90 protein-coding genes and 1 pseudogene are annotated in these 113,702 nt (G+C 45.6%); 45 read left to right on the forward strand and 46 right to left on the reverse strand.

The window, feature by feature from the left end:
* The first annotated feature begins 719 nt into the window (after window positions 1–719).
* From QT973_RS04450 to QT973_RS04460, 3 genes are all read left to right on the forward strand, one after another.
* Window positions 720–1,037 (forward strand): YkvA family protein, encoded by a 318-nt coding sequence (locus QT973_RS04450; RefSeq protein WP_333052356.1) that lies wholly within the window; start codon window positions 720–722, stop codon window positions 1,035–1,037.
* Between the two features lie 145 nt (window positions 1,038–1,182).
* Window positions 1,183–2,223: a UDP-3-O-(3-hydroxymyristoyl)glucosamine N-acyltransferase gene (gene lpxD, locus QT973_RS04455; RefSeq protein WP_333052358.1), complete on the forward strand. Its 1,041-nt coding sequence runs from the start codon at window positions 1,183–1,185 to the stop codon at window positions 2,221–2,223.
* Window positions 2,224–2,343: 120 nt separating this feature from the next.
* Complete coding sequence (locus QT973_RS04460; RefSeq protein ID WP_333052361.1) at window positions 2,344–3,204, forward strand: CPBP family glutamic-type intramembrane protease; 861 nt, start codon at window positions 2,344–2,346, stop codon at window positions 3,202–3,204.
* 422 nt (window positions 3,205–3,626) lie between these two features.
* Here the strand turns inward: QT973_RS04460 and QT973_RS04465 are convergent, their stop codons facing one another.
* The 4 genes from QT973_RS04465 to QT973_RS04480 form a co-directional block, all read right to left on the reverse strand.
* Window positions 3,627–4,085: a hypothetical protein gene (locus QT973_RS04465; RefSeq protein ID WP_333052364.1), complete on the reverse strand. Its 459-nt coding sequence runs from the start codon at window positions 4,083–4,085 to the stop codon at window positions 3,627–3,629.
* Window positions 4,086–4,139: 54 nt separating this feature from the next.
* Entirely contained in the window at window positions 4,140–4,502 is a 363-nt protein-coding gene (locus QT973_RS04470; RefSeq protein WP_333052366.1) for a hypothetical protein, read from the reverse strand.
* Window positions 4,503–4,586: 84 nt separating this feature from the next.
* Window positions 4,587–4,925 (reverse strand): hypothetical protein, encoded by a 339-nt coding sequence (locus tag QT973_RS04475; RefSeq protein WP_333233226.1) that lies wholly within the window; start codon window positions 4,923–4,925, stop codon window positions 4,587–4,589.
* 173 nt (window positions 4,926–5,098) lie between these two features.
* A complete protein-coding gene (locus QT973_RS04480) occupies window positions 5,099–5,608 on the reverse strand; it encodes a hypothetical protein (RefSeq protein WP_333052369.1) in 510 nt (169 codons plus the stop codon).
* A gap of 694 nt (window positions 5,609–6,302) precedes the next feature.
* Here QT973_RS04480 and QT973_RS04485 point away from each other — a divergent pair.
* Window positions 6,303–8,285: an NB-ARC domain-containing protein gene (locus QT973_RS04485; protein WP_333390722.1), complete on the forward strand. Its 1,983-nt coding sequence runs from the start codon at window positions 6,303–6,305 to the stop codon at window positions 8,283–8,285.
* Window positions 8,286–8,390: 105 nt separating this feature from the next.
* Here the strand turns inward: QT973_RS04485 and QT973_RS04490 are convergent, their stop codons facing one another.
* Window positions 8,391–8,588: a hypothetical protein gene (locus QT973_RS04490; RefSeq protein WP_333259614.1), complete on the reverse strand. Its 198-nt coding sequence runs from the start codon at window positions 8,586–8,588 to the stop codon at window positions 8,391–8,393.
* Between the two features lie 263 nt (window positions 8,589–8,851).
* Here QT973_RS04490 and QT973_RS04495 point away from each other — a divergent pair, with 263 nt between their 5' ends.
* On the forward strand, window positions 8,852–10,630 hold the full coding sequence (locus QT973_RS04495; RefSeq protein WP_333390725.1) for an SWIM zinc finger domain-containing protein: 1,779 nt from the start codon (window positions 8,852–8,854) through the stop codon (window positions 10,628–10,630).
* A gap of 9 nt (window positions 10,631–10,639) precedes the next feature.
* On the opposite strand, the gene QT973_RS04500 is transcribed toward QT973_RS04495, so the two are convergent.
* From QT973_RS04500 to QT973_RS04520, 5 genes are all read right to left on the reverse strand, one after another.
* Window positions 10,640–15,397, reverse strand: coding sequence for a CHAT domain-containing protein (locus tag QT973_RS04500; protein WP_333390728.1), 4,758 nt, complete (start codon window positions 15,395–15,397; stop codon window positions 10,640–10,642).
* 297 nt (window positions 15,398–15,694) lie between these two features.
* On the reverse strand, window positions 15,695–16,537 hold the full coding sequence (locus QT973_RS04505) for a DUF1822 family protein (RefSeq protein ID WP_333052380.1): 843 nt from the start codon (window positions 16,535–16,537) through the stop codon (window positions 15,695–15,697).
* 3 nt (window positions 16,538–16,540) lie between these two features.
* Window positions 16,541–17,239, reverse strand: coding sequence for a hypothetical protein (locus QT973_RS04510; protein WP_333052382.1), 699 nt, complete (start codon window positions 17,237–17,239; stop codon window positions 16,541–16,543).
* A 371-nt stretch (window positions 17,240–17,610) separates the two neighbouring features.
* Window positions 17,611–18,915 carry a precorrin-6y C5,15-methyltransferase (decarboxylating) subunit CbiE gene (cbiE, locus tag QT973_RS04515; RefSeq protein ID WP_333052384.1) on the reverse strand — a complete coding sequence of 435 codons (1,305 nt, stop codon included), beginning with the start codon at window positions 18,913–18,915 and terminating at the stop codon, window positions 17,611–17,613.
* 409 nt (window positions 18,916–19,324) lie between these two features.
* Window positions 19,325–20,065, reverse strand: coding sequence for a DUF1868 domain-containing protein (locus QT973_RS04520; RefSeq protein WP_333052683.1), 741 nt, complete (start codon window positions 20,063–20,065; stop codon window positions 19,325–19,327).
* Window positions 20,066–20,241: 176 nt separating this feature from the next.
* On the opposite strand from QT973_RS04520, the gene holA reads away from it, so the two are divergent.
* Both holA and QT973_RS04530 read left to right on the forward strand, forming a co-directional pair.
* Window positions 20,242–21,219, forward strand: coding sequence for a DNA polymerase III subunit delta (holA, locus tag QT973_RS04525; protein ID WP_333052388.1), 978 nt, complete (start codon window positions 20,242–20,244; stop codon window positions 21,217–21,219).
* 229 nt (window positions 21,220–21,448) lie between these two features.
* Window positions 21,449–22,438, forward strand: a complete 990-nt coding sequence (locus tag QT973_RS04530; protein ID WP_333052389.1) for a hypothetical protein — start codon at window positions 21,449–21,451, stop codon at window positions 22,436–22,438.
* A gap of 299 nt (window positions 22,439–22,737) precedes the next feature.
* On the opposite strand, the gene QT973_RS04535 is transcribed toward QT973_RS04530, so the two are convergent.
* Window positions 22,738–23,772, reverse strand: a complete 1,035-nt coding sequence (locus tag QT973_RS04535) for a histidine kinase (protein WP_333052393.1) — start codon at window positions 23,770–23,772, stop codon at window positions 22,738–22,740.
* A 643-nt stretch (window positions 23,773–24,415) separates the two neighbouring features.
* Entirely contained in the window at window positions 24,416–25,816 is a 1,401-nt protein-coding gene (locus QT973_RS04540; RefSeq protein WP_333052395.1) for an S-layer homology domain-containing protein, read from the reverse strand.
* 69 nt (window positions 25,817–25,885) lie between these two features.
* On the opposite strand from QT973_RS04540, the gene QT973_RS04545 reads away from it, so the two are divergent.
* From QT973_RS04545 to QT973_RS04560, 4 genes are all read left to right on the forward strand, one after another.
* Window positions 25,886–26,440, forward strand: coding sequence for a hypothetical protein (locus QT973_RS04545; RefSeq protein ID WP_333052397.1), 555 nt, complete (start codon window positions 25,886–25,888; stop codon window positions 26,438–26,440).
* 480 nt (window positions 26,441–26,920) lie between these two features.
* Window positions 26,921–27,403 (forward strand): BON domain-containing protein, encoded by a 483-nt coding sequence (locus QT973_RS04550; protein ID WP_333052400.1) that lies wholly within the window; start codon window positions 26,921–26,923, stop codon window positions 27,401–27,403.
* A 391-nt stretch (window positions 27,404–27,794) separates the two neighbouring features.
* Window positions 27,795–29,006: a histidine kinase gene (locus QT973_RS04555; protein ID WP_333052403.1), complete on the forward strand. Its 1,212-nt coding sequence runs from the start codon at window positions 27,795–27,797 to the stop codon at window positions 29,004–29,006.
* A gap of 1,492 nt (window positions 29,007–30,498) precedes the next feature.
* Window positions 30,499–31,560, forward strand: a complete 1,062-nt coding sequence (locus tag QT973_RS04560) for a pentapeptide repeat-containing protein (RefSeq protein ID WP_333052406.1) — start codon at window positions 30,499–30,501, stop codon at window positions 31,558–31,560.
* A gap of 25 nt (window positions 31,561–31,585) precedes the next feature.
* On the opposite strand, the gene QT973_RS04565 is transcribed toward QT973_RS04560, so the two are convergent.
* Together QT973_RS04565 and QT973_RS04570 are read right to left on the reverse strand one after the other, a co-directional pair.
* Entirely contained in the window at window positions 31,586–33,019 is a 1,434-nt protein-coding gene (locus tag QT973_RS04565) for a transposase (protein WP_333052407.1), read from the reverse strand.
* Between the two features lie 278 nt (window positions 33,020–33,297).
* Window positions 33,298–33,489: pseudogene (locus tag QT973_RS04570) on the reverse strand (ATP-binding protein); the annotation flags it as partial.
* Between the two features lie 132 nt (window positions 33,490–33,621).
* Here QT973_RS04570 and speD point away from each other — a divergent pair.
* Window positions 33,622–34,044: an adenosylmethionine decarboxylase gene (gene speD, locus QT973_RS04575; RefSeq protein WP_190743421.1), complete on the forward strand. Its 423-nt coding sequence runs from the start codon at window positions 33,622–33,624 to the stop codon at window positions 34,042–34,044.
* A gap of 84 nt (window positions 34,045–34,128) precedes the next feature.
* Here speD and QT973_RS04580 read toward each other — a convergent pair whose 3' ends face one another.
* Complete coding sequence (locus tag QT973_RS04580; protein WP_333208431.1) at window positions 34,129–34,725, reverse strand: hypothetical protein; 597 nt, start codon at window positions 34,723–34,725, stop codon at window positions 34,129–34,131.
* Between the two features lie 145 nt (window positions 34,726–34,870).
* On the opposite strand from QT973_RS04580, the gene queF reads away from it, so the two are divergent.
* Window positions 34,871–35,290 (forward strand): preQ(1) synthase, encoded by a 420-nt coding sequence (gene queF, locus QT973_RS04585; protein ID WP_333208430.1) that lies wholly within the window; start codon window positions 34,871–34,873, stop codon window positions 35,288–35,290.
* A gap of 126 nt (window positions 35,291–35,416) precedes the next feature.
* Here the strand turns inward: queF and QT973_RS04590 are convergent, their stop codons facing one another.
* The 5 genes from QT973_RS04590 to QT973_RS04610 form a co-directional block, all read right to left on the reverse strand.
* Window positions 35,417–36,883, reverse strand: a complete 1,467-nt coding sequence (locus tag QT973_RS04590) for a TerB family tellurite resistance protein (RefSeq protein ID WP_333208429.1) — start codon at window positions 36,881–36,883, stop codon at window positions 35,417–35,419.
* A 412-nt stretch (window positions 36,884–37,295) separates the two neighbouring features.
* Window positions 37,296–38,708 (reverse strand): cytochrome c biogenesis protein, encoded by a 1,413-nt coding sequence (locus tag QT973_RS04595; protein ID WP_333234314.1) that lies wholly within the window; start codon window positions 38,706–38,708, stop codon window positions 37,296–37,298.
* 339 nt (window positions 38,709–39,047) lie between these two features.
* Complete coding sequence (locus QT973_RS04600) at window positions 39,048–39,779, reverse strand: cytochrome c biogenesis protein CcdA (RefSeq protein WP_445305685.1); 732 nt, start codon at window positions 39,777–39,779, stop codon at window positions 39,048–39,050.
* A 584-nt stretch (window positions 39,780–40,363) separates the two neighbouring features.
* Window positions 40,364–41,080 (reverse strand): pentapeptide repeat-containing protein, encoded by a 717-nt coding sequence (locus tag QT973_RS04605; protein WP_333052421.1) that lies wholly within the window; start codon window positions 41,078–41,080, stop codon window positions 40,364–40,366.
* Window positions 41,081–41,285: 205 nt separating this feature from the next.
* Window positions 41,286–41,471, reverse strand: coding sequence for a hypothetical protein (locus tag QT973_RS04610; RefSeq protein ID WP_333052424.1), 186 nt, complete (start codon window positions 41,469–41,471; stop codon window positions 41,286–41,288).
* Between the two features lie 94 nt (window positions 41,472–41,565).
* Between QT973_RS04610 and QT973_RS04615 the strand changes: the two genes are divergently transcribed.
* Window positions 41,566–42,318, forward strand: a complete 753-nt coding sequence (locus QT973_RS04615; protein WP_333390732.1) for a tetratricopeptide repeat protein — start codon at window positions 41,566–41,568, stop codon at window positions 42,316–42,318.
* 88 nt (window positions 42,319–42,406) lie between these two features.
* Here the strand turns inward: QT973_RS04615 and QT973_RS04620 are convergent, their stop codons facing one another.
* On the reverse strand, window positions 42,407–43,744 hold the full coding sequence (locus QT973_RS04620; protein ID WP_333208425.1) for a peptidylprolyl isomerase: 1,338 nt from the start codon (window positions 43,742–43,744) through the stop codon (window positions 42,407–42,409).
* Between the two features lie 119 nt (window positions 43,745–43,863).
* On the opposite strand from QT973_RS04620, the gene QT973_RS04625 reads away from it, so the two are divergent.
* Window positions 43,864–44,415 (forward strand): peroxiredoxin, encoded by a 552-nt coding sequence (locus QT973_RS04625; RefSeq protein ID WP_333052432.1) that lies wholly within the window; start codon window positions 43,864–43,866, stop codon window positions 44,413–44,415.
* A gap of 366 nt (window positions 44,416–44,781) precedes the next feature.
* Here QT973_RS04625 and QT973_RS04630 read toward each other — a convergent pair whose 3' ends face one another.
* Window positions 44,782–45,321, reverse strand: a complete 540-nt coding sequence (locus QT973_RS04630) for a phosphate-starvation-inducible PsiE family protein (RefSeq protein WP_333052434.1) — start codon at window positions 45,319–45,321, stop codon at window positions 44,782–44,784.
* Window positions 45,322–45,702: 381 nt separating this feature from the next.
* Here QT973_RS04630 and QT973_RS04635 point away from each other — a divergent pair, with 381 nt between their 5' ends.
* A complete protein-coding gene (locus QT973_RS04635; RefSeq protein WP_333052685.1) occupies window positions 45,703–46,305 on the forward strand; it encodes a superoxide dismutase in 603 nt (200 codons plus the stop codon).
* Between the two features lie 500 nt (window positions 46,306–46,805).
* Here QT973_RS04635 and QT973_RS04640 read toward each other — a convergent pair whose 3' ends face one another.
* Complete coding sequence (locus QT973_RS04640) at window positions 46,806–49,526, reverse strand: bifunctional acetate--CoA ligase family protein/GNAT family N-acetyltransferase (RefSeq protein WP_333052437.1); 2,721 nt, start codon at window positions 49,524–49,526, stop codon at window positions 46,806–46,808.
* 429 nt (window positions 49,527–49,955) lie between these two features.
* Here QT973_RS04640 and pflB point away from each other — a divergent pair, with 429 nt between their 5' ends.
* From pflB to clpS, 4 genes are all read left to right on the forward strand, one after another.
* Complete coding sequence (gene pflB / locus QT973_RS04645; RefSeq protein WP_333052440.1) at window positions 49,956–52,184, forward strand: formate C-acetyltransferase; 2,229 nt, start codon at window positions 49,956–49,958, stop codon at window positions 52,182–52,184.
* Between the two features lie 492 nt (window positions 52,185–52,676).
* The gene (gene pflA, locus QT973_RS04650) at window positions 52,677–53,417 is read left to right on the forward strand and encodes a pyruvate formate-lyase-activating protein (RefSeq protein ID WP_333052442.1); all 741 of its coding nucleotides are present in this window, start codon (window positions 52,677–52,679) and stop codon (window positions 53,415–53,417) included.
* A gap of 124 nt (window positions 53,418–53,541) precedes the next feature.
* Window positions 53,542–56,172 carry a bifunctional acetaldehyde-CoA/alcohol dehydrogenase gene (gene adhE / locus QT973_RS04655; RefSeq protein ID WP_333052445.1) on the forward strand — a complete coding sequence of 877 codons (2,631 nt, stop codon included), beginning with the start codon at window positions 53,542–53,544 and terminating at the stop codon, window positions 56,170–56,172.
* Window positions 56,173–56,399: 227 nt separating this feature from the next.
* Window positions 56,400–56,693 carry an ATP-dependent Clp protease adapter ClpS gene (gene clpS / locus QT973_RS04660; RefSeq protein WP_172185659.1) on the forward strand — a complete coding sequence of 98 codons (294 nt, stop codon included), beginning with the start codon at window positions 56,400–56,402 and terminating at the stop codon, window positions 56,691–56,693.
* A 70-nt stretch (window positions 56,694–56,763) separates the two neighbouring features.
* Here clpS and QT973_RS04665 read toward each other — a convergent pair whose 3' ends face one another.
* Both QT973_RS04665 and QT973_RS04670 read right to left on the reverse strand, forming a co-directional pair.
* The gene (locus tag QT973_RS04665) at window positions 56,764–57,264 is read right to left on the reverse strand and encodes a plastocyanin/azurin family copper-binding protein (RefSeq protein WP_333052448.1); all 501 of its coding nucleotides are present in this window, start codon (window positions 57,262–57,264) and stop codon (window positions 56,764–56,766) included.
* Between the two features lie 96 nt (window positions 57,265–57,360).
* Window positions 57,361–58,479, reverse strand: coding sequence for a tocopherol cyclase family protein (locus QT973_RS04670; RefSeq protein WP_333052451.1), 1,119 nt, complete (start codon window positions 58,477–58,479; stop codon window positions 57,361–57,363).
* A gap of 76 nt (window positions 58,480–58,555) precedes the next feature.
* On the opposite strand from QT973_RS04670, the gene QT973_RS04675 reads away from it, so the two are divergent.
* A complete protein-coding gene (locus tag QT973_RS04675; RefSeq protein ID WP_333052453.1) occupies window positions 58,556–59,137 on the forward strand; it encodes an Npun_F5749 family FMN-dependent PPOX-type flavoprotein in 582 nt (193 codons plus the stop codon).
* 185 nt (window positions 59,138–59,322) lie between these two features.
* Here QT973_RS04675 and cysE read toward each other — a convergent pair whose 3' ends face one another.
* Entirely contained in the window at window positions 59,323–60,129 is an 807-nt protein-coding gene (gene cysE / locus QT973_RS04680; protein ID WP_333052456.1) for a serine O-acetyltransferase, read from the reverse strand.
* Between the two features lie 180 nt (window positions 60,130–60,309).
* Window positions 60,310–60,792, reverse strand: a complete 483-nt coding sequence (locus QT973_RS04685) for a hypothetical protein (RefSeq protein WP_333052459.1) — start codon at window positions 60,790–60,792, stop codon at window positions 60,310–60,312.
* Between the two features lie 549 nt (window positions 60,793–61,341).
* On the opposite strand from QT973_RS04685, the gene mrdA reads away from it, so the two are divergent.
* Window positions 61,342–63,168, forward strand: coding sequence for a penicillin-binding protein 2 (mrdA, locus tag QT973_RS04690; protein ID WP_333052688.1), 1,827 nt, complete (start codon window positions 61,342–61,344; stop codon window positions 63,166–63,168).
* Between the two features lie 130 nt (window positions 63,169–63,298).
* Here mrdA and QT973_RS04695 read toward each other — a convergent pair whose 3' ends face one another.
* Entirely contained in the window at window positions 63,299–65,032 is a 1,734-nt protein-coding gene (locus QT973_RS04695; RefSeq protein ID WP_333390735.1) for a DUF3352 domain-containing protein, read from the reverse strand.
* 136 nt (window positions 65,033–65,168) lie between these two features.
* Between QT973_RS04695 and QT973_RS04700 the strand changes: the two genes are divergently transcribed.
* Window positions 65,169–65,795: a Uma2 family endonuclease gene (locus QT973_RS04700; protein WP_333233344.1), complete on the forward strand. Its 627-nt coding sequence runs from the start codon at window positions 65,169–65,171 to the stop codon at window positions 65,793–65,795.
* A 169-nt stretch (window positions 65,796–65,964) separates the two neighbouring features.
* Here QT973_RS04700 and QT973_RS04705 read toward each other — a convergent pair whose 3' ends face one another.
* Window positions 65,965–66,570 carry a pentapeptide repeat-containing protein gene (locus tag QT973_RS04705; protein ID WP_333052467.1) on the reverse strand — a complete coding sequence of 202 codons (606 nt, stop codon included), beginning with the start codon at window positions 66,568–66,570 and terminating at the stop codon, window positions 65,965–65,967.
* A 135-nt stretch (window positions 66,571–66,705) separates the two neighbouring features.
* Here QT973_RS04705 and purL point away from each other — a divergent pair, with 135 nt between their 5' ends.
* The 6 genes from purL (at window position 66,706) to QT973_RS04735 (ending at window position 76,180) form a co-directional block, all read left to right on the forward strand.
* Window positions 66,706–69,267 carry a phosphoribosylformylglycinamidine synthase subunit PurL gene (purL, locus tag QT973_RS04710; RefSeq protein WP_333390738.1) on the forward strand — a complete coding sequence of 854 codons (2,562 nt, stop codon included), beginning with the start codon at window positions 66,706–66,708 and terminating at the stop codon, window positions 69,265–69,267.
* A gap of 228 nt (window positions 69,268–69,495) precedes the next feature.
* Window positions 69,496–71,532: a bifunctional serine/threonine-protein kinase/formylglycine-generating enzyme family protein gene (locus tag QT973_RS04715; RefSeq protein ID WP_333390741.1), complete on the forward strand. Its 2,037-nt coding sequence runs from the start codon at window positions 69,496–69,498 to the stop codon at window positions 71,530–71,532.
* A 243-nt stretch (window positions 71,533–71,775) separates the two neighbouring features.
* Window positions 71,776–72,024, forward strand: a complete 249-nt coding sequence (locus QT973_RS04720) for a type II toxin-antitoxin system ParD family antitoxin (protein ID WP_333052475.1) — start codon at window positions 71,776–71,778, stop codon at window positions 72,022–72,024.
* Window positions 72,021–72,347: a type II toxin-antitoxin system RelE/ParE family toxin gene (locus tag QT973_RS04725; RefSeq protein WP_333052477.1), complete on the forward strand. Its 327-nt coding sequence runs from the start codon at window positions 72,021–72,023 to the stop codon at window positions 72,345–72,347. The genes QT973_RS04720 and QT973_RS04725 overlap by 4 nt, the downstream gene beginning before the upstream one ends.
* A 547-nt stretch (window positions 72,348–72,894) precedes the next feature.
* On the forward strand, window positions 72,895–74,361 hold the full coding sequence (gene purF / locus QT973_RS04730) for an amidophosphoribosyltransferase (RefSeq protein ID WP_333052479.1): 1,467 nt from the start codon (window positions 72,895–72,897) through the stop codon (window positions 74,359–74,361).
* A 733-nt stretch (window positions 74,362–75,094) separates the two neighbouring features.
* Complete coding sequence (locus QT973_RS04735; RefSeq protein WP_333052482.1) at window positions 75,095–76,180, forward strand: DUF3474 domain-containing protein; 1,086 nt, start codon at window positions 75,095–75,097, stop codon at window positions 76,178–76,180.
* A 139-nt stretch (window positions 76,181–76,319) separates the two neighbouring features.
* Here QT973_RS04735 and QT973_RS04740 read toward each other — a convergent pair whose 3' ends face one another.
* Together QT973_RS04740 and QT973_RS04745 are read right to left on the reverse strand one after the other, a co-directional pair.
* Complete coding sequence (locus tag QT973_RS04740) at window positions 76,320–76,910, reverse strand: hypothetical protein (RefSeq protein WP_333259650.1); 591 nt, start codon at window positions 76,908–76,910, stop codon at window positions 76,320–76,322.
* Window positions 76,911–77,147: 237 nt separating this feature from the next.
* The gene (locus QT973_RS04745) at window positions 77,148–77,537 is read right to left on the reverse strand and encodes a DUF1830 domain-containing protein (RefSeq protein WP_333052487.1); all 390 of its coding nucleotides are present in this window, start codon (window positions 77,535–77,537) and stop codon (window positions 77,148–77,150) included.
* Window positions 77,538–77,912: 375 nt separating this feature from the next.
* Here QT973_RS04745 and QT973_RS04750 point away from each other — a divergent pair, with 375 nt between their 5' ends.
* Window positions 77,913–79,493, forward strand: a complete 1,581-nt coding sequence (locus QT973_RS04750; protein WP_333052489.1) for a photosystem II high light acclimation radical SAM protein — start codon at window positions 77,913–77,915, stop codon at window positions 79,491–79,493.
* 732 nt (window positions 79,494–80,225) lie between these two features.
* Window positions 80,226–80,651, forward strand: coding sequence for a hypothetical protein (locus QT973_RS04755; protein WP_333052491.1), 426 nt, complete (start codon window positions 80,226–80,228; stop codon window positions 80,649–80,651).
* Window positions 80,652–80,913: 262 nt separating this feature from the next.
* Here the strand turns inward: QT973_RS04755 and QT973_RS04760 are convergent, their stop codons facing one another.
* The 4 genes from QT973_RS04760 to ntcA form a co-directional block, all read right to left on the reverse strand.
* Window positions 80,914–81,309 carry a pre-16S rRNA-processing nuclease YqgF gene (locus QT973_RS04760; protein ID WP_333052493.1) on the reverse strand — a complete coding sequence of 132 codons (396 nt, stop codon included), beginning with the start codon at window positions 81,307–81,309 and terminating at the stop codon, window positions 80,914–80,916.
* A gap of 704 nt (window positions 81,310–82,013) precedes the next feature.
* A complete protein-coding gene (locus tag QT973_RS04765) occupies window positions 82,014–83,147 on the reverse strand; it encodes a formylglycine-generating enzyme family protein (RefSeq protein ID WP_333052498.1) in 1,134 nt (377 codons plus the stop codon).
* Window positions 83,148–83,507: 360 nt separating this feature from the next.
* Window positions 83,508–85,199, reverse strand: coding sequence for a DUF3084 domain-containing protein (locus QT973_RS04770; protein WP_333052501.1), 1,692 nt, complete (start codon window positions 85,197–85,199; stop codon window positions 83,508–83,510).
* Between the two features lie 77 nt (window positions 85,200–85,276).
* Window positions 85,277–85,942 (reverse strand): global nitrogen regulator NtcA, encoded by a 666-nt coding sequence (gene ntcA, locus QT973_RS04775; RefSeq protein WP_333272220.1) that lies wholly within the window; start codon window positions 85,940–85,942, stop codon window positions 85,277–85,279.
* Window positions 85,943–86,271: 329 nt separating this feature from the next.
* Between ntcA and fabI the strand changes: the two genes are divergently transcribed.
* Complete coding sequence (gene fabI, locus QT973_RS04780; protein ID WP_333140249.1) at window positions 86,272–87,048, forward strand: enoyl-ACP reductase FabI; 777 nt, start codon at window positions 86,272–86,274, stop codon at window positions 87,046–87,048.
* Window positions 87,049–87,457: 409 nt separating this feature from the next.
* Window positions 87,458–88,096 (forward strand): imidazoleglycerol-phosphate dehydratase HisB, encoded by a 639-nt coding sequence (gene hisB / locus QT973_RS04785; protein ID WP_333102034.1) that lies wholly within the window; start codon window positions 87,458–87,460, stop codon window positions 88,094–88,096.
* Between the two features lie 80 nt (window positions 88,097–88,176).
* Here the strand turns inward: hisB and QT973_RS04790 are convergent, their stop codons facing one another.
* Together QT973_RS04790 and QT973_RS04795 are read right to left on the reverse strand one after the other, a co-directional pair.
* Window positions 88,177–89,067 (reverse strand): hypothetical protein, encoded by an 891-nt coding sequence (locus QT973_RS04790; protein ID WP_333208415.1) that lies wholly within the window; start codon window positions 89,065–89,067, stop codon window positions 88,177–88,179.
* A 155-nt stretch (window positions 89,068–89,222) separates the two neighbouring features.
* Window positions 89,223–92,432 (reverse strand): glycoside hydrolase family 15 protein, encoded by a 3,210-nt coding sequence (locus QT973_RS04795; protein WP_333390745.1) that lies wholly within the window; start codon window positions 92,430–92,432, stop codon window positions 89,223–89,225.
* A 111-nt stretch (window positions 92,433–92,543) separates the two neighbouring features.
* Between QT973_RS04795 and QT973_RS04800 the strand changes: the two genes are divergently transcribed.
* Together QT973_RS04800 and QT973_RS04805 are read left to right on the forward strand one after the other, a co-directional pair.
* Window positions 92,544–92,681, forward strand: a complete 138-nt coding sequence (locus tag QT973_RS04800) for a hypothetical protein (protein WP_333038037.1) — start codon at window positions 92,544–92,546, stop codon at window positions 92,679–92,681.
* A 207-nt stretch (window positions 92,682–92,888) separates the two neighbouring features.
* Complete coding sequence (locus QT973_RS04805; protein ID WP_333052515.1) at window positions 92,889–93,620, forward strand: WecB/TagA/CpsF family glycosyltransferase; 732 nt, start codon at window positions 92,889–92,891, stop codon at window positions 93,618–93,620.
* A gap of 88 nt (window positions 93,621–93,708) precedes the next feature.
* Here the strand turns inward: QT973_RS04805 and QT973_RS04810 are convergent, their stop codons facing one another.
* A complete protein-coding gene (locus QT973_RS04810) occupies window positions 93,709–96,036 on the reverse strand; it encodes a S8 family serine peptidase (protein WP_333208413.1) in 2,328 nt (775 codons plus the stop codon).
* Between the two features lie 210 nt (window positions 96,037–96,246).
* Window positions 96,247–96,873 (reverse strand): hypothetical protein, encoded by a 627-nt coding sequence (locus QT973_RS04815; RefSeq protein ID WP_333390748.1) that lies wholly within the window; start codon window positions 96,871–96,873, stop codon window positions 96,247–96,249.
* Between the two features lie 100 nt (window positions 96,874–96,973).
* Between QT973_RS04815 and QT973_RS04820 the strand changes: the two genes are divergently transcribed.
* The 3 genes from QT973_RS04820 (at window position 96,974) to grxD (ending at window position 98,425) form a co-directional block, all read left to right on the forward strand.
* Window positions 96,974–97,597 (forward strand): hypothetical protein, encoded by a 624-nt coding sequence (locus QT973_RS04820; protein WP_333390751.1) that lies wholly within the window; start codon window positions 96,974–96,976, stop codon window positions 97,595–97,597.
* Between the two features lie 42 nt (window positions 97,598–97,639).
* Complete coding sequence (locus QT973_RS04825; protein WP_333052524.1) at window positions 97,640–97,900, forward strand: BolA family transcriptional regulator; 261 nt, start codon at window positions 97,640–97,642, stop codon at window positions 97,898–97,900.
* A gap of 201 nt (window positions 97,901–98,101) precedes the next feature.
* Window positions 98,102–98,425, forward strand: coding sequence for a Grx4 family monothiol glutaredoxin (gene grxD / locus QT973_RS04830; RefSeq protein ID WP_333201083.1), 324 nt, complete (start codon window positions 98,102–98,104; stop codon window positions 98,423–98,425).
* Window positions 98,426–98,718: 293 nt separating this feature from the next.
* On the opposite strand, the gene QT973_RS04835 is transcribed toward grxD, so the two are convergent.
* Entirely contained in the window at window positions 98,719–98,973 is a 255-nt protein-coding gene (locus QT973_RS04835; RefSeq protein WP_333101986.1) for a DUF6761 family protein, read from the reverse strand.
* Window positions 98,974–99,568: 595 nt separating this feature from the next.
* On the opposite strand from QT973_RS04835, the gene QT973_RS04840 reads away from it, so the two are divergent.
* Window positions 99,569–100,300: a response regulator transcription factor gene (locus QT973_RS04840; RefSeq protein ID WP_333052527.1), complete on the forward strand. Its 732-nt coding sequence runs from the start codon at window positions 99,569–99,571 to the stop codon at window positions 100,298–100,300.
* 26 nt (window positions 100,301–100,326) lie between these two features.
* Here QT973_RS04840 and QT973_RS04845 read toward each other — a convergent pair whose 3' ends face one another.
* On the reverse strand, window positions 100,327–100,677 hold the full coding sequence (locus QT973_RS04845; protein WP_333242768.1) for a 4a-hydroxytetrahydrobiopterin dehydratase: 351 nt from the start codon (window positions 100,675–100,677) through the stop codon (window positions 100,327–100,329).
* 376 nt (window positions 100,678–101,053) lie between these two features.
* Complete coding sequence (locus QT973_RS04850; protein ID WP_333390756.1) at window positions 101,054–102,421, reverse strand: aldehyde dehydrogenase; 1,368 nt, start codon at window positions 102,419–102,421, stop codon at window positions 101,054–101,056.
* Between the two features lie 163 nt (window positions 102,422–102,584).
* Here QT973_RS04850 and QT973_RS04855 point away from each other — a divergent pair, with 163 nt between their 5' ends.
* The gene (locus QT973_RS04855) at window positions 102,585–103,505 is read left to right on the forward strand and encodes a glycine betaine ABC transporter substrate-binding protein (protein ID WP_333052534.1); all 921 of its coding nucleotides are present in this window, start codon (window positions 102,585–102,587) and stop codon (window positions 103,503–103,505) included.
* Between the two features lie 61 nt (window positions 103,506–103,566).
* Here QT973_RS04855 and QT973_RS04860 read toward each other — a convergent pair whose 3' ends face one another.
* The 4 genes from QT973_RS04860 to QT973_RS04875 all read right to left on the reverse strand — a co-directional run bounded on the left by QT973_RS04860 (window position 103,567) and on the right by QT973_RS04875 (window position 108,630).
* The gene (locus QT973_RS04860; RefSeq protein ID WP_333052535.1) at window positions 103,567–104,571 is read right to left on the reverse strand and encodes an AAA family ATPase; all 1,005 of its coding nucleotides are present in this window, start codon (window positions 104,569–104,571) and stop codon (window positions 103,567–103,569) included.
* Window positions 104,568–105,761 (reverse strand): ATP-binding protein, encoded by a 1,194-nt coding sequence (locus QT973_RS04865; protein ID WP_333052538.1) that lies wholly within the window; start codon window positions 105,759–105,761, stop codon window positions 104,568–104,570. The genes QT973_RS04860 and QT973_RS04865 overlap by 4 nt, the downstream gene beginning before the upstream one ends.
* Window positions 105,762–106,007: 246 nt before the next feature.
* A complete protein-coding gene (locus QT973_RS04870; protein ID WP_333052541.1) occupies window positions 106,008–108,281 on the reverse strand; it encodes a bifunctional (p)ppGpp synthetase/guanosine-3',5'-bis(diphosphate) 3'-pyrophosphohydrolase in 2,274 nt (757 codons plus the stop codon).
* 88 nt (window positions 108,282–108,369) lie between these two features.
* On the reverse strand, window positions 108,370–108,630 hold the full coding sequence (locus QT973_RS04875) for a hypothetical protein (RefSeq protein ID WP_333052543.1): 261 nt from the start codon (window positions 108,628–108,630) through the stop codon (window positions 108,370–108,372).
* Window positions 108,631–108,743: 113 nt separating this feature from the next.
* Between QT973_RS04875 and patD the strand changes: the two genes are divergently transcribed.
* The 5 genes from patD to QT973_RS04900 all read left to right on the forward strand — a co-directional run bounded on the left by patD (window position 108,744) and on the right by QT973_RS04900 (window position 113,641).
* On the forward strand, window positions 108,744–109,130 hold the full coding sequence (gene patD / locus QT973_RS04880; RefSeq protein ID WP_333052545.1) for a heterocyst frequency control protein PatD: 387 nt from the start codon (window positions 108,744–108,746) through the stop codon (window positions 109,128–109,130).
* A gap of 57 nt (window positions 109,131–109,187) precedes the next feature.
* A complete protein-coding gene (locus QT973_RS04885) occupies window positions 109,188–109,772 on the forward strand; it encodes a zf-TFIIB domain-containing protein (RefSeq protein ID WP_333052547.1) in 585 nt (194 codons plus the stop codon).
* A 356-nt stretch (window positions 109,773–110,128) separates the two neighbouring features.
* The gene (locus QT973_RS04890; protein WP_333052550.1) at window positions 110,129–111,802 is read left to right on the forward strand and encodes an ABC transporter ATP-binding protein; all 1,674 of its coding nucleotides are present in this window, start codon (window positions 110,129–110,131) and stop codon (window positions 111,800–111,802) included.
* 103 nt (window positions 111,803–111,905) lie between these two features.
* Window positions 111,906–112,979 carry an RNA polymerase sigma factor, RpoD/SigA family gene (locus QT973_RS04895; RefSeq protein WP_333052553.1) on the forward strand — a complete coding sequence of 358 codons (1,074 nt, stop codon included), beginning with the start codon at window positions 111,906–111,908 and terminating at the stop codon, window positions 112,977–112,979.
* 176 nt (window positions 112,980–113,155) lie between these two features.
* Window positions 113,156–113,641 carry a GNAT family N-acetyltransferase gene (locus QT973_RS04900; protein ID WP_333052556.1) on the forward strand — a complete coding sequence of 162 codons (486 nt, stop codon included), beginning with the start codon at window positions 113,156–113,158 and terminating at the stop codon, window positions 113,639–113,641.
* Window positions 113,642–113,702 lie beyond the last annotated feature (61 nt).

A 113,702-nucleotide genomic window follows, 5' to 3' on the forward strand; every position in this document is an offset into this window, starting at 1 on the left:
CTTGGTCTATCAGCCATTTGACCATCTATCATAACGGTGGTTCAGACACATTTTTGCTTTCGCTACGCATATGTTCTTGCTCGACAGCTACTCCATTTGGCTAAGAGTCTTTCTGCCTTTTATCCCCGCTTTATCCTGTTAGTTGCTACCTAACAAAATAGGGGATATGCTTTTACCGCTGCACCTGCGGACTGGGACTTGACTTAACGTCTCACCCAGAAGTGTAATCAGTTATCACTAACTCGCAGCGGAGTCAGGCTAACCGTCCCTGGATAGGAGAACCTATCCATTTAGGCTAAACGAATCGCACATCGGACATGATATAATAGATGAAGATGCTTTTAAACAGCAGATAAACACAGATAAATTCCATCGGCTTTTATCAGTCAGGTTTCTGTAGGGGCGTTGTCACGAGTCCCCGCCCTTCCCACACAGCTTGACCGAAAGCATCCAGGATACAAGCCCCCGCATTCATCCGTCCAGAAATAAAAAACCTGTATCCGATAAAGGAGCCCCCGAATTTATCTCGCGCAAGTCAATGCTTCAATTCTAAAATCTAAAATCTAAAATCTAAAATCTAAAATCGATTGACACCTTCTCCCGCCCCAATTCCCTATACTCCCAGGTAGAAGTCTCTTGCCAACCCTAGGGGGGATATCTCCACAAGCATTTCGAGCGAGAATTTGTCAAGATTGAAAATATAAGTAGAGGACAACCCCATGAGCTTTTCTATACAATCTGTTTACAACTGGTATCGCGACACCCTCCGCAACCCCAAGTACCGCTGGTGGATTATTCTGGGAACCCTGGCATATCTGGTAAGCCCGATCGACATAGCCCCAGACTTTCTCCCCGTCATCGGACAAATTGACGACGTGGCAATTGCAGTCTTGCTGATTTCCGAAGTGTCGCAAATGGCGATCGACTACTTTAAATCCCGCCAAACAGAGACAGCTTCAGCATCCGAAGCCACCGGTGCCCCTTATTCTGAAGCCAAAGGCAGCACCGTTGACGTAGATGCAGTTTCTGTAAAATAATTTTTCCAAAAATAATCGATCGCTACAACCCCGACTTCTTCAAGAAACCGGGGTTTTTGTTTTTTAAATGGCAACTGCTCAGATCGTGCTCCAAAGCTGGTAATTTTAACTATGATCCATCTGTGCTAACAACAAATTTTTATAGATGAAGTTTAGCTACATAGTACGAAGACTTAATTTAGCCACCAGTCGCACCCTCACAGCGTCGGTTGCTACCGATCCGGAAATTACTGGCCCTGCCCCAGTTGATGAAGCTCCATCGGGTACAATCAGTTATATAGAAGGTGCTAAATTTGCCGTTCATACAGCCACTACAAATGCTTCGGCTTTAATTTTACCCTTAGATGAAAGCCTCCAAGCTCAATGTGACGATCGCAACATTGCTTGGATTGCCGCGGCAGATCCGCGATTGTTATTTGCTGAAACGATCGCCATTTTCTATCAACCGTTTCGCCCAGCATCCGAAATTCATCCCTCAGCCGTCGTTCACCCCTCAGCAGAAATTGGTGAAAATGTCTATATCGGCCCCCACGTCGTTATTCAAGCAAAAGTCAAAATTGGCAGCAACGTTTGCATTCATCCAAATGTTGTAATTTACCCAGATGCGGAAATAGGCGCAGGCACTGTTTTACACGCTAATTGTGTCATTCACGAACGTACTCGCATCGGGGCAAATTGCGTGATTCACAGCGGTGCGGCGATCGGTTCCGAAGGTTTTGGGTTCGTGCCGACAGCCACAGGATGGGTGAAAATGGAGCAGTCTGGCTGCACTGTATTAGAAGAGGGCGTTGAGGTTGGCTGCAACAGCACGATCGATAGGCCCGCTGTCGGAGAAACCCGCATCGGCCAAAATACAAAAATCGACAATTTAGTACAGGTAGGTCATGGCTGTCAAGTCGGGAAAAATTGCGCGTTTGCCGCTCACGTTGGCATGGCTGGCGGAGTAAAAATTGGCAACAATGTAATTTTGGCAGGTCAAGTAGGAATTGCTAATCAAGCCAAAATCGGAGATGGGGCGATCGCCACTGCTAAAGCCGGAATTCACAGCGACGTGCCCGCAGGTGCGATCGTGACGGGTGTTCCAGCAATTCCCCACAAACTATTTCTGAAAGCCGCAGCCGTCTACAACCGCTTGCCGGAAATGTACCAATCTTTGAGGCAAATTCAGCGCAAGCTCGATCGGTAGTCAATTGGCAGTTGGCAGTAGTCAGTTGGCAGTTGGCAGTAGTCATTAGTCATTAGTCATTAGTCATTAGTTAACAGTTAACAGTCAACAGCCAACAGTATTATAGTTGCAACCTATTAAATGTGGAATAGTATAAACAACCTGCAATTGATGTCGCCGTCAATACCAGCAATTGTCAAAATAATCTTCTTTTTCTCGACTTGGATGGTTGTGTGGCTTCCCGCAGCGATTGTGCTGGCGATCGCCCTTAAATGGCATCCGCCCCAACCCTTGGGAAACAAAAAACTACCTTTACTAGCTTCCCTCTACGTGATTGTCCCCTTCATTTTATGGGCGACAAGTTGGATCGAAAATACATCTTTTGTTAACTGGGGTTGGGATTGGCAACCCGCAACTTTGATGTCATTAATGCGGGGATTAGGATTAGGAATAATCAGCTTAGTAATTTTATTCGGCCTGCAATTAACCGCAGGCTGGATCGAGCTAAAAAAAAGCGAAACTTCCACCGAAACAGGCGAAAAAATTAATTTGTGGACTTTAATTTTTACCCCTGCTAGTCTGCTGACTCTGTTATTAGCACTGTGGATTAGCGCCACAGAAGAGTTAATCTTTCGCGGCTGCTTGCAAACAATCCTCCAGCAAGATTACTCAATGCTAATCGCAGCAGCGATCGCCAGTTTCATTTTCGCGATCGCCCATCTAATTTGGGCCGCCAAAGAAACTCTACCGCAACTGCCCGGATTGTGGCTGATGGGGATGGTTTTAACATTAGCCCGCATCGCCGACAATGGCAGTTTAGGATTGGCGATCGGCATTCACGCAGCTTGGATTTGGGGTATAACTACCGTAGATACAGAAGGCGCAATTAAACCTACTTCTACCGTACCAGAATGGATTACAGGAATAGCAGCAAAACCCCTAGCCGGTGCAGCCGGAATTCTGCTACTGCTAGCAACAGCAGCCGTAGTTTTGTTAATTTAAATAAGACTTACCCTAAAAAATCCGGTTTCTTATAAAAGATTGGCTCTCCTGGATTTGTGGTAGAAATGATAGTATAGCAATCCTAAATCCTGTGTGAATTTCTTACTCTCTCCCCTTACCAAGGGGAGGGTTGGGGTGGGGTTAAAAAATTTATGACTCCTGCAAGGATTGCTATATAAGCGTCTTCCTCATCCGGGATATGGGGCCCGCACCACGAGCATTTTTATTTTGCTGAGCACCATAAACTCAGGAGATTTGGATTATGAGATCAATTCCGGTTGCACTCCTCATAATAGTTGACTGTTGACTGTTAACTGTTAACTCTGGATCGCAAAACTCAATGATGCTTGAGTGTTGAATGTTGACTCGATTTTACGCCCGACGATCAAGCGCGGATTTGATATGATATCTACTCTCTTGAATCAAATATTCAAAGGACGCGATGGCGGTGGTGGCATTGGCGGTTTAGCGATCGCCAGAGACTTAGAATAGCGAGCCTCTAAAACACCAGTTCTAAACTGAGCCACTTTTTCTCCCTTCCTGTGAAATACTATCACATTAACCCGACTACTGTAAATAGTGAGATAGCGCTGTTTGACAATGAAGGCAAGAATAATAAAGACAACACCGATAAAAATACTGAGAGTCGGAATTCCTACCCAAAACAGCCACCAAGTACAACCCTCTCCTGTTTCAATCGCTCTAACATCCTCAATCGGAATAAACACCTCTTTTGTTTCTAATCCAAAAAAAGATTCCGAGCTGATTTGTAACATTTCGCCGGCCAATTTAACCGTAATTGTGCCATTACTTTGAACTGGGACAATCCCCACAATTTGACCAGGTGTACCGCTGATTTGGATGAGTTGATTAGATTTCATATTTATTGTCTATTGGCGGTTCGGAAAAGCTATTAGATCGCCTCCTTTTAGGATTTAGCACGTCCGAAAAATTGTATAACAACAACCTCGACCTATTTGTTGACTCAAACTTGCTCTACCTATCGCCACAAGTACCACTAAAACCTCCTGCGTATAATAGGAAAGCTGATGCCCATAGCTGTAAGGTAAATCTAACTTTCTGGCAACAGGTTTTAAGACATCTGCTGCTTCATCTTTATTAACTTGATGTCCCTTGAGTTGATTGTACAAATACTCCACTACTTCACAAGTAATGTTTTTTGTAAATACGATTGTAGGTCTTTGAGCCTTAATCACATCTACTCGATAGTTTGAGCCTTCACGGTAGACGAGGTGGCAGTTGCGTAATCTAACCTCTCCAATCAATTCGCTCTCCATCTGTTCCTCCTATTTGATTCTCTAAGCAATTAGCAGCGATCTATCTTGGGCAATTTACAAATAAAATTGCTCATCTTATATTTACTAAGACCCAAACTCTTCTCCAAGTCTCCGCCTCAAATCTCCAGATATGGGTAATTGGCGGATTTCTTTGCAAATTGCAGCAGGAGATTCTCCATTTTGAATGCGCTGCCTGTAAATTCCAATTAACAGCGCTTCAAGACCGTACTTAGATAACATTTCTGTCGCTAAACCGATGATGCCCAGCAAAGCAATGCCACCGAACATTCCTGCTGGCCCACCTAACATTGCCAAAGCCGTCGTAATCGCGGCCGCTCCTGCAAAACCTGTAGTTGCCATCACAATTATAAGTAAAATTACAGGCAATCCTAGTCCAGCAGCTTTCCTAACAAACTCGTCCATAATGTCGCTCCTAGTCTGTATATAGAGGAATTAAAAATCAGAGATTTTTGTTTTTTTGCCTTAACTTCCCTTTAACAAAAGCCTTCAATGAAACAAGCCCAAAAATTTATTTACTCATTTCATGAATTTTTACTAATTTATTGAAGTATTTGGTAGGTGTTTAAGTTTGGTCTCTAGTCTCTTACCTCCTTCCACTCCAAAAACTTGATAGACAAATCATTGTTACTACGATCGCCTAGTTGAAGAGCATTATCCATAATTCTCCTGAATTCATAACCCTGATTGGGGGTTAATACACCGCCAAGCCCAACAGTCAAAAATTCGACTACAGCTCCGTCTCGTTTATCGATAAATTGGACGCTGATAGACTGAACTTTAGCCGTCTTACTTTGCTTGTTGGTCAACCGCCCTACAAGAAATCGCTGAGTTCCTGTATTTTCCATCGCTAATCCAGTTAACTCCAGTCCATTCACAAGCTGAACCCTAAAAGGGTCTGGCTTCCGCGGGTTTTCAGGTGGTTTGGGAAATCGACAAAGCCGATCGAGAGATTCATACTGTTTTCTTTCAGAATTCAACTGAAAACACCCCGGATATTCTTGGGCGATCGCCCTCGGAAACAGATTGAAAACAGACAGAAGCGCGATCGTCGGTAAAGCGGTTATCAACTTGACGCACCTAAACATGGCCTTTTACTCTCCAATCAGCAACGATGCTCGTAAGTTGTTTTAGTCCAGCAGTTTTCACAGGTAAATCTGGTTTCGACCTCCACTGATTAACCAGGGTCAAACCCAAAAATTATGCAAAGCTGAGGGGGAAACTGTATTCAGGTTCGCTGAACTCAGAAAGCTCTCCGGCTGTACCGACTTTCTGAAACATCCACCGCGCCTAACTGAGATTAATGTATCAAACATAGTTCTAGCTTGTCAAGCTAATGCTCACTAAAATCTCATTAAATGAGAAAAACTACTCAAAAGTCGATTTCACAAGGCTCTAGCCCCTCTAACGACAACTTAAACAAGCTCTAAACCTTTACAAATAAAGTATCCCGACCTAAAAATGGCTCCAAATTTCAGCCGATCGCCCCTCAATTATTCTGTTGTCTATCTCCTTTACCTACTTCTAAATGAGAAAAAAGCCCATATAATCAAGTTACAGCCCAGAAGTCTTAGCTTGCCCCACCCCTCAGTTCTTCTGTTGTCTATCTCGTTTATCGCGTGATAAGTGAGAAAAAAGCCCATATAATCAAGTTACAGCCCAGAAACCTCTGTTTCTACTGCCAAAATTCCTGTGTTCGCTGATTTCGCGCGATCGCCCCGTCCTTTCCCAGCTATCTTTGAGTAGAACCGCCCGCTTTGTAATACCTGTATTCAACGTAGTATGAAACTTCCCGAAGATTTTTTAATAACTTTAGCCACTAAAGTTGGCATTTCTGAAAACGAATTTGAAGTCTTATCAAGAGCAATCAAAGGCGAATCCATGTCTGATATTTCCGACCAGCTTCGCGTTCGCAAAGATGCCTTACAAAAACGCCTGGGAGAAGTGTATAAAAAATTTGAAGTTCAAGGTGCTGGGCCTGGAAAATTAGCCAAACTCCAGCAAATTCTCGTAACTGAATACCAGAAACAAGTTTCCACTAACCGTCACGATGCCACAAGCGACCGCGAAGTTGCTCCAACCGTAGAGAATACCCGCTTTCAAGACACAACTATCCCTCAATTCTCACCGCGTATTGATTGGGGAGAAGTCCCAGCTAAAGAACCTTTTTACGGACGCAATTCCGAAATAGAAACTCTCCAAAAATGGATAGTAACAAACCGTTGTCGAGTAGTCACAATTTGTGGCATGGGAGGGATTGGCAAAACAGCATTAGCTACCCAAACTCTACAACAAATTCAAGGGGAATTTCAAACCATAATATGGCGAAATCTCGCCACCTCTGCCCCCCTTGAAAAACTCTTGCCAGAGCTATTGCAATTCCTATCTCATCATTCACAAATCGACCTTCCCAAACCCAGCAACTCACTTATCTCCCAATTAATAGAATATTTGCGTTTAACCCGCTGTTTATTAGTTTTCGATGAAGTCGAAACTATCCTCGAAAGCGGAAAGGTACTAGGACAATACCGCCCAGGATACGAAAGTTACCGGGAACTCTTCCAACAAATAGCACAAACCCCTCACCAAAGTTGCCTGCTTCTCATCAGTTGGACTCCCCCTATAGAAATCGATAATTTAGCAGAAAAAACCTTACATTGTCGAGCTTTAGAACTGAGTGAGTTACCAGAAAAGGATGCCAAACAAATCATTTTATCCGCCCCCCAAGTTTCTACTTCAGAGAGTAATTTACTATCAGAACTCATTTATCTATATGGTGGCAATCCCCTCCTTTTAAAAATAGCCGTCACTCACGCTCAAGATATGTTAGCGGGCAATTTAGCACAACTCATCAAAAAAACTCCCTCGGTTATTGAGGGGATTGTCCGAGATTTTTTTGAGCATCACTTTCAGGGTTTTTCTGAATTAGAATTAAAAGTGTTGTCTTGCTTGGCAAGCAATAAACCCGCCACCCTTAGCGAGTTGCAATCCAGTCTACTATTTGCTGAAGACTTATCAGAATTGAAACTGGCTGTAGAAATTCTCATCGATCGCTCGCTGCTGCAAGCCCTCACCGACTCCGGGGAAGAACGCCTGACAGTCACCCCGCAGGCTAGGCTATTTATCACCCATCAATTAATTGCTAAATACCTGAATCAAATTGGTTACAATAAATACTTAGAGAGTGAGTTACAGACGGCAAAATGTTATTTAACACAAACCCTTCGCTACAATCCAGAACTGCCAGCAGCTAACTACAATTTAGGGTCAACCTACGAAAAACTCGAAGATTTGTCCAACGCTCGCCAGCACTACAAAAAAGCAGCAGAATATAAAAACAGTCGCGCTGCCGGTGCTGCTGTCAATAATTTAGCTCGATTGGAAATTCTCAGCGAAAATTTTGACGTAGCGGTAGAACTAATTCTCTCCATTTTGCCACAAGTTAATGACAAAATGGTGCAAGTCACGCTCCACAAAAATCTGGGATGGGCTTATCTAGGACTGCAACTTTACAGTGACGCCGAGACTCACCTAAAAAAAGCAATTGAATTAGATAAATTCTATACTGTAGCACACTGCTTGCTAGCACAAGTTCTCGAAGCAAAAGGGGATACAACAGCCGCTCTTTCTTGCTGGCAAAAATGCCTGAATTGCTCTGCCCCAAGCCAACAACAAGAAGGTATGGCGTGGAAACTTCCAGAATTAAGTATTTGGAAGAGCTTTGCCCGCGAGAGGCTCAGTGCTTCGGGTCGAGAACCTAATTAATTAAATTACTGTAGCGTGCGTCAGCAGTTCTCATTTTTTCGCTCCTAATTCACCATTTAACTAGCTGACGCACCCTACTGAACGATCGCTAACAATTAAAGTTATTTAGTTCGGAGGAACTATCGGATCGTCCTCTCCAGAACTGCATTTTGTTCTGCGCTCAGCTTGGGCAATTTCCATCAAGGGGTAACTACCAACGGCTGATACTAAACTTGCCTCTACATTGGCAATAATTTCTCCCGCAGCATTGGGAACCCCCATTACTAATAATGTCAGGGGGGTAGATGAAACTATAGGTATCACAGCTCGTTTCTCCGTCAAAGAAAGGGATAAGGGAGAAGCTAGTTGGCCAACTGCGCTCTATTATTAACCAGGGGGTAGGGAGACAATTATGCAAAATTTTCAGAATAAATTTCCCCTCATCAAGCTGCAAAGCTTCTCAGTGCTTGCTTTACGGATTATTAAATTTTCTGTAAATCTTACATTGAGAGGCAATTAAATCCTAGGCAGAGTACATCTCTGAGGTAAAATCAAGTCTAATCCTTTAATTGCTGAGGCATAGTCTCATGCCAATTCCCAAACTTAGTGAAGCGACGATCCAGCATAATACCTCTGCGGCCTCCCTCAAGCGCGGTGAAACTTACTATTTAGCGGGTAATGTTACTAGCGCTGTCCTGCGTGGCAATATTGTGCAAGCAATAGTGGAGGGTTCTGCTGTGCAACCTTACCATATTACGATAAACTTTGATGACGCTAATGTGGCATCATCAAATTGCACTTGTGCTTACGATCGCGTTGGGTGGTGTAAACATATTGTTGCTACCATGTTATTATGTCTGCGACAACCACAAATAATTGAGCAGCGCCCCACACTGGAACAGTTACTCGATCGCCTCAACGATATACAAACCCAGCAATTAATACAACATTTAGTAGAAAAGCAACCCTCACTCATTGATCCGATCGAACGATACGTTAACTTAATTGCTATTCCTACGCCTCCACAGCCACCTACTAAAGCACCCCGTCGTACCTCCATTAATCCTGCTCCTTTTCGACAACAAGTACGACAAATTTTGCGAAATGCTGTGCGTTATTTCGACGAGGGATGGGGGGAAGAAGACCCCATTACAGAAGAAGTTTTAGATGTGATTCAGCAAGCACAGGAATTGATTGCAGAGGGAGATGGTAACAACGCCTTAGTAATTTTACAAGCCATCACCGAAGCTTGCGTTAAAGATTGGGATGACGTAGAAGAATATGGCGCTGAAAGTTCTGATATAGCTAACGCTTTGGATGAAGCTTGGACAGAAGCCATTTTAACGGCTGAACTAACTGCTGAAGAAGAGATCGATCTCCAGGTGATGTTAAAAGCTTGGCAAGATGAATGGGATTGCGATTTCAGCATGAGCTTGAAAGCTTTACGCCAAGGTTGGGATGACCCCCTAATTCAAGAGGTACTTCAAGGAAATATTACGGGGCAAGAAATAGGAGCTAATGAGGCACCAGAATGTGCTAAAAGCTTAGCATTAATTCGCTTGCAAATCCTCGATCGCCAGGAACGCTATCAAGAATACTTATACTTAGCGCAAGCAGAAAACTGCTCTCAACAATACTTGACGATGTTAAGTCGTTTGGGGAGAGTAGAGGAAGCAGTGAAAGCTGCCGCTACTCAGATGAACTCAGCGGAAGATGCTTTTGCTCTCGCTCAAAGTTTACAAGCACAGCAAGCCCAAGCTGAAGCTCTAAAAATTGCTCAAACTGGGTTGAATTTGTCAGGCAATTGCCTTTATAAACTAGCAATTTGGACGAGTGAGTTGGCTGTTGAGTTGGGAGAAAACGAAGTTGCATTAAATTCTAGAATGCGCGTCTTTGAAATCAAACCATCCTTTGCCGATTATCTTTTAGTGAAGGAGTTTGCAGGAAACAGTTGGTCAACTGTGAAAGCAAATTTGTTAGCAACTCTGAAAAGTGATAGAAGTTGGGGAGTTTCTGAAGCACAGGTTGATATTTTTCTCTATGAGGGGCTTATTGAAGATGCGATCGCTGTTGCTGATGGTTTGAGTGGCTACGAATCGGCACTGGTTCACCGAGTAATGGGGGCTGCGATCGCCCACCGCCCCGATTGGACGATCGCCAATGCTTGTCGGCTTGCTGAATCGATTATGGATCGGGGAAAATCAGAGGACTACGATCGTGCAATTAAGTGGTTGGAAAAAGCCCGCGCTGCCTATTTACAAATGGGGCAAAATCTTCAGTGGTGTGCTTATCGTTCTCAACTTATGCAAATACACCATCGGAAGCGGAAGTTAATGGGAATGCTGAAGAGTCCAGATTTAGATTGAGGCTGAAGTTTACCGTAAACCGGAACAAGTGAAAGCAGCCCAATAAAAAGGGTCAGCAAAAGGGAAATCTAAGCAACTAATTATTTCCAGTCGTTCCAAAGTTTTGTAATTGCGTGTTGCTGTTTCAGCCCGCTTTTCTTCCTCTTGTAGCCATTGCAGATAGTCGGGGGAACCTTCTGGATAGGAATTACGCTGGTTTTCTGCAAACTGGCGATCGCCCTCCGCCTCTTCAAATTTGCGTTCTAATAAATCAGCAAGTTGGGGAGAATAGCAAGCGACAAATTCTGATCCAGAGAGCGATCGCAAATTTATTTGTGCTTGCTGCAATGCTTTTGGGCGGCTACTTCCTTGCTGCCGAAGTTTGTGATAAAAAATTGAAAATAAGGCTGTTGCTAAATCATCTACAGCCCACAGCGTACTCACAACACTCCGAGCCCCCGCACATAAAAAGCCCGTCGATAATGTCAAAATATCATCAGTAATTTCCGTAGTTCCTAACCCTGTTTCACAACAGGATAAAAACACATCAACTAAATGAGGAAGCCGCCAGCCCGGTGTCATTAACTGCCCCAAAGTAATGCTACCATCTGCCAATTGCAGTCGGGATTCTAACGGATTATCAAGGCGAGATTGAGCATGATGGCTAGAGATAATTCCCTGGACTTGTAAAGAAAGTTGCCGATAGTTGCTGACCGTTGCTTGGCTACGTCCTCGTAAGTGTTGTTCATGGCGAATATTATACAGTTTGGCAATTTGTTCACCCTCAAAACTTGCACAGGGTAAATCTTCCGTTGCATCTTCCACAATACCATACATTAGTCGATCGTTGACAGGTGGACGTTTGTGGCAAAATTCTAAAACTTGACAACTAGGACTGTAACGAATTAGAAATTTATCTCCTAAATATTGACCATTTTCTAAGGGTAAAGCAGCAAAAGGAATTTGGTGTAGGCAAAGGTGAGGAACAATAATCAGTTCCTCGATATTATTAAGGTACTGACGAATCAGGTTATCGATTTGCAGACGGCGGGAAAGTTTCGCTAAAAACTGCGGAATTCGATTTCTCCACTTAGCTTTACATTGTAATTGCTCTTGGGCTGATTTACTTGAATCGCCAGAATCCAAGTAGGGTTTTAGCCAACCTTCATGAATCCATTTTTGTAAGTTGTTTCCTCGTTTTCTGGTTGTTTTGTACAAATTTAGTTCGGCTTGTCGCAAAACAAATATATATGTATCTTCATCAGTAGTGTAAAAATTAAGTATAGCTGTAGTAGGGCGATCGATGAGTTCTTGAATCGCGGTTAAATTAGGGGGAATGACTTGAATTTCGCCCGCTAAAACCGGATCTAAACGTCTTAGTTGTTCCCAAATTTGTTGTTTTTCACTTTCTAAACCTTGGATATTTTCACTAATGGCTTCTAAAGCTGCTCGATTGCGTGTACAATCCATATCAATTAGATCCTTAGCTCTAACTGCAATTAACTTCTGCTTTTTACTTGATTTATTTAAACCGGAACGTTCGCAATCTATCTGTCGTTGAATTCCTTCAAATTCTGCTAAATATTCTTCTACTTCAGAAGGTATATCTCCATGAGAGTAAAGGTCATTACTGGCAATTAAATCTACTAAGCGACGAGAGCGGGAACGTTCTACATATTCAAAAGCTTGTGGAAAATTTTTCGTATTAACTAATGCTTGTACAATATGTTCATAAAGATATATATCTTCTCCTAAAATTTCTTGGCGGCGTCGATCGGTATTAGCCCAAACTCGCAATTGTTCTAAAGCTTCAATAGCAAGACAATACCCTTCAATGGCTTCTCTCCATAGTCCTAATTTGAAGGCAATTTGGCCTAAAATTTGTCCCGAAATCAGACAAAGTTTGGGGAAAGCTTGAGGAGTTCTAACTTTTAATGCTAACTTAAAGTATTGCATTGCTTCGGTAAACTCTTCTAAATTGTGGTAGAGATAACCTAAATTATTGTGTACAGTTGCCCAATTTTCAGGAAAATCTTTGAGAGTATAAACTTCTAAAGCAGCTTGGTAATAGTCCCTCGCCAGTTTTATATTTTCGTCAAAACTTCCTTGAGTGCGATCGCTATAAGCATTACCTAAGTTTAATTGCACCATAGCCCAATCTTCAGGAAAATCTTTTTGAGTATAAACTTCCAAAGCTGACTTATAGTAAAAAATAGCCATTTCTAAATTTTCAACTTCATTTTCAATAGTGCGACTCCTATAGGCATTTCCTAAATTATTTTGCATCATTGCCCAATTTTCAGGGTTAATTTGACGGGTGTTTACTTGCAAAGCCATTTGATAGTAATTAATGGCTATTTCTAAGTTATTCTCCTCATCTCCTAGCCGACGTTCGCTATAAGCACTACCAATATTATTTTGCAGCATTGCCCACTGTTCAGGGAAATCTGAACGAGTATATATTAGTAAAGCATTTTCATAACATTTGATAGCACTTTCTAAACTTTGTAAGGAATCTCCATAAATTCGTTCACTATGAGCAACTCCTAAATGCTGTTGTGTTTCCGCCCACTGTTCGGGATAATTTTCAGAATTACGAACTTGCAAAGCATTATTAAAAGCTTCGATTGCTAATTCTATATTTTCTAGACGGCTACCATATTTGCGATTGAGGTAAGCAATCCCTACATTATTTTGAATCATCGACCATTGTTTACGATTAAATGCTTTTTGATAAGATTCAACACAGGTCAGATAAAGTACAATAGCTTCTTCTACATTTTCAACTTGATTTCCTTGAGCATTTCTTAAATAAAAAGTTCCTAAGTTATTTTTGAGCAAACCCCAAATTTCAGGAAATTGAGTAGAACAGCAAGCATCTAAAGCAATTTTATAATAGCTGAGAGCTTTCTCAAGGTTATCAAGTTGCTCTCCTTTAACTCTATTTTGATAGCCATACCCTAAATTATTCTGAATTTTCAACCAATTTTCTAAAGAAGTCTCTGGATCGTAAATAGTTAAGGCATTTTGAGAAGCAGCAATTGAAGCTTCAATATTTTCGGAAAGGTCTCCTTTTAGTCTCTCTAAATAAGCAACTGCTAAGTTAAGTTGTATCAGTCCCCACACTTCTGTAAAAGTCTCAGAATTATACACTTGTAATCCTAATTCATAATATGCAATTGCCCGTTCCAAGTTATCGGAATACTTCCCGGTTGTAGAAAGATAATAGGAAAATCCTAAATTATTTTGAGTGTTCGCCCAATTGTCGGGATAGTCCTCACGATTATAAACTTGTAAAGTAGCCTCTATCAAACTCCTACCTAATTCTATATTCTGTTCTTGACTTCCCTTGAATCTGCTGAGATATGTCGCCCCTAAATCATTATGAATAAACGCCCATAATTCAGGAAACTCTTCTTTCTTACAAATTTGTAGAGCAGTTTGATAACACTCAATCGCTTTCTCAAGATTATCAGCACGATTTTCTATTTTTTGACGGTAAGCATCTCCCATACAAAATTGAATCGTACTCGATTGTTCGGGGAAATCTTCAGCACTATAAACAGTTAAAGCTGCTTGATAACACTCAATTGCTTTTTGGAAATTGTCGTCTCGATTCTCTTCAATTGTAATATAAGCATTACCTAAGCTCTCTTGAGTTTCTGCCCAATGTAGGGGAAAATCAGTATAAGTACGGACTTGTAAGGCATTTTTAAAAGCGGCGATCGCCCTTTCAATGTTATCTAATTTTTCCCCTTGAATACGATGATAATAAGCTAAACCCAAATTATTTTGAATTCTTGCCCAATCTGTAGGATTATCCTCTTTTGGATAAACAGCCAAAGCAGCATGATAATATTTAATTCCTAGTTCTATATTTTCAGATTCATCTCCCTTAACACGGTGGAGATAAGCCAAACCTAAATCATGCTGAATTTCCGCCCATTTTAAGGGAGACTCTTGACAATTGCACACTTTTAATGCTAATTTAAAAGCAGCGATAGCCCTCTCCACATTTTCTTCTAAATCACCTTCATCTCTGTCAAAATAAACTAAACCTAAGCGATGTTGAATTACACTCCATAATTCCGGTTCATCGGTATCATTACAACATTGTAAAGCTAATTCATAACACTCAATTGCCCTTTCTAAATTCCTGCTACGGTTCCCAGCAAGGCGATTTTGATAAGCAAACCCCAAATGGTTTTGAGTAATCAACCAATCCTCCTGGTAATCTTCCCGATTGAGCGCAGTCGCTACTTGTTGATATCCCGCGATCGCAATTTCAATATTGTTTACACAATCGCCCAGAGTAAATTCTTGAATAAGACTACTAAAAGTGCCAATTACAGTGGCTATATCGTAAGCTTCTTCAGACTCTAATTTCATTAAAACATCAGTTGCCCAACTTCGCAAAAACCAATCAAAATTATCATCTAATTTATCTAAATTTTTCTCTAAAATAGGATACACAACTTCTGCATCTCCTTCACTTGCTTCGATTGCTGCCAAAACTTCTAGGAAAAAATTTAATAACTCTTCAGAATTAGCTAATTCCGACCTAATTTGAATTAAGTCTTTTATCTTCGCCACCGCACTCCGCAGCCACTCATATCCCTCTTCATTTTCCTCAACTAATAACTCGTCTGCTACCTCCTCTATCACCTCTAATAAACCTTCATTAAGGATGTCTGAATAGTCATCCAAAATATCTCGTTCTTCACCTTCTGGACAGGTACGTAGCATTTCAATTAGGTGACGATAAGCAGAGTTTAGCTGTTCTTTCATGTTACCTTTTTTGGGTTAATATCAGTTTTGGCTTCATATCAATTCCGGTTGCACTCAGACATGATATATAGGAGACGGCAGTCCCGTTTCCCTACCCGGATTAATTTTCGGGACACGGGGCACTGCGCCGTGTCTAAAGCTGTGGGTAATATTAATTCCGATGGTAGGGGATTTGATATCACAGGAGTGCAAGTATCTGTATCGTTACAAATATATAGGCAAGCGAGCATGATACTCGCATTCCTAAAAAACGCTTTTTACAAAATGGGGATGTTCTCACTTTGTTGAAAAAAATATTTAATTTTTTGTTTCAACATCCCAAATCCCTGCTAATTTATTTAGCATTTTTTGGGCTAATTGTTGGATGTGGAAATCTGCGAAGATAACTTTTTCTTCTCGACCAATTTCTCCAATAAAAGCCTGTTTTTCAGCAGAAGACTCAACTATTTGATGATAAGGATTAATAGGAAGACTAGCGACTAATACATCTGCTCCTGCATACCGCCATTTAATGGGTTTAGTAGTTCGGTAAATGCGCTCTAATTGAGCCATAATTTCGGTAAAATTTTGTGTTTCTAAGAGTTGTCGCACTTCTACGGCTACTGGATCGTCACTTCTCAAAAACTGATTTCCTAATTCCAGACGATAGAGATGATCGATCAGATCATCTAAGTTTTGGAGTTGGGCAATCTGGATCTGGCTTGGCAATGCAGAATTATCCAGTGATGGGGTAAATCCTAGCAGTTTTCCTGAGTCTAATTTTTCCCCAAATTCCACTATTACATAGCCGATTCTGTCTTCTATGGCTGCTGGTGGAACTACGATCGCACTTTCTCCAAACCAAACCGGGCGGCATTCTAATTTACCCATCCCTGGTAACACTAAATCAGCAATATCCCACTGGGCACGGACGACTGGATGCCAACTATCGCCTTGAATTAAATCGGGTTCGTAGGCTTGCCATTTGAGGTAACTATAGACAACATAAACTGCTAAAGTATTCACATAAACTCGTTTGGCAGCCTCATGCTTTGTCAATTCAGGAGCGAGTTGCAGAGTTTCGGCAGCAAATTTTCGAGCGGTGCGGTGAGCATCAGTACCTAGTGGAACTGTCAATAGCGTTGGGTTTGTGCTTTGCATAATTTAATCTTCTCTTGTGTATCCTAGCTCTAATGCGATCGCTTGGAGCAAGGGGCGACAGTTCCTTTCCCAGTGTGATTTTAGAGTTTGGTAGTTGATGTTAAATTCTTTGGCGATCGCAGTAAACTTGTCAGGCGTGGTTTTAAACAGCACCTTTAATGTGATCACTTGACAGTTACACTCTGGATGATTTTTAGGATGACAGGAGCGAAATTTCCCATCGGGGTCTTCTTGGACGTATTGTTCTAGCTGTTGAATAATATTCTGATAATTTTCTTGCTCTAAAAGTGCGATATAGCCATCCAAACCACTGCGGGTAGGAGGGGAAAAACTTGTTTCTGAAAGCACATCCAGCAACGCGGTTGTAGTATCTGAGCCTCCTATGAGGGCATCTAAACTGTAGGTGGGCGGTTGAGAAGGTAAATTCAAATCCTTAATGCGCCACTCTAGGTAACTATTTATCCATTGTCGCAGTCGTCTTGACACATTCGGATCGCTAAGCTTGAAGTTCGAGCAAATGCTTTTGTTCACCCATACCCAGGTTTTATTTAAGGCGTCTAAATAATCGGGATGTGCAGATCGCAGTAGTCCGGGAAGTTCCTGCAGTTCGGCGAGCAATCGGTTCATCGCTTTGCGCCTTTGGGAGCTGTTTTGGGGATACTCGCATACCTCCTCAATTAGTTGGCGCAGCAGTTGATCCATAGGTGTTAAATTAATTATTTGAGTTCTAAAATCATTGTTGCACCGCTTGGAGATTCTCCGCTAACCAAAGGATGCTCTGTGTTCTGCGTAGACCCAAAAGTTAGAGTTAGATCGTGTCCGATCGATAAACCATAATATCCCGGTCGGGGCGGGTTTTTGAGATTGTCCATTATTGGCAGGTATTGTTGGTGAACCCGCCCTTACAAAAATCCCGATCGCTCGACCGGACAGGATATTATATCAATTGCGGTTTTCACTCCTCATGACTGTTAATTGTTGATTCGGGGTCGCAAAACTGAATGATGGTTGAGTGTTGAATGTTGACTCGATTGTACGCCCGACGATGAAGCGCGAATATCACAGATTTCAGATTAATTCAAGTGTCGATCGATCGTCACAATCGAAACAGGCCGCAACGCATCAAAACGAGTTGAATTCCCCCCAGCCACAGAACGCGATAACTGCACTTGCACGATTCGGTAACTCCAGTGCGGTTCCCGACGCACCCGATCGCCAATCCAGCTCAAAACAGTAGCAATATCCTCAAAAGCATCCAAAGCCAGCACGATCGAGCCTCCAGGAAGCAGCCGCAGCGCGCAAACGCCCAAAATTTTAGTCAACCCTCCGCCACTACCGCCAATAAAGATCCGGTGCGGAGGACGCAAGCGGTGCAAGATTTCCGGGGCAGTTCCGTGAATCGAGAACACATTTTGCAGCCCAAAACGGCCATAGTTGAACTCGATCGCAGAAGTACCAGAAACCGTTTTTTCGATCGCATACACCTCAGACTGCGGGAATAAACGAGCAATCTCGATCGACACAGAACCGTTACCAGCACCCACATCCCAGACAACTTGTCCCGGTTGCAAAGCCAATTGTGCCAAAACCAACACCCGCACTTCCCGTTCAACCGTCAAACCCGGCTTATCTCCACAACCGATAAAAGCTGCATCCGGTATTCCCAACAAAGGCAACTTTTCCAAATCCAAAGGTTCCGTCCCCGGCGGGGGTTCCCGCAGCATCACCACCACGCTCAGCGGTGCAAAAGACTCTCCCAGCAAAGCTTCCAGAGACTTGGGGCTTACCCGTTCCTCGGCAGCCCCCAAATTTTCGCAAACCCAAAACTTGTAGCGTGTCGGCAAATCTAGAGCTTTCACCAAACTTGCCAGTAAAGCCGGAGTATGAGCTTCGTCCGCCAGCACCGCAATCTTCTCCACACCGAGCTTCAGCTTCGCCGTCAGCTCCTCAAAATAGCGTCCTTGAGAGCCTACACAATGAGCATCTTGCCAAGGGATTTGCAAGCGGTTAAAAGCCAACTGCACAGAACTGACATGGGGGTGAAACGTCAATTTTTCTGCCGGCAATTGGGAAATTAACAACTTTCCCCAGCCGTAGAACAGCGGGTCGCCGGCCACTAAAATTACGATCGGTCGATCGCGGGGTTCCACCGTCCCCGCAGAGGGCTCTAATTCGGCTTGGGTCGCCCACCAGCGCCGAATTTCCAGAATTGCTTCGGTCAAATCTTCCAACGCCCAGCGCTCTCCGTCGTGCTGGGGAAAATAGCTCAAATGGCGCTCGCTCCCTATTAGCAGAGCGGCCATTTCTACAACCTGCCGCGCCGATTCGCTCAGCCCAGCAGCTCCATCTAAACCTATACCAACAACGTTTACTGTCACTTTTTAAGCAAAAAGTAAAAAACCAGAATTACTGATTTTTCCTGGTTTTTCATAAATTGTTTCCTTGACTTTAATGTCAAACAAAAATAATTAAAGCATTTAGGATCGTCAATTAAATAATTTCCCTTTTTTCTTGTGGGATGGGCCTAAGAGCCCGTCCTTTCTGGGCGGGCTCTTAGGCCCATCCCACAACAGTCATGAAAAGTGGATTTTATTTAATTCTGATCCCTTAATAGCCAATATCCTGACTATTGTCACAGGGGAGAGGGGGAGAGGGGGCGAAAGAGTGGGAGATGGGAAGAGTGGGAGATGGGTAGAGTGGGAGATGGGAAAAAATCTTCCTTCTTCCTTCTTCCCTCTTCCTTCTTCCTTCTTCCCTCTTCCTTCTTCCCTCTTCCTTCTTCCTTCGTTAAAACTCAAAAACAGGCCATTCCGGTTGCCGGAGATAGGTGGTCATGTCGTCAAACTTCCGCAGTTCCACTCGGTGTACGGACAGTTCTTGGGGCGTGTCCAGCCATTGCTCGTTTAACTCTGACAGCAAAGCGCACAAGCGATCGCGGTCAAGGTTCGGCCCGACATCCCCAAAATAAGCCAGAGTAATGTGTGCCGTAAAATGATATTGCTGTTCGATTCCCAAAGCCATTAAATCGGGATTTTGATAGATCGATCGGCGAAACTCCAGAATTTGCTTGTAAGAGTTTTCGTCCGTCGGTGCCAAACAAACACCCACAGCTCTAGTCATCACCATCAACCCCAGCACTATCCAGCGAATGGGAGCGCCGCCCGCCAAGGGTTTGCAGGCGGCAAAACGATCGGCCATGCGCGAGCGCAGTTGCTCCTCAAATTCGGGATTTTTATCAGAGGCATCTCGAAAAGCGCTGCTCCAGATCAAATCGGCTACGGTTAAATGGAAGGTATCAGGAGGCAGTGCCACGAGCGAACCCTCCGCTATTTCCTGCAATAGCCGTTGTTGGCTCGAGTGCAAATTACTATAAAATGCAGCATTTTCCGCATCTTCCCCCGCAGGGGGCGTAATCACCGAATAACCTGGAAAAGGTACAGGATCTCTGCGGCCAGTTTCGTCGGGCTTAAATTTTGGAGATTCCTGAATGTGTTCCACCTGGGACTTGTAGGAGTCCAGCAGCGTCATTCGCGCCACCCGATTTACGTAAGCTTGATAAGTATCATCCAATCTTGATTTCCTCGCGGTGACAAACTCCCACACCAAATTTTATATTATGGTGCGGGCTTCCAACAGTCCTATTCAGGATATGTTGGACTTGCGGAACGTGCAACTGTGATTTTTTGGGCTACTGAGCGTTCTTTATGCAAATTTACCTGTTTTGGGGGGAAGACGACTTTGCGATGGCCCAGGCTGTGACCAGTTTGCGCCAAACAGTCCTCGACCCCAACTGGGCTAGTTTTAACTATGACAAGATTATTGCCGATCGGGCCGACGCTGTGGTCGAAGGGCTCGATCGAGCCTTAACGCCGCCCTTCGGTACCGGCAGCCGTTTTGTCTGGCTGGCAAATACGACTGTAACGCAGCAGTGCTCTCCTGAACTGTTAGCGCAATTTGAACGGACACTGCCGGTGATTCCCCCTACCACCGTGCTGCTGCTGACATCCGTCAAAAAACCCGACAGCCGGCTCAAATCTACCAAGTTACTGAAAGAGTCCGCCGAATTTCGAGAATTTTCACCGATTCCGCCTTGGAATGACAAAGAATTAGCCCAGCGGGTGCGTCAAGTCGCAGGCGAAATGAACGTAAAATTGACCGCCACGGCGATCGAACTTTTGGCCGAATCCATTGGCAGCGATACTAGACAGCTATACAGCGAACTCGAAAAATTGCTGCTGTTTGCGGGCAACCGCAGCCAACCTCTGAACCCGGAAGAAGTTGCGGCACTGGTACACTGTCACGCCCAGAATACCTTCCAGCTAGCCGATGCGATTCGCGAGGGCAATACCTCCGCCGCTTTGGATTTATTGGCAGGCTTAACTGGCCGCAGCGAGCCTGGTTTGAGGATTGTGGCTGGCTTGACTGGTAAGTTTCGGATTTGGCTGTGGGTAAAGGCGATGATCCAAGCGGGCGATCGCGATGATAAAATTGCTCAAGCTCTAGAACTAGGCAATCCGAAACGAGTATACTATTTTCGTCAAGAAGTCAAGAACGCCAGCTTAGAAAAACTGCAAAAAAGTTTGCCCTTGCTGCTAGACTTAGAAGCTTCTTTAAAGCGGGGCCGGGAAGAAATCTCAACCCTGCAAACCAAAGTTATAGAACTTTCTAGCTTGTTTCGCTGATGCGCGACAGGGCACAGAATTGGCCCCTTACTGTAAATTTTTACAACAAATTTCGATAGTGGCTATGTGCTTGATGCCCGATCGCAGGCCAAAAGGTCAATAGATACTAGAAATACTCTCAGAATGCCAAAGTAGAAGTTAATGTGGTAAATAAATATTGTCCGCCGAATGCCGATCGGTTAATATTATTTGCCGGCTCTCCACCCCCCCAAAAAAAAGAGCGCTACCCATGACACAACACAACCCGCGGGAACTGCTCAAGCAAGGCGATCCAAAAGCGATCGCATCTAGCATCAACCGTACACTCAAACCCAAAGGCATCAACGCCGATGTGACGCGGGACAACGGCTGCCTCCACATAATTCTGGAGGCAGACAAAGTACCGGATCAAATGGTATTGGTCGATTTCATCCGCACCGGCATGACGAAGCTGGGACTCGAATCAATTCACACTGTAAAGGTTTACGGGCGTCGAACAGGTGACGGTGAGCCTGCGTGGGAAGATGAAATTGATCTGATGCCTGCAAATTCAATGCCTTACCCCTTGGATAGTGGAATGCCTGACGACTCTGTAGGTTTAAATGATGTCGAGCCCGAAGAGGAAGACTATTATCAAGAAGGAGAATTCGATCGAGATGACGACGAGGAAGACGAAGACGAAGACGAAGAGCAAGCCCCGCCTCCGAAAAAACAATTTCCCAAATGGGTAATACCTGTGGGTATCTTAGTACCTCTGGTGGCGATCGCAGGGCTTTTCTTTACTAAAACTTTCCCCTTCGGCGACTCTAACCCAGAACCGATAGCCCCCGAAGCTGCTTCCCCCTCCCCCCAACCCTCATCTCCCCCTTCTAAAGCCGCTGCATCCTCGACCGCCACATCTCCGGGCACCCCACAGGCAGCCTCCCCTGCACCAAAACCCGCTCCCACTGCTACAGCGCCAGCAAGCCCAGCTCCAGCCTCACCTGCACCAAAAGCCGCCGCGCCTAAGCCTGACTCTTGGAGGGAAGCCGTTAACACAGCTCAGAAGGCAGCAATTTCGGCCCAGACGGCTCAGTCTCAAAATGAGTGGATCGCAGTAGCAAGCCAGTGGCAACAAGCGGTTAAGCTCATGAGAGCCGTACCGTCAACCAGCCCTAACTATCAAAAGGCTCAGCAAAAAGCGGCAGAATATCAGGCTAACCTGATTGTTGCCAACCGCAGGGCAGCAGCAGCGCCTTAAGAGTTTTGAGTTTTGAGTTGAATACTCGATGTGCTAAAAGTCAAAAGTCAAAAGCCAAAAGTAAAAAAACTTGTTTTTACTGAAAGCTTTCTTACTTTTGACTTTTTTCAATTTTATTAAAATTTCATTTAACTTTACCTATTGCTCTGACGGCGTGACAACCCCGTCAGCCTGGTTGCTAAGGATCGCGAATTAAATAACTTACAATTTTAATTGTTATTGTGGGATGGGCTCTTAGGCCCATCCCACTTTCAAGAGTGGAAGTTATTTAATTCTCATTCCTAAACACAGAGCTTAGTTTAAATTTGTTCTTCCCCTTGATTAAAACGCTGAATTCCTTGATTTTTATCTACGCGCACAATAGCATCTTTGGGAATATTGAGGATGCCTGTAAATGAATTTTGGCTTACTTTGAAAGCTTCTTCCTTATTTTTGTAGTCGGCAAGTTCGCGCTGTAAATTGTCAATTGTCTCTTGAAACCGAGCGGCTTGTCTGAGCATTTCTTGTTCTGAAAAGTCCAGCAATTGAATCAGATTAGCCACCTGATATTCAAGTAATTGGGTTTCGGCAATATTGTTATTAGTAACAAAAAATTTAGAAATTCCTGAATAGTCAAAAACACTTTTTTTTTCGGGCATAGATAATGCGGTTTTGACACTAAGTGCCAAATCTTTAAACATTTCAGCCGTGCTTTGGGGAATTTTAACTTTGAGGAACATCACTACCGCAAACACACTTCCTGACGGCAGAAGTCCCCCAAATGCCAAGACAGACTTGACGTGGTAGGGGATAATTAAAGAATTTTGCTCAGGAATAAAGGGGCTGCCTTTTGCCTCTGATACGTGAAAAATATTTAATACTGCGGGTTCTAATTGCAGGAACCTTTCTCGCTCTATTCCGAGGAATGTAGGAATGTCTAAACCAAACTGCCGGATTATTTCCGAAATCGCCGGCATTTGAGCCACTAATTTTGTGCTAACTAATGGAATAGCTGTATTGTCTGCTGCGGTGTGCCGAGAATTCCACTGCGGTTCTGTGCCTGCGGCTGCTAGCAGAGTCCAACATTTCATGTCGGCGGCGGGGGAATTGCCCTTCATCAAGCGGCGCGCGGATTGTTGCAATGAGTCTTCTAACTCCCCGTAGGGATGAGTTTTGAACAAACGCACTAAAGCACAGGTATTTTCTCCAGTTTGCGAATCGCAAAAATGTCGGTAAATATAGTTAACAATCTTCTGGCTGCTGGCTTCCATACTAGCAGTATTTCTACCGAACTGGCGCAGGACTAAGCTGCATTTCGCCATGTCTTGCGGGGTAAATAAGGTAATATCGTACATTAAAAAATGCTCTCCAAGAGCTCAAACACTGTATTTCATTTATCGTTAAGGCCGCTAAGCCATCCGGAATCCTACTGAGAGTTTTGAACAACGTGTTATATCAAATCCGGTAGCATCGGAATTATTCCTCTGTGTATTCTCTCCCTCTGCGTTCTGGAGCGCCCTCTGCGGTTAAATCATTCCGATACAACCGGAAACGATATTAGTTAAAATATGTAGAAAATTTGCCCGCCAAATGCAGCGGTTGTATGGCAGGATACAGAAATTAAGATTAAAAAAAAATCTATCCCCTAGGGTAGGCCACAACGACAGAAAAGCCGATGTATAATTTATAGAATAATTTTTTACGATGACTCGCCCATAGAAATTAAAAAAACAAGGTTTTTCAGCGGATATGCCTCGCGTTGTATTGGGCATTTTCGTAGATAAAAGTCGGTTTCTGGGTCAGCCATATTCACAGAAATCCTAGAAACTCAAGCTGCAATTTTTGTGGGGGGCGATCGCACGCCGATCAATCAAAAATTGGTACAATTTCGTCAGTCTTGGACGCAAAAACCGGGTTTGCTTACAGAGAAAAAACCCGGTTTCTTGGGTATTGGTAAGTAGATGCTGTGTTCAAAACTTTTAACCACGCCAAACAACTCTACTCAGCAGGTGGAGACTTTGCTTCCAGGGCATCTTTAGCAGACAATCCCTGATCTTGAACGCCAAAATACCACAAACTAGCAGCAGCTTCGGCACGAGTCACTGATTTCTTCGGCTGAAACAAAGTAGTAAAACCAAAAACCCGGCGAATATTCGCCAAATCTCCATTGTTAAAATCAGCTAAAACTGCCCGCGACGCCTGGGAATCAATCTTAGAAGCATCTTGAAAACCCCACTTTTCTTTCACTCCTTCAATGTTAGCTGTCGGCAAAACTTGACGACTATCTAAAGGCACTTTCCAGAGAATCATTGTTTCGCGAGTTAAAGGTGCATCCGGGCGAAATTTCACATCTTTAGTTTCTCCAGAAAGCGAACTCGGAATTACACCGGCTTCTGCTAAACCTTGAATTGCTGAAAAATCCGGATCAGTTTTGGGTACGTCAGAAAAAGCCGGTTCGCTAGAGTCTACTGCTAATCTAATTTGTTTGGCTTGACGGCTAACATAAATCTGATTGTTAGCTGCTACTAACCAGCGGGCGTATTCGCGGCGAGTGACAATTTTGTTGGGTTTGGGTAAAGTGCGGCCACTTTCTAAATTAGCACTTTCGGTCGTTCGCACTTTCAGCACTTCCAACTGACTTAAATCTGCCACAAACTGCCGCAACTGTTGAGGAATTTGGGTGTCTAGTTGGCTAACTTGTGCTGATTTTGGCGATGCGGATGGTGTTGGAATAGTTCCCTCTGAATTAGAGGGAGTTGGTGAAGCGGTTGGAGATGCGCTAGACTCGGAATTATTAGGTTGGGGACTGGCGGCAATTTCGGGGCTTTCTTTGCTGTAGTCGATCGCAAATTCTGTAGAACCCCCTACTTTTTGAGTAGGAGAAAGCGACACTGTTACCCGTAAATTATCTCGCGTTGCTACCAAAGAACCTTGTCCCTCGGCGGTGGGGCGGCTGACTATTTCCCAGTTGCGACGCCCAAACTCTGTAGAGTAAAAGTTCCCAACCGAATTAACCGGATCTGTGCTTTCCCAGCGCAGCCGCACATTTTTTTGCGACGGATCGGTTTGCCCAGTAACTTCGATTAACTCAGCGTTAGGATAGAGTGGAATCTCTGTCGGGAAATCGGGAGGAAGTTTGGCGGTAGAGTTTGTCTCAATTGCTGTCGCTGGTGGCGGGGAAGAGAAAACCACTGGATTTTGTTTTAATTTCGGATCGGCGGCTAAAGATTCTTCAAGTGCCTTGCTGTTGGGGCTGTTTGCACAACCTGTGACAGCAGCCAGCAGACACACAGCCAGCCAAGTATTTACAGCAGCGAGTATATTAGTTTTATTGGTTTTAGTGATTTTAGAGCGTCCTTGAGAGTTGCCTCGCCGTTGAGTAAATATAATATTCAGCATAAATCCCCCCTTTGCGGATATATTTCTAGGCTAGCGCAGATCGATCGGGCAAATATATTTATTACCCAAATGAAATTTCTGTATTTACTTCTAGTTACTGCTACATTACTTTCATACCCTGTCAAGTTTGCCCGTCCTGCTGCATCTCAACCAGCCCCGCTGCGGACAGCCATTCAGATGCCAGAGTGGCAGCCATTTTGCTCAGCGATGGGTCAGTTTGCGATCGATATGCCGGCAAATCCCAAAATTAATTATGAAATTTTTTCAAATCAAATTATTGCTCATACATACCGATCGAACTTTAAAAACAAAGAAACTTATTTGCTTCAATACTTTGACCTAGATTTTCGCCTGACTAACAATAATATCAATAATATCAGAATAACTTTAAATAGTGCAGTTGATTTTTTCGTCGTAGGGGCGAATGCTAAAGTCTTGCAAGTGCGGGATATTTCCCTCGGAGGCTATCCGGGAAAAGAGTTTGAGTTTCAGCCACTTTCCCCTACTGAACCTGTAGGTGTAGGTCAAGTTTTTTTGGTAGAAACGCGCGTTTATGGGCTGGTAGCCACTACCTCAGAACCCGAAAATGCTCAAAAATTTCTCGACTCTTTTCGTTTATTTTGAAGCAGGAAGTTGGGTAATGGGTAGTGTACGATATTTAACGGATTTAACGGAGAAATGTTGAAGGAATAAGTCACAGATTCCAGGAAAGAGAGAAAAACGAGTGGGGAGCGGTTATCTAATTTATTAATAAAACTTATGCTTGGCAACTGGGTGTTCAGGAAAATCTTGACTTGGGCAACAAAAAAGATTCCCATCAACCGCGTTTTTGAGGAAGAATGTAGTCAGAACTAAATTACGCTTGATTTCACGTAATACCTTATTGTATTTTTTGTACTCTATCTAACGACATAGATAAATTTTACACCCGTGGAGCGATGTAGATACTTGCTCAAGTTTATATATTTGATATAAGGATTTTTAAATTGCAGAAAGCACAAACCAGAAAGCACAAACAAAGATGCTGTCTTGCTCCATCTCGCTCCCATCTGGCTCAACTAAGTCAGCCTCATAGAAAGCTTACCCGGAGGGTATTAACCTATTATGAACAAATTAACACCAATTCTCCTCAGCGGCATCCTATTATTTGGAGGTGCTGCTTGCAGCGACGTGGCTAAAACGAGCGCTGATGCTCCTAATTCGGCCACAGGAAATACCACTAGCCCGCCCCCAGCCGAGACAGTTCAAAAAACTCAGGGTGACGCCACTAGCCAGATTCGCCAAAACCAAGCAAATTCTGATATTAGGGCCAGAGAACAGCGCAACAATGTGACGGGAGGCGATGCCATAAGAGCCGATGGCGACCTGCAAAGTGAAGTGCGGTCCAAGTTAGAAGTAAACATCACTAAAGGTCAGCTAACTGTGGAGGCCAAAGACGGGCTTGTCACCGTAGGTGGCACAGTTCCCAATCAAACTGATCTAGCTAAAATTGAGCCGCTAGCTAAAGAGATTAAGGGTGTCAAAGATGTGAATGTTACGGCTGTTGTCGCCCCCGCTGCACCCGCATCGCCTAGCAGCAATCAATAAATGAGCCGGAAGAAGTCCGAGGGAAAGATGTAGTTATCTAGTAGGAGAGAAGTCTGAGGGAAGAGGGTAAAGTTTGGCATTGTAAGATTGCTTGCGGAGCAGATTACAATGCTTAGGTGACTATCTAGGGAGAGCTGGGTTTTAAAGTGAAAGAGTTTAAATTGAATTTTAAATTCACCCATTCAAAACTCACGCAATACCTGCAACTTCCCCTTCCCAATTTCCGATTTCCCATCCCGGAAAAAGAGTGGGAAACCAACCTGAAGATAGAGTGGGAAGTTATTCCCAGCGACCGATGAAAATTGTTGGGAAAAAATGACTAAATGTGATTGATGGCAGAGCATAAATTCTGTGGTTGTGTAAAAGTAGTATATTTTTCAGGAGAAAAAAAATGGCTTTAGGTCAACACAAGCGAGCTGTAGGAGCATTTTCTAATTACCGAGATACGGAACTAGCCCTGATGGAGCTGCAAAGTACCGGGTTTCCGATGAATAAAGTTTCGGTAGTTGCGGAAAAGCTAGATAACAGCGAAATTGCGGGCGCTAGCGCTGGTAAGAGTACCGACGAGAAAGTCGGTGGTGGCGCCAAAGCAGGGGCGACAGCGGGAGTCGTGACGGGCGGTTTGATTGGGTTACTCGGAAGCATTGGAGCGCTAGCGATTCCGGGAGTTGGCCCGGTGATGGCGGGGGGTGCGATCGCAACTCTGCTGGCAGATACTGTAGTCGGAGGCGCGATTGGGGCTGCAGCAGGCGGTTTGGTCGGCGGTTTGGTCGGTTTGGGAGTTCCCGAAGATAAAGCTAAAGCTTATAACGATCGCGTCTCGCGCGGAGAATATTTGGTATTCGTAGAAGGTACAGATGCCGAACTTGCCACAGCCGAAGGAATTATGAGCGTGCGGGGCATTCAGGATTGGGGCATTTACGATGTGCCAGCAGACACCGGCCGCAGAGCTTCTGGTCGCCAGAAGCGCGCCGTGGGAGTATTTTCAAGCCGCCACGAGACGGAACACGCACTGGGAGAACTGAGAACTGCCGGTTTCGACATGAATCGGGTTTCGGTCATCGCTAAGGATGCTGACTCCAAGGGCGACATCGCAGGCATTGACGTGCACGACAGCACGGACAACAAGGCCGATGAAGGGGCCACAAAAGGCGCCCTCACCGGTGGCACTTTGGGCGGTTTGACAGGCTTGTTGGTAGGTCTGGGCCTAGTGGCAATTCCGGGCATCGGGCCGATTATGCTGGCAGGAGCCTCAGCTACGGCGATCGCCACTACACTTGCCGGTACAGCTTTGGGTGCGGCAGCAGGGGGCTTGATCGGAGCTTTAGTCGGTATGGGAATTCCCGAAGAGGAAGCTAAAGTATACAACGATCGCGTGGCCAGAGGAGATTACTTGGTACTGGTTGACGGCAGCGAAGCAGAAGTCGCTAAAGCCGAAAGCATTCTGAGCCGCGGAGGTATTCAACATTGGAACACCTACGACTATAATCCCAGCGTCGATAGTGCTCGCGCTGATTACGGCGCACCGGGCACTCCAGGGGTTGATACTACGCCTGGTATTTACGATCCCAATCAGGGCGTTACGGGCAACCGTCGGATTTAATCATTCAGACTTTGTTTGGGTATGGTTTCTACTTTCTGCAGGGTAGTCGCACTCGCGCACTCGGATTGTAGAAAGCGATCCAAGCAACAGTGGCGAGCTAGCGGTTTTACGCTTCGTCGGTAAAATTATCTCAAAAGTCGGCTTTTTCTCTGAAAGCTGGCTTTTGTTTTGTTCTGGAAAGTTAAAAAAGCTCCCTGTCAAAAGTTTAATTTGGATTAGGGGCTCAATCCGTGAGCTGGGCTTTGCGCCGGAGGAGCGATGGGCTCCCTTAATTTTTATAGCCTAAATCAGCAGCAGTTTTTTACTCTGTAACACTCACTACAGCTCGATTGCAAACCCTGCAGTATTATCAAATTTGATGACATAAATTACAGCAGATATTGCCCAGTTAGTCAAAGAGCGACTATCTTTAATTATGGGGTGGCTAATTTCACCAACTTATACAGGTGAAGTACCCAGTCCCGCGCGCCCAGAAATGCCTGCGGTGGTCGGCAAATATTAGAATAGTAATAATTGTCGGAGGCTTCGGGCAAGACTTAGGCTGGTCATTAGTTAGCTGTAGCAGCAGAATTGCCGTTGGCAATACCTGCTACAGGAATACAGTTTTTCTGGGAATGCCTCACCGAAACATTTGAGAAGCCCAGAAACAGCTTTTATGTCCGGGAGCGCGTCAGGTGTCGGGTGTTCTGTAAATTAGAACCGCAAGCGCTCATGGATCGAGTAAACATTAACAGCAAGCACAGCAGCGCGGGAGCACAATGGCTCGCGGCTAATTTTTTCGCGAAATCTCAGGCTCAGCGCAGCGTATTGTTTGCTTTGCCTGCTGCTCGCTCAGCACTCCGAGGGAAACAGCCTTCCTGTTGGATTTCACGCTGCGCGCAGCACAGTGGGGGGAGGTGAAACTAGCTGAGCTGACCGAGCTCTGCTTTCAGGGGCGATCGAAGATAGAAGGCACTTATGTAGAAGGCATTTGGGGTTGAAGCTCCGATATCTTGTTTCTTGATTGCACTAACTAATAAATTCGATCGCCAGTACCAGCAATTTTTCCGGTCAGAATGCGGCGCGGATGCCGCCAGCAATACCCCAAATATTCGATCTATCTTTACAAGATCGATCGACAACTTCTCGGTATTTTGGTAATTAGTTAGCAGGTAATATTAGTGGTTAGCAGTTAGTATAAATAAAACTAACAATTAACAACTAACATCAACGGCTAAATAATTACTAGCCAAATAATACTTACAGGACTTACAGGCGGCGAGAAACGCGGTTTTTTCATAACTTCCGCGCTAGCCAACCTCAGATTATACCAGAACCCGGTTTATTTTCGTAAATTATAACTATGAGAGCAGGGTGATGGTAGGAATCAAGCAGTTTTGACAATTGTTAATGTGGCAGTATTAGTTTAAAAAACTGACTGGCAAACACGATAGTACAAACTTTCACACAACATAGAACATCGAGAAATTAAGGAAACTCACTCAATTTTTTTATGAATTTCACTGAACTTTTAAGTGCCGATGAACTTTTAATTAGACATAGAAACGGGGAACGAGATTTTCGAGGAGCTAACCTCATTGCAGCTCATTTGAGTGAAGCTAATCTCAGTCGAACAAATTTGAGCAACGCTAATTTGAAAGGTGCCAACTTAATTAGAAGCAAACTGATTGGAGCTAATTTAAACGCCGCCGACTTGAGCGGAGCTAATTTGTCTAAGGCGAAATTAATTGAAGCCAACCTGGGAAGTTCTAGTTTCACTGGAACTGTGGCGATCTCCGCAGATTTTAGCGGCGCCAATCTCAGCGGAGCAATATTGTCTCAGGCTGACTTGAGCAAAGCGGTTATGACGGGAGCGAGTTTAGTAGGAGCTTGTTTGCTAAGCGGCTCAAAACTAACTGAGGCTAATTTGAGCGGGGCGACGCTGAGCCGAGCAATTATGAGCGGGGTTGACTTAAGCAGAGCAAATTTGACGAGAGCCATTCTCAGCGAGGTAGACTTGACCGGGGCGAACCTGAGCGGAGCAACTTTAACTCGGGCTTATCTCAATCGCGGAAATCTCAGCGGCGTCAATTTGGTTGGGGCTTGTTTGAGCGAAGCAAGTCTGCGGGAGGCTTCTATTAGCGCTGCTAATTTGAGCGGTGCTGACTTGAGCGGTGCTGATTTGCAATCGGCCAATCTAAATGGCTCTAATTTGAGCGGGGCTGACTTGCAGGGAGCTAATTTAAGTAAAGCTAATTTAAATGGTTTGATTCTGCACAATGCTGATTTGAGGGCTGCGAATTTGAACAAAGCTTCTTTACGGGGAGCTAACTTGAGCGGTGCGAATTTGGCAGGTGCTAGCTTGCTGGAAGCGGATTTGCGGGGGGCGAATTTGAGTCACGCCAATTTGTCGGGAGCGGGTTTGCTCCTAAGTTCTCTGACAGGGGCGAATTTGACAGGAACTAATTTGTCCGAGGCTAATTTGATTGGGGCAAGCTTGAATGTTGATAATTTGAATGAAGCAGCTTTGGGCGGGGCGATTTTGCCGAATGGAGCTACTCACAGCCGGGATTGATGAGTTGAGTGAACTAACCTGACGGTCAACTGGGTACAGTTAGACCGCAGGCTTCTTTTTCCTTTTTTTCAAAGGCTTTTTTGAGTGACGGAGTTCCCCCGCCACTTTCGTAATTCAGACCAATCTTTCTTATGAGTTTGGCTGAGTTTTCGTCTCGATCTAATGATTCTCCACACTGACAAGAATGCCACCGCTCCGATAATTCTTTCGGTACTTTGTTGAGGCAGTTCCAGCAATGTTGGGAAGTTCCCTTCGGGTCAATAAACAAAACGCTTTTGCCTAGCTTCCAAGCGACATACTTGAGGACGTTAGTAAATTGCCCATGAGCAGCATCAAGCATGGATTTATTCAAACCGCTTTTAGCCGACTGACCGTTTGGCAAATAAACCAAACTGCCATCCTCAATATCAGTCTTGGGTTTGGCGCGTCTAGTCAGGTTTTTGACACTCAAGTCTTCAACAACTAAAACATCACACTTACCGAACAGCTCATGTGCCGTTTTGAATTGGAAATCCAATCTGGCTCTGGCAACGAATTGATGGAGTCTGGAAACCTTATCCTTGATAATTTTCCAAGGCTTAGAACCCTTGACTTTTTTGGCTAATTTCGCTTGAAGCCTTGCCAGTTTTTGGGCTGACTTTCTCAAGAATCTAGGATTCTCAACTCTTTCGCCATTGGAAAGATAGGCGTAATTTGTTATTCCTAAGTCGATACCAAGAGTGTTTTTGTCAGTCGGTTGAATTTCTGCAACCGTTACGGGAACCGTCTTATCTTCTAGCGTCAATGCAATATACCACCCATCCGCTTCTCTGATGACTGTAACCGTCTTAACTTTAAAACCAGTTGGTATTGGACGATGGAAAACCATCGGCACTTGACCTATTTTCGCGAGGTCAATACAAATCCTGTTTTGCTCATCCTTGATAATATCTAAATTGCCTAACTGAGGATAAGTGAAGGATTTGTAGTAGTGAAGCCCCTTAAATCTGGGCTTGCCTCTACGATTGCCATTTTTATCGGGCGTGGTGAAGTTTGAGAAGGAAGTTTCAACTCTGTTGACCACATCTTGCAAAACCTGAGAATCCAACACTTTGTAATCAGGAAACAGTTTTTTTGTGTTTTTCAAGTCAGCAAGTTGAATTGTCTGCCACTGTACATATCCGCCTTCAATGTTTGAGAAAACATCACCTTTTTTAGTCAAAGGATTGCCTGATTCATCCTTTTTCCTGCCATCCCTAGTTTGGACTCTCGTCAAAGGAATATTTCGATAAATCTCCTCAACGGGGACTATCGAAACAATCAAGGGACAAGCGTTTATGGGTGTTCTCGTGGTTTCCCACCACCTGAATCTTTCGCCTAATCGGTAGTTGTACTGCCGCCGACAAAGTTCTAAGTGAGCCACAATCGTTGTTGATTGAGCTTTCGTGGGTTTGAGGCGGTATTTGTAAGTGAGTTGCATTTCTAAACTTCCTGTTTTCGACCTTTGAATAGTATAGTTTATGTACGTCCAAAATGCCACCCCAAAAATTATTATTTCAACACTTGGAAAAAGCATCTAAAATCAAGATGTTCCCGAAGATTGATTCGTGATAGGCGAGATTAATTGTTGGTTTCCGTTCCTCCACCCAACGCTTCTGGACATCCCTGCGGTAATTTAGTCGGGGTACTTCGCGAGCGCTCAGATTAATCCCCTCTAAATATACCGAGGGACTTCCCGGCTGGGAGTTAAATAATCTTTCATTTAAAACTCAAAACTTTTCGAGCTTCAGCCCCAGCGGCAACTTCTTCAACCGGATTCGCGGTATGCAAGAGGGGAAGTTCAACGGTGAAGGTGGCTCCCTGTCCTTCACCCCTACTCTCAACCCAAATTCTGTCGCCGTGCAGTTCCCCAAGTTGACGCGCGCGCGCCAGCCCCAATCCCAAACCCCCAAATTTACGATTTAGAGCTCCATCCTCCTAATCTTCATCTTTCTTTGGGAAACATACTTGCAAAATTTTTGACACCGTGGTATGGTTAAAAGGTTTGAGACTTAAAAATCAATAGAGGTAAAACCCCGCAGAATGAAACAATTGGGAACCCATCTGGTCGCTGATGCTTGGCAGTCTCCTGGAGACCTGCTCAACGATCCTGAACGTATCCGCCGCGCTATTCTCGATGCGATCGAAGCCGGAGGAGCTACTCTCATCGATTTGTGCGTACACCAGTTTAGTCCTCACGGAGTGACAGCTACTGCTACTTTGGCAGAGTCTCATATAGCAATCCATACTTGGCCTGAACACGGTTATTTTGCTGCAGACTTATTTTTCTGCGGAGCCGGCGACCCTCACCGAGCCATGAAGGTGCTACAGACAGCTTTGGAAGCTAAACAGGTAAAACTCACTGAGTTCACGCGCGGTTTCGAGCCCGGGGTGGGAATCGTAGGTTCTGCTTGTGAAGAGCAGTATGCCCCTCGTTCAGTAGAAACGATTGCCGCCAGAGGATGATGGCCAATTAGCGTAACTTTGAACATTTTATGCTAGGTTTTGTTTAAAATCCCACGGCTTGAGCCGTGGGATTCTTGTTGGAATTTACTTTTTCATTAATAAAGGGCGAACAACTAAATAACCTGCACCGAAAGCTGCAATCACAATCAGAAAAATCGCGATCGCCAACCACAATCCACTTAAGTCTGAGGTTTTTTTGAGTTGCGATCGCACACGGTAAGGAGTTTCCGGCACCTCTGTAAATAATTTTTCGGGAAGTGGCTGCGGCATCGAGGCGGCTGTTGGCTCCGGTTCCGGTAGTGGGAAGGGGAAAGCCACTGTCTGAGGTGGTTGAGGTATGGCAGAGTTAGTCTGCGAGGTTACAGGTGGTGGGGGCGGAGGTTCAACGCTGAAATTGAATTTGACTGACGGCATTTGAGGCATCCCTGTCTGGGTAATACTCTGAGCCGAGTTGACTACTTGCTGTAACTGTTGGGATACTTGAACTACTGTTTCTACTTCTCGCCGCAGTTGTTGATTTTGTTGGACTAATTGCTGATTGTGGGTTTTGAGGGAGTCCACCATCGCTTGGGCTGCTTGCAGCTCTGCCGTGACTTCTCGATAGAGGGAAATTGGTACTGATGGAGAGTAACTATTTGAGTTTTCAGGGGAAGTATTGTCAGATAAGGTAGTATTTTGCATAATTGTAGATGGCGAGGGTGAACTTGTTTTAGTTTAGCCTGAGACTATTTGCAATTAGATCGATCGCAACACAATTCGTCAAGATATTTGTTACAGATATTGAACGTAAAATTAATTTAATGTTACAAGTTTTTAGTCGATCGCTATGAATAAGCACGCACCGGAACAAACTATGTCGCAAAAGTCAAGCACCGAAGAAATGAAATACGGCGAACGCCAGATTTTGGAAGGGGAGTTAATTACTTTCCCGAATCCGCGAGTCGGGCGGCGCTACTCGATTAACATTACGTTGCCAGAGTTTACTTGCAAGTGTCCGTTTTCTGGCTATCCCGATTTTGCGACTATTCACGTTACTTACGTGCCAGACGAGCGGGTGGTAGAGTTAAAGGCGCTGAAACTGTACGTCAACAGTTATCGCGATCGCTACATTTCTCACGAAGAATCGATCAATCAAATTTTAGACGATTTTGTGGCGGCTTGCGCGCCGCTGGAAGCGACGATTAAGGGCGATTTTTCGCCACGCGGGAACGTGCACACCGTGATTGAGGTGTCGCATCAGAAGTAGAAGGCTCAGCCTTTAAATGTGCGTTATCAGAATACTCAGATACCCGACTTCTTTAAGAAGTCGGGTATCTGAGTATTCTGTTTTTTTAGCCCTTGCTCACTTAACTAGATAAATTGTTATCAAAGACTAAAGATTATCCGCTGCTGGTTGGAGGCGGTATTGTTCGCGGACGCTCAATAACTTAGTCTTGGAACCCTTTGGTTCTAAGGCTTCCGTCAGCCAAAGCTCTTGCTCATGCTTGATGTTTATCGCCCGCCGGATTTCTTTCACCTCCTCACGAGAAATACCTAGCTTATCTGCCATGCAGTTATGAAGATGTAATTCTGACAAATCAATTTTGCCATCAGCAACGGCAATCTCCCAAGCTGTACATAATATTAGGCGATGCTTTAGTCGCTCTTTATTGCTTTGACTACAACTTTTTTCCCGATGTTCTTCATCAAAAGGAATACTCGTTGTCATGATTTCATCAAATTTTTGCCGTTGTTCTATGGCTTTGCGAACTAAATCTCGCTCTTCCTTTCTCATACCGGAGGTAGTCATCAATCTATCTATAGTATCTTCCTCCTTGTCATCTAATTGACCATCAATCCAAGCCATTGGTAAAGCAGCAATAATTATCTCTGATAAAAACTTGCTCATCTTGGCCGCTTCTTCTTGATTTTTCCAGCCCGTCAGACCGCTGTAAATCCCGACAGTTGCTAATACTCCCAGTCCAACAGGAGCAGCAAATGTTAGTAATGAGTAGTACCCTGCACTGACAACAATACCCGTTGAACTGCCCACCAAGCCCCCAATCAAAGGAATGCTGTGGATAGTTGTCCAAATACTAGCCGGCGCAAATACTGAGGTCGCAACTGCTGAAGCGCCAACACCAGCCAAAGCCCCTACAGTTGCACCTGTCCCTAGTGCAAAAGCATCTTTTGTCCAATCTTGCCCCTTATTTTGCTTTAATAAGTCGGCACTTATACCTTCATACTCTGCAACTGAATTTTTACCAACATATACATTCAATCCTTCTAATTCACGATCGATATAGCTTTGATAAGATTTATCACTAAAGTTGATGCCACGCTTACAGCCCTCTTCATAAATTTTCTGGCTGGCATCGTTAATAGTAGATTTAACTTTCTTCCAGGATTTGCCAAAAATATCTTTTAAATCTTTAATATCGGTTTCTATGTCATTTAATCCAGCAAAACCTTTTCCTCTTAGTCGCTCTAAGTAATAGCCTTTATTCATGTCAAAAATCATATCTAAAAGTGCCAGTGCCACCACAAGAGCAATAGCGCCAGCAATGGGACTGGTAATAGCACCGATCAGGGGTACACCCGTCCAAGGTATAACGGAATAAGCCATGAAAGTCACAATGCTACTAATTACCAGTAGTCCAACAGTAATAATTTTTCGCTCTGTGGCAGATGAGTCAATATCTGAATACAAAATTTTGAGGAGCCGAATATATGAGGGAATTTTGGGAATGCGAGTCAGAGCGAACTTGATAACAGGAGCCAGTACAGGAATCAAAAGAGCGAAAAGCGCACTGAGTATAGGTAAAACTGTTTGAAGGACAAAAGGAACGATAATTGGCATAAAAAAATACCAGGATAAGTTGATCCATAGTTATTGAGTTTTTTTAAATTTAAATAACTATGGGTAGATGATATCTCTTGTTGTGAAGATTTACAATTGTATAGTCACTGACTTTTATTAAAAATTACCTGATTAGCAGTACCATAATTTACGTAAATTCACTTATTTTCCGATATAAAATCTATTGCATTCGTGTCACCAACCAGGCTCAAACCCATAATGAAGGTCGCTTGTAGTCGAGTCTCTATCTCCCTAAATCCCCTTAAAAAGGGAGTAGGGCGTGACTTTGAATGCTCTTCCCCCTTTTTAAGGGGGGCTAAGAGAGATCGAGGGGATTGTGACTCAGACAGAAGACTGATACTACCTTTTACCTGGTTGTTGACATCAATGGTGGGCAATGCCCACCATAAAATTAATTTTGACTAGCTAGAGAAGTCGGCGCTATTTCGCTCTTTTCTTCCTCTTGTTTCGATTCTGCCAACTTGTCCAAAATCTCCACAACTTCTCTTTCAAAAGTCACCTGAGCGCGATTTGTGCGCCCGCCGACGTATAGTTTGCCGTCCTTTTCCAAAGCCCAAATCTGCGAGTGAGACAGATAGCTCATCAGCACACTAAGCATTAGCAACCCGAAGCCAGTATAAACGATCGGAATACCAGGATCGGCTTTAATTTGCAATCCCGTACTGCCTACAACTTCGTCAATTGTCAGCATGACTCCGTTAACTTCCACCGCCGTGCCGGCGCGAACTGTAGTTAACAATTTGCCATCCGTACCGTACACTAACATCGTTCCTTGCAAGTCTTTTGCTAGCAGAGAAACTCCCGCACTCAAATCTGGTTTTGTGGGAATCCAAGCACCCCAAATTCGGCCTTTACCTTGGGTGTCTAGCTGAGCCATTGGCAATTGTAAAACCGGGCTTTTGTTGAGGCGAACTCGCACGGCGGCTATTGCCCAATCTGCTTGATAAAATGTGACTCCCCGATATCTGAGGGGCTCGTTAACGTGAATGGTTTTACGATCGACCTCTTGGCCTGTTTTGTCCAAAACTGACAGATCAGAGTAAAATTGGTCGATCGCACCGCTCGGACTATAATCAATCCAGAACCGATTAACTCGCATCGACCAATCCTTCGGTATTTGCGGCCCCGCCCAAGGCCCCGCATCCAAGATATTCTGCACCTGAAATGTTTCGCCGCTGGCAACCATTTCTTGACCGAGAAATCCCGTCATTGCGCCCCATATCGACCCAGTTAAAATAATTAGCATACTGGCGTGAACAATAATCGGGCCGACTTTGCCAATTATTCCCTTGCGGGCATAAACTTTTTCGCCTTCTCGAAATATGCGGTAGTTTTTTTGCTGCAAAAGTGGTTCTAACGAAGTTAAAGCAACTGTTTCTAATTCCGCACTGAGAGCTAATTTTTCAAACTGCTTTGGTTCTTCATAAAATTTCCAGCGGCGGGCGGCTTTTAGTGCGGGAAATTGTCGGGTAAATGTACAAGCTGTTAAGCTGCTGCCAAACAAAATTAGGATTGACAAAAACCACCAAGTGCGGTATACGTGGTCAAGTCCTGCAATTAGCACAACTTTCCAAGTTAGGAAGCCGAACAAAGCAGGGTGTTCTGGATAGTTAGATTGGTAAAAGGGTACTGATTGGCCTTGTTCGATGACAGTGCCGGAAATGCTGAAAAATGCGATCGTCAGCAGCAAGATAATGGCCAGCCGCAAATCTGCGAGCACCGGCAAGATTTCTCGCTTGAAAAACTTTTGAGGGGCAGTCGCCCAGCTTGAGAGTTTTGATAGAAATACTTCTTTTGATGTCATTGGTAATTATGGAGGAAGTTCGGCAACGAGCAATGTACGGGATGTAACGGATGTCAGCAAGTTCGGCAACCAGCACTGTACGAGATGTAACGGATGGAAGAAGGGAGAAGGAAGAGAAAGGAGGGAAAAAAAAGATGAACAAAATATTATTATGTTTATTGAAAAAGTCTCAATCAATTTTGAATTCTTTCTCTTTTCTTTCTTTCTTCCTTCGTGTTCTAGCGCTTACGCGCGGCTTCGCCTAACGCGTCTTCGCGGTTCGTTAAAAAAAACTTAATTCACGCATTCCATAGTGATTGCTATATCTCTCAATAAGGACTGAATTCCTGAGAACGAAAGTTACGCGGGAAGGATGCGGGAAAGCAGAGAGAAAACGCCAAATCCTACTAGCAAAACGCCGCTAACAGGCGTAATCCAACTCGACCACCGACGTAATTCTAACAGCTTTTTTATGCTAGCAGTGAAAGTGCCTGCTATGATTAGCGGAGCGACGTAGCCAGCAGCGTAAAACAGCAGTAACACACCACCTAAAACTGTATCTCCCGTTTTGGAAACCCAAGCTAAGAGTGTAGCTAAAACCGGCGTGCTGCAGGGAGAGGCTACTAAACCAAAAGTTAAGCCCAATAAGTACGATCGCACACCCGCCGGCAAATCTTTCGGCACCCACCCCACAGCGTCGAAAGACGGCATTTGTAAGGGTAAAGCTTCGAGTAAATTCAGCCCCATTAGAATAGCAATAATGCTGACAAGAATCGGTAAACCCAGGCCAATTTTGCCGTAAACTTGTCCGGCAAATGATGCTACAATGCCTAAACCCGCAAGGGTAGTGGCCAATCCCAGGGAAAACCACGCAGACTGGACTGCTGCTTGCAGGCGACTTTTTGCTTCGTATCCACCGATGTAGCCGATCGTGATCGGCAACATTGAAAGCATACAGGGCGTTAAGCTCGTTAGCAACCCTGCCAGAAAGATGACTCCGACGCTGACTAAACTGAGGTTTGTCAGTTGCGTATTTACTAAATTATTAGCAAATTGTGCGAGTTCGTAAAGTTGAGTTTGCAGGGTTTCCATCAGTCGATTCTAGATTTTAGATTTTAGATTTTAGATTTTAAATTTTAGATTGAGTCCACAGCCCATCGATTTTAGATTTTAGAGAGACTCTACAGATGAATTTGGGAGTTTAAACTAAATATCTAATATTTTTGTTATTCACGACTCCTGTCGGGGGCTGGTATCCCTAGGCAGGCGACTTCAGGTTCGGGGCTGTTCTGGCTTTGTTGAAAATTGTAACAGATGCGCGCAGGTTCGGTTTGAGATTTAAGATTTTAGCGAGATTTACTGGTTGGGAGTTAAAAGGTCGATCGCACCCTGGTTTAAATTGATATCTTGACCGCAAGCATCCAGGATACCCGCCACGTGATTCATTCCTTCGGAGACTCAGGAGGGAGAAATAAAAACCTGTATCCGATGAAACTTGCCGAACGTATTTATCTCGCGCAAGTCAAGGCTTCAATCTAAAATCTAAAATCTAAAATCTAAAATCGATTGACAGCATCCTCAACAAGCTGTTGGCAATGGGCGCAGCTACACCCGATAATGCGAAATCAGCCCGAAAGCCTGTTGTTGAAATTATTCAAGCAGACTTTAATTTTACTCTACTGTAAATTAAAGCCACTTTCTTCATTAATAGACCCGTCCGGCATTATTGCCCCAGCCAGCACCGCACCTCTGAGATTTGCTCCCGTTAAAATAGCGCCTTCTAAATTAGCATTGCTCAAATTTGTGACTTGTTTGGAACCTCGGAAAAAGAAGCTGTGCAAGTCAGCACCTGTTAAATTAGTGTCTGCCAAATTAGCATATTGCAAGTCAGCACCGTGCAGCGTCGCATCCGTTAAGTTAGCTTGGGTAAGATTGCTTCCCCAAAGTCGAGAATCTAAGACATTAGCATCTTGTAAATTGGCGCGGCTCAGATTTGCCAAAGTCAGATTAGCATCCCACAACTTGGTACCGTTGAAATTAGCTTCTGTCAAATTGGCTCGACTGAGATCCGTGCCTAGAATATCAGCATTTGCTAAATTAGCGCCGGTGAGGTCTGCGCCAGAAAGATCCGCATTTTTTAAGTTAGCACCGGACAAATTAGCGCCGGACAAATTAGCGCCGCTCAAATTGGCTTCTTGGAGATTAGCGCCCCGCAAATCGACAGCGCTCAAATCGCATTGCTTCCACAAAAAACTGACGCACCAATTATCCTTTAATAGGTGACTCAAATCCTCCCCATTCGCTGCCATCACAGGAGGAGTTAAGTAGAGAGTGAACAGGACGATCGCCAACAATGCAGCGAAGAAAATTTTCAACCTCATAACTTTTTTCATTGACACTAATTTGTGCCATAAATTATTGATGTCTAATCAAAGCATAGCAAATAATCGGCAACTTTCCTCAGCAATATTACTCAAAAATATTAGTAATTTGTGGAACAGGCCGTCGGGCCTGTTAAGCGAGAATGGTGCTCGGGGCGTGAGTAAAAACCGGGTTTAAGATGGCCGTGTCCGATGGACAAATCCCGATCGAATATCGCTACAAAGTAATACTTGCTGCCGACAGTTGCGATCGCTCTCCCAGGGGCATACCTGCCAATAATCCCGGTAGGAACTGCTCAATATGGGAAGAAAGAAACCGCCAATCTAGGCGGAAAACCTTATATTTAAAGGGTTCTAGACGCATTTGTTCTGAAGTGCGATCGGCATCACTAACTAAGCCCAACTTTCATCACACAAGTCAATGCCCCAGCATCACCAAATCTCATCAAAGTTATCACGTTCCTGACACTACGGATATCACTGTCAGTAGCTGAAGTATGGAGGAAAATGACAGCATACAGTTGAACACCACTTCTCCCATGCCTACTATCCCCCTTCTCCCAAGCCAATTAGTTGTCACAACTATTTTCAATTCGATCGAATCTTTGGGATTCACTAATATTTCCGGGGTATTTTCGGGGGAGCAAGCTGAATCCCGACAAGAGGCAAATTTAAAAGTTAGTACCAAAAAGTTTTACACTCAGGGTTTAAGAAATCTCGAACAACAAAACTTGGACGGCGCTATTAAAAATTTTACTGCCACAATTAACATTAATCCGCAATTCGCGTCAGCTTACAACGATCGCGGTGTGGCCCGCTACAAATTAGGCTATAAGCAATCGGCGATCGAAGATTTAACTACAGCCATCGAACTCAATCCTTACCGAGCCAAGTATTACAGCAATCGGGGGTTTATGCTGACTCGTTTAAAACATTATACTGCGGCGATCGCAGATTACAACTCGGCACTCCTGCTCAACCCTAATCTAGCTCAATCTTACTTTGACCGAGGTGCTATCCGCCTGCAAATGGAGAATTCCCTAGCAGCACTAGCTGATTTTGAGTCAGCAATTCGCCTCAATAACGATTTTGCTAAAGCTTACTTTAACCGAGGAGTGATTAGATATAAATTGAGAGAGGTTCATGGAGCATTTGAGGATTTCCAGAAGGCAGCAGGGCTTTTTAAGCAGCAGGGGAGAATGGATTCTTATCAAGATGCGGTTTCTAAAATTAGTCAGCTATGGTATTAGTTGAATTTGGAAATTGGGAATTGATAATCAGGTAAGGTGCACCGAAGAGCACCCTACACCTATAATTAGGGCGTGAGTCTTGTTAAAGTTAGCCAACTCTCAAGGCGGCGTCTCCGGGGGGCAAGTTATCGACAAGGAAAGCAGTAGAAAAGTTAATTGCAAAAGCAGCATTTTGAACTGCTGCAGGGGCGGCATTTTGAACCACAGCCAAAGTCACTCCTCCAAATTGAATGAGTGTGTTGCTGCCTGATTGGGTGAATGAGGTGTTGGATAAAGGGCTGGTTAAGCCAATACGATCGCCCTCTCCAGGCCTAAAATCAAGAATTATATCGCTCGCCCCATCCAACTCCAGATTTTCACCCGTAACCAGAACAAACGTATCAGTACCGCCACCACCAGTGAGAGTATCGCTGCCAGTATCGCCAATCAAAAAATCGTTACCATCGCCACCGATTAAAACATCGTTTCCTCTGCCGCCTCGCAAAAAGTCGTTACCAGCATCGGCATTGATAATATCGTCGCCGAGATTTCCGTTGATAATATCGTCGCCAACACCTCCGCTAATGGAGTCGTTACCTTTGCCGCCTCTAAGAAAGTCGTCACCCGCTTCGCCCGTGATAGTATCGTTGCCTTGGCTGCCGTTAATTGCATCATCAGTCGGTGAACCGATGATGCGATCGTTTGCACTACCTCCCAGTACACCGCTGGGATTTTGCTGAGAGTCTTGGGAAGTGACTTGATAGTTGTTGGGGGTGTTTGGCAATCTGAGCGCTCCCAAAGATAGATTTACGAAATTGGTACTATTGATTAAAGCGTTGAGCGCATTAACATCGCTAACTATGCTAGAAACCCGACTGGGAACGATTCCTTGAACGACTTTTGCAGTTGAAATGCGATCGCCCTGCTGCACCGCATTCACCGTTTCAAAACCTTGAATAACGTTACCAAAAACAGCATAATTACCATCCAAAAATGGCAAATCATCCAAAGCAAAATAAAACTGCGAAGAAGCCGAATCCAAAGCATTAGAACGAGCCATTGCCACAGCCCCTCGATTATGCTGCAACTGCGGCGTCTGGGTTACAACTTGGCTGTAAACAGGTTGCGCGGCCCCTTGCGGCGTAATTTCCAAAGGAATAAAACGCGCCTGATTGGTATCAGGGTCAATAAAACTACCCGTTCCCAATTGACTCGCTGGAATTGTCCTATCTCTGCTGCGCGGATCGCCTCCTTGCACTACAAAAGGCTCTGGCTGGCGCACAACTCGGTGAAACATCACCCCGTCGTAAATGCCTCGTTCAACTAAGTCAACAAAATTTCCCCCAGTAATCGGGGCATTAGTGCCGTCTACTTCGATCGTAACGGGTTGACCGTTAATTATCTGGACTACTATAGCTTTGCCTGTTAACGGGAGTGCAGCGCTCATGGGTAAATTGCTATTTGAGTGAGTGATCGTTGGGTTTTAGAAGCAATCCGCGAATTGCCCCTACCCATTTAATCAGAAAACTGTAAACTTGTGTTAAGTACAGTTCTACTTCTAAATTTATGATGCCCCGTCGCAAGTTTTTTACCACTTTATTGGCAATTTGTCTAGTTTTTCTAAGTTTCAATTTTGCCACACCTGCATTTGCCCTAGGTGGCAAGCTTCCGGCGGTGAATCAACCAGCCCCGGATTTTAGTTTGCCGACAAACAGCGGCGACGGACAAGTGTCCCTGTCCGATTATCGCGGTAAGTGGCTGGTAGTCTATTTTTATCCGAAAGACTTTACTTCGGGATGTACGATCGAAGCGCGTCGATTTCAGGAAGACTTGCCGAAATACTTGGCAAAAAATACTCAAATTATCGGTATTAGCGCTGATGATGTCAACTCGCACGCGGAATTTTGCGATTCGGAAGGTTTGAAGTTTCCACTGTTAGCTGATACCGACGGTAAAGTGAGTAAAGCTTACGGTTCTTGGATGAGTTTTATCTCCGCGCGACACAGTTTTATTATTGACCCTGAAGGTATTTTGCGGGAAACTTTTGTGAAGATTAATCCGGCGATTCACTCTAAAGAAGTGTTTGCCCGCTTGCAGGAATTGCAGGCTAACGGGTAATACCATTTTAGATTTTAGATTTGAGATTTTAGATTTGAATAATTGGGAATGACTGATGAACCTTGTCTTGGTAGTGAAGACTACATTCCTCTGAAAATACAGAGGAATGTAGTCTTCACTGCCAACGTTATCAGGTTGATTTGAACTCACATCTTGCACCATTCTCAATAATTCTTTTTTGGGTGGATTCTCCTGCCCAACCCCTACTCCCCACAAGAAAATCTACTCTTTGTGGAACGGGCCCCAGAGCCCGTTCTTGACAATGGTGCAAAATCTCAGTTTTACGCGAAATGATAGCTGTAACGTGACAAGCGATAAAAGACTAAATCTAAAATCTAAAATCTAAAATCGCCTGTCATGACATATTCAATGAGAATTAAACTTGCTATTGACTGCAACAGATGCGACAGAAGATTCATTGTCTGAAAAATTTTTCTTTCTGCTAGCCATGCGACGTTCCGGGTCAATTCCCTCGAAGGTTGGCGGCAACCAAACTCGGACTACCAACAACACTGCCAAAACCAGCAAAAATGCGCCTGTTGATAATATTTGAACCGAGGGAGTTTCCAGCACTCCCCGCACTATCACTTCTCGCAAAACTGATACAATACAAACTTCCACAGCTACGCCGATCGAAACTCTTTTTTCTTGCAAGTAAATAATTAGCAGCCGAAATAATTCCACTAAAACTAATAGAAATAAAATATCTGCCGTGACTTCCTGGAAATTCAAAGGAGGTAGCAGCGAGAAGAACATTTCTCGCAGTTCTAGCACCATGAAACAAAACAAACCAATACATAGGGAAATTACAATTAAGTCTTGGACTGTTTCCAGACCGGTGACGATTAATTGCAAATTCAACCATTGAGGGGGGTTACTCGACGAGTTGTTTAAACGCTTTTCCATTGACATATGCTGCAACTTGTTTGGCTTTCTTACAGCTTAATTGAACTTAGGTTAATCTATGGCAATTTACAGGTTTAATCTCTTTATCAGTCTCATAAAATTTCGATTGGTTGACAATTTCACACACACTTTTATTTGCCACCCAGGTGGCTTGACATTTAGTGATAGTTTATGCTATGTGAATGCTGCAATAAGTAGCTTTGATATCTAAAAAATACAAGTCTGAATGCTGAAATGCCCCAACTGCTATAAAATATGAAAATTGTAAAGAATTATTTACCACAGCTTGATAAACTCAAGCTAGGGACTCTCGGCTTTAATCATACAAAAGCCGGAAAGTTAGCCCAAAAACCAAAAGTAATCCAGAGAGGATTGAACACAATGGCATTTGAACTTGCACCGTTACCCTTCGCCGCTGACGCCCTAGAGCCAGCTCATATGTCGGCCAACACTTTTTCGTTCCACCACGACAAGCACCACGCTGCTTACGTGACCAATCTGAATAAACTGATTGAAGGAACTGAAATGGCGAGCAAATCCCTTGAAGAAATTGTCAAGGAATCTGCTAAAGACCCATCCAAAGCCGGCATTTTCAACAATGCAGGTCAAGTTTGGAACCACAATTTTTTCTGGAATTCCCTCGCACCGGGCGGCGGTGGCACTCCGACAGGAGCTTTAGCTGAGAAAATCAACGCCGACTTCGGCAGCTTCGACAAATTCAAAGAAGAATTCAAGACTGCTGCGACAACTCAGTTCGGTAGCGGCTGGGCTTGGCTGGTTTTGGACAACGGCACTTTGAAAGTTACCAAAACTGCTAACGCTGACACCCCGGTAGCACACGGCCAAACTCCGTTGCTGACTTTGGATGTGTGGGAACACGCTTATTATTTGGATTTCCAAAACCGCCGTCCCGACTACATTACTAATTTCTTGGATAATTTGGCTAACTGGGAGTTTGCAGCAGCAAATTTGGCTGCGGCTTAGTAGCATCTTAGTTTGAGGACTAAAGTCCTCACTACAAACTTTATCGGTTTGTAGTGAGGACTTTAGTGGTGATGAATGAGAATTATTTAACCTGACATCTTGCAGCAATATCAATAAGAGGATTTTTCGTGGGGTCGGGCGGGTTTATAGAACCTATTTGCAAGCTTTAAGGCTGTTGGCGAACCCGCCCCTAGGGCTAATTGAGAATGGTGCAAGATATCAGTTTAACCACACTTGCTATTAAGGATCGCGAATTAAATAACTTACAATTTTAATTGTTATTGTGGGATGGGCCTAAGAGCCCGTCCTTTTTGGACGGGCTCTTAGGCCCATCCCACTTTCAAGAGTGGAAGTTATTTAATTCTCATTCCTAAGCTGTTCGGCATTTAAAAGACGATTGTAGGGTGCCCAGCGTACAGAAGTGTTTCCCGCATAAGCGCGTAAGTGTTCACTCCTGACGCACCATACAAGCCTCGTTAGTGGTTTAAATGCTCCACAGCTTAGCAGACAAAAACAGCTTTCAACATTCCTTCGTCTCGGTCTGGGTGGAGTTCAAATCCTAGTTTTTTACAGAGGCTCTGCATCTTGTAGTTGCTATTAAGAATGTAGCCAACGATCGCCTCTAATTTCTCTTCCTGACCAATTTGCAACATCCGCCTCAATAATTCTGTTCCCAAACCGCGCTGCTGATAGCTATCGCTAACGATGAGGGCAAATTCGGCTTGGTTTGTGCCGTGGAGTTTGCTCAGACGCGCTATTCCCAAAATCCGGTGTGCTGAGGTTTCCGGGTCTGGACGATCGGCTACTAACACCATTTCGCGATCGTAGTCAATAAAACAAATCCGGGTCAAACGTTCGTGAGCAATGCGGTGCTTTAACTTTACCATGTGAGCGTAGCGCAAATACACGCTCTCTTCGGAAAGTTCTTTGTGGAAGAGCACCATCAGCGGCTCATCTTCTGGGCGAATCGGACGGATGGTGATGGGACGATCGCCCTCCGTTGACCATTTTTGAACGTATTGCGTAGGATAGGGGCGAATCGCCGTTGAAATGGGGTTTTCCGTTGTTTGCAGAACAACACGGGCATCAAGAGCGATCGCACCTTCAGGAGAAACCAACAGCGGATTAATATCAATCTCGGCAATTTGAGGTTGCTCTACAATCAGTTGACTGAAACGAACTAATAACTGTTCGAGTTGTACCAGGTCAATTGCCGATCTGCCGCGCACTCCTTGCAAAGCTTTATAGATGCGAGTTTGCTCCATCATCCGCCGCGCTAAGGTGGTATTTAAAGGCGGAAGTGCGAGCGATCGATCTTGAAAGACTTCCACTAATTGTCCGCCGGAACCAAACAGCATCACCGGCCCAAATTGTGGGTCAATACTGCTACCCAAAATTAGTTCATAGCCTTCCAAATGCACCATCGCCTGCACGGTTACGCCAAGAAACGCTGCAGGATCGATCGCCCGTACCCGCTGGGCGATCGCCTCAAAGGCACTAATTACAGCCTTAGCATCGCCTAAATTTAGTTGGACGCCCCCCACATCGGTTTTGTGAGTAATCGTCTCAGAATGGAGTTTTAGCACCACTGGATAACCGAGGATCTCGGCAATTTCCACAGCTTCGGCCGCACTCGCTGCAATTTCTGTCGCTACGGTGGGAATCCCGTAAGCTGCTAGCAACTGTTTTGATTCGTACTCGGTTAATAGAGTGCGATTGTTTTGACGGGCGGCAGTCAAAATCTTCGCAGCAGTAGCACACCCGGAAGTATCGAGTTCGCAATCAGCGGGGAGAGATGGCGTTTCGTAGATAGCGCGCAGGTTGTATGTGTACCGCCACATATAGTTGAATAACCTGACGGCGGTATCGGGATAAGGGAAAGTCGGAATATTTGCCTGATTGAGAATTTGCGTTCCCGCTGACACTTCCACACCGCCCATCCAGCTTGCTAATAAGGGCTTTCCGAGTTTGCTGTAAGACTTAAGTTTTTCTGCGGTTTGGGTGGGATTTGTCATCGCTTGTGGCGTCAGGATGACCAGCAATCCGTCACTATTGGGATCGGGAGCGACAACTTCTAAAGTTTTGGCGTAAAGATCGCTACTAGCATCGCCCAAAATATCGATCGGGTTGTGATGACTCCACTGAGGTGGCAAAAACTCATCAAGTCGCTGCAGCGTCTCCGGTGCCAAATCTGCCAGGGCACCGCCGTCGCTAATTAAGGCATCAGTGGCGATCGCCCCTGGGCCTCCGGCATTGGTGACGATCGATAGGCGGTTGCCCTGCGGTCGCGGTTGCTTGGCCAGAATTTCTGCCATGTCGAACAAATCGGAAATCGTATGTACGCGCAACGCGCCACAGCGGCGGAAAGCAGCGTTAAGCACGTCATCGCTACCCGTCAAAGCTCCCGTATGGGAAGCGGCGGCTTGGGCGGCGGCGGCGGTACGTCCTACCTTGAGAATGATGATCGGTTTGTCGATCGCCACTGGGCGGGCGGCGGACAGGAACGAACGAGCATCACCCATAGATTCCATGTACAAAACGATACTGTGAGTATGGGGATCGTCCCCGAAATACTCGATCAGATCGCCCCAACCGACATCGAGCATAGAGCCGATCGATACAAAGGCGCTAAAACCGACATTTTCCCCCAAACTCCAGTCGAGAATCGAAGTACAGAGGGCGCCGCTTTGACTGATGAAAGCGACATTACCCGGACGGGCGATCGTACCTGCAAAAGTAGCATTGAGCCCAACCACAGGATTCATCACACCGAGGCAATTTGGGCCGATAATCCGCATTCCGCCCAGACGCGCTTGGGCGAGAACTTGCTGTTCTAAAGCCTCCCCAGCCGCACCAATCTCTTTAAAGCCTGCAGAAACAATAATTGCTCCTTTCACCCCAGCAGCGATACATTCGCGGATCACTTGCGGCACCCCAGCAGCCGGCGTAGCAATCACCGCCAGATCCACTACTTCCGGGACGCTAGCAATGTCAGGATAAGACTTGAGCCCCAAGACGCTGTGGCGCTGCGGATTCACTGGAAAAACTGTGCCGCCAAACGGATTCCGAATCAAGTTCCACAGGAGAGTTCGTCCAACGCTTCCTTCTCTCTCTGTTGCGCCGATTACAGCCACGGAGCGAGGCCGAAAAATCCGATCGAGCGGATGACGCTGTTCTTTCCAAATATCGTGAGCCCGATCGCTCGCAGTGCTTTGATTCATTGAATTTATCTGCATAGTACCCTACTTCAATTAATCAGCAATTAATATTGCTCTGCTTTCGATAACTATCACCGAATCAAATCCGAACTCTTTTTCTGCTTTTTTTCTGCTTTTTCTTCATCTTCTTCGGGTGTTTGCGGTTCCTGAAAAAAAAAATCTCATTGCCCGTTTCCGACACGCCCGCCCTTAAACAACATTTGGGTTGTCTAAGTGTTAGTTCGGGAACCCCTTTGGTCAGAGCTTCCTCAACAATTCACGAGGAGGTTCTGCCTACTATCTATCTTAATTCTTCCCACCAAATTAGCAAGTCAACTTTTGTAACAAATAGCGAACCGGGTATTTAAAATATTGAAATTAAATATATACTAGATATAGTGGTCGAAGCAAAAAAGATCGATCGCTAATAAAAAATTGAGGTGAAAGCAAGCTATGTTTGCAGAATGGCACGGCTTTACTGAAGGCAACTGGACAAACGAAGTCAACGTCAGAGACTTCATCCAAAAGAATTACACCCCCTACGAAGGGAATGCAGAATTTCTCACAGCACCAACCGAAAAAACCCAGCAACTTTGGCAAAAAGTTCTGGAATTAATGAAGCAAGAGCGCGAAAAAGGTGTATTGGATGTTGATACAAAAGTTCCCACATCGATCACGGCTCATGCAGCAGGATACATCGATCGCGACTTAGAACAAATAGTAGGTTTGCAAACAGATCGACCTTTGAAACGCGCGATTATGCCCTTGGGCGGGATTCGCGTTGTCAAGGCCGGTTTAGAAGCTTACGGCTATCAGCTCGACCCGCAAACTGAAGAAATATTTACGAAATATCGCAAAACTCATAACGATGGTGTATTCGATGCTTACACGCGCTCGATGCGTCTGGCGAGACGTTCGGGTATCATCACAGGTTTGCCAGATGCCTACGGACGCGGGCGGATAATTGGTGACTATCGGCGCGTTGCTTTGTACGGCGTCGATCGCCTAATTGAGGATAAAAAAACACAGCAAGAATCACTCGAACTAGACGCGATGGACGAGGGAACAATTCGCTTGCGCGAAGAGTTATCCGAGCAAATTCGGGCATTGTTTGAGTTAAAAGAAATGGCTGCTAGCTACGGCTTTGATATTAGCCGTCCGGCAGCAAATGCACGAGAAGCTGTCCAGTGGCTGTATTTTGGCTACTTGGGAGCAGTGAAAGAACAAAACGGGGCAGCGATGTCTCTCGGCCGCGTATCGACGTTTTTAGACATTTATTTCGAGCGCGATTTACAAAGTGGCGCGAGTTCCGAAGTGGAATTGCAAGAACTGATCGACCATTTTGTAATGAAACTCCGCATGGTGCGGTTTTTGCGAACTCCCGACTATAACGCTCTGTTTTCTGGCGATCCAACTTGGGTAACAGAGGCGATCGGCGGTATCAGCGATGACGGTAGAACATTGGTAACTCGTAACAGTTTCCGATTCTTGCACACCCTGTCAAACCTCGGTACTGCACCCGAACCAAATCTCACCGTTTTGTGGTCGGAAAACTTGCCGGAAAACTTCAAAGAATTCTGTGCGAAGGTATCCAGCGACACAAGTTCTATTCAGTACGAAAACGACGATTTGATGCGTCCTCAATACGGCGATGATTACGCGATCGCCTGTTGTGTTTCCGCCATGCGAATTGGCAAGCAAATGCAGTTTTTCGGCGCGCGAGTTAACTTAGCTAAGACTTTGCTCTATGCGATTAACGGCGGTAAAGATGAGAAGTCCGGCGACCAAATCGCGCCGCAGTTCCCACCGATTACTACCGAATATCTCGATTATGACGAGGTAAGAGCCAGGTTCCGCGACATGATGGCGTGGTTGGCAAAAACGTATATCAATACGTTGAATGTCATTCACTATATGCACGACAAATACTGCTACGAACGCCTGGAAATGGCACTGCACGATCGCGATGTTTACCGGACAATGGCCTGCGGAATTGCCGGATTGTCGGTGGTGGCGGACTCCCTGTCGGCGATTAAAAACGCTAAAGTTAAGGTGCTTCGCAACGAGCAAGGTTTGGCAGTGGATTACTCGATCGAAGGAGAATATCCCAAATATGGCAATAATGACGATCGCGTAGACAGTATAGCCATCGAACTTGTGCAAAGCTTCATGAACGAAATTCGCCAGCACAAAACCTACCGCGGCGCTGTAGCGACTCAATCGGTACTCACAATTACCTCTAACGTAGTTTACGGCAAAAAAACTGGTAGCACTCCCGACGGACGTAAAGCCGGCGAACCCTTTGCTCCCGGTGCTAACCCGATGCACGGCCGAGATTCCTGTGGGGCGATCGCATCCTTATCTTCTGTAGCCAAACTGCCTTACAGTGATTGTCAAGATGGCATATCGAATACTTTTTCGATTCTACCGCAAGCCTTGGGCAGAATGGAGAGCGATCGGACTAACAACCTAGTTAGTCTTATAGACGGTTACTTCCACGATGGCGGCCATCACATCAATGTTAACGCCCTCGATCGGCAAACATTACTAGATGCGATGGAACATCCAGAAAACTATCCCCAGCTAACAATTCGCGTCTCCGGTTATGCGGTTAATTTCATCAAACTTACCCGCGAACAGCAATTAGATGTGATTAAACGGACTTTCCACGAACGCGTCTAAATCCCAGCAGAAAAAACTCGGCGATTGAAACCGCTCAAGAGTCAAACGAAGTCCGAGCTGAGGGGGACTCAAGAAGCGCCTACATAATTGGTTCTCCATAAGTCTTTTTTCGTCTAGTTTCGCTGTTAAACCATGAGGCCAGATCCCCCCTAACCCCCCTTAAGAAGGGGGGAACAAGAGTATTCTTGAATTCCCCAGACTATCTGGGGATTCAAGGGGAACCGTCCACTTCTCAAAGTCAACCCCTACTCCCCTTTTTAAGGGGGATTTAGGGGGATCGAGCCTCAGCAACCAAACGAACAATCCGCAAGTTTCCCGGCTTAAGTTAACACCGAGATTCCCTCATCTCAAATCCGTTAGCATCGTCCTGTATTCATCTCTCTCTTCTCTTCCTCTGCGTTCTCTGCGTACTCTGCGGTTTAATCATTCCAATGCAACCGGAATTGATATCATCCCTACTCTCAAAATCCTTACCAACAAACAGCAAATTAAATGTCTGGAATTGGTCGCATTCACTCAATCGAAACATTTGGTACAGTAGACGGCCCCGGAATCCGGTTTATCGTCTTCACCCAAGGCTGTCCGTTACGCTGTCTGTACTGTCACAATCCCGACTGTCGCAATTCCCACGATGGTAAAGAAGTAACCGTCGATTATTTAATCGAGCAAATTATAAAATGTAAATCCTACCTACGGAAAGGAGGCGTTACCGTCAGCGGCGGCGAACCATTGATGCAGCCGGATTTTGTCAAAGAAATCTTTACCCGCTGTCATCAAATGGGTTTGCATACAGCGCTGGACACATCAGGCTTCTGTGTTTTAGACGTTGCTAAACCGGTTCTGGAAATGACCGATCTGGTTTTGTTGGACATCAAATCCTACATTCCCGAACTGTATTACAAAGTCACCAATGTTTCCATCGAGCCTACTTTAGCAATGGCCAAATATCTCAGCGAAATTGGCAAACCGACGTGGATTCGCTTCGTTCTAGTTCCTCACCTCACCGATCACATCGAAAACGTAGAAAAATTAGCGGAGTTTATTGCCAATCTGAACAATGTGGAAAAAGTCGAAGTATTACCATTTCATAAAATGGGAGAATACAAATGGGAGCAATTAAAATTGGATTACGAACTCAAGGATACACCTCCAGCTTCACCGGAACTCGTGCAACAAACAGTTGATATTTTTCGCAGTCGCGGGGTCAATGCGATCGGAGCTAGCGGTATATAATAATTAAAAGGCCACGTTCACAAGTCACCCACAATCTTGAAATTATCTGCGTCGATCTGCAGGTTCCCTACCAATCAAAGATTGAGGCAATAATTTTTCCGAAATCCACATCACGAAAAATCACATGAAAGTTACCAATTTAGAAGAATTAGAAGTCCTAATTCAAAAAGTAAAAGCAGCCCAAGCTGAGTTTGCCACCTACACTCAAGAACAAGTCGATCGCATATTCAAGCAAGTAGCTTTAGCCGCTAATGCCGCCCGCATTCCCTTAGCCAAAGCAGCAGTCAAAGAATCGGGAATGGGAGTCATCGAAGATAAGGCAATCAAAAATCATTTTGCCTCGGAAATGATTTACAACAAATATAAAAACGACAAGACTTGTGGTATCATCGAGTCCGATCGGCATTTTGGCTACGAACGCATTGCCGAACCAGTGGGATTGCTAGCGGGAATCGTTCCTGTAACTAACCCGACTTCCACCACCATCTTTAAGTCATTAATCGTGCTCAAGACGAGAAATGGCATTATATTTTCGCCCCATCCCCGCGCCAAATCCTGCACGGCTGCGGCGGCAAAAATCCTCCTCGATGCTGCTGTAGCAGCCGGCGCACCACCGGATATTATTGGGTGGATTGATGAGCCAACTGTGCCACTTTCCCAAGCTTTGATGCAGCACCCCGATATCAAACTAATTTTGGCAACTGGCGGGCCGGGAATGGTAAAAGCTGCCTACTCTTCAGGACATCCCTCCCTCGGTGTCGGCGCTGGAAATACTCCCGCCATCATCGATGAAACCGCCCACATCCAAATGGCTGTCAGCTCAATTTTGCTCAGCAAAACTTTCGACAACGGCACGATTTGTGCTTCGGAACAATCGGTAGTTGTTGTGGATGAGGTGTACGATGCCGTGCAACTGGAATTTATCAAGCGCGGTGCTTATTTCCTGAATGCTGAAGAACGAGAAAAAGTGCGGCGGGTAATCTTAATTGATGGTCGATTGAATGCCGAAATAGTCGGACAATCGGTGCAAAAGGTGGCGCAGATTGCGGGTTTTGTAGTGCCGTCAAACATCAGGGTTTTGATTGGAGAAGTGGATACGATAGGTAAAGAAGAACCCTTTGCTTGTGAAAAACTTTCGCCGATTCTCGCCATGTACCGCGCCAAGGACTTTACTGAAGCAGTAGACAAAGCTGAAGCGCTGATAATTTTTGGCGGACACGGACATACTTCTGTACTCTACACCGCCCCCCACAATCAGGAACACATTCGTTATTTTGAAAGCAAATTAGAGACTTCGCGGGTGCTGATTAATACGCCTTCTTCTCAAGGTGCGATCGGCGATTTGTACAATTTCCGCCTCGATCCCTCCCTTACCCTCGGTTGCGGTAGCTGGGGCGATAATTCGATTTCTGTCAACGTGACACCCCATCACCTGCTCAATATCAAAACCGTAGCAGAGCGACGCGAGAATATGCTCTGGTTCCGCATTCCTCCCAAGATTTATTTTAAGTCGGGTTGTCTTCCTGTAGCTTTGAGGGATCTTGCAGGTAAGAAACGTGCTTTGATTGTGACGGATAAACCATTGTTTGAATTGGGATTGACTAAGGAAGTCACAGAGAGTTTGGAAGAAATCGGCATCGATCACTACACATTTTACGATGTGGAACCCGATCCTTCGCTGGCTACTGTTCGCAAAGGTTTAGAAATCTGCAATAGTTTCCATCCAGATGTGATTATTGCTTTTGGTGGTGGCTCGCCGATGGATGCTGCTAAAGTAATGTGGCTGATGTATGAGCATCCAGAAATTGAGTTTGAAGGATTGGCGATGCGGTTTATGGATATCCGCAAGCGGGTATACGAACTGCCGCCTTTGGGTTCAAAGGCAATTATGGTGGCAATTCCAACTACTTCGGGAACGGGTTCGGAAGTCACGCCTTTTGCGGTTGTTACGGATGAACGATCGGGGATTAAGTATCCGCTGGCAGATTATGCTCTGACTCCGAGTATGGCGATCGTCGATCCAGAACTTACGCTGAATATGCCCCGGAAACTGACTGCTTACGGCGGCATTGATGCGCTAACCCACGCTTTAGAAGCTTATGTTTCTGTGTTGGCTTCTGAGTATACAAATGGTTTGGCTTTAGAAGCGATTCGTTTGCTGTTTAAATACCTGCCCAGCGCTTACAAAAATGGTGCCAACGATCCGAAAGCGCGGGAGAAAGTACATTATGCTGCTACGATCGCCGGCATGGCATTTGCCAACTCTTTTCTGGGGGTTTGTCACTCAGTAGCTCACCAATTAGGTGCAACTTGCCACGTCCCTCACGGTTTAGCGAATGCGCTGATGATTTCCCATGTAATTCGCTACAATGCAACGGATGTTCCGTTCAAACAAGCGATTTTTTCTCAAAACAAGTATCCTAACAGCAAGTGGCGTTATGCTCGAATTGCGGACTATCTGAATTTGGGCGGCGATACCGAAGATGAAAAAGTTGAGAAGTTGATCGCAGCGGTGGAAGCTCTGAAGCGTGAGGTAGATATTCCTAGCACGATTCAGGAGGCGATCGCCAGTCAGGGAATGAGTGATGATTTCTTCTTTGCTCGCGTTGAGGAAATGGCCGATCGAGCTTTTGACGATCAGTGTACCGGAGCGAACCCCCGCTATCCGCTGATTGAAGATTTAAAGCAACTTCTGGTGCAAGCGTATTCTGACGGCGACACTTCCGATCTCAATCGAGTGTTAACTTTAGTGTAATCGGCGCGGTGCCATAGATTTCTCCTCAAAAGCCTGTCAATGGGGGGCAGGATACCTAACTCCTACTCCCCACAGTTTCTGGAGAAATCTAACGCAGGGCCCGGTGGTGAAAATAAACCCCGAAGCGGATCAAAATACCAAGTAGGGGTTGAAAAAATATGAAATTGTGTTATAATTTTAGAGGTAACTTTTTTACGAATTTTGTAGTTTTAGTGGCTGTTCGCGCGATGACCTCTTCACCAACCATAGCACCCGTTCGATCGAGTCAAGTTACCCGCAAACCTTATCCCAACTATCGGGTAATAGTCCTCAACGACGATTTCAACACATTTCAGCACGTTGTGGAATGTTTGACGAAATACATTCCAGGGATGACGAGCGATCGAGCTTGGAAACTCGCCAACCAAATCCACCACGAAGGCCAAGCCACCGTGTGGGTTGGCCCGCAAGAGCAAGCAGAACTTTATCATATGCAATTGAGCCGTGCTGGACTGACAATGGCTCCGCTAGAGTCTACTTGAAAAGTGTCTAGAGGGCCGAAAGTTCGATGAATTTTCGGTAATTAATCTGAAATTGAACGCAGATTGGGATTTAAGAGGCGATCGTGATTTTGCCAATCATCCCCGCCTCTGTATGTCCGGCTACCGTACAGCGCAGGTTGTAGGTTCCCGATTTCATCGGCACAAACACCCATTCTGCCATAGCGCCCGGTTTAAGTTCTAGTTCGTGAATCGCTCCTTTAATTTCCACTTTCCCAGCTTCAACTTTTTGAGTCCAACTCGCATCAGCAAAGTTTTTAGCAGTAAAATAATGTTTCTGCGAACTGGGATTTTTTAGCACTAATTTATAGCGCTTGCCCGATTCAAATTCTAGCAGATTGGGAAAGAATTTGAGTTCCCCAGCTTCGTTACCTAAACTAACAGTAATTTCGGTGACAGGTTGGCGAGACAAATCACCGGCAGCACTAGCAATTGTCGCTGGCATCAAGATTGTGCTCAAACATAAAATTAGTCCCAAAATCACCTTGAAAGTTTTTTGTAACCCCTGGCTGCGGTAGAATTTGCCTAATTGCCAACCGAGTAAATTGATCATGGCTGTTCTGACTACTGTTAACTATTAACTGACTAATGACTAATGACAACTGACAACTGACAACTGACTACTGACTACTGACTACTGACTAATGACTTAATTCGATCGCCAAACTTCATCCCAAGGCCCGCCCCCAACTTCCAAACCCGATAAAGAGCTTTGAGCCTCTAAGATAATTCTAGAACGCTGCTTGCCATTTTTTTCCACATTTCCCCCCAACAACTCTCGCAGTTGCAAGCGCAATTCACCGTGCGTCGTATCCCGGCAGCAAAAAGCCATGCCTTTTTCGGTAGGAGTTCGCACATAACTACCAGGAATGTTTGTAGTGCCAATCAACTCAACTTCAAACTGACTGTTTCTAGCCTGCATTTTCCAGCTTCCCCAAGGTTCAATAGTCCAACTAACTTGCGAATTCCAAGGCACAAATTCGTAAAATTTGCCTCGGTAATGCAGACCAATCATTGCTACCGATTCCATCCACCACAGCACGCCCCGCTTGCCACCACCTGCGGTTAAAGCTAAATCATTTTCGCCTTGAAAACAATTGCAATTAATCCAAAACCACTTTTGCGGAAAAGCACCGCCCCAGTTTTTTTCGCTGTAAGCGGGAGCATCTTTAAATTCGTAGCGATCGCCATTCCAATCGATCCAGCCCGTGGCTAAACCGTGAGCCATTAAAATTTGCCATCCAGGCTCAAAAACGGGCAGTAAAGATAGCATTCCTGCGGTAGATTTCTGGATTTCTTCAGAGTTTCCCCAGCCATAGATAGGTTGAATTTCGTACTGCCAAAAACAGTGGCTGCCGCTTCCCGGATCGTGCAAATAACCTTGATTTAAAGTAGCAGTAGCTTGATAGCCTTCTTCGACGCTGCTGTCGAATACTGCCGGCTCTAAATATTGGGGTTTAATTTGTAAATCTGTTTTGCCCCAATGTCCGAAACCTAAGCTTTCTCTGTGCGCCCAAAACTTATTTACATCTGGAAAGGTGCGACACAAATAGCTATCTTTCGGACCGAGAATCTGAGCTGCACCGCCACTGTAAGGTTGACCGCCTCTGGGGTCTTCGATGGAATACATGAATGCAAAGGATTGTCCGTGAATCGGTAATGTTATTCGGTAGTACCAGCCTTCAAAAAAGCGGCGTGAACTACCGTCCCAGTGGTAGCCACTGTGGGGAGTTTCAAGAGTTTTGAGTTTTGAGAGTGAATTTGACATAGAATTACCAATAGCATGACAGGGAATTCACGGATAACTGTTTCTTCCTTCTTCCTTCTTCCTTCTTCCTTCCTTTATGTCTCTAGCACTTTGGCGATCGCCCTTAGCTCGTGCCCTCCACCGCAACCGCAGTCTTGCTTTTGCCCGTTACTTGCAACTAGCAACTGTTCGGGCTACCGGGCGTCCGGCTAACCGCACTGTGGTGTTTCGAGGCTTTTTAGCAGATACTAATCAGTTAAAGTTTATTACAGATATTCGCAGTGAAAAGGCTGAGGAGATTAATCTCTATCCTTGGGGGGAAATTTGCTGGTATTTCCCGAAAACTCGCGAACAATTTCGGATTGCTGGAAAGCTAGTTTTGGTAGGGGCAGATTATCCAGATGCCCAGTTGTGTTCATCGCGGTGCACAACTTGGCAGGAGCTTTCTGAGGCGGCTAGATCGCAGTTTGCTTGGCCTCATCCGGGGGATGACAAAGCCGAGGCTAGTGCTTTTGATTCTGCTTCCCCAGATGCGATCGAGCCGCTGCCTAATTTTTGCTTGCTGTTGTTGGAACCGGAAACGGTGGATTTGTTGGAGTTGCGGGGGGAACCGCAAAACCGATCGCTTTATCGGCGCGACGGGGAGGGAAATTGGTCTGTGCGATCGGTTAATCCTTGAAAAAGAAGTCAACCGATTTTAGATTTTAGATTTTAGATTTTAGATTGAAGAAAGCGACTCCACTGATAAATCTGGGTAGTCATTAGTCAGTGATTATTGGTTATTGGTTATTTGTTACCAATAACCTTCCAGGCCCCATTGCCAATTCCCTGTTTGGCCAATTCCCTGTTTGGCCAATTCAAATTTTAGATGCCGCTGCCGTCGAAAAATTCTTGAATTGCTTTATCTTTTAACTTGCAGCTAGGGGTTGTAACTAGCTGTGTTTTTTCGGCTACGGCTACATTGCTGGCTTGGTTTAAAGCTTCTGATACTGAGTGGAAATTGTGGGAAGTGGGATCAGAAGTTAAGGAGACAGATGGTTGAGGAACCAAACTTTTTACTTGCTGTTCGAGGGATTCGATACGATCGAGCAAAGAGCGAATTACCACAGCTTCCGAATCCGGCAAACTGCCGTGTTCTAGGGGATTGACGCGCACTCCCGATCGATAGACGATGCGGCCGGGAATCCCTACCACTGTGCAGTCAGATGGTACGTCGCGGAGTACGACGGAACCGGCGCCGATGCGGACGTTATTGCCAATTTGCAGATTGCCGAGTACCTTGGCGCCGGCACCGACAACTACGTTTTCGCCGACTGTAGGGTGACGCTTGCCGCTTTGTTTGCCAGTACCGCCTAGGGTGACACCTTGGTAAATTAGGGCAAAATCGCCGATAATCGCTGTTTCGCCGATCACAACCCCCATACCGTGGTCGATGAATACGCTTTTGCCGATGGTTGCCCCTGGGTGGATTTCAATTCCGGTCAAAAAGCGAGCTATGTGGGAAATCAAGCGGGGGATGAAGGGAAGTCCCAACACGTAAAGCCAGTGTGCGAGGCGGTGCAGCACTAGGGCTTGAAGACCGGGGTAGCAAAACAAAACTTCCAGCCAGTTGCGAGCTGCAGGGTCGCGATCGAAAATTATACTGAAGTCAGCTCTAAGAGTCTTTAGCACTTTCGGAGTTACCTATTTTGGTTAAACACGCCACTTTCGATTTTACATTTTACTGGATGGGGAAGTGAGCGGTCGATCGGGAGATTGGGGGATATGACGGAGTGGAACCGTGGGAGAGTGGGAGATTGGGGGAGAATTTGATGATATTTTATTGTCTCCATCCAACAGCGCCGCTGCGTTCTATTCCTGTACTGAGATTGTATAGTTAGACTTGACTCCGGGTTCGACAGTACCTACCCAAATCCTGTAAGAGCCTGCTTGCCAGTCAGAATCAAGTATGCCAGCATCTTTATTCTGACCTATATCGTCTCCGCAGCGCACCGCATTACCGGGGCCTTGTACGAGTAAGGTTGTGTCCTTGCCTCCGCTGTTGATTTGGAGTGTGAGTTTTGAAAAGTTTTGCTGCAAGACTATGATGTGGTCGGGAGTTGGGGTGGCAAAACCCAAACATTTGTTTTTGTGGCGATCGGCGTTGGCTATGGCAGATAGAGAGTAGGATCCGCCTGTGGAACCTCTCAAAACTGCTGTTGGGGCTGCAAAACCTCGCGATAAACTTAAAGTGCCGAAATTGGCTGTTTCTGCTAAAACTGGTAGGGCGACGATCGCCGCGATCGCACCCAAGAGCGCACCGTTTTTGAAATTGGCTCCCTGATTAAACAACATGGCCATACTCCTGGCGTCACAACTTAAAATCACAACTCAGAATTTACCCATCGCAGCCCCTGGAATACAAACTATGGAGGAAGAATAATTTTTTTTAAATTAGTTCAACACCTCCTGGCTTATCTTCCTTATGTCTATCAGGACAATCCCTCTACGATCGCGCTCGCTTGTGCCACTCGGATTTCTGCCACAGGCGATCGACTCATATCCGAAATTGTACGGTGTCAAGATGATAAATTTGATACTTTTAGCCTTGCTGTTGGCCCTCGGTTCCCTATTGACACAGGTCTTGGTATTGTTACCTATAGGTCTATCTGGCTGGCTCCACCTGCCTAATTGGCTGAGCCTGACCTTGATTTTTCTGGCTATTTCTTGGTGCTTGGGGGATTAGTAAGCAGTCATGAGTTAATTAGTGATTAGTCAATAGCTAACGCTCAATCATTCCGCTTCCCCCAAGGGTCAAGGCCCGATCGCCCCGGTCTGATGATGTATACTTCACAATTGACAATTCAAGAATCTAAAATCTAGGATTTGACATCTACCTATAGAATGATGCAACGACAAGTTTATTCGATCTCAGCATTTCACTCTCCTGACAAAAGCCTGGGGGAAACTCCTAAAAAACAGGATCGTCCGATACACCGGGCGATCGTGTTAATGCTGGTGGCAACAGGTTTGCTGGGCCTGCACGCTAGTCGGCTGGTGGAATTGCAACTGATACAAGGGAAGCAACACCGGGAACGAGCCGAAAACAATCGCGTTCGCCTAGTGCCCATGCCGGCGAATCGCGGACACATTATCGATCGCAAAGGCAAGTTGCTAGCTGCAAACAATTTAGCTCGATCGGTATATTTGTGGCCGAAAGAACAAACGCCGGAACAGTGGAAAGTGACAGCAGAAAAGTTGAGTCCGCTGGTTAAAATTCCAGCAAAAGAAATTTTAAAAAAAATAAAAGAGGTCGATCCTCAATCCTATAGACCGGTGCGGCTCAAGCAAGCAATGCCGCCAGAGGTGTTCGTGCCACTAGCAGAAGAGGTGGGACAAATGCGGGGAGTGGAAGTGCGGCCAGAAGCGAACCGCTACTATCCCGAAGGCAGTTTGGCATCTCACGCGATCGGATATATCGGCGAAGCTACCGCAGCCGACTTGGAAGCTCATCCTGAATATCCGATGGGGATGATTGTCGGTCAAATGGGCATAGAAGCGAGCTCTAACGAGAAGATTGCGGGAGTGTGGGGCGATCGGCTGATCGAAGTAAATGCCCAAAATGAAGAATTGCGGCTGATGGGAGAGACACCGCCCAAACCCGGTGAGGCGGTGCAGCTAACCATAGACTTGTCCATGCAAAAAGCAGCCGAAAAAGCCCTGGGGAACCGCCGGGGAGCAGTAGTGGCGCTGGATGTCAACACCGGGGCGGTATTAGTTATGGCCAGCCACCCGACTTTTGACCCCAATCTGTTTACGCGAAAAATCACTAAGGATGAGTGGAAAACTCTTCAAGATCCGGAAAATCCATTTTTGAATCGGGCCACGCAGGGCTATCCCCCCGGTAGCACCTTTAAAATTGTGACTTCCGTCGCGGCCCTGGAGTCGGGCAAATTTTCGCCGGACTCAATTCTCGGTACTTCGTCTTACATTACTGTGGGGGGAATTGATTTTAACGAACACAGTGGCGGTTTCGGCGACATCGGCTTTCGGGATGCTTTGGCTTTCAGCAGCAATACGTTTTTTTATCAATTGGGGATTAGTACCGGGCCGGAGCAAATTTCTAAGTGGGGACAGCGCTTGGGAATTGGCAAGGATACGGATTTGAATCTTTTGGGGCTAGGCGGTGGCGATTACGGTCAAATCCCGACGCCGGAGGAGAAGGAGAAACTTTATAAAGAACCTTGGTATGCGGGTGATACGGTAACGATGTCGATCGGGCAGGGGTTGGTGTTGATGACTCCTTTGGAGGGGGCGGTAATGGTGAGTTCGATCGCTAATGGGGGTTATCGCGTGAAGCCTCATCTTTTGACTTCTATGACCGGCACAGCGGAGACTCAACGGGTACATACGGGGATGAAACCTTCAACAGTTCAGGTGATTAAGGAAGGACTGATCGCGGTAGTTGCCGAGGGTACTGGACAGGGATTGAATGACGGTTCGATTCCGCTGACGGCGGGCAAAACAGGGACTTCGGAGGTCATCGGACAGGAGGATCACTCTTTGTATGTCGCCTTCGGGCCCGCCCAGAAGCCGGAAATTGCGATCGCCGTGGTTGTGGAAAATGGCGGTTATGGTTCTGTTGCCGCCGCCCCGATCGCCAAAGAGGTATTTCAAGCTTATTTTGGGCCACAGAAAAATGTGAAGCAGCCAGTAGTTATTAGTCCTTAGTCCTTAGTCCTTAGTCAGTAGTCATTAGTCATTAGTCCTTAGTTATTGGGAATGGGGAATTGGGCATAATGTCTTGTTTTTCTTCTGACTTCTGACTACTGACTAATGACTACTGACTACTGACTACTAACTAATTGAGCCGCATAAATATAGTAGCTTTGCGAATTCCTGTTATTTCTCCCGTACTGGTGACAGTTAGCGATCGCAAGTGATCGAACAATGGTCTTGCCGAAAGTTCAATTAACCTCAACAGCGGGATTTGTTTTTCCCAAATTGCCCTGCTGGAGGGCCAGTCTAAATAAAAATAGCCGTCGTTAGAGGGCGGAAGCGGTTCAATGCTGGTTTGAAAATCTTGATTGGCAACTAAAGAGACTGTTTCTGCTGCTTCTAGTGCTGCGTCCATTGCTTCTACTGAAGTGGTGAAAATTTCGTATTTGCCGACGGTGGCTCGGACTCCTTTTGCCTCGGTTTCGATCGCACTTTTTCTATTATTTTCTTTACCATAATTCTGGCTAGTTGTCAACTGCGTCCAAGCGGTAATTTTCTGGTTTCTCAGAGTGAAGCTGCCGATGCTGTATTCTTTGCTGCGGGCAATTTCATCGAGTTTGTCGATCGCCTGTTGGGAATCAGCAGATTTTTCGGCGGCAAAAATCCAGTCGGCACCATTTGACGAATTCGGAAGCACTGCTAAAGCGTATTCTCCTTGTACCCAGTCAAATATATCCTGCGGCAGGTTGACGCCCCAAAGTTGCTGAATATCTCCCAGGGTGCGATCGACTAAATTTGAGACTTCTGGATTAGTAGAAACCGCCAATGACAAATCAGCCCAAAAATTCCTTAAGTCGGTGCTGGCGACCGCGAAAGGACTCGCTGAGGGAATGTATTGCAAGGCTTGCACAGGTTCGGAAAGCGTTGGAGAAGCTGTGTTTTCTCGCGATGTCACTAAAGCAGTTTGAGCCAGCAATCCCCGTCGGTTGACTCCGACAGCAACTGCGAGGGAATTAAGAGAAACTTGGGGATTTTGCTCGGTTGCTGATTGCGGGAGATTGACAAATGCTAAAGCGATTCTGCCTTGAGTTAGCTGCTGCAAAGCTTTTTGATATTCGGGGGTATTGTTGAGATTTAGGTTTGCTGTTTCAAGGTTATTAATTGCATCTCGAATCACAATCGGGCTATTGGAAAATAAAACAAAACTTTGATTATTCCCAGAATTAAAATTACCGCCGATGGCTGCTGTTGCGAAGCTGGATGGCAACTTGGAAGTCGGCAGAGAAAACGGATTAAAAGGCGAAAGCGAAGCAGATTTTTTCTGGGATTTTGGTGCTTGTTTATAATTAATTCTCACGCCTTTATATATTTCCGACTGCACTGTTTTATCGCCACGAGATTGTTGGCGCCAGTAGGAGTCAAGAAATTTTTGGCTGCGATCGACCTTTTGGGAGGAAACGGCCAGCAAAAACCCGGTTTGTTTGCCGTTGCTGCTGTCGCCATCGAAATCTGGGTTTGTGACGGCGAGGGTAATTTCGTCACCTATCCAAGGTTGGATATCTCGACTGTAATCGAGGCCTGTATTGCCGAGGAAACTTTTTTTGATTTGCTCAAATTCTGCGTGCGATCGACTTCTTTCTTCGGGAGTGGCAAAAACTTGTCGCAATGCTTCGAGGCGATCGGGATTTACCAGCATTGAAGCTAACAAAGGTGCTTGTTTCGAGACAAACACAGCCGCAGCCGGAGTAGTTGTCGGCCCGCCAGCGAGCAAATTCAGGGGAGTGTGAGTTGTCAGCCAGTAAAAACCACCGGCACTCAAGCCTAAGAGTGCCAAGACGCCAGCAATGAGGAAAGAAAAGAACGATCGCAACTTCATACAACAAGGACTAATGACCACAGTCTATTATTAACTAGAGTAGCGCATGACCGTAGCTGTCGGCAGATACTTTTTGTGCTGTTCGCAAAAAAAAAGAATCAATTAAAATATTCTCAAGCTCTAAAACTCAAGTAAAATGCTAACAATATCAACGCCCCCCGAACAGCGAGTTTTACTGCCAAATATCAGTTGGCAGTTATATGAAAGCCTGCTAGCGGAACTGGGCAACCAACGTTCCACCAGAATTGCTTATCATCAAGGTCAATTAGAAATTATGGTGCCGCTACCGGAACATGAAAATCGCAACAGGCTGATCGATCGCTTAATTGTAACTCTCATAGAAGAACTCAATCTAGAGTACAACCCCTTTGGCTCGATGACGATCAAAAAACGCAAAAAAGCAGCGGGTAAAGAACCAGATTCCTGTTATTATATCCAGAATGAAGCACTGGTCAGAGGGAGAACAGAATTAGACTTTGCTCAAGATCCGCCGCCCGATTTAGCACTGGAAATTGATATTACCAGCAGTTCCTTAAATCAATTCGATTTATATGCAGATTTAGGCGTACCCGAAATTTGGCGGTACGATGGACGAAGCATCAAGTTTTATCAATTGCAAAATGGCGAATATGCCGAGTGCAATTTTTCGCGGGCTTTCCCGATGCTACCTACTGCAAAAGTTGAGGAATTTATCGATCGCACTCAAACTACAGGCGCAACCACAGCAGTGCGAGAATTACGGGAATGGGTCAATCGATTTTAGATTTTAGATTTTAGATTTTAGATTTTAGAATTGAAGCATTCACCCCACGAATAAATACGTTCGGCAAGTTTCATCGGATACAGGTTTTTTATTTTTCCACGGATGAATCCGGGGGCTTGTATCCTGGATGCTTTCGGTAAAAAATCAAAAAAATCAGTAATTGTGCAGTCTACCACGGCACTCCTCGCGCATCGGAAAAATCTGCATCTAGAACCACCCCCGCATCGAATACAGCATCAGTTAAATCAGCTTTTCTAAACGACGTTATCGACAATTTTTCTATCTGTTCAACAGCGATAAAAAAGCCGATCGCAGTTAACCCCAGAATTACCCCAGAAACCAAAAATAAGACAATTCCCCTGAGAGTATCTCCGCCCAAAAATGTCACAATACCGCTAGCGCCGATCGCAGCAGCAGCCCCAGCCACAGCCCCCGCCACAATTCCAGCTTCGCACCGAGTCGCAGCAATCGCCGTAGCAGCGGTTCCAGCCACAGCCACAGCCCCCGCATCCGCCCCGGCTATCAGTCCCGTCAAAGCCCCAGCAGCCGTCACTGTCACCGCTGTCACCCCAGCCCTAGCAATCAAATTTCTCACCCGCCTGCGGCTTTGTCCGGTTCTGACACCCTGAAAATTTGCCCCCCTCAAAATCGCCCCGGTGAAATTGCAGCCTCGAATGTCGCAACCGCTGAAATTCGCCCCAGATAAGTCAAGCCCTTTAAAAGAACGGTTCCGCAAGTTTTGGTTAGCAAAATTGAGATTTTGAGGTAAAGTCATTCGATTTTAGATTTTAGATTTTAGATTTTAGATTAACCAAGCAAGGATCTGGGTTTTTAGATTTTAGATTATAGATTTTAGATTAACCAAGCACAGGGCATTTAGAATAAAGCCTGTGGTTTATAACGAGTTTCCATGTCTCCCATCTCCGAATCCCCATTTTCCCCCGAACAAATTGCTGCTGAAAGACTCAAACCAGAAGAATATCAAGAAATCGTTCAGCGTCTTGGCCGCCATCCTAATAAAGCTGAATTGGGAATGTTCGGCGTCATGTGGAGCGAACACTGCTGTTACAAAAATTCGCGGCCACTATTAAAACAGTTTCCCACAGAGGGCGATCGAATTCTCGTCGGGCCCGGAGAAAATGCCGGCGTCGTAGACTTGGGAGAAGGCTTGCAACTCGCCTTCAAAATTGAATCCCACAACCACCCCTCAGCAGTCGAACCTTTCCAAGGTGCAGCAACCGGTGTCGGGGGGATTCTCCGCGATATCTTCACAATGGGTGCTCGCCCGATCGCACTTTTAAATTCCCTGCGTTTTGGCAACTTAGACGATGCTAAAACTCAGAGATTGTTCAAAGGCGTAGTATCGGGAATTTCCCATTATGGAAATTGCATCGGCGTGCCCACAGTTGGCGGCGAAGTTTACTTCGATCCTGCTTATTCCGGCAACCCATTAGTTAACGTCATGGCCTTGGGTTTAATGGAAACTCAAGAAATCGTTAAATCCGGGGCATCGGGAATCGGAAATCCCGTGCTTTATGTCGGTTCAACTACTGGGCGAGATGGCATGGGAGGAGCAAGTTTTGCCAGTGCCGAATTGACCGACAAATCAATGGACGATCGCCCCGCAGTCCAAGTAGGAGATCCATTTTTAGAAAAATCCTTAATTGAAGCTTGTTTAGAAGCATTCAAAACCGGTGCAGTCGTCGCCGCCCAAGACATGGGTGCGGCGGGAATCACCTGTTCGACATCAGAAATGGCAGCCAAAGGCGGCGTCGGCATTGAATTCGATTTAGACAAAGTTCCCGTTCGAGAAAGCGGTATGGTTCCCTACGAATACCTGCTTTCGGAATCCCAAGAACGGATGTTGTTTGTTGCCCAAAAAGGACGCGAACAGGAATTAATCGATATTTTCCACAGATGGGGATTGCACGCGGTAGTCGCCGGGACAGTCATCGAAGAGCCGATCGTCCGAATTCTCTTTAAAGGCGAAATCGCTGCCGAAATTACCGCAACTGCTTTGGCAGATAACACGCCAATTTATCACCGAGAACTGTTGACAGAACCGCCAGAATATGCTAAAAAAGCATGGGAATGGACGGCGGATTCCCTGCCACAATCCACAGTTGCAGGTATCGAAATTAACGGCAATTTCCAAACTTGGACTCAGATTTTGCTGACGCTTTTAGATACTCCTACCATCGCTTCTAAACGCTGGGTTTATCGCCAATACGACCATCAAGTGCAAAACAATACTGTTGTTTTACCGGGAGGCGCTGATGCTGCGGTTGTCAGATTGCGTCCGCTAGAACCTTGCCACTCTTCCCTTGCTAACGGGTTAGAAGTACACCCCCTTGCTAAGGGGGATCTACTGAGAGAAAATGCCGTTTCTCTAGCTTCCGAAAGCAAACAGGAAGAAGAGGTAATTCCTCTATTTACAAAGGCACAAGGTAGGGAAACTCCAAAAGTTTCTCCCCCCCTTAGCAAGGAGGAAGCGCCGCAGGGGGCTATTCCCGGAGTTGCTGCAACGGTTGATTGCAATTCTCGTTATGTTTATCTCGATCCTTATGAAGGTGCAAAAGCAGTCGTAGCGGAAGCAGCGAGAAATTTGAGTTGTGTGGGTGCTGAACCTCTGGCAGTTACGGATAATTTGAATTTTGGCAGTCCCGAAAAGCCGATCGGATATTGGCAGTTAGCGTCAGCTTGTCGCGGGATTGCTGATGCTTGTCGGGAGTTGGGAACGCCTGTTACTGGCGGCAATGTTTCTCTTTACAATGAAACGGTTGATGCTGAGGGGAATCCTCAACCAATTTATCCGACTCCGGTAATCGGAATGGTGGGGTTAATTCCCGATTTGAGCAAGCTTGCTGGCCAAGCTTGGCTAAAGAAAGGTGATTTAATTTATGTGCTGGGAATTGGTGAATCCTCCCAAAACTCCGAACTTCCATCGGAAAGCTCAAAAATCGAAACTTCTCCTACTTTGGGAGGTTCGGAATATTTAGCGGCAATTCACGGGATTGTAGCTGGGAAACCGCCAAGGATAGATTTTGAGTTGGAAAGAAAAGTGCAATCGGTTTGTCGCGATGGAATTCGCCAAGGTTGGGTATGTTCTGCCCATGATTGTGCGGAAGGTGGAATTGCGATCGCCCTCGCGGAATCTTGTATTTCTGCTAAAATGGGTGCGGAAATTCATCTCAGTTTTAATTCGGAAAATGTTGGCCGCTGGGATGAAATTTTGTTTGGTGAAATGGGCAACTGCATTGTAGTTTCAGTCGCACCGAAAAATCAAGAAATTTGGGAGTCTTACCTGCAAGAACATTTGACCAAAATGTGGCAGAAAATCGGTTTAGTTGGCGGGGCTGAATTACCTTTGCGGGTTGTGAGTGCTGATAATCAAGTGTTAATTGAGGTTGCGATGGGTGAGATGGGCGATCGATTCTATAATGCGATCGAGCGTCGGATTGGATCTGTTTGACAACGTGAAGTTTCGATCCCCCTAAATCCCCCTTAAAAAGGGGAGTAGGGGCTGACTTTGAATACTCTTGTCCCCCCCTTCTTAAGGGGGGCTAGGGGGGATCTCCGGGTTGAAAACACACCCTAGAACCCCAACTTCTTACAAAATTCACGATTCTGGTAAAAACCTATTACAGAAGTCGGGGTTCTTGCACACTATACAATATAAACAATATCATTCCTAAAATAAATGATTTGCTGTATCAATCCCAACTGCCCCAATCCTCAAAACCCCGACGGGCAAACATATTGCATCAGTTGTGGCCTTCAACTCGTACCCATCCTGCGAAATCGCTTCCGCATGATAAAACTCCTCGGTCAAGGTGGCTTCGGCAGAACCTATTTAGCAGAAGATATTGATAGACTAAATCAACCCTGTGTCGTTAAACAATTAGCACCCGATGTCCAGGGAACTTGGGCGATTAACAAAGCAGTAGAATTATTTCAGCTAGAAGCCAGACAACTACAACAGCTAGGACAACATCCCCAAATTCCATCCCTTGATGCCTATTTTGAAGACAACAAATATTTGTATCTCGTACAACAGTTTGTGGATGGGGATAATTTGTTGACGCTTTTCCAAAATCAGGGAATTTGGCAAGAAAGCCAAGTTAAGCAACTATTACTCGAACTTCTACCTGTTCTCAAGTTTATTCACGAACAAAAAATCATTCATCGAGATATCAAGCCTGAGAATATTATGCGCCGTCGCAGCGACGGTTTGTTAATGCTGATTGATTTCGGAGTGTCCAAACAGTTGTCGGGAACAGTGATATCGCGACAGGGAACGCAAATTGGTTCGCATGGTTATGCACCGCTTGAACAAATGCAAGGGGGTGAAGCTTATCCAGCCAGCGATTTGTTTAGCTTGGGGGCGACGGCTTTTCATCTACTGACAGGGGTACATCCTTATGGTTTGTGGACGGAACACGGTTATAGTTGGACTGGCAATTGGCAGCAACATTTGAAAAGTCCCATAGACAAGGAATTGGAATTGATTTTATCTAAGTTGTTGGCAAAAGATATCCAGCAGCGCTATCAATCAGCAGAGGAAGTTTTAAGAGATTTTCAAGGTCAGTCAAGACAAACTCCCGCACCGATACCAATTCCCACAATTCCTGTGATTCCACAGCACTCTTTGCCGTTACGAACTAACACAACAAGGCGAGGTTTCTTGCAATTAGCGGGTTTTGCTGGAGGAGGATTTGCATTAGCTGTGCTGGGTCAAAGTTTGTTGAACAAAAAATCTTCTTCATCTTCACCAAATCTTCCACCTTCATCTAACAAGGCGGCCCCATCTCCTAAATCATCAGCTCAAAAATCATCTCCAAAAACTACAGCCAAAAGTTCATCGCCAAAACCATCTCCACAATCTGTAGCAGAAAGTCCATCGCCAAAACCATCTCCCAAACCATCTCCCAAACCCGCACCAGAAACTCCAAAATCTCAGCAATCTTCCAATGCTTTAAAAAGCTTTACTTTTGAAACAGTGACAGTCAACTCAACGGGGCAAATTGCCAACCGCCGTCAAGGAAAAGCACAGGCTTTTATAGAAAATATTGGTAATGGTATTACTCTAGAGATGGTAGCAATTCCTGGCGGCAGTTTCGTGATGGGTTCGCCCGATACGGAAGCCGGACGAAGTAGCTATGAAGGGCCGCAGCGTACCGTGAATATTCCTGCTTTTTTTATGGGTCAATATGAGATAACTCAAGAACAATACCAAGCGGTGATGGGAAATAACCCTTCTGAGTTCAAAGGTGCGAAACTTCCTGTGGAAAAAGTAAGCTGGAATGATGCTGTGGAATTCTGCAAGCGGCTTTCTCAAAAAACAGGCAAGACTTATCGTTTACCTTCACAAGCGGAATGGGAATATGCTTGCCGCGCCGGAACTAAAACACCTTTCTATTTTGGCGAAACTATTACCCCAGATTTAGTGAATTATAATGGCAATAATCCCTACGCTGGGGCATCGAAGGGACTTTACCGCACACAAACAACTGATGTCGGGAATTTTTCACCCAATGCTTTTGGACTTTATGATATGCACGGAAATGTTTGGGAATGGTGCAGTCATCCCGACAACGATCGAAGCGATCGCCGGGTGCGGTGTGGCGGTTCCTGGAAGGATCCTGCGGTGAATTGTCGCAGTGCGTATCGTCTTAGCAATTTGGCGGGCGATCGTTACTCGGACATCGGTTTTCGCGTGGCTTTGGTTTCCGCGTAGTCTCTGGTTTTCGGTTCTTTGCTGTAGTCTCCCGCGAGGACTTTTCTTTTAAGGCTGGGCGGTTTCAACCTGGTTGATAAATATAGTCCTTGACGCATCAAAACCTTCATAACCGGGTTTTTTGGGGTTTTTGCGGTCTGTAGCGCGTCTTCTGGGCAAAAAAAACCGGTTTCTGGCTACCCGTGCAGAAGTCCTATAATAGTTAAAATATGCCACGGTCACATATTAGGAAGGATAAAAAATATGACCCTCAATCTTCCTCTTCCCGATTCAATTCAAAATTTTATTAACGAACAAGTGGCAATCGGAGGCTACAGTAATGCAGCGGAATACATCTTGCACCTAATTCGCCAAGAACAAGCAAGAGCCGCGCGGGTTGAGTCGTTATTGTTGGCTGGTTTGGATAGTGGCAATTCTATAGAGATTACCGATGATTGGTGGGAGCAAAAACGGGCTCAGTTGGTGCAGAATCTTGACCCACACCAGCAATGACTAAACGGATTGTCATTACACCAAGAGCAAGTCAAGATTTAGACGAAAATTTTGCTTATATTGCTCAAAATAATCTTGATGCTGCATTGCGTTTTTTTGATGCAGCACGTCAGACATTTGCGAGATTGGCTCAAATGTCGGGAATGGGTCGCCTGTATCCGGTTAAAAATCCACGGTTGGAGGGTTTGCGAAGATTGTCAGTTAGGGGGTTTGAGAATTATCTGATTTTCTATCTGTCTTTTGATAACTATATTGAGGTAGTGAGAATTCTGCACGCAGCGAGAGATTTAGAGGAAGTTTTGTCAGGAGATGAAGCTGATTGACTTTGTAAAGTAGGAAAATTTTTCAGGCTGCCAAATCTCCATCCCACGGTTCACTCCTGTCGGTATTACTTAATACTCGATCGCCCCCAAAATGACATTACATGGCCGCACAGATTCCCATGATGATATAGTATGTCAATCTCACAGAAAAGTCAAGCTCGATCGCCCTTAAATTCTAATATTTGAAAAAGCCCATCAAGCAAGTTTCTAATTTATTTGCCATTGCACGATCGCCAATCTATTCAGTCTGGCGTTGCGCTGACTTCGTTTGACAATCGCCCCAGCCATCGCCCCAGCCATCGCCCCAGCCATCGCCCCAGCCATCGCCCGCTGTTAATTAAGGTTAATATAGGATTTGGGGGCGATCGATACTACAATGCCATTAAACGCCGCATCGCTTCTGTCTGAAATGCTACACGATTTGGAAATAATGACAGATCCGTGGCAAGATTAAGGGAATGTTAAGTTATGCGACGCCTTCGCAAACAAGATTTCCCGCTGAAACTGTCCCCCTAACCCACCTTCCCCATTAGGAACCCACCCATCTATGATTCCCAACCATTCCTTCGCGGCTGACGAGCATTCTAGCAAACCCGACAAGCCCGAGGAAGCTTGTGGCGTTTTCGGTATCTACGCACCGGGTGAAGATGTCGCCAAGTTGACCTACTTCGGTTTGTATGCTTTGCAGCACCGCGGTCAGGAATCAGCAGGGATTGCTACCTTTGACGGTGACACAGTACACCTGCACAAAGATATGGGACTGGTTTCCCAAGTCTTCAACGAATCGAGTTTAGGTCACTTGCCCGGTAACTTAGCCGTAGGGCACACTCGCTACTCTACTACGGGCTCCTCGCGCGTGGTCAACGCTCAGCCTGTGGTTGTCGAAACTCGTTTGGGAAGTCTGGCCCTAGCACATAACGGTAATCTTGTCAATACTAAAGAATTGCGCGAAGAATTGCTGTCTCGGAAGTGCGAATTTGTCAGCACGACGGATTCAGAGGCGATCGCAGTGGCGATCGGTTCCGAGGTAGACAAGGGCAAAGACTGGCTGGAAGCAGCGATCAGTGCCTTTGGTATGTGCCAAGGAGCCTTTAGTTTGACGATCGCCACCCCTAAAGGCGTGATGGGAGTCCGCGACCCCCAAGGCGTCCGCCCGTTGGTAATTGGCATCCTCCCCACAACTCCGGTACGATACGTTTTAGCATCGGAAACTTGCGGCTTGGATATTATCGGTGCTGAATTTTTGCGGGACGTAGAACCCGGGGAATTAGTTTGGATTACAGAGGAAGGTATGGCTTCCTTCCACTGGAGCCAGCAACAGAAGCGCAAACTTTGCATCTTTGAAATGATCTATTTTGCTCGCCCCGACAGCCAGATGGAAGGTGAAAGTTTGTACAGCTACCGACTGCGGATCGGGCGTTTGTTGGCAGCAGAATCTCCGGCTGATGCTGATATAGTTATCGGCGTTCCCGATTCTGGAATCCCGGCGGCGATCGGCTTTTCTCAAGCTTCCGGCATTCCTTACGCCGAAGGATTGATTAAAAACCGCTACGTGGGGCGCACTTTTATTCAACCGACTCAGACAATGCGGGAGTCAGGAATCCGCATGAAACTCAACCCTCTCAAAGATGTGTTGGAAGGAAAGCGGGTAATTATTATCGATGATTCGATCGTGCGCGGCACTACCAGTCGCAAAATCGTCAAAGCCTTGCGGGATGCTGGCGCAACAGCAGTTCACATGAGAATTTCCTCGCCGCCGGTGACTCATCCGTGTTTCTACGGTATCGACACCGACAATCAAGATCAGTTGATTGCTGCTACTAAGTCAGTCGCAGAAATCGGCACCCAAATTGGGGTTGATTCCTTGGCTTTCTTGAGTTGGGATGGAATGCTGAAGGCGACTAACGAAGACCCGATGAGTTTTTGTTCGGCGTGTTTCACCGGTGATTATCCGATCGACGTTCCAGAAATGGTAAAACGGTCTAAGCTCATATTAGAAAAAGCTGGAACCTAGAAAATCCCAAAGCGAGAAAGCGATCGCCCGTCACTTTCCGCAATTTATGGATTTTCAAGTTTTTCTGGTAAGTCATTGCCAGAATGTGTGTAGAAATGTTACATTAACTTAGCTTTAGCAATTCTTGCAGAATTGGTGAACTGTAGTGAACAGTCGCTTGGGTAGAACTTGTGCGAAACCCAACCCTCGGATTGGAGATGGGAGATGGGAGATTTGAGACTTGTGCTTGAATCTAAAATCGGCAATCTAAAATCGATGGTTTTTCCCTACACTCTCGTTCACAATTCCTGCTCGAAACGCTGTATGCTACCTGCAGACTGGAGGTAGTTCCTCCAGATGTCCACTCTCAGATGGAAGTCGCATTTCGCACCAACAACGGGCACATGAGATTTTTTCAGATAACAGGGTCGATCGCACTAATTTTTCCGACACAAGTATTCGACAAGCCAACTTGCTTGAGAATCGCGGACGGGCTATTCATGCGAACTAAATAACTTTAGAAACCCTTGCAGAGTAAAAAGATGGCTCCTTGCAGGTTGAATGTTACCTCACCTGCATAGGGCATACAACCCCCCGACTCCTGTCCGGGAGAGCCAAAAATTTAGATATTAGTTTAAGCCCCCAGATTCATCTGTGGAGTGAATCTAAAATCTAAAATCTAAAATCTAAAATCGATTGACTGTTAAAAGAAGGCGGAATGCGGTTTCTCAAGTCAGCTTAAATCGGAAACTTCGTGCAATCAAATACTGTTCTCAATCAGCCGAGCAATCAAGGCTCATCCTCTCGTACAGCAGAGTTACCTTTTACTCTTCAAGATATCAAGGCAGCCATTCCAGCCCACTGTTTTGAGCCATCGGCATGGAAATCTCTGGCTTATTTCTTTTTAGATATTGGCATCATCGCAGGTTTGTATGCGATCGCCTACACCCTGGATTCCTGGCTCTTTTATCCAATCTTTTGGTTGATGCAGGGAACCATGTTTTGGGCATTGTTTGTAGTGGGTCACGACTGCGGACACGGTTCATTTTCTAAGAGCAAATGGCTCAACAACCTGATCGGACACCTGTCCCACGCTCCAATTCTCGTGCCCTTCCACGGTTGGCGGATTAGTCACAGAACCCACCACGCAAATACAGGCAGCTTAGATAACGATGAAAGCTGGTATCCGGTATCGGAAAGCAAATACAATCAAATGCCTTGGTACGAAAAGCTAGGACGCTTTTATTTGATGTTATTTGCCTATCCAATTTATCTATTTCGCCGATCGCCCGATCGAGTAGGTTCTCACTTCATGCCCGGTAGCCCGATTTTCCGTCCGTCCGAAAAATGGGATGTGTTGACAAGTTCCGCATCCTTGGTACTGATGGTAGGCTTTTTAGGCGCGCTAACCTATCAGTTTGGTTGGCTGTTTTTACTCAAGTTCTACTTGGTTCCCTATGTAGTGTTCGTGATGTGGCTGGATTTGGTAACATTCCTGCACCACACAGAAGCCGATATTCCTTGGTATCGCGGAGATGATTGGTCTTTCTTGAAAGGTGCATTGTCTACGATCGATCGCGACTACGGAATCATCAATTCCATCCATCACGATATCGGCACCCACGTAGCCCACCACATTTTCTCGACAATGCCGCACTATCACTTGAAGGAAGCAACGGAAGCCATCAAGCCAGTGTTGGGCGATTATTATCGCAAGTCAACCGATCCAATTTGGAAGAGCTTTATTCGCTCTTACTGGGATTGTCATTTTGTCTCCGATACAGGTTCTGGAGTTTACTACGAATCACCTAACAGTCGGCGATCGGCTGAAGTTAAGTAGTTTAAATAAACAATAGAATACGCAAAAACCCGGCTTCTTTAAGAAACCGGGTTTTTCTTTTTTGTGCGTGTTTGATCATAAGATATTCCACATTTAACCTGCATATTGGGGGCGGGCAAGATGCCCACCCACAATAAATTTACAGATTACCTTTAAGCCCGATCGCCGTAACAATAGTCCACGCATCCACCAACAGCAGCAGCAGCGTACATCCCAGCAAAATAAGATACATCCAAGGCTGCGACAAAGGGCGGACATCTCTAGTATCAATACCTGTTTTTGCTTCCACCAAACCGACTAATTTACCAAATCCAGCCACCCGCATTGGCAACAAATAACCTTCACCCGAATGACTCAAAAAATAGTAAACTAAACCTCCTTGACCGGTCGATCGAGGTTTGAGAGCTTTTACCTCAGTCCAAGGTAGGGACCAACCCTTGCGAAAAAAATGCGGAAACCACTTGGGATATGTGACTTCAATCCCTTCCTCGCTCAAAATTACCCTTTCACTGAGCACGCCGTAGAGGCCCACAGCCCCAACAACAATTCCCGCCCAGAGTGCGGCGGGAGGAACCGGTGCTTTCGTTACTTCCGACAAAAACGGCAATGGAATTGTCAGGGCTGTGTACAAGCTCAACAGCGTGATTCTAATCAGGGGAGAAAGCCGGAATACCGCCGGCTCAAATACTGGGGCAGAAGATGGGGAAGAAGCAAGAGGTTGTGCTGACATGGCTGAATTCGAGAAGCTGTTTAAGGATATTTTTGCACAGCTTTTGGGCCCGCCAACCAAACTCAGAGAAATACGAAAAACCGGACAATATTTCCAGTTGTGAGTTTTGATCTAAAATTCATTTCACAAACTTTGATTCTTAACTGTTGAGTTTTTACCGCTTTGCAGAAGTTGGAATTTTGAGCGCGGAGTTATCAATTAACTGACAATTATATAACTCAAAACTCACAACTGGGATTAATCAACGGCGGTTAGCGCCGGTACAGTCAAAGGTTCTGAGATTTCTCTGGATTTGGGGCGGCCGGCCATGATTGTTCGATCGCCCTGAACTGCCTCTGGGGATCTGCTAGGATTGACCTTTGAATAGGGGCCTTCGTTAATCTGCAAGCGATCGCAAGGAATTTTATCCGACAAAATTGCACTAGCCATCATCCCGGTGTGAATTTCCAATGCTGCAGCGGGCATCGCTTCAAACACTAAGCGCTGTCCGGGAAACACCACTCGTTCAAAGTACCAGTTAGGAATGTTGGCGATGCGAGCAATCTGAATCTGACTGGTGGCGTTGACGTAGCAGCACAGAATCTTGCTGTCAATGTTTGAGGGTACGGGGTCAAGAATTTGAGCCATAACTGCTGAGGGAGCCTTGCCTAAAAGTTTTAGTTATCTTCTCAGGCTAACACTAGGCGATCCCGCCTACTGTAAAGCCGACTACCAACTCCCTAATACATGAGAGACCGATCGAACTTCTATTAAAATATAACCGGATAAATATCGGCTTTTTGACTCCTAGCAGAGATTTTTTGTCAAAATAAGCTGTATTCACTTAAAAATTAGCTTTTTTCTGCTGCTGTCGCCGATCGACACCAACAAGCTCGGCTTTTAGCCAGTTTAAAAAAATTTAAGAATATTTAATGTCAAATTGCGAAAATTAGACATATTGTAAAGTTATATTAAAAGAATATTAACATAGCTGAAAAAGTTCCACTTTAGGATATGGCAATCATGGAAAACCGAGAAAACCGAGTCCTGTACGTTCGCCTCCCTTGCAATCCGATTTTCCCGATCGGAGTTGTCTATCTTTCGGATCACGTACACAAGCTGTTTCCCGATGTCGAACAGCGCATTTTCGATTTAGGTGCCGTACCCCCCCTGGATTTCGCTAAAGCTTTAGATGCCAGCATAGACGAGTTTAAGCCGACTCTGCTAGTTTTCTCTTGGCGGGACATTCAAATTTACGCCCCCGTGGGCGGCCGGGGCGGCAACCCGCTGCAAAATGCCTTCGAGTTTTACTACGCCAAAAATCCCCTGATCAAGTTCCGGGGAGCACTCGGAGGACTGCGTTTAGCCGCGTCTTACTACACCGAACTCTGGCGCAATTTGGGACTGATTAAGCGCGGATTGAAGCGGGCCCGGAAATACCGCCCCGAAGCTCGTGCAGTGGTCGGAGGCGGTGCTGTGAGCGTGTTTTACGAGCAGTTGGGACGCAGTTTGCCCACGGGCACTGTGGTTTCGGTGGGGGAAGGCGAAGCTTTGCTGGAGAAGTTGATTAAGGGCGAAGATTTGGCCGAGGAAAGGTGTTATGTGGTGGGAGAAACTGTGCCGCGCGCGAAGCTAATTCACGAAAAACCAGCCAACATCGAGAAAACTGCTTGCGACTATAACTACATCGAAACCATTTGGCCAGAATTTTCCTATTATCTACAGGATATGGACTTCTACGTGGGAGTCCAAACCAAGCGCGGCTGTCCTCACAATTGCTGTTACTGCATTTATACGGTGATTGAGGGGAAACAAGTGCGGATCAATCCGGCGGATGAGGTGGTGGCGGAGATTCGGCAATTGTACTCGAGAGGTATCCGCAATTTCTGGTTTACCGACGCTCAATTTATCCCAGCACGCAAATTCATCGATGATGCAGTTGAATTATTGCAAAAAATCATCGCCGCCGGCATGGACGACATACACTGGGCCGCTTACATCCGTGCGGACAATCTCACACCAGAGTTGTGCGATTTGATGGTAAAAACGGGGATGAATTACTTTGAAATCGGCATCACCAGCGGTTCCCAAGAACTGGTTCGGAAAATGCGGATGGGCTACAACTTGCGAGTAGTTTTGGAAAATTGTCGCGATTTAAAAGCAGCAGGTTACAACGATGTGGTTTCCGTTAATTACTCGTTTAACGTCATTGACGAAACCTTTGAAACCATCCGGCAAACTATTGCTTATCACCGAGAACTAGAGCGGATTTTCGGAGCAGATAAAGTAGAACCAGCTATTTTCTTTATCGGGTTGCAGCCGCACACAATTTTAGAAGAATACGCCTTTAAAAAGGAGATTCTGCAACCGGGTTACGATCCGATGAGTTTGATGCCTTGGACAGCGCGCAAATTGCTATGGAATCCCGAGCCTTTGGGTTCCTTTTTCGGGCAAATTTGTTTAGAAGCTTGGCAGCGTAATTCCAATGATTTCGGTCGCGAAGTGATGGCAATTCTGGAGGAAAAACTCGGCTGTGCGGATTTGGAAGAAGCATTAACCGCGCCAGTGGAAATCAAAGACAAACAATTGGCAGCAGTTAATTAATTAATTACCAGGTTCGCAGTCAGGAAGACGGTTCTTTTCAAAAGGGGAAATGGGAGGAAAAATCTATCTTCTGTTTCCCTTTTTATTATTTAATAAATAGGTAAGTGCAAATAAACATTACCGTGTAATATCAAATCCGCCCTTCCGAGTCCTGTATTCATCTCTCTGTTCTCTGACCGAAAGCATCCAGGATACAAGCCCCCGGATTCATTCCTTCGCAGACTCAGGACCCAGAAATAAAAAACCTGTATGCGATAAACAAGCCCCCGAATTTATCCGTGGGGTCAATTCTTTAATCTAAAATCTAAAATCTAAAATCTAAAATCTAAAATCGATTGACTCTGCGTTCTCTGCGTTCTCTGCGGTTTAATCATTCCAATGCAACCGGAATTGATATAAAAGAGTCCGTTCGCGACATGGGGGCGCTGATTCCCGGTTTCTACGAAAATCAAAGGTTTAGTAACGAGAAATATATGAAGAAACCCGGTTTCTCAAATCGGCGTGAACAAGTCATAAAATCTTAAAAATGTCATAAATACAAGAGATTGCTTGCCTGCGATCGCATTGACATACTTGTGTATTTTCACGGGTGTTAGGTGCACAGTTCGCACCTTACTTAAACCGAGGGTATACCGGGTTCCCTGCACCTCTCACCTCTGAGATTAAATATTATTAATATCCAGCAAAGATAGCTTAAGATGTAATTATATAGTTAAAACCAGGAGTAACAGGATGTTTTATAAAGATACAGTTAAGGACATTAAAGCAGTAGTTCTAGTTATGGCGGGGATTAGTGCGATAGGCTTTTTGACCGCCTCAGCAGAAGCAACTGCACTAAATCAACCCGCACCCAACACTTTGGGCAATAATCAACCGCTGCAAATTGCTCAAGTTGAGGGATGTCCGAGGGCCGAAATGGTGCAATTTTTCGCAACGCCCAACTTTTCTATATACATTTGCAAAACCCAGGAAGGCGATATTTTTTACCGCGGCCTTAGCAAAATAAATGGCACCCAAATCAATGTCATGCAAGTAACAGCAGGTGATGACGGAAGTTATGAAGCGACTAACGGCAATATTATCTATTCGATTAATCCCCAACGCCTGCAAGTCCGCCAGAATGGTAAGGTAATTTTGACCGAAGCTGTCATTAAGTAACACTAACTGTTATTTAATGATAAATTCACTAAATTTAGGGTGTATTTTATTTAATATCATGTCCGATCGATTAACCATAATATGCCGATGGGGGCGGGTTTTTAATATTGTCAATTATTGGCAGGTATTGTTGGTGAACCCGCCCCTACAAAAATTGCGATGGCTCGACCGGACATGATTTAAGTTAAAAATTTAATGCCCACCAAAACATATTGATTCCTTAATAATCCAAGAGAATCAATGGTAACGGTTATAAGATTGACTAACTTTTGTTCAAATATCTCTCAATCAAGACGATCGCCACAATATCGTCCACTGGCTTCGGTGGCGTCCGCATTCCCTGGGGAATCAAGCGCGAAAGTCCCGTGGGAGGGTACATTTGCCAGTAGCGTTCCCTCGCTTCTAAACTGCTGTACCTCTCGTCCACCTGAACAATTTTGAGCGCTGGCGACAAACTCTGTGTCAGTTTTTGTTTCCAACTCTTAGAAGTCGTTTGATCTCCGATTACCAATAACTCAATGGGAAACTGTTCGCACAAAGATTGAATAGTAGATATCGCTGCTTCCGACAGCACAACTTGATGGTAGCAGACCTTCTTATCTCTACCCATTACAGCTATGCCGCATTTGTCTTTACCTGGATCGAAACCTAAAATCATATTTATGAGTCCTGTGTTAATAAGTTTGTAGTTGCGATCGAGCGCCAGTCAACTCAATCGCCAACCTATATCTAATCTGATACTTGCATTCTTGAATGTCTCAAAATCTTTGCGGGCGATCGTACTTATTTTGCTTGACTTTTTTGCAGGATTGACATATTATATCATCATGGGAATCCCTGCGGCCATATAATGTCTAAAATCAGAAACCGGGTTTTTGCCATAATCTTTACTTCCAGTTTTAATTTATCGAAAAAACCCGGTTTCTTTTGCCCCCCCGCAGCAATCAGAAACCGGGTTTTTGCCACAATATTTGCTTCCCAGTTTGGATTTATCGAAAAAACCCGGTTTCTTTTGCCCCCCGCAGCAATCAGAAACCGGGTTTTTGCCACAATATTTGCTTCCCAGTTTGGATTTATCGAAAAAACCCGGTTTCTCACAGCAACGCGCACAAATCAGAAACCGGGTTTTTGCCACAATATTTGCTTCCCAGTTTGGATTTATCGAAAAAACCCGGTTTCTCTCACCTCTGTGCAGGCGGTGCGTCGCTGTGAGATTGTCGATTTGATTTGCAAATTACTGATGGCGACGCACCCTACTATCTTGAATCGGGTGCAAAGATGAGTGCAAAAAAAAAAAATTAAAGCGGGCGCAAGAGGGTAAACAGGAAACAGGGAAAAGGGCTAAAGAGTCAAGAAGAGTCCTCACAGATAAGACAGGGAGAAAGGGACAGCCAAAGCAACCGCTACACGAAAACCCCTGCACGGGCCCAAAAAGCCCGAGTAGCGCCGAGGGAAGAAGCTGCGGAAGGCAGCACGGCAATTGACCGCACCGCTCCTCCACGAACCTCCACGCAGCACTCCGCCACTACTTGTTCCAGTTTCCCAAGAACTTCCGTCAATCGGTGCGCCGTCATAGTTAATGTGCACCTTATCGCTGCACCATTCGCTGACCTGACCGTGCATATCATAAAGTCCAAAGGCATTCGGGCCAAAACTCCCTACATCTATCGTTTGTCTGCGAACAAGTCCCTCGGGCGCTGCACCATAGGGTTGATAACCGTTATAATTAACTAAATCCGTGGTAATTGTCTCGCCAAAATAGAAAGGTGTTATAGTTCCGGCGCGACAAGCATATTCCCATTCTGCTTCCGAAAGTAAGCGATAAATCTTGCCTGTTTTTTCAGAAAGTTTCCGGCAGAATTCTACAGCCTGATTCCAGCTTACGTTTTCTACAGGAAGTTTTTCACCTCTAAACTCCGATTGATGATTTCCCATAACTGCTTGGTACTGTGCTTGGGTGAGGGGGTATTTTCCTGCATAAAAAGCTGGTAATGTTACTTGATGCTGCGGACTTTCCTTATCTTTTCTATCTCGCTCTGTTTCTGGCGAACCCATCATAAATGTGCCTCCGGGAATGTAAACCATTTCGAGCACAACTCCATTACCTAAGTCTTCCGGGAAGTAATGAGCCGCATACTTTCTACGACTGTTTTCTTTTCCTTCAGCATCCACTGTGATGACATCAAATTCAAATGTAGGGAGATAGTCTTGAAACTGCGGTTTTATCTTTAAATCATCTCTATCTTTCAGGAGTGAATAGGCAGCAAGTTTCACCTGCATTGATTCCTCGCGCAAAGCTTGCATTATCACATCTAAGCCAGCTTCTCCATATTTGAGTGCTTCGGAGAGGGCGGCGATTCTCACTTCGACAATGGGTGAGGCTAATCGGCTTTTAACACCAGGAATGCCTCCGAGTACCGCAGCATTGACAGGAATTGAATTTTGACCGCCACGGACGGCATCGTATTCTCTGGGTTGATTTTGATTGTCTGACATTACACCGCACGATCCTGCATTTTAATTGAGCAAAATTTTGTTTTGTGATGTCAATATCTCAGGGTTCGATTCTTAGTTTCTTTCTTTGCGCTCTTAGCGGTGCGGTGCGTCGCTGTTAGATTATTGGTGGTGCTTCCAGATTTTTGGTGGCGGTGTACTCTACTAATTGGGTATGGTGCGTCGATGTGAGATTGTTGGTGCTGCTTCCAGATTTTTGGTGGCGACGCACCCTACGATTGCTATATATATGGCGGCACGGATTCCCATGATTTAATGATATGTCAATAGCGCGAAAATGTCAAGCAAAATTGTCATTCGATCGCCCAAAATTTTTCATCAAATTCGATATGTCGATCGCACTTATTTTTTAACTTTCAAATCTCCTGGGCCAGCTTTTTGTTGTCCGGTGCGAAAAACAACGACTCCGTTTTCACGAGCAACTAAATCTATTTTAAGCGGGCCGGCGATGTAAGTGACATCTGCCGCGATCGCCTGAACGTCCAGCGGTTTCTCGTACTGCTGCAATCGCTCGATAAAACCAGCTAAAGTTTCAATCTGACTGTCGGCCACTTGAACTCTACCGCCGACAACGCCGATTAGGCGAGCGCGAAATTGACAAGCTTCTATCAATTGCAGCAACTGCTGCCGCACCTGTTCGTCAGTCAAAGTCACCGGATCGACAGCAACCCCTGCAATCACATCTCCAGCGCGGAACACAACTCGATTGATTTCTGCTTCTGCAAATACCTTAATTAGCTTTTCTTCCCGCAGGTAATTAGCGCCGGCAACAATTCGCACCACGTAGTCTTGACCGTCTTTAATCTGACTAATTAGTTGATCGATTTCTGCTTTAGTAATTTGAATAACCTGATCCCTAACCTTGGTATTTTCCGGCTGCATCAGTCCGACGGTGGTTTTATTTGCTTCTTGCAAAAGCCGATCGATCGCGCGACTCGCCATACCGGGTTCAATAATGCGAACCACGCCAGCAGCTAAAATTTGACCGCGCCTGATAGCAACTGTACCCTCGCGGATTGCCTGAAAGTCGCGTTCCAAAATTTGCACTTGCTGCTGCAAGACAGTTTGTTGCTGTTCGAGTTGAGCTTGTTGCTGTGCCAAGGTTTCTAACAGTGCTTCCCTCTCGGCAATTACTTTGTCGCGCTCGATAATAGTTCGATCGCGCTCGGCGAGATTTTGCATTCGCTGGGCAATTTCCTTGTCTCGCTGGGCAATTAGTTCGTTGCGATCGACAATTTCCTTGTCCCGCTGGGCAATTTCTGCGTCTCGCTTGGCAATTTCTGCGTCTCGCTGGGCAATTTGAGTTTTTACCTGCTCTCGCTGCTCGATTAACTGTTGCCGTTCCTCTTGCAGTTGGGCGATTTCCGATCCTAAAGCCGTTTTTTGAGCAGAAACTGTTTTCAATTGGTTCTGGGTGCGATCGAGCTGAGCTTGTGTAGTCGATCGAATCGTTTCCACCAGTTTCAATTGTTCTTCGGTGCGGGATTTAGCTGCTTCCACGCTCCTGAGCTGTTCTTCTGTCTTAGATTTAGCCGCTTCTACCTGACTTAACTGCTCTTCAGTTTTAGACTTAGCTGCTTGCACGCTGTTGAGCTGGGCCCGCAGCGAGTTTAATTTTGTTTGCGTCAGAGCTTGCTCAGCATTAGCTGCTTGGAGGGATTGATTTATTTGCTCTAAATTGGCTCTAGCTTGCGCTTGAGCGGCTCTGGCTTGAGCTAATTCAGTTTCAACTCGATTTTTTTCTTGAGTGGCTTGGTTGATTTCTCTGCGGGCGTTGTTGAGCCTTTTTTGAATCTCGTCTATTCTAAAAACTCCCGTTCGCAGTGGCTTGCTAGTAGCAAACAAAATGCCCAGAGTCAGTGCTGACAAGATGCTGCCAGCCATCACTGTCACAACAACAGCAGTATCGCGGGGGCGAAGTTTGAACAAGCTCAATCTTGCCTTGCCAACTTTCGTCCCAAGGCGATCGCTGACAGTGGCGATCACACCCCCCAACACTAAAATTACAAATACCAGGATGTATCCAGCAGTCATTCCGATTTTAGATTTTGGATTTTGGATTTTGGATTGAATCTAAAATCCAAAATCCAAAATCCTATACTTTCTCGGCATCAAGTGAATTGCTGGCTTAGGGCCACCGGGTTGTGGACTGTGATCTTTTTCTTGTGGATCGAGATCATGGTTTCTTGCCTGAGATCGCCCAGCAAACGAGTCACCGTTACCCGCGTCGAGCCGATCGCTTCGGCGATCGCCTGGTGGGACAGCTTCAAATCTATCGTAATCCCCTCAGCCCCCGGCACGCCAAAATCCCGGCACAGAATCAGCAAAAAGCTGACGAGTCTCGAACCCATATCTCGGTGCGCCAGCGTTTCAATCATCATCTCGGTTTGCAAAATCCGAGACGACAGTCCCCGCAGCATCACCATCGACAGTTCCGGGTCTTCCTTGAGCGCTTTCTCGACTTGTTCGATCGGCAGCGAGATCAATTCCACCGGCGTAAAGGCTACCGCGTGGTAAAACCTGTCCGATCGGTGTCCCGTAATCAGAGACAGCACCCCAAATACGCTATTTTCGCGCAGGAGGGCGACTGTAATTTCTTCCCCTGCTTCGTAAACCCTGGAGAGCTTCACAGCACCTCTAATGAGAACGTAGACGCGCTCAGCCGGGTCTCCAGGGAAAAAAATTGTCTTGCCCCGTTCAAAGGTTTCCACAATGGGTGGAAACGCCCCGCCGCTGATTTGGCGGAACACGGCTGCTAGCGGTCTATCATGCGTCACGACTAGATCCTTTGTACTAATCAATACTTTATAACTTGCCGATTAACCTTATTGAGTAAATATACTGCCCAACCTCCAATATCCAAGGATTCTGTTACTTCCATCTAATGTTAAGGTAAACACGCACTGTATGATTAAATCTAGCCCTTCTCTTAACTTTTTCAATTCCGCCCCCATGTAGCTCCACAGCAAAATTAATATCAATTGTGTCTCAATTGTGTCTCAATTGTGTCTGAATCAGTTAAATCTGAATCAGTTGTGTCTAAACTGGCGGGGTTGTCAGATATAGCCAATGAGAACGGTGCAAGTTGCTTTTAGATAAACTACAGATGATAGATTTGACCGGAAAAAATGCTCTTGTTACGGGCATTGCCAACAATCGCTCGATCGCCTGGGGCATCGCTCAGCAGCTCCACAAAGCTGGGGCCAACCTCGGCATAACTTATTTGAAGGACGAGAAAGGCAAGCACGAGCGTAAAGTCGCTGAACTGGTGGAACCGCTCAATCCCAGTCTGTATTTGCCCTGCAATGTCCAAGACGAGAGCGAAATTGAGTCTACTTTTAAAACCATCGCCGACAAGTGGGGCAAGTTAGATGTCCTGATCCACTGTCTGGCTTTTGCCGGCAAGGACGAACTTTCGGGAGACTTCACCAACACTTCGCGCCAAGGTTTCTCCAATGCTTTGGATATTAGCGCTTACTCGCTGGTGCGGCTTTGTGCTGCTGCTAAACCCCTGATGGCCGAGGGTGGCAGTATTGTGACGCTGACTTATTTGGGCGGCGTCCGGGTAGTTCCTAACTATAATGTGATGGGAATTGCTAAGGCGGCTTTGGAAATGAATGTTCGTTATCTGGCTGCTGAACTCGGCCCATTAAATATTCGGGTAAATGCGATTTCTTCTGGCCCGATTCGGACTCTGGCTTCGTCAGCAGTTGGCGGTATTCTGGACATGATCCACCACGTTGAGGAAGTGGCCCCGCTGCGGCGGACGGTGACTCAGCAGGAAGTGGGAAATGCTGCGGCTTTTCTGTGCAGCAATCTCGCTAGCGGAATTACGGGTCAAATTTTGTATGTCGATGCCGGTTACGAAATCATGGGAATGTAACAGTTGTCGAGAATTTAGAGTTATGTAGGGGCGGGTTTAGACAATAAACTTTAACTTTAACAAGTAAGTTTGATCTCGCATCTTCTTGCACCATTTTCAAGAACCTGTAGGGGCGGGTTCACCAAAAACTTTCTCCGGTAACAGACAGGTTAAATAAACCCGCCCCCACCCACTCGCATCTTCTTGCACCATTTTCAAGAACCTTACGGGGCGGGTTCACCAAAAAGTTTCTCCGGTGACAGACAGGTTAAATAAACCCGCCCCCACCCACCAAAAATCCCTTGATTGACTGCAGGTGTCTGATGTCAGTTGTATGCACAACCCGCCCCTTGCTTGAGACTCAACACTAAAAAAATCCCGTTCTCAAATTACTAATTATCAATAACTAATGAATGACCAATTGCGAATTATGGAGATAATCGATCGCCCTTCTCTTCCTCCTGCAAATTCAGTTCAACCAGCTAGGGCCGCCCTGGTGAAACGCACGACACTAGAAACGGATGTCACGGCCAGCCTCAATCTAGACGGTGTGGGAACCTGCAAAGCGTCTACGGGGATTCCATTTTTAGACCATATGTTGCACCAGATTGCTTCTCACGGATTGATCGATTTGGACGTGCAGGCGATCGGGGATTTGGAGATTGACGACCACCACACGAACGAAGATGTGGGAATTACCTTGGGCCAAGCCCTAGCAAAAGCTGTCGGGGATCGATCGGGCATTTCTCGCTTCGGACATTTCATCGCACCTTTGGATGAAGCTTTAATTGAGGTAGTGCTAGATTTTTCGGGACGCCCTCACTTAAGTTACAGCTTGGAAATTCCCAACCAGCGGATCGGCACTTACGATACTGAATTAGTGAGAGAGTTTTTTTCGGCGGTGGTGAACCACACTCAAATGACACTGCACATTCGACAGTTGCAGGGCGGAAATTCTCATCACATTGTAGAAGCGGCGTTTAAGGCATTTGCGCGAGCTCTGCGGATGGCGGTAGAAATCGATCCCAGGCGCGCCAGTCGGATTCCGAGTTCTAAAGGAGTTTTGTAGTATGGGGTTTGCAGTAGCGTTTGGGCGCTACTACAAACTTGTAAATTAAAATAGCCCTATTACTCTGTGATTTTTGAGCATTACTCAGTTAATATCTTTCGCATTGATGAGGTAAAGCTACAAATATTTCTGAAAGTAACGGCTCCTTTAACACCTATAAAAGGTTTCACAATGCTATGTCTAGAATTCGCTAAAGGTAGCATAAAATTCACAATAGCATACTTTTCATTGTCTGAGGTAATATCTGTTTCTAAAGTATGCAATTGAAAAATGCTACTATTAAAAATTTGAAAAGGGCTTTCTAAAGCTGCAAACTCTTGGTCAGAAAGTTCAATGTATTGTTCAAAGGTTTTGATAAGAGCGCATAAATCTTCAACCTCAATTGGTTTGGGCGCAGAACTAATGGAAAATGCAACAAGCTGAGTGGTGCCAATCTTTAAGACGATAAATAGATTAACAACATTTTTAGAAGACAGAAGTTTTCTTATATAAAAAGTAATCAGGTATCCGTCAGCCTCAAGGCAACATTTATTCGCCTCCTTTAGTTTCGGTAGATTTGAAGGAGAGGGCATATATGAAGTTCTTCTGGCTTCCTTAAGAGCTTCCATCTCTTTTGTCACATTACACACCCACTCTAAAAGTTCTTTTGCTTCTTGTTGAGACTTCCCTAATTTTATTTCAAAATCATTGATGACTATCGCGTGACAAGCTTCATTCAATAAGTTCTGCAATAGACATATTTCCTGAAACAAAAAGCTAATATTCATCAAGCTTTCACCGGACTGTTTAATATCTTGAAGAATAGATTCAAAAAAACCTCTAGCTTGTCTGGGAGAGGTATTCACTCTTGTTGTAAAACTATTTGGTATTACCTGTTGCACTTCCTGAACAAGTTGCAGGAAAAATTCTACTTCTTCGATCGACAACTGAATCGCAACGTTGTTATCTGCTATTGTAGAAACATTCATCATAATTTTTTCTATCTTGAATTGACTAGACTTGTTGGAAAAGTGGAATAGATTTGTAGTTAGGACAAAAGTCTTTGCTGATGAGTTGGCAATGAAAGGACTGAAGTCCTTACTACAAACAGGTCAATCGAGACTTGTATTAACCACCCGCCCTCAATCTATCCAAACTTTGTCAAGAATCTGAAAGCATCGAGTACATGACTCGCGCAAACGTAAGGCGAAGTATTGTAAAAAGCTTGCCAAGCCGCCGCTTTATCTTCGTCGTATTTATCGGCTCTTTCCGGGTGTTTTCCTTGCCAATTCAGCCGCACTGCGTGACCGACTAATACATCTAAAACGATGTATTCTTCTACTTGCAATTCTGGGTTGCGCTGGGCGATCGCGGCCAACTCCATCAGCGCCTCAATATTTACTTGCCGGTATTCCGGCGCCACAATCTTATTCAGCAAATGCTCGATTTGTAGCGCAAAATTCTTTTCGCCTGGTGTCATTTCCGATAAAATGATATGGCTATCTAACCGATTGCGCCGCTCTAATTTGTCGCCAATTATCAAGCCTTTGCAGTGCCGCAGCAGTCCCCAAACACTCGGATAAAAATCCTTCGGTACGCGATTGACAGTACCTTCCATCTGCCGCTTCCGACGCCATCCTCCCCCAGGCATTGTTGGTTCTTCAGAAACTGGCGCTACTACCCATTCAATATCTTTTTCCGGCTGTTTGACGCGCAGGGATTCTTGCTGTTTGAGGATTTGATTCATTTCCTCGTATTCCGTCAACACTTGGCGCAGGCGATTTTTGATTTCAAAGGGACTTAGCTGCATTAAATGTTCGTAAGCTTCATTTTGCGTAACTCCCAATTCGCGGGCAAACTCGCTAGTCAGCAGCAAAATAAAGTAGCTAACTCTCAGCGTCAGCAGGCCTTTAAATAACTGCGGTTCGGCTTTAATTAGCAGGCCAAGGTAGATGAGAATTTCTTGGGTGAGAACTCGATCGCGAATATCTTCTCCGCAGAATTGGCGAATTTTGTCCATCACTTCCGTGTAAGATCCGGGTCTCGAAATTATCGAATCTTCGCTGTAAGCTTTCCCCACAGCAATCTGTTTTTGTCGCACCAAAATATCTGTCACCGCATCGGATAAGCTGATATCAACTTTGTCCAGCAAACCTGCGGCATGGCGGATGACTGCCCATTGGATTTTTGATTGCGAACTTTCTCCAGCTTTTATATAAACTTCGTTGAGCAAATCCACAACTTTAACTGTTTCTTCCGCCCCTCCAAATCCTGTATCAAAGTTTAACCCTTTGAGGCGAACCAAGGTGTGCAGCAGCTCAATTTGTTCGTACAAATTTTCTGATTCGCGCAGGCTAGTCAGCAAAAATTGAGTATTAGTTTCGCACTCTAATTTAAATTCTTGCGTATGACCCAGAGGCCAAGTTTTTTCAGGATTGTAACCGAGATATCTGGGAGTTTCGACTGCACCTGTAACTGGAGATTCTGTGAATTCAAAATCGTGCATGAAATCAATTCTCTCCGTGCCAGCGGTCAGCATTAACTGCTTAATATTTCCAAGTTTAACTGGCGTATTGTTACAGTGTCCATCCCGGAATTCCTTCATTAATTCTAACAACACTTCCCGACCGGTTTCCAGCATCGTGTGAGTCAGCATCAGCGTTACCGTAGGGCGTCCCAACTGATACCAGTGGCGGTGAATGTGAGCTATTTCGCTCTTGATTTGAGCTACTAAAAAATGGTAATCTAAAGTTAAGTAAAACTCTTGTCTGTTCAAAAATGAGGGAAGAAATACGATCGCCTCTTCGCGAATTTTAAACACCCGAGAAGTTGTTAAACTCCGCAAACGGCGCACGGGGCGGCCGGTTAAGCCTAATTGGTCGTTTCGTCCAATTTGCGTGTAAATAGCTGATAATTCTTTAGTCTGGCGGACTTGAATAGGTTCTACCTGTTTTGGGGTTTGCGCGGCAATGCCGTTAGCGGCTAATTCTGCTTGCAAATCTTCGTCTTCAGCTAACAGTGCAATTTGCACTAAAGGTTCTCTGTGTTGGTCCACTGACAGATGCCTTCCCAGCGGATCGATATCGCCCACTGCGATTAATCCTTCATTTAGCAATTGACCGAGAAAATACAGACTTTGGGCCCAAACTAGGGGAATATTTTCATTGGGTAAGCGCTGCTGGCTGCTGGGATTTAGCTTTTCTGCTTCTATATTTTCGGCGGGGACGTAGTACAATTCTGGTAGTAGCGGCACACCAGAGCGATCGACTGCTAAAGATTCCAAACGCTGCTGGTACTCTTGCACTTGGGCTTGATTTCCCTGAAATATGCCGTCCAACAATAAATAAGTGAAAAATAGCGGCCACTCGCATTCAATGTGCTCGAACTGCCTTAATTCTGTGGGCTCGTAGTGCAGGCGATCCGCATCTTCCAACACTGTTTGGTGTCCGTCCCGCAGAAACCGCTTGCAGCCGTATTTTCCTTGCAATTTGTCAATAATCTTATTTCGAGTCCGTTCTATTAATTCTCGATCTTCCACAGCAAAAGCCGGAAAACTAATCACACTCAATAAAGCGGCATCTACTTCTTTTGAGCTAGATTCGCGAGGCAAAAGCGATTCCAAAGTTATGCGACTTCGGGCAATTTCGTCTGGCAAAACGTGAATCACCGATGCTTGAGAACCTTTAATCCCGAACAAATCCAACCCATTTATTGCTTCCAGCGCTGCTTTTGCCATGCCAACTGAACTGGCGTTCAATTCTGCATTGCCGCGATTAATTTTATGACCTCTTTCCCAAATTCCGTAATCCGGCGTGCGGTAGGCTCTACCGATGTAGTAAACTAAATTTTGCACGAAATTGACTTCATCAATTGTAAAAATTACGTGCAGCCCGGAAGCCGTCATTTGAGCAAGAATTAATAAAAATATAGATGTAGCGTCTAACTGTAAATGTCCCCACTTGTCATCACCGACAACAATACCTCCAGTTTGAGTATTGTATTTAGCGTGCAGGGCATCTAGCGGCGACTGAGTATTTTTAAAACGTTCTACTTTGCTCGATTGCTGCATCATCGCAAACAGCAAGCCGCGCATCAGTTTGACTGTGCTGTGTTCGAGTTCAAATGTCCTGCCCTGATCGCCATCAATTTTGCGGTAAGCTAAACCCAAACCCCAAACCGCGAGAATGCTGTACACGTTGTCGCGCACCCAGGCATCGGTGTAGTCGCCGTGAGCGTTAACGGCGGTACTCGCGGGCAGCAAACCAGTAATTGGGTTCTGGCGCTTGAGGATGATGGTTTTGATTTGCTCGTAGTAATAATCTAACCTGGTTTGCCGCTGGTTTTTTGCGATCGCCATTTCGTTTTCCTTGTTTTTCCTGATGCGAGCCGAATTGGGGTGAATAGACTTTTAAATATATCAGAGATTAGATCATTTCTCAAGTTATCTAAACACAAAAAGGTAATTGCCATGTCTACGCAAAACCACAATAACAACAGCGTTCCTTTCGTGAAAGTTGTCTACTCCACAGTGAAAATTAATGGTAAAATTGAGCTAGTACCCATGGAATGGTACGCAGACGGCTCTGTCAAAAAAATCGAACGCTAATGCTCGATCGCACTTGGCGGGCAAACTCTAATGAACTTGCGCGACTCGTCGCTTACAAAAAAACCGGTTTCTGGGCCACAGAACGATGACTTAACAGACTCTTGGTGGCACAAACCGGGTTTTTTGCGACCAAAACTGGTCTAGCGTCGATCGCCAATCTAAGCTAATTTAAATAACTAGGTGTGTAGGAATCTCAAAGAAAAAAATATGGATCGATCGCGCCCGCAATTTTCAGTGCTGGGACTACCAGTTCACATATTAGATGATTATGCAGGTTGGCTGATGGAGCGTCTGCATCAAGGGTTAGGAAGTCATGTGGTGACTTTGAATGCTGAAATGGCCATGCAAGCCGAGCAAAATCAGGCCTTAGCAGATGTAATCCGCAAAGCGGAACTCGTGATTCCCGACGGTTCGGGAGTGGTGTTGTACTTGCGGCTGCGTGGCAAACCGGCACAGCGCTATCCGGGGATTGAATTAGCAGAATCGCTGTTAGAAGCTGCCGGAAACTTGCCGAATTCTGAATCAATATTTTTCTTCGGAGGTCACCCCGGAATTGCGGAGGCGGCAGCAGAAAATTGGCAGCAAAAAGTTAAGGGATTGTCGATTGTTTCTCAGCATGGATATCTCTCGCCACACGAACAAAAAGACTTGGATCAAAGCTTGAAAGAAATGCAGCCAAAACTGATTTTTGTGGGCTTGGGAGTGCCGCGCCAAGAGTTTTGGATTGCCGAACACCGGCATCTTTGTCCTGATTCGATTTGGGTGGGAGTTGGCGGCAGTTTTGATATTTGGGCGGGCAAAAAAACTCGCGCCCCTGCTTGGTTTTGCGACAATCATTTAGAATGGTTGTATCGGCTTTATCAAGAACCTTGGCGGTGGCGGAGGATGTTGGCTTTGCCACAATTTGCCTTGAAAGCTTTGGGGGATTTTCGAGCTTAAAAATGCCACAATAAAATAGGTTTGTAGTGAGGACTAAAGTCCTCATAAAATTATCAGGAATTCAGTCCTCACTACGAACCGATCGCGATTAAACAATGTAAGGAGAATCGATCGCCTTTGCCCGATTAATCGCCACCAAAGTCTGGTAAATCAAAGCCGAAATCTCACCGCGGGTAATGTCCCGCAGCGGCGAAAGCCAATCGCGGGAAGGATAATTAACCACAATCTTCAAAGCAGTTGCTGTGCCGATCGCACTTAAAGCATAATTAGGAATTTGAGAGCGATCGGTGTAAACTTTCAAAGTATCAGGATTGCCGCCCTTAAGTTCCAAACCGTTAACCAAAGACACGATCGCATCAGCCTTAGTTAAATTCTGATTCGGGCCGAACTTCAACCCCGGAAACCCCGCCAAAAACCCCCCCCGATTTGCCCGTTCGATCGCACTTCTCGCCCAAAAAGTAGCAGAAACATCAATAAAATTTGTAGCCGGCACCCTCGGAATCGGACTAAACGCACTCACCAACAGCGCCGCATATTGAGCACGGTTTAAACTGTCATCAGGCCTAAAAGAACCGTCAGGAAAACCGCTAATTATATTCGCCGCAGCCAAAGCTTCAATAAACTTCTGTGCCCAATGTCCAGAAATATCGCTGAACACTGTACCCCCGATATTCGGATTGCCGCCGCCCTTTCTCACCGCAGCTTGCACAGCTTTAAAAGCATTCACTTTCCCGTAACCAAACCAATCGCTGCGGCCGTTGTTAGGATCGTAATTTCCCATGCGATTGCCCAACTGGGGATCGGGATCGGGATCGACAATTTTCTCAGCAGTTTGTTCGAGAATTCCCCGCACTTCCCGCGCCGTCAAACGGGGGTTAGCCGAAAGTATCAACCCTGCAACCCCAGCGACTACTGGAGTGGCGCTGGAAGTACCGCCAAAAGTATCAGTATAGTCCCCCCAGTCGTAGCCCCGATTGCCCACTCGATCGGCAGTAAACACCCCCAAACCGGGCAAATACTGCGTCACCTCCGGCGGCGTGCCGATAAATCCGGTTTCTGGCAACCAAGTTCCCGGCGGCGCGTTGTTGCTGGGGGCGCAAACCGAGATGCTGGTGCCCCAATTGCTGTAGGCTGCTTTTTTGTTGAGGGAAGTGGAAGCGCTGACGGCAATTACGTCGGGGTGGACGGCAAATCCTGCCAGCCATCTAGTTTGACCGCCCAGGACGTTGTTGGGCCAGCCTTTCTCGTTAATTGTGCCGTTGACTGGGCGGTTGGCATTGCCGGCAGCGAACAGAATAACGCAGCCTCTGCCGCCCCGCCCTTGGGTTGCTGCTTTGGTGATAACGGCACTCTGCCGCAGGGAAAGGGGATAGTAAACTGCCGCAGGCCCCCAACTGCAAGAAATGACGGCGGCACCTTTTTCGATCGCCCAATTAAATATTTTTTCGACAGAATCGTCATCGAGAAAACCCGTGGTACGAATGGGCATCAGGGCGCATCCGGGGGCGACGCCGACAATGCCTTTGCCGTTTTCTTCAGCAACGGCGACGCCGGCACAACTTGTGCCGTGGTTGTCTGAGTCGGCGACTGGCATCGGGGAAGTGTCGCCCTCTTTGAAATCGATGGGTGAGACGATTTTGCCTTGGGCTTGAAAATCCGGGTGGGTGATGTCAACTGCATCGTCGGCGATCGCAATTACGATCGATCGAACTCCGCGAGTCAGGTTCCAAGCTGGTTCTGCATAAATTTGAGCACCGCCGACAAGTTCCTTGCCGCCTTTGTTGTTGAGATACCACTGTTTGGGATAAAGCGGATCGCGGGGCGTGTAATGCTGCTGCGTCTCTACTAAAATGTTGGGTTCTGCTACGAGAACTTCTGGATATCTTGTCAGGCGGTTGGCAATTTTGACCGGGTTTTCTGTTGCTTGTTTGGTGACGAAGCAGACGAAGGTGTTGGGAATTCCTTCTACTGGCCGGACTATTTTTAAAGCTGCTGCATTGGCGATCGCCTTTCGCGATTCTTCGTCTACTTGTTCGCCAAATTGAATGGTAATTTGGTCGGTTAAATAAAAGAATGTACTGGGATTGTTCGCGGGGCAATAGACGTGGCTGGCAAAAGCTACGGCATCGCTGGCGCGCGCTGTTTGCATTGCTGCTTCTAGGCGATCGGCTGAAACGAGATATTCTTCGAGATTACTTTGGCCGACGCGGCGGTTGAGTTTTGCCCCAGTTGTTGCAGCCCAATCGTTTGAGGCTGATGCTGTTGGTGAGGGGCGGACTGTAAAGCGATCGTCCGCTTTTGACAGCAGCAATTCATCGCCGCCGCGCTGCAAAATCAGTGGGAGACTTTCATCGGGAACTCCAATTCCTTGATAGTTTTGGAGAGTCTCGGAGGTGGGTTTGCTTGGTTGTACCATCAGAAATGTTCCTGTTTGATTTTGATGTAGATTTATCAAACATATTTATAAGCTGTCAGGGAGGTTTTTGCTATGAGGGGTTTGAATCTGTAACTAACAGCGGTAGTTTTTCCATCAGTCCGCGTCGGACTTAGTTTGTGCGATCGCGTTGCTAGCGGTGTCAACCGCCAAGTCTTTTTCGATATCAGCGAGTTTTTCAGATAAACACGCTCAAATAAACACGCTAGGATTAATATTAAAAAATTCTCCCAGCGCCTTAGCTTGCGCCTTGCTAATCGCCCGTTTCCCATTAACCACCTCAGAGACTACTCCTTTGGAACCAATCACGCCCACTAAATCGGCTTGTTTGAGTTCGCGAACTTCCATGAGATGCAATAGAACATCCTGGGGAGTCGCTTCTGGAATTGGGTAATACTTGGCTTCGTATTCTTCGATCAACAGAGCCCAGAGACTCAGTAAAGTTTCTTCTTCTACTGTTAATTCTTCCTTAGACATCAGAAAATCGACTTGTGCGAGGGCAAGATCATTATCTTCTTCGTTCAGGATTGGCTTAGGCTGAGATTTAGCCAGCAGTTGACCGTATGCTGTTCTTTCAATTGCCATATTCATGGTTCGTTCGATTGTTGAATTAGATCGGGACTTACCCATCAAAACCATTGAAACCGGGTTTTCCACCATTTTTAAACCCTCAAAGGCAGTATTTAGGTAAAAAAACCCGGTTTCTGCGTCCAGGACTAGATTGCCGGGATCTGTCCAATCCCCCGCGATTTCCTGGTTCAATCCAAAATCTAAAATCCAAAATCTAAAATCCAAAATCGATCGCCCACCCTTTGACATTTCAACAAATTTGGTTTACACTTAGCCGGTTGCGATCGCCAATGGTAAGATCGGCTCAAGCTAAATATTTTTTTAAAGCGCATAGGCGCAAAGTAATTTCATGGTATACTCTGGAACTGTTTGCTGGCTTCGCTCCACTGCCCGGATTACGATCGGGGCGATCGCAGCTTTTACCCTGTTGCAACCGATCCAAGTCCAAGCACAACAACCTTCTGGGCCAGAGAACCAACCGCAAATCGAGCCCGCCGACGACCCCACAGACCCCAACAATCTTCGCCCTCTGACGCAAGACAGCAGTCTGCTGAGCGTCCCAGGAGGCCAGCGTTTGATGACAGAAGCCAGCAGTGCTATTTCCTCTCAGAATTACGCACTGGCTACTCAAAAACTCCAAGAATCCCGCCAAATTTTCAATCAACTGTCCAACTTCTACCAACAACTGGGTAGCAGTTTTGCCGGAATTGACATCCGCTTGGCGGAAAGCCACCGCACCAAAGCTGTAGAAACGGCCCAAATGCGCGACGAAGCTACCTACCGGCTGGCGTTGGTACACCGGGCGCAAAATAAGCCCGAACTGGCTGTGCCCCTGCTGATTCAGATTATTCGATCGCAGCAGCCAACTCGCGACTTGGGCAAGAAAGCTTACCAGCAGTTACTGGAATTGGGTTTTGTGGATTCGCCCTTTCCCCGGCCTGCCAGCACTCAACCGCGATCGTCTAACAAATAGTTCCACTAAAATCTAAATTACAGCCGTTTATCAGAGAAACCAATGGTTACACCGTCTCAAGTAGCAGAAATGATTAAGGCAGGGTTGCCCGACGCTAAAATACAAGTTGACGATTTGACCGGTGGCGGTGACCACTACCAGGCGAGAGTCGTCTCTGCAGCCTTTGAAGGAAAAAGCCGAGTACAGCAGCACCAACTGGTATACGGCGCTCTCAAACAGGCAATGGCTAGTGAAGCCATCCACGCTTTGGGCTTGGAAACCTTAACTCCTGCAGAATGGGAAGCGAAAAGTCAAGCTGCTTAATTGTTGAGCGGCAATTGGGTATCACAAGTTTGTGCTTGTGTCAAGAGTTGCTTGAAATACAACTGCTGCACTTACCCACAAAAACCAAAGAAACCGGGTTTTTTAACCGGAATCTATGGCTGTAACGAAAGATTTTCCTAAAAAACCCGGTTTCTGCGTCAGTCAACGTTTAAAAATTTTCAAACAATATTAGGACCTACCATGAGTACAACAGCACATCAAAGAATTGACGAGTTGGTTAAGCAAAACAAAATCATGGTGTTTATGAAGGGCAATAAGTTAATGCCCCAGTGTGGTTTTTCTAATACTGTGGTGCAAATTCTCAATACTTTGGGAGTGCCTTACGAAACTGTTGATGTTTTGGCAGACCAGGAAATTCGTCAAGGCGTTAAAGAGTATTCCAACTGGCCGACAATTCCTCAAGTTTATATCAACGGCGAATTTGTTGGTGGCTCGGATATTATGATCGAGATGTATCAAAAGGGCGAATTGCAAGAAGTTGTAGAAGTGGCTTTGGCTTCTTAAATTAGACAGAAAAAACATATCCCCGACTTCTTAAAGAAGTCGGGGAAATAACAGCAATCGCGTTTTACGTTGAATTAGGTTGATTTACTTAATTATTCGTTACCAGGCAAAGCCTAGGAACGCAATGCAGTCGGCTAGGCATCGAATTTTTAGGCTCCCAAAGCGAGGCCGAGCCTGTGGACATCGGTTCCGAGGCATAGCCAGGGAACCCGTTAAAATTGCCAATTCCCAATTCCCAATTCCCAATTCCCAATTCCCAATTCATCAAGGGTTTATCAAACCGAATTTGCTATTTAATAGTAGTCTGATTCAGCCTGTGTCTGTGTCTGTGGCATTGCAAAATTGGAGGGGTCGTGAATGTAACGCGCTGCTTCTTCCTCTAGTCTGTGAATCAGATAGGGCTCCAAACTGTTGGAGTGCCGCAGGGCTGCTAAATAGCCGTCTAAGTAAAGCCGTAGGTCATCAAAGCGATAACCTCTATTCCACATTTCGACGAGGGCGTCGGTGAGTTTTTGGTAGTGCCGGATTGTTTGGGTGTCTTGTAGCATGGTATGAGCTTGAAATCCTTTGTGGTTTGTATAATGACGGCGGGATTTAGGAATGGCCTCGATTGATGCTGAGTGGCTCAGCTTGAAGCTATTTCTAAATAAAAGTTTTTACCCTGCTCAACAGGCTACCCTCCATAAAAAATTTCACTCGTTGCAATGCAGTTGCTCGACTTTTTGCGCGCACCTAGATAATTCGCTGTGCGTTTAATTGAGTCGGGATGTGGCTGAATTTGACGGTCAAAGTGGCTGAGTGTTCCGGCTACCGAGCGAACGGTTGGAGGAATTCTAGTTTCACTTGCGCGATTTGTCAACCTCCTGGGATTGGGGGCTGGGTCGGGGGGATCGCTTTTGGCAGGCGGTTGGGGCATGGGATCGATCGGCTTTACACTGTCTTATTTTCATTGTAAGCTTACCGCCAGAATGATTTCACCTTTCTGCAGGCTGACTCTGCCAAATTAACCCAATCTTTAAAATTCGTACCCTAGCTATGTCCGCTGCTTTAAACGCAGCTAATGCTTGAGTAGCGATGGTTACAAAAGCTTGACAAAAGCTCTGTTAACCTTGTAGCAATTAGTGATATGGGAAGCTCGCCTCTGTGGAATCTGCAAGTATTTCAATTGTTGAAGGGAATCCGCACCTGCGATCGCTCTTGGGCTGGCATCTACAGCAAGTCGGTCACTGGGTGCACCAGTCAGCGGATATCAGTCACGCTAGGGAAATATTTTTCAGCCGCCAGCCAACCCTAGTCATTCTGGATGCCCAATTGCCTGATGGGGACGGTTTGGAATTTTGCAACTGGCTGCAACAGCAGCAGCAGTCGCTGATTTTGATGCTGTCGGCGCGGAATTCGGAATCGGATATTGTTGAAGGTTTGAAGGCGGGGGCAGACGATTACCTGACTAAACCCTTTGGGATGCAAGAGTTTATGGCCAGGGTGGAAGCTCTGATGCGCCGTAACCGCACGATGCTACCGCCGGCGACGCTGGAGTGCGGGCTGCTGAAAATTGATTTGGTGCAGCGCCGAGTCAGGTTGTACGAGGAACATATTGAGCTGACTCCCCAGGAATTTAGCCTGCTGTACGTGCTAGCTCAAGCTGGAGGAGTGCCGCTGTCGCGCTCGGATTTGCTGCGTCGGGCTTGGCCCGATGCGATTGATAACCCCCGGACGATCGACACTCACGTACTCTCTCTGCGTAAAAAAATCGAAATCGACCCGCGACAGCCGAGCCTGATTCAAACTGTACGGAATGTCGGCTACCGACTGAATCTGGAGTTGTTGAATAATGCTAATCAACATTCACCAGTGCCCAGGGCGGTGCTTTCTTAAACTGCGATCGGGCTATAAGTCTGATTTTATTTTGGGAATTGATTGGCGATCGCATCTGTTTTCGCAGCCATAATAAAATCATTGCGGTGCAGTCCAGGAATCTCGTGAGTCCACCAAGTAACGGTAACTTTCCCCCACTCGGTTAACAGTGCGGGGTGATGTCCTTCAGTTTCTGCTGCTTCGCCGACGCTGTTTGTAAAGGCGATCGCACTTTTGAAATCCGGGAATTCGTAAGTGCGTTCTATTTGGGGAATGCCATTTTTTTCGATCAAATTCCAGTCGGGAATTTGAGGTTTTAGCTGGACAATTTCGTAAGCTGTGACGCGGGCAGAGTTTGGGCTGCAGGCTGCACAGCGTTCTGTTGCTAAAGGTTCCATAAATTGCTGTTTAGCGAGAAGATGCTAAAAGATATTATAGACATTTCTAATCTGAATTATTTTGAAGGGCAACTGTCCTTTAGGATTGACATCTTGCACCATTTTTAATAAGCTTTTTATGGGCGGGTAGGATGCCCAACCCACAAGAAATTCACTCTTTGTGGAACAGGCCGGAAAGCCTGTTCTTGAGAATGGTGCAAGGCAGACATTGCGATCGAAATCGTTCATAAAACAGATGAGCAATCCTTTAAAATTTATGGAAATAATCGTTCACCGTGGAATCGGTTGACCGATAATATCAGGAATGGGCGGGTTCATTTGGCTATCTCGGTGATATTGTAAACGTTGGCGAACCCGCCCCTCCAAGTGCGATCGATCAACCGATAATTTTCTTAATCAAATCCAACTTACCCTTATAGGGAGCGTACCGCCATTTTAAGTCAAGTAAAAATGACTTTTGCAGCACGCTTTTTTGATGCGAAAAGGTATCAAAACTTGCTTTTGCGTGATAGCTACCGATGCCGCTGTCGCCAACTCCGCCAAAAGGTAAATCTTTTACTCCCACTTGCATAACCGTGTCGTTGAGACAAACTCCCCCCGAAGAAGTTTCCCGCAAAACTCGCTCTTGTTTCTCTTTATTTTTAGAGAACAAATACAAAGCTAAAGGTTTGGGACGGGCGTTGATTTGGGCGATCGCCTCCCCGAAATCATCATACTCCAAAACTGGCAAAATCGGCCCGAAAATCTCATCCTGCATCACCGGCGAATCCCAGGAAACACGATCTAAAACCGTCGGTGCAATATATCTATCTTCCGGTTTCACTTCCCCACCGACGACAATTTCTCCATCTTTGATAAACGCACTCAAACGGTCTAATTGCCGCTGGTTGATAATCCGCGAATAGTCGGGACTTGTTTGCGGATTGTCGCCGTAAAATTCGTGAATGGCTGTTTTAATTGCTGTCATCAAAGCAGGTTTAACTTTTTTATCAACTAATAGGTAATCGGGAGCGATGCAAGTTTGTCCGGCATTGAGAAATTTGCCCCACGCAATGCGTTTTGCTGTGTATTCAACCTGAATGTCTGAGTCTACAATGCAAGGACTTTTTCCACCTAATTCTAATGTGACAGGTGTCAGGTGTTTAGCGGCAGCTTCCATGACTATTCTACCGATTTTAGTGCCGCCTGTAAAGAAGATGTGGTCAAATTTTTCGGCTAGCAATTGTTGGCTGATTTCGACTCCTCCTTCGACGGCGGCTATATAGGCGGGATCGAAGGTTTTGGATATCAGGTCGGCGATAACTTCGGAGGTGTGCGAGGCGATTTCCGAAGGTTTGAGAAGTGCACAGTTGCCGGCGGCGATCGCCCCGACCAAAGGTGATATCATTAGCTGAAATGGGTAATTCCAAGGCCCGATGATTAAAACAACGCCCAAAGGTTCAGGGTAAATGCGGGCCGATGCTGGGAATTGATCTATCGAAGCAGCCACTTTTCTCGGCTTTACCCACGATTTGAGGTTTTTGATGGCATAATTAACTTCGGCGATCGATGCGATTTCAAGATAAGCCTCGAATTCCGGCCGACCGAGGTCTGCCTTGACGGCATCGACTATTCGTGATTGATTAAGTTCGATCGCACTTTTAAGTTTTTTGAGTTGTTCAAGCCGAAAATCCACATCTTTCGTTTTCCCAGTCGCAAAAAATTGCCGCTGCTGCTGGATAATATCGCTGACGCTGATTACCATTTTTTGTCCTCCATGTCTATAAATAAATGTTACAACAGGAAAACGGAACTTGGGTAAAGTGCGATCGGTGTTAAAGCGCAGACCTCTTGAAAAAGTCTGCGATCGGGGCTTTATGCTATAACTTATAAAGTATTAATTGTAGATGCTTAATTTGAGTTAAGTCATGAAAATATCTAAGAACGATTTTTTTTTCTATTCCTGCTGGCTGCTTTGCTTGCTTGCAGTAGCAGGATGTACCTCTAAGCCCGAAAAGCAAGTTGTCATCTGCTCGAAAGACTTTACCGAACAAGTCATCCTCGCCGAAATTTTAGCACGCCATATCGAAGCTAAAACAGATATCAAAGTAGAACGAGAACTGAATCTGGGAGGTTCGCTTTGCCATCAATCCCTAACAGCAGGTAAAATCGACTTGTACGTCGAATACACGGGGACTGCTTACGCCAACCTGCTCAAACAAAAACCGATTTCTGACCCCAAAAAAGTCCTCGATTACCTCAAACAAGAATATCCCAAACAGTTTAAAGCAGAATGGACGGAACCGCTGGGATTTAATAACAGTTTTGCGATTATTGTGCGGGGAGACGATGCCAAAAAACTCAATTTACAAACTCTCTCGCAACTTGGGAAAGCTTCACCTAACCTCCGGGCTGGTTTCGGCCCAGAATTTAACGAGAGAGAAGATGGGTTTCCCGGATTGGCGAAAACTTACGGAATTAAGTTTCGAGAACAACCGAAGGAATTGCTGTTAGGATTGCTTTATCAAGCGCTGCAACAAAAAGAAGTAGATGTGATTGCTGGTAATACGACGGACGGTTTGATTCAAAGTTTAGGTTTAGTAGTTCTCAAAGATGACAAGGGCTATTTCCCGCCCTACGAAGCAGTTCCGGTTGTGCGATCGCAAATTTTGGAACAATACCCGGAATTGCGTCCAGTGCTCGCAGAATTGGGCGGCAAAATCTCTGAGGAAGATATGCGGAAACTCAACTATCAAGTTGACGGGGAACAGCAGGAAGCGGGACAAGTGGCGCAGGAGTTTTTGCAGCAAAAGCTGGGCGCTGCAAAGCCCGCACCTAGCGCAAAGTAATGGTTAGTTTCTCTCCTAAAAGTTCACTTTATAGGCGTAGCAGCTTACTTAAAAGTTGGGATTAGAAATTGGTAAGTATTGGGATTTCTACGGTTTCAGCAATTTTATGAGCTAGCTTTTTAAAGTCTCCGTAAACACTTTGCACGGCCTGGATGTGAGAACCAATTGCCCCATCCGCAGGTTTGAGGTGGAACATAGGTTTATGGGCTTCCTGGGCAAGCGGCATCAGACTCTGATAGTGTTTTAGCAAAGCTAAACAGTGAGGATCTTCGGCGATGGAAAGTGTGCTATTTTCCGATTCATTGAGCACAGCTTCCCGATAAATATTAGGAATCCGTGCAATCCATCGCTGATAAGCTTTCACTGGGCGGTCTAGCCGTACCGAGTGTTGCAGGACAATATAACCAACAGGTTGCATTTGACCTTGAGGAAGCTTTAAATCAGGGGCAGGATTTTTCTCTAATCTTTCTAGCCATTCTTGCCGCCAGCGTCTGAGAGTTGGGCCGAGATTTTTCAATCCTTGCAGTGAGAATAAATCCGGTGATAGAGGAACTACTACATAGTTAGCTGCAATCAAAGCGGCCCGGTTAATCGCTCCTAAATTCGGGCCGATGTCTGTCAAAACTACATCAGCTTGATGAACTGTTGCTGCTTCTTGCAAGAGTCGCCAAAAAGCAGAAATGACCCGAAAAGAACGCTCCTTGCGATCGGTGCAGCCGGGCCATTCTGCTGAGAGGTCATCTTCAAATCCAGAGAGCAATAAATCTCCTACCAAGAGTCCCAATCTTTCTTCAATGTGCTCTACTTCTGGAGTAGCAATATCACCAATTCCTCTAACTAAAGGCTGTACGCAGCGAAAAACTGTGTTAGGTCGGTTATTGCCTTCCCACAATTCTTCTAAACGTTCTTCCTCTAGAAAAGCAGCAGTCAGATTGGCTTGGGGGTCTAAATCTGCTGCTAGCACCCGCAGCCCTAAATTGCGATACATCCAGGCTAAATGATATACTAGCGAAGTTTTACCGACGCCACTTTTATTATTGAAAAAAGCAATAATGGGTACTGTCACGGATGCCTCCTAATAATTACTAAAACATGAGCATCTTCGACAACAAACTCCGGTGGTGGACTGCCATTTTTTTGCAGTGAATTGCGAGCTATGGCGATACCCATTCCAAACCTTTGTACATAACCAAGATTTTTTAAGGCTTCTGCTAAGTTTGGATTGCGGTAGTCAGTGATTCCAGGCCTACCAAAATTTTGTCTGTTAACTTGTCCAAAGGGCCCTCCGGGGTTTTGAATTTCAATGCGATCGCTAAACCAGGTAATTCTTACTGGTGCATACGTCCCTTCATAGGTGCGGTGCAAGAGCGCATTTCTAGCAAGCTGTTGCAGTGCTACTAACGGGTAATCTGGCTGCTGGATTTCCACTGACTGAGCGGTAATATCAGAAGCTATTGAGATATGAGATTGCAGTATTTCATCTAACACTCTCAGCATCATAGAAAGTGGCCCGGCAATTTCTTTCTGGTCTTTAATTGGGTCGGTTAGCTCAGTTCCCTCAATTCGCAAAAATTGAATGTAAGCACCCGGTATCAATTGCCTTGGGTCTTTTCCTACTACCAATATACCTAAATTTGTTGGCTGAATTGACGGTAAACTGGTAATAAATCTTACTGATGCTAATTGGTGTTCGACGGTTCTTTGATTTTCTTCTAATATGTCACTAGGCAATGCTGAAGGTAGATATTCCTGTTGAAATAAAGTTAAATTTAAGTCATCTAGTGTCCCGGAAGGCAAAGATTGAATATCAAAAGGTAAATCTCTGGAACGCCGTTTTTCTGAGAGACGGCGCTCTTCTTCGGCTGTGGCAGTAGCGCGGCGGGGGCCCACCCGTACCCAGATTCGCCCCTCATAGCGGACAGGGGGTGCATCTGATGGTTCTACAATGACTGCTGCTAACTCGCATCCCGCAAGCGTTCGCTTTTGCACGGTTATCGCGGGAAAAGGCAGTATATTTCCATCTGAACGCATATCCGAGAGGGTTAGTAACAGTTGATCGGTGATGCTCAAATTGGCACAGCTTCCATCATCATTAACACCTATAAATAGTACCCCTGGCTGTTGGTGGTTTGGCAAGTCGTTGGCAAAAGCGCATATAGCCTGACGGAGTTTACCCCTATCGGATGTTGAGGCCTTGCGCTCTACTCGATCGGATTCAATGTCTTTGAGGAGATTTTCTAACTGACTGTCATCCATGCTTTAACTTATTTGTCGTAAATTATTCTTACTGCTTGCTAACAGCCGACTGCGGCTATAGCAATCCTAAATCATTTGTGAATTTCTTACTCCCTCCCCTTGATAAGGGGAGGGTTGGGGTGGGGTAAAAAATTTACGACTCCTGCAAGGATTGCTATAGTTTGGGAATTGTTAAGAGTTTAAATAGAAAAGTTTATTTTCAATTACTACTTACCAATTTCCCGCATCAGCCGCTAAATTAAATTTCTAAGTCCCTTCACTCAGCCTCCGCAAATTCAAAATATCGCTCATCTTTTTAATTTGCATACAAGTCCGCTCGAACTGTTGTTTATCCTGGATATCCATGCACAAATCAATTAAGGCCGGCAATCCGGGATATGTTTTGACTTGAGCGCTGCGGACGTTTACTTGGTTGTCCTTCAAATGCGATAAAACATCATTGAGAACTCCCACTCGATCGAGGGCTTCAATTTGAATGTTAACCGGATAAGTGTTGGGTCGAGATTCATTGCGGTTGCTGGAATTCCAACTCACAGGAACCAAGCGATCCCCAGGTACGCTCTCAACATTTGAACATCGTTGTCGGTGAATCGAAATTCCGCGAGTGCGAGTCACAACTCCAATAATTGATTCCCCAGGAATCGGACAGCAACAGCCGGCTAAATGGTAGAGCAATCCCTCTACACCTGCGATGGGCGATTTGCTCGGAGACGAACTCGGTAATGGTTTCGGTGTCGTCGATGCAGGTATTAGCTGGGGCAATTCGTGGGTTGCTGCGGGAGCAGCTTCAATTTTTTGCTGCACTTTTACTAAATCTCGCAGTCGATTTACTACGAGATTTAGGGTGACTTCGCCGTAGCCTAAACCGGCGATTAAATCTTCGACGCTGTGGTAGTTGCAGCGCTGAGCCACCGATTGCATGGGTTCAGATTTTAGCAAAGATTCTAAGCCGTTTTTACCTAATTCTTTTTCCAGCAATTCTCGGCCGCGAGCGAGATTTTCATCTCGGTGCGATCGCTTCAACCACTGGCGAATTCGGTTTTTTGCTCCGTTTGTCTTGACAAAATTCAGCCAATCGGAACTCGGATGACCATTTTTTTGGGTCAAGATTTCTACAATATCGCCGTTCTTTAAAACCTTGTCTAGTGTCACCATTCGCCCGTTGACTCTGGCACCGGTGCAGTGATTGCCAATTTCTGTGTGAATGCGGTAAGCAAAATCTACGGGAGTTGATCCGCTATTGAGAGCAATTACGTCTCCGTTAGGAGTAAAAACGTAAATATCTTCGTCGAATAAGTTGTCCTTAATGCTTTGTAAATATTCGCGATCGTCTTTGAGGTCGCTTTGCCATTCAAGGAGTTGTCGCAGCCAAGTAAATTTTTCGTCATCGCCGGTGACTTTTGTGTTAGAACCGCCGGTTTCTTTGTATTTCCAGTGCGCGGCAATGCCGTATTCTGCAATGTGGTGCATGGCTACGGTGCGGATTTGCACTTCGATGGGGCGGCCGCTGGTTCCGATTACTCCGGTGTGCAAAGATTGGTAGCGGTTGGCTTTTGGTAAACCGATATAATCTTTAAAGCGGCCGGGAATCGGGCGGAAAGAATCGTGGACGATCGCCAAAGCCCGATAACAGTCATCATTGGTTTCTACTATGATCCGCACCGCTGCAATATCGTACACTTGGTTAAAGCCTTTTTGGCGGCGCTGCATCTTCCCATAAATTCCGTACAAATGTTTGGGACGACCGCTAACTTCATAGCATTTAATGCCTAAATTGTCAAGCCTTTCTCGCAAACTATCTGTGACTTCTGCGAGTTGAGTTTCTCGATCGGCCCGCTTCACCGCCACCAATTCCTGAATTTCGCGGTAAGCTTCAGGTTCCAGGTATTTAAAGGCTAAATCTTCCAATTCCCACTTAAAGCGGCCAATACCCAAACGGTTCGCTAGGGGAGCAAAAATATCTCGGGTTTCTAGGGCAATACTGCGCTGCTTTTCTTCGGACAAATGCTCCAAAGTTCTCATGTTGTGCAGCCTGTCTGCCAGTTTGACGACAATGACGCGAATATCTTTAGCCATTGCTAGGAACATTCGGCGGAAATTTTCCGCAAGGCGCTCTGTTTTGCTGGAAAAATTAAACTTAGAAAGCTTGGTGACACCTTCAACCAACTGTCGCACTTCGGCGCCGAACCGCTGTTCTATTTCTTCGAGAGTAATATCTGTATCTTCAACAATGTCGTGGAGGAAGCCGGCGGCAATCATGACGTTGTTGCCGCCCATATACCGGAGTATTCCAGCGACAGCTACCGGATGGCAAATGTAAGGTTCTCCTGATTTGCGGTATTGTCCTTCGTGCAAGTCGCGGGCAAATTCAAAGGCCCGACAAATTAAGCTGTCGTCCGTCGAACAATTCGGGTTAGGGCCCCCATCAGGCTCCGATCGAGCATTCAGGCATTCTTGCAGCCAATCGGGAACTACAGCAGGATCGATCGAAGGAGAGGGAGTCAGAGTGTTCGCGTTCATGGGGTACACCTTTAAAACTTAGAAATACAAATGGTTAAAAGCCGGTTTTCGGTTGAATTGCCGAAATTATGTGTTTAGCTATACTAAACTAATTGAATGCCACAATTTGCAATTCAAAAAAATAGTCGATTTTTCTCAAACTATACCTATCTAATTCCGAGTCGCCCCCCCTCGCAGGTAGGAAAAGATAGTGACACCACTGCTGCCGCAGCAGTCTGTCGATCGGGGAAAATCGGGTAAAATAAGCATATTTTGGCGGTAGCCGTTGAGGTTGCGGGCGATCGGCATTTACCGGCAACGCTAAACTAAAAGCAGCAGCCAGAAGGGTAGAGTCAGGGCAGCAAATCAAAAAAAGTTCTCACAAAACAGGGAATAGCTCCAAAAACGCACAGCTTCCCTCCCTATGAGCAAACTTAAGTAAGTATCTACTTTGATTATAAATACAAATTTGTTTACAAAATCATGATATTGTCCGAAGACCGCCGCCAGTGCTACCAAGAATTACAGCAAGCGCTAGAAGAACTACAAAGAACTGCTGCACAGGAGAATCTGGATCGGGCCGCGCTGGCGATCGAATACACAAAAGTGCAACAATTTTTCGGAAACCAAATTATGAGAGCCGAAAGCGATGAGTTAGACGCCTCAGAAACACCCCCAGAGCAGTCCTATTTGACGGAAATTCACAAGCAACTGCGGTTATTGGGGACAGATGTCACCTTTTTGCAAGCGTCGCGCCAGCCAGCGACAGCAAAGGCGAGGCAAACTGGGGCGATCGCGCGGCTTAACACGCTAATTGGCTACTGTGGCGCGCTGCTGCAAAAAAATTCTGGTTCTTCAGGGCCCGCCTAGATACAGAATTAATAATTGAATTAACAGGGAATTAATAAGGCAAGGAGAAATAAAGCGGTGGAATGTCCAAAATGTAAACATCCCAATTTAGAAGGCGGTACCTTAGCCGGCCGTATGTCGGTGCAGTGGTGTCCCAACTGTTACGGTATCTGGATTCCAGGCAGAGAATACGAAGCTTGGCAAAAAGAGCAAAGCCAGTGGTACAACAAATCCGAGAAGCCTGATGCGACAGCGACTCTCGGCATAGAATTCACGCCGTCTCCCTACGACAGCAAAGCAGCGCTGTGTCCCGAAGACGGTCACTATCTGTCGCGGGCGAAAGTTCCTTTCAGCAGAGTGCCCTTTTACATAGAGCGCTGTATGTTGTGCGGGGGCATTTGGTGCGATAACGGCGAGTGGGACATTCTCGAAAGTCTGGGATTCCACACCGAGATTGACAAGATGTTTTCTCCGAATTGGCAAGCTAAGGCCCGCGTGCAAGAACTCGCCTCTCGGGAACGTCAAGTGCTGACTGAGAAGTTGGGGCCGGATATCGCCGGATATGTGTTGGAACTCGCGGAAGTTTTAGCAGACCATCCTCACGCAGATTGTGCCGCTACTTACATACTGCGGAGAGCTGAGTTGAAGCGAAGGGAAATTTAGTCAGTTGTCAGTTGTCAGTTGTCAGTTGTCAGTTGTCAGTTGTCAGTTATCAGTTGCTCGGTGAATGATGTACTAATAAAAGCTTTGTTTGTAGCTATTTTTATTTGTATTTACAAACAGCAGAGCCGTCTCTTGCCCATAACTAATAACTCTGAAACACTAAGAAGTAACAACTAACAGCCAGGATATTGACCATTAAATAACAAATAACAAATAACAACTGACCGCTGACTACTGACCGAAAGGCTCCAGGATACAAGCCCCCGAATTTATCTCGCGCAAGTTAATGCTTTAATTCTTTAATCTAAAATCCAAAATCTAAAATCTAAAATCGATTGACTAAGGACTAATGACTAATGACTAATGACTCTTCTCTATTTTCCGTTGACAATCTGCGAGTAGCTTATCCCCAGCGGCGGGGCCAATCCGGTTGGGCCGTGGACGGGGTTTCCCTGACGCTGAAACCGGGGGAAAAGCTCGGATTAGTTGGGGAGTCTGGGTGCGGTAAGTCAACTTTGGGAAGGGCGGCGATGCGGTTGCTGCCGGATTCAACGCTGATTGAGGGGCGAGTTAGTTTTGCTGGAGAGTCGGTGTTTGATATGAATGCTTCGCGGCTGAGACAATTTCGGGGCGAAGCTGTAGCATTGATTTTTCAAGATCCGATGACTCGTCTCGATCCTTTGATGACTGTAGGAGAACATTGCATCGAGACTTTGCAAGCTCACCGACCGAATTTGGATCGCAAGCAAGCTAAGAAACGGGCAATCGAAACTCTGGAAGCTGTGAAAATTCCCGCGTCTCGCTGGTCGCAATTTCCCCACGAATTTAGCGGCGGAATGCGGCAAAGAGTAGCAATTGCTTTGGCTCTTTTGCTCGATCCCAAATTAATTGTGGCGGACGAACCGACTACAAGTTTGGACGTAACTGTAGCTGCTCAGATTTTGCAGGAATTAACCAGACTTTGTGAGGAACGGGGAACGGCTATTTTGTTGATTTCTCACGATTTGGCGATGGTGGCTGAGTATTGCGATCGCATTGCGGTGATGTACGGCGGTAAAGTTGTAGAAACAGGGCCGGTGCTAAACGTTTTTGAAAAACCGCAGCACGAATATACTCGATCGCTCCTCAAAGCAGCTTTGCACATTCAAGCCGATTCTGACAAAGGGTTAGCATTCGAGGAAATCAGGACTGAAGCCGTTACTGCAAACTTAACAAATTCGCCTCTTTTGACCGTAACCAATTTGCAGCAACACTACAGTTTAGAAAGCAATTTATTAGATCAGTTGTTTTCCAGGAATCGGCAGGTAATTAAAGCCGTAGACGGCGTTAGTTTAGAGCTACAACGGGGAGAAATCCTAGGGCTGGTGGGGGAGTCCGGCTGCGGCAAAAGTACCTTGTCACGCACGATTTTGCAGCTAATTACCGCGACTGGCGGCAAAGTGGAATTTCAAGGAATAGATATAACTGCCCTGAACCGCGATGCTGTGAGGAAGCACCGCCGCGAAATGCAAATGATTTTTCAAGATCCCCACGCTTGCCTGAATCCGATGATGACTGTCGGGCAAAGTATTGCTGATCCTTTGTTTATTCACAAATTAGCTAATGGCAGCGAAGCTAAAAAACAAGTAATCCAAATGTTAGAGCGGGTGGGTTTAAGTCCAGGGGAGGATTTCTTTCGCCGCTATCCGGGGGAATTGTCAGGAGGACAACAGCAGCGAGTTTCTATAGCCCGTGCTTTGATTACTCGGCCGCAACTGATAATTTGCGACGAACCTGTGAGTATGCTGGATGCCAGCGTGCAGACTCAAGTTTTAGAGCTGATGTTGGAGTTGAAGCAGGAATTTAATTTGACTTATCTGTTTATTACGCACGATTTGTGGGTGGCGAGATTTTTTTGCGATCGTATTGCGGTAATGAATGCTGGAAAAATTGTTGAAATCGGTAAGACTAGGGATATTTTTACTAATCCGCAGCACCCTTACACTCAGCAGTTGTTGCAGGCTGCTCCTTTACTAGCCCGAACTAATTGATTTGGGATTTGGGATTTGGGATTTGGGATTTCGGAAATTTCGGGTTAAATTGGTTAAAGTTAAGGGATACTTTTCAAATCCTTCCACCGACACCAAGCACGATATGGCAGAATCTGACCTAGGCAGTTTTGCGGTGGCACCCGAAGCCTCATTCGCGATCGCAGAAGATGAAGACACCGAGATCGATCGTCCGACGGTAACTCGATCGTCAGCATACAACAACTGGTCTGCCGACGATCCAGTGGGAGCTTTGTTCAAGGAAATGGCTCGGTATCCTCTACTGACAGCAGCCGAAGAAGTAGAGTTGGCGCGCCGCGTTCAAGAATTGGTAGCCCTGGATGAACTAGAACAGCGTTTGCAGCAGGAATTGGACAGAGTGCCGACAAAAGCTGAAATCGCAGCGGCTTTGGGGATAAGCGAAACTCAAATGCAACAGCTTCGCCACCAGTGTCAGTCGGCGAAACGGAAAATGATCAGCTCGAATTTGCGCTTGGTGGTTTCGATTGCCAAACGCTATCTTAATCGGGGCGTGCCTTTTCTCGATTTAATTCAGGAAGGAGCTTTGGGTTTAAATCGAGCAGCCGAAAAGTTCGATCCAGAGAAGGGTTACAAGTTTTCTACCTATGCCTATTGGTGGATTCGCCAAGGAATTACCCGGACAATTGCCAATCAAGGGCGGACGATTCGCTTGCCTGTTCACATTGTCGAACAGTTAAATAAACTCAAAAAAGTTTATCGAGATTTGAAGCGTTCTCTTCAACGAAATCCAAGTGAAACTGAACTTGCTAGAGAAATGCAAGTTAGTTGCGAACAGCTTCGCTACCTCCAGCAAGTACGTCGGCAATCTTTGTCTCTCAACCACCGCATCGGCTCAGAAGAAAGTTCGGAACTTTTGGATGTTCTCGAAGATAACGCGACGCAATCTCCCGAAGCTCAGATGAATGAGATGATGATGCGCCAAGATATTTTGGAGGTGTTGGACAGTATTTTGACTGAGCGGGAAAAAGAGATTGTTGCTATGCGTTACGGTTTGCTGACCGGCGAACCTTACACTTTAGAAGAGGTCAGCAGTTTGTTCAATTTGTCCCGCGAACGAGTCCGTCAAATTCAAAATAAGGCAATGCGAAAGCTGCGCCGCCCTCAAGTGACGGAACGATTGAAGGGCTGGTTGAAATAAACTAAAAAACCTTGAGTTGGCATTTTGAAAAATCTTAAAATTATTGTGGGGTGGCACTCCGAGGCCACCGTAAATATGCTGGTTTAATGTGGAAAAGCTTAATTAAAAATTACCAATTAAAAATTTCTGGATGTGGTATTTTTAATTGTTGATTGTCGCGTACTACTTACTTATTTATGTCTTCTGAGGTAATTTTGCGCCCCGCTACCCGCGCCGACGTGCCGGTGCTGTTTGATTTGATTAAAGCTTTAGCTGAGTACGAAAAATTATCTCATGCCGTTACTGGCAATGCCGTTGATTTGGAGCGTCATTTGTTTGGCGATAGACCTTTTGCTGAAGCGGTTTTAGCCGAGTGCGAAGGTCAAGTTGTGGGCTGGGCGCTGTTTTTTTACAATTATTCTACTTTTTTAACTCAGCCGGGAATTTATTTGGAAGATTTGTTTGTGGTGCCTGAGTTTCGAGGGCGGGGGATTGGCAAGTCTTTGATAGTTTATTTAGCGCAGTTGACGGTGGAAAGGGGCTGCGGGCGTTTGGAATGGAGCGTTTTGGATTGGAATGAATTGGCGATCGGATTTTACAAGGGTATCGGTGCTGATGTGATGCCCGACTGGCGGATTTGCCGGGTTGCGGGCGAGTCTTTGGCAAATTTGGCATCGAAGTAATTCAGGCGTGTGGAACAGGCATCTTGCCTGTGTGTGAAACAGGCATCTTGCCTGTGTGTGG

This window comes from Microcoleus sp. Z1_A1, assembly GCF_036700305.1.
GTDB lineage: Bacteria > Cyanobacteriota > Cyanobacteriia > Cyanobacteriales > Microcoleaceae > Microcoleus.

Bases quoted from the DNA above. Each gene is read 5' to 3' on its own strand.
- QT973_RS04520 (WP_333052683.1), bottom strand. From the start codon at position 20,065: ATGACGCTGCTGGACTCCTACAAGTCCCAGGTGGAACACATTCAGGAA.
- QT973_RS04620 (WP_333208425.1), bottom strand. From the start codon at position 43,744: ATGAGCGCTGCACTCCCGTTAACAGGCAAAGCTATAGTAGTCCAGATA.
- QT973_RS04750 (WP_333052489.1), top strand. From the start codon at position 77,913: ATGGAAAACCGAGAAAACCGAGTCCTGTACGTTCGCCTCCCTTGCAAT.
- QT973_RS04560 (WP_333052406.1), top strand. From the start codon at position 30,499: ATGAATTTCACTGAACTTTTAAGTGCCGATGAACTTTTAATTAGACAT.
- QT973_RS04545 (WP_333052397.1), top strand. From the start codon at position 25,886: ATGAAATTTCTGTATTTACTTCTAGTTACTGCTACATTACTTTCATAC.
- QT973_RS04865 (WP_333052538.1), bottom strand. From the start codon at position 105,761: ATGGATGACAGTCAGTTAGAAAATCTCCTCAAAGACATTGAATCCGAT.
- QT973_RS04835 (WP_333101986.1), bottom strand. From the start codon at position 98,973: ATGCTACAAGACACCCAAACAATCCGGCACTACCAAAAACTCACCGAC.
- QT973_RS04705 (WP_333052467.1), bottom strand. From the start codon at position 66,570: ATGACTTTACCTCAAAATCTCAATTTTGCTAACCAAAACTTGCGGAAC.
- QT973_RS04715 (WP_333390741.1), top strand. From the start codon at position 69,496: ATGATTTGCTGTATCAATCCCAACTGCCCCAATCCTCAAAACCCCGAC.
- QT973_RS04675 (WP_333052453.1), top strand. From the start codon at position 58,556: ATGTCTCTAGCACTTTGGCGATCGCCCTTAGCTCGTGCCCTCCACCGC.
- holA (WP_333052388.1), top strand. From the start codon at position 20,242: ATGCAAATTTACCTGTTTTGGGGGGAAGACGACTTTGCGATGGCCCAG.
- QT973_RS04465 (WP_333052364.1), bottom strand. From the start codon at position 4,085: ATGAAATCTAATCAACTCATCCAAATCAGCGGTACACCTGGTCAAATT.
- QT973_RS04685 (WP_333052459.1), bottom strand. From the start codon at position 60,792: ATGTTGTTTAATCAGGGAGCCAATTTCAAAAACGGTGCGCTCTTGGGT.
- QT973_RS04855 (WP_333052534.1), top strand. From the start codon at position 102,585: ATGAAAATATCTAAGAACGATTTTTTTTTCTATTCCTGCTGGCTGCTT.
- QT973_RS04600 (WP_445305685.1), bottom strand. From the start codon at position 39,779: ATGGAAACCCTGCAAACTCAACTTTACGAACTCGCACAATTTGCTAAT.
- queF (WP_333208430.1), top strand. From the start codon at position 34,871: ATGAATAAGCACGCACCGGAACAAACTATGTCGCAAAAGTCAAGCACC.
- QT973_RS04580 (WP_333208431.1), bottom strand. From the start codon at position 34,725: ATGCAAAATACTACCTTATCTGACAATACTTCCCCTGAAAACTCAAAT.
- QT973_RS04810 (WP_333208413.1), bottom strand. From the start codon at position 96,036: ATGGTACAACCAAGCAAACCCACCTCCGAGACTCTCCAAAACTATCAA.
- QT973_RS04595 (WP_333234314.1), bottom strand. From the start codon at position 38,708: ATGACATCAAAAGAAGTATTTCTATCAAAACTCTCAAGCTGGGCGACT.
- QT973_RS04605 (WP_333052421.1), bottom strand. From the start codon at position 41,080: ATGAAAAAAGTTATGAGGTTGAAAATTTTCTTCGCTGCATTGTTGGCG.
- QT973_RS04480 (WP_333052369.1), bottom strand. From the start codon at position 5,608: ATGTTTAGGTGCGTCAAGTTGATAACCGCTTTACCGACGATCGCGCTT.
- QT973_RS04890 (WP_333052550.1), top strand. From the start codon at position 110,129: ATGACTAATGACTCTTCTCTATTTTCCGTTGACAATCTGCGAGTAGCT.
- QT973_RS04475 (WP_333233226.1), bottom strand. From the start codon at position 4,925: ATGGACGAGTTTGTTAGGAAAGCTGCTGGACTAGGATTGCCTGTAATT.
- clpS (WP_172185659.1), top strand. From the start codon at position 56,400: ATGACCTCTTCACCAACCATAGCACCCGTTCGATCGAGTCAAGTTACC.
- purL (WP_333390738.1), top strand. From the start codon at position 66,706: ATGTCTCCCATCTCCGAATCCCCATTTTCCCCCGAACAAATTGCTGCT.
- QT973_RS04470 (WP_333052366.1), bottom strand. From the start codon at position 4,502: ATGGAGAGCGAATTGATTGGAGAGGTTAGATTACGCAACTGCCACCTC.
- QT973_RS04485 (WP_333390722.1), top strand. From the start codon at position 6,303: ATGAAACTTCCCGAAGATTTTTTAATAACTTTAGCCACTAAAGTTGGC.
- fabI (WP_333140249.1), top strand. From the start codon at position 86,272: ATGATAGATTTGACCGGAAAAAATGCTCTTGTTACGGGCATTGCCAAC.
- QT973_RS04895 (WP_333052553.1), top strand. From the start codon at position 111,906: ATGGCAGAATCTGACCTAGGCAGTTTTGCGGTGGCACCCGAAGCCTCA.
- QT973_RS04635 (WP_333052685.1), top strand. From the start codon at position 45,703: ATGGCATTTGAACTTGCACCGTTACCCTTCGCCGCTGACGCCCTAGAG.
- QT973_RS04845 (WP_333242768.1), bottom strand. From the start codon at position 100,677: ATGGAACCTTTAGCAACAGAACGCTGTGCAGCCTGCAGCCCAAACTCT.
- QT973_RS04565 (WP_333052407.1), bottom strand. From the start codon at position 33,019: ATGCAACTCACTTACAAATACCGCCTCAAACCCACGAAAGCTCAATCA.
- purF (WP_333052479.1), top strand. From the start codon at position 72,895: ATGATTCCCAACCATTCCTTCGCGGCTGACGAGCATTCTAGCAAACCC.
- QT973_RS04510 (WP_333052382.1), bottom strand. From the start codon at position 17,239: ATGGATCAACTGCTGCGCCAACTAATTGAGGAGGTATGCGAGTATCCC.
- QT973_RS04725 (WP_333052477.1), top strand. From the start codon at position 72,021: ATGACTAAACGGATTGTCATTACACCAAGAGCAAGTCAAGATTTAGAC.
- QT973_RS04460 (WP_333052361.1), top strand. From the start codon at position 2,344: ATGTGGAATAGTATAAACAACCTGCAATTGATGTCGCCGTCAATACCA.
- QT973_RS04825 (WP_333052524.1), top strand. From the start codon at position 97,640: ATGGTTACACCGTCTCAAGTAGCAGAAATGATTAAGGCAGGGTTGCCC.
- QT973_RS04800 (WP_333038037.1), top strand. From the start codon at position 92,544: ATGTCTACGCAAAACCACAATAACAACAGCGTTCCTTTCGTGAAAGTT.
- QT973_RS04530 (WP_333052389.1), top strand. From the start codon at position 21,449: ATGACACAACACAACCCGCGGGAACTGCTCAAGCAAGGCGATCCAAAA.
- QT973_RS04505 (WP_333052380.1), bottom strand. From the start codon at position 16,537: ATGCAAAGCACAAACCCAACGCTATTGACAGTTCCACTAGGTACTGAT.
- QT973_RS04630 (WP_333052434.1), bottom strand. From the start codon at position 45,321: ATGGAAAAGCGTTTAAACAACTCGTCGAGTAACCCCCCTCAATGGTTG.
- QT973_RS04590 (WP_333208429.1), bottom strand. From the start codon at position 36,883: ATGCCAATTATCGTTCCTTTTGTCCTTCAAACAGTTTTACCTATACTC.
- QT973_RS04850 (WP_333390756.1), bottom strand. From the start codon at position 102,421: ATGGTAATCAGCGTCAGCGATATTATCCAGCAGCAGCGGCAATTTTTT.
- QT973_RS04495 (WP_333390725.1), top strand. From the start codon at position 8,852: ATGCCAATTCCCAAACTTAGTGAAGCGACGATCCAGCATAATACCTCT.
- QT973_RS04720 (WP_333052475.1), top strand. From the start codon at position 71,776: ATGACCCTCAATCTTCCTCTTCCCGATTCAATTCAAAATTTTATTAAC.
- QT973_RS04765 (WP_333052498.1), bottom strand. From the start codon at position 83,147: ATGTCAGACAATCAAAATCAACCCAGAGAATACGATGCCGTCCGTGGC.
- QT973_RS04745 (WP_333052487.1), bottom strand. From the start codon at position 77,537: ATGGCTCAAATTCTTGACCCCGTACCCTCAAACATTGACAGCAAGATT.
- QT973_RS04540 (WP_333052395.1), bottom strand. From the start codon at position 25,816: ATGCTGAATATTATATTTACTCAACGGCGAGGCAACTCTCAAGGACGC.
- QT973_RS04550 (WP_333052400.1), top strand. From the start codon at position 26,921: ATGAACAAATTAACACCAATTCTCCTCAGCGGCATCCTATTATTTGGA.
- adhE (WP_333052445.1), top strand. From the start codon at position 53,542: ATGAAAGTTACCAATTTAGAAGAATTAGAAGTCCTAATTCAAAAAGTA.
- QT973_RS04815 (WP_333390748.1), bottom strand. From the start codon at position 96,873: ATGTCAAAGGGTGGGCGATCGATTTTGGATTTTAGATTTTGGATTTTA.
- QT973_RS04760 (WP_333052493.1), bottom strand. From the start codon at position 81,309: ATGATTTTAGGTTTCGATCCAGGTAAAGACAAATGCGGCATAGCTGTA.
- pflB (WP_333052440.1), top strand. From the start codon at position 49,956: ATGTTTGCAGAATGGCACGGCTTTACTGAAGGCAACTGGACAAACGAA.
- QT973_RS04450 (WP_333052356.1), top strand. From the start codon at position 720: ATGAGCTTTTCTATACAATCTGTTTACAACTGGTATCGCGACACCCTC.
- QT973_RS04820 (WP_333390751.1), top strand. From the start codon at position 96,974: ATGGTATACTCTGGAACTGTTTGCTGGCTTCGCTCCACTGCCCGGATT.
- QT973_RS04500 (WP_333390728.1), bottom strand. From the start codon at position 15,397: ATGAAAGAACAGCTAAACTCTGCTTATCGTCACCTAATTGAAATGCTA.
- QT973_RS04740 (WP_333259650.1), bottom strand. From the start codon at position 76,910: ATGTCAGCACAACCTCTTGCTTCTTCCCCATCTTCTGCCCCAGTATTT.
- patD (WP_333052545.1), top strand. From the start codon at position 108,744: ATGATATTGTCCGAAGACCGCCGCCAGTGCTACCAAGAATTACAGCAA.
- lpxD (WP_333052358.1), top strand. From the start codon at position 1,183: ATGAAGTTTAGCTACATAGTACGAAGACTTAATTTAGCCACCAGTCGC.
- speD (WP_190743421.1), top strand. From the start codon at position 33,622: ATGAAACAATTGGGAACCCATCTGGTCGCTGATGCTTGGCAGTCTCCT.
- pflA (WP_333052442.1), top strand. From the start codon at position 52,677: ATGTCTGGAATTGGTCGCATTCACTCAATCGAAACATTTGGTACAGTA.
- QT973_RS04555 (WP_333052403.1), top strand. From the start codon at position 27,795: ATGGCTTTAGGTCAACACAAGCGAGCTGTAGGAGCATTTTCTAATTAC.
- QT973_RS04870 (WP_333052541.1), bottom strand. From the start codon at position 108,281: ATGAACGCGAACACTCTGACTCCCTCTCCTTCGATCGATCCTGCTGTA.
- mrdA (WP_333052688.1), top strand. From the start codon at position 61,342: ATGATGCAACGACAAGTTTATTCGATCTCAGCATTTCACTCTCCTGAC.
- QT973_RS04795 (WP_333390745.1), bottom strand. From the start codon at position 92,432: ATGGCGATCGCAAAAAACCAGCGGCAAACCAGGTTAGATTATTACTAC.
- QT973_RS04640 (WP_333052437.1), bottom strand. From the start codon at position 49,526: ATGAATCAAAGCACTGCGAGCGATCGGGCTCACGATATTTGGAAAGAA.
- hisB (WP_333102034.1), top strand. From the start codon at position 87,458: ATGGAGATAATCGATCGCCCTTCTCTTCCTCCTGCAAATTCAGTTCAA.
- QT973_RS04625 (WP_333052432.1), top strand. From the start codon at position 43,864: ATGATGCCCCGTCGCAAGTTTTTTACCACTTTATTGGCAATTTGTCTA.
- grxD (WP_333201083.1), top strand. From the start codon at position 98,102: ATGAGTACAACAGCACATCAAAGAATTGACGAGTTGGTTAAGCAAAAC.
- QT973_RS04695 (WP_333390735.1), bottom strand. From the start codon at position 65,032: ATGAAGTTGCGATCGTTCTTTTCTTTCCTCATTGCTGGCGTCTTGGCA.
- QT973_RS04755 (WP_333052491.1), top strand. From the start codon at position 80,226: ATGTTTTATAAAGATACAGTTAAGGACATTAAAGCAGTAGTTCTAGTT.
- QT973_RS04615 (WP_333390732.1), top strand. From the start codon at position 41,566: ATGGAGGAAAATGACAGCATACAGTTGAACACCACTTCTCCCATGCCT.
- QT973_RS04805 (WP_333052515.1), top strand. From the start codon at position 92,889: ATGGATCGATCGCGCCCGCAATTTTCAGTGCTGGGACTACCAGTTCAC.
- QT973_RS04770 (WP_333052501.1), bottom strand. From the start codon at position 85,199: ATGACTGCTGGATACATCCTGGTATTTGTAATTTTAGTGTTGGGGGGT.
- QT973_RS04670 (WP_333052451.1), bottom strand. From the start codon at position 58,479: ATGTCAAATTCACTCTCAAAACTCAAAACTCTTGAAACTCCCCACAGT.
- QT973_RS04900 (WP_333052556.1), top strand. From the start codon at position 113,156: ATGTCTTCTGAGGTAATTTTGCGCCCCGCTACCCGCGCCGACGTGCCG.
- QT973_RS04700 (WP_333233344.1), top strand. From the start codon at position 65,169: ATGCTAACAATATCAACGCCCCCCGAACAGCGAGTTTTACTGCCAAAT.
- QT973_RS04790 (WP_333208415.1), bottom strand. From the start codon at position 89,067: ATGATGAATGTTTCTACAATAGCAGATAACAACGTTGCGATTCAGTTG.
- QT973_RS04535 (WP_333052393.1), bottom strand. From the start codon at position 23,772: ATGTACGATATTACCTTATTTACCCCGCAAGACATGGCGAAATGCAGC.
- QT973_RS04665 (WP_333052448.1), bottom strand. From the start codon at position 57,264: ATGATCAATTTACTCGGTTGGCAATTAGGCAAATTCTACCGCAGCCAG.